Here is a 112,969-nt window from a genome sequence, read left to right on the forward strand (position 1 = left end):
TCCTTTATATAGTCCTATTGTATCATATTAGTACTATATAGTAAATGCTTTTATGACATTTTTTGCAAAGAACTTTTAGAAAAGCCAAGAGAATTGCAGCTAAAAAACAGCTAAAAGCAAGTGTTCTTTGGCGATTTGTGGCCTCATTTCACGAATGGGTAGGCCTTTATAACCAGAAACTCAATACTTTTGGACTGTTCTTCTATAGTCCAAAATCTTGGGATAGTTTTACTCAATTAGGTTCTGTAATGTTGCATTGTTGTTGGAAAGATTCAATCATCAGGATAAAACAGAACATAATCCGTTCATTGCTGTTAGCGCCGGGCGGAATTCGCCATTGGGGGGATGCGGACAAAATCTTGGAACAAATAAGGTTCAAAAGGAGCCTGTATGTACATTTAAACAACGGATTACGGCCGGCGCTATGCCGGATATAACCAGGTGGACGGCGTGATCCGCTGCGGATGCTGGAGCCATATGCGGCGATATTGGCGTAAGGCGATGCCGAAGGGGGCAACGAAAGAGACCTCCAAGGCAGCCTGGGGCTATGACTATTGCAATAAGCTCTTTACTCTGGAGAAGAAATTTTTCCAAATGAGTGATCTAATACGCAAAACAGCGCGTCGGGCAGCAAATTGGCTGATGCCGTGACATATGCTAAGAACCAGAAGAAATTCCTGAATGCGTTTTTGGAACATGGCGAGGTAGATATCTCAAATAACCTGGCTGAAAACGCAATCCGCCCGTTTGTCCAAGGCCGTAAAGCATGGCTGTTCTGCGATACACCGAAGGGCGCAGATTCCAGTGCGACTGCTGCGGTCCGCAAGAACTGTATCCTTCCTACAAAAAAGATTTCACCCGAGGACCTCTGACGCGAGGCCATCGGGCGTTTTCTTTTTTCCGGGTGATTATTGAGCACTTACAATAAGGAGGCGGGTAAGTGTTCCCAGAAGTGATATATGATTATCGAAAAATCTCTTAAAACAAAATTCCTCTTAGACAGACCCTGGATATTTCCGCGGTCTGCAAGAGGGATTCTGACATTTATGCATTGGGCTCTCTGGGGACGGATCCTACATGACTGATCACAGCCGTATGAACTGCGGGGTTCTTGCCGGAGTCTTGAAATCAGATGTCCCTTGTCTACCCGATCGATTGACTGCTTATCATACCTTTGACCGGTTTGGACTTATTGCCGATTCCTTCAGCAGAGCGGATATTCTAAGAGATAAGACAGCGTTCTTTACAGTGGAAAGATCATTGAATAAGACTGTTCGCAGGGGGGCATCTATAAAATCCTGCGCATGTTCATCAAGTGTTTTCTGCAAAAACAGAGGTTTGCTTTTGGCGCGTTCCTGAGCGGCCGAACCGCTGCTGAAAAACCGCTGTATGAATCTCGTATGTAATGGATAATCGCTCATAAAAAATTTGGGGATCAGGAGACCGGCACCTATCTTCAGAAAGAGATCCAACTTATCGTTGCGGATGAGGCAGAGCGTCTCCGAGTGCAGATTCCACAGCAGCAAATCCGCAACTCTTATCATGCTGAACCGTTTTCTGCCGGAGGGCTCGGAAGAAGGCTTCAGGTAGCCGGCACCGGTCCGACGGAAGATTTTTATGCGTCTGTATGCTCTCTGGCATCTTCAGAATCTCTTAAAACAAAATATAGTGGTTGTTAAATATATAATATAAGAGATAATATGATAATTTATAATACAGACACTGAAGAAAGCAATCCGGGATCACAGATTTCTCTGAAATAAAAAATGCGGAAAAGCAAAAAAGAAAGTACCGATTTTTAACCATTTTGGTTAAAAATCGGTACTTTCTGGTCCGAGTGGCGAGACTTGAACTCACGACCCCTTGACCCCCAGTCAAGTGCGCTACCAACTGCGCTACACCCGGATATTTTCTTTTCCTGCTCGTCTTGAGTCAGCTTGTTTATATTAGCATGGCTTTCCGGAAAAAGCAACCCCTATTTTTGATTTTTTTAAAATTTTTGATCGAGTGCCACATTGAAAAGCAGAAGCTGTCCAGTTTTTGGGACATGCCGGATGTTAAACTGATGAAAAACACAGGGAGCTCAAGCCCCTATATGCGCAAGAGCGCCTTCTCCCCATCAGGCTGGGCGCAATAACCAGCCAACAATCTATGTTGTCTTTGATAAATCTTGTATCAACTACGATCACCATAAAAAAGCGAATAAGGAATTGTCAAAAACTGTAAAAATATGTTATAATTTAACAAAAAGTGATAATCTGCACAGCAGGAGTGAGGTGGTACGATGGAGTTTCCGGCACATATACGCATTCAGGAGGACGGTACGCGGAACATTCAAAGTGTTGCGGAACATTGCCGCGGGGCAGCGCGCTGCGCAGCCGAGTCTCTGGGCGGTATCGGCTTATCCAAAGCGGCCTATCTGACCGGACTGCTGCATGACTTGGGCAAGGCCACGCCGGAATTTCAGGCTTACATCGAGAGTGCGGTCAACGGGGAAGCAGTCCGGCGCGGAGCGGTGGTCCATACCTTTGCAGGGGTGCGGCTGCTGCTGGAGCAGTACCACGGGCCAACGCCGGCTTCTTACGATGACATCACATGCGAGCTTCTGGCGTTCGCCATCGGCTCCCATCACGGATCATTCGACTGTGTCGGTGAAACACGCTCCTCCGGTTTTCAGCACAGGCTGCTGTCCCATGACAGCGAGTACCGCGAAGCCGTGCAAAACTTTTTGAGCAGCTGCGCCGGTCAGGATGAAATCGATTCATTGTTTCGGGCTTCCTGCCAGGAGCTGACAGGTGTTTTCGAAAAAATCCAGGACCAGTTGTGTACAGATGCCGCCCTTGCCCGTCGGGAGCTTCCCTTCTATGTCGGACTTACGGCACGGCTTCTGCTGTCAGCGGTGATTCAGGGCGACCGCCGGGATACCGCGGAATTTATGACCGGAACGGCCCGGCCCGTGTTTCCGGAAGACAGGCGTCCGCTCTGGGAAGCCCGGCTCCGGTATATGGAGCAAAAGCTCGCTCGCTTTCCGTCTGAGACGGACATTCAAAAAGCCCGGCGGCAAATTTCAGACCAGTGCCGTCTTTTTGCGGAACGGCCGGGCGGGGTCTTCCGGCTGAACGTGCCCACCGGGGCGGGAAAGACTCTGAGTTCCCTGCGCTATGCCCTGACCAATGCCGCGCGATGGAACAAATCCCGCATTATTTTCACCGCGCCGCTGCTGACGATTTTGGAGCAGAACGCCCAGGTCATCCGGGACTACGTAGGCAATGACAGCATCATTCTGGAGCATCACTCCAACCTCGTCCGCACACAGGAGACCCCTGAACAGCTGGACCTTCAGGAGCTGCTGGCCGAGGATTGGAGCGCACCTGTCATCATTACCACGCTGGTCCAGCTGCTGAACACCCTGTTCAGCGGAAAGACCACCTGCATCCGCCGGTTTCAGGCCCTCTCCAACAGCATCATCATTCTGGACGAAGTGCAGACCGTGCCCGCAAAAATGCTGACGCTTTTCAATCTGGCCGTGAACTTCCTGTCGGAGGTCTGCGGCACCACCGTGGTGCTTTGCTCCGCCACGCAGCCCTGCCTGGAAAAGACCGCGTATCCGCTGGTATCCGTTCCAAAGGACATCGTCCCCTATGACCGGGAATTGTGGAAGGCATTTCGCAGAACGCAAATTCAAAACGCCGGGAATATGCGGCTGGAGGATATTCCGGCCTTCGCGCTGGAAATTCTGGAGAGCGCGGACAGCCTGCTGATCGTATGCAACAAGAAAGACGAGGCGGCGTATCTCTACCGGGAGCTGTCCCATGGTGATCTCTATTGCTGCCACCTGTCCGCCGCCATGTGCACAGCCCACCGCCGGACGGCGCTGGCCGGTCTCCAGACTGCATTGGCCTCGGGTGAAAAGACCGTCTGCGTGTCCACGCAGGTCATTGAGGCGGGTGTGGACATCTCCTTTGAGCGGGTGATCCGGCTCTCCGCCGGGATGGACAGCGTGGTGCAAGCCGCCGGGCGCTGCAACCGCAACAGCGAGCAGGCCGGTCCCGCTCCGGTCTACCTGGTGCAGTGCCAAAACGAGAATCTGGCAAGGCTGCCGGATATTCAGCGTGGAAAAGACGCCACGGGAGAACTGCTGGCGCAGTACTGCCGGCGGCCGGAGCGGTTCCAGAACGATCTGGCCTCCGACGAGGCGATCGGTTATTACTATCACCGCCTTTATCAGGAGATGCCGGATGGATTTCAGGATTACAGAGTCGAGGGAAAGCACTATACGGTCTTCTCGCTCCTGTCCGACAACAGCTTTTTCTCCGATGACCGGGCGGAGGCCCACGGCACCTACTTTTTGAACCAGGCTTTTCAGCTGGCCGGCAGGCTGTTCCAGGTGTATGACGAGGACAGCCTGGATGTCATCGTTCCATATAGGGAAGGCCGGACGGTAATATCCGCTCTGCGCTCCGACCGGGCCAGGCGGGATCTGGCATACCGCCGGAGCTGTCTGGAGCAGGCCAAGCCATACACGGTCTCCCTGTATCAATACCAGCGGCAGAAGCTGGAGCAGGCGCACGGCCTGCTGCCCATCCGGGACGATGACGCCAGCGTCTGGGTACTGGCAGAGGGGTTCTATGACGAGGAGACCGGCTTCTCACAAAACGGAACCACAGCACAATTTTGGGAGGTGTAAGCGTGAAGAATACGAAATATCCGAATATCGTGGAATTTCAGGTGACCGGAAACTATGCCTTGTTTTCCGATCCCATCCTGCGTCTCGGCGGAGAAAAATGCACCTATCAGGTGCCGACCTACGAGGCGCTGAAGGGCATTTTATCTTCAACGTATTGGAAGCCTACGTTTATTTGGTACATCGATGCCGTCCGGGTAATGAACCCCATCCAAACGGAGGTCAAGGGTATCCGGCCCGTCAAGTACCACGGCGGCAACGACCTGGCGTATTATACATACCTCAAGAACTGCCGCTACCAGGTGCGGGCCCATTTTGAGTGGAACGAAAACCGCCCGGAGCTGGCCGGAGACCGCAGCGAGAACAAGCACCATGAGATCGCCAAAAAGATGATCCGCAAAGGAGGCCGCCGGGATATTTTCCTGGGCGCCCGGGAGTGTCAGGGCTACGTGGAGCCCTGTGTGTTCGGCGAGGGGGCGGGCCATTACGATTCCCTCCCGGAGCTGGGCTTCGGCCTGATGTACCACGGCATCACCTACGCGGACGAGGCGTACTCCGAGGAAACGGCGGGCAAAATGACGGCGAATTTCTGGAGCCCGGTCATGCGGCAGGGCGTGATCACCTTCCCAAAGCCGGAGGAATGTCCCCTGCACAAGATGCTGCGGACTATGGAGGTCAAGCCCTTCGGCGAGGGCAGCTTCACCGGCCTGCGGGAATTCGGGGAGGTGAACTGAATGGGACTGCTGCAAAAGGCCTGTGAGACCTATGACTGCCACGCCCACTATGCGGGCCTGCCGCGGGAGGGCCATGAGACCCTGGCGCCTGTCTCCCACATCCTCACCTCCGCGCAGATCGAAATTACCCTGGATCAGGACGGAAACTTCGTGAGTGCCCGGGCGGTGGACAAAGCAGAGCCGAAAATCGTGATCCCGGTCACGGAGGAGTCCGGCGGGCGCACCTCCGCTCCCTGCGCCCACCCGCTCTGTGAGCAGTTGGGATACCTGGCGGACTATGATGAAAAGAAGCATGCCCTGTATGTGGACCAGCTGGCCGACTGGGCGGACTCGCCTTACGGACATCCCAAGCTCCGGCCCATTCTGGCCTATGTCAGGGGCGGAACGATTTTGACCGACCTGGCCGGGAGCGATGTGATCCATCTGGATGAAACGGGCCGTCCAAAGGACGAGAAGGCGCTGGTGCGGTGGCGTGTCATCGGCCTGGATGCCGAGGAAAACGCCGCCTGCTGGACGGATCAAAGCCTGTTCCGCGCGTTCATCGGCTATTACAGGGCAAAAACGGAGCAGCAGGCGCAGGCGCTGTGCATGATCGGCGGAAATCTGGCCAGGCCCGCCAGCCAGCATCCCAAGGGGATCATCCCCCTGTGCGGCGGCAACGCCAAGCTGATCTCCTCTAATGACAGCAGCGGCTTTACCTACCGGGGCCGTTTTTCGGAGGACTGGCAGGGGGCCACGGTCAGCTATGAGGCGTCTCAGAAGGCCCACAACGCCTTGCGCTGGCTGGCGGCGGAGCAGGGCGCGCAGGCGGTATACGGCGGCAGAGCCTTTTTATGCTGGAATCCCCAGGGGAAAAAGGTGTGCGGTGTGACCGGACCGTTCCGGATCAACACGGAGCCCGTCACGGAGCCCACGGAATATCAGGAGGATCTAAAAAAGGTCCTGCTGGGCTACAAGGCGGCGCTGCCGGAGAGCGCAGGCGTGGTGATCGCCGCCTTTGACGCCGCCACCACGGGGCGCCTGTCCCTGACCTATTACAACGAGCTGCTGGGCTCCGATTTTCTGGAAAGGCTGTACGACTGGGACGCGTCCTGCTGCTGGCCGAACCGAAGGGGCGAGATCTGGTCGCCCTCCCTTCTTCAGATTGTCAACTGTGCCTTTGGAACCCAGCAGGGACAGCTGCTGAAAACCGACGACCGCGTGCTGAAGCAGCAGATGCAGCGGCTGGTATCGTGCCGGGTGGACCGGGCCAGGCTGCCCGCCGACATCAAGCAAGCACTGGTACAGAGGGCCTCCAGGCCGCTAGCCTACGAGAAGGCGGTGCGGGAAAAAATTCTGTTTACCGCATGTGCCGTTTTGAAAAAATATGATTTTGACCGAAACAGGGAGGAATGGAACATGGAACTGGACCCCAGCAAGCATGACCGCAGCTATCAATTTGGACGACTGCTGGCCGTTCTGGAAAAGGTGGAGCGGGATACCTACGGCAGTGACGAGGGGCGGGAGCCCAATGCCATCCGGCAGCAGTCGGTGTTCTGCCAACGGCCCATGTACGCGGCAGCCAACATTGAAAAACAGCTGGAACGGGCCTACTTCCCCCGTCTGCGGCCCGGTACGCGGGCGTTTTACAAAAACCTGATCAGTCAGATCATGGAAGAGATCCACAAGTTCCCGGACAGCCAGTGGAACCAGCCTCTGGCAGATACGTATTTGATGGGCTACTATCTCCAGCGCGGCGCGCTGTACGCACCCAAGGAAAAACATATTGAGGAGGACAACGAAAATGAGCACATTGCAGAATAAGATCGATTTTGTGGCGCTGATCTCGGTCAGCATGGCCAACGCCAACGGAGATCCCCTCAACGGGAACCGGCCCCGGACGGATTACAATGGCTTCGGTGAGATCTCCGACGTGTGTATCAAGCGGAAAATCCGCAACCGGATGCAGGACCAGGGATACAAGGTCTTTGTCCAGTCTGACGACCGGAGCGACGACGGCTGCGGCAGCCTGAGCGAGCGGGCCTCCGCCGTTCTGAAGGGCATGAAGGACCGGGAGGAGGCTGTCAAAAAAGCCTGTGAGACCTGGCTGGATGTACGTACCTTCGGACAAGTATTTGCGTTTAAATCCAAAGATGCCGGTCCCTCCATAGGTGTGCGGGGCCCGGTCTCCATCCATCAGGCGGTCAGCGTCTCCCCCATTGAGGTGCAGTCTCTCCAGATCACCAAAAGCGTCAACGGCGAGCCGGGCGAGAAGCGCTCCTCCGACACCATGGGCATGAAGCATTTCGTCCAGTTTGGACTGTATCAGCTCAAGGGCTCCATCAATGTGCAGCTGGCGGAAAAGACGGGCTTTTCAGAGGAGGACGCGGAGGTCGTCAAGGAATGCCTGCGGACCCTGTTTGTCAACGACGCCTCCGCCGCCCGCCCGGACGGCTCCATGGAGGTCGTCAAGCTCTACTGGTGGCGCCACAACTGCAAAGAGGGACAATACTCTTCGGCCCGGGTGCACCGTTCGGTAAAGGCCACGCTGAAGGACCCGGAGCTGCTCCCCTCTTCCGTCGACGACTATGTCATCACGCTGGAAGAGCTGCCCGGTCTGGAGCCGGAAGTGATCGATGGAGTATAAAGAGGAGGACTATCTCCAGATCTCCGGCCTCCAGCACTTCAAATTCTGCCGCCGGCAGTGGGCGCTGATCCACATCGAAAACCAGTGGGCGGAGAGCTGGAGGACCACGGACGGGAAGATCATGCATGAAAAGGCCCATGACGCATCGTCGAAAGAGCGGCGCGGCGATCTGCTGGTCACCCGGGACATGCCTGTCTTTTCCCGCGTGCTGGGTATTTCCGGCGCCTGCGATGTGGTGGAGTTCCGCAGGTCCGAGGCAGGGGTGCCCCTCCACGGGCAGGAGGGCCTATATCAGCCCTTCCCCGTGGAGTATAAGCGCGGCTCGCCCCGCGGGGACACCTCCAACGCCCTGCAGCTCTGTGCCCAGGCTATGTGCCTGGAGGAGATGCTGTGCTGCGGGATCCCGGAGGGCGCCCTGTATTACGGGGAACCCCGCCGCCGGGAAACGGTAAAACTGACGCAGGAACTCCGGCAGGAGGTCCGGGACTGTCTTGCGGAAATGCACGCGCTGTACGAAAGGGGTTACACCCCCAGGGTGAAACCCACAAAAGCCTGCAGCGCCTGTTCCCTGAAAGAGCTCTGCCTGCCCAGGCTCCTGCGCGGCGGTTCCGCCCGGGACTATGTGAAGGCGAGATTGGAGGAACTATGAGGCATTTGCTGAACACCCTTTTTGTGACATCAGAAGATGCCTATTTGACTCTGGACGGCGAAAATGTAGTGGTCAACCGGGACAAGCAGGAGATGGGGCGGTTTCCTCTGCACAACCTCTCCGGCATCATCTCCTTCTCTTACGCCGGCGCGTCCCCAGCCCTGATGGGGGCCTGTGCCGCGCGGGACATCGGTCTGGCGTTCTGCACGCCGAGAGGCCGCTTCCTGGCCCGCACCACCGGGTTCAGCAATGGAAATGTGCTGCTGCGCCGGATGCAGTACCGCGCGGCGGATGACCGGCTTGTCCAGATGCTTGCCGCTCATTTCTGTGGCTGCGCCGGATGCAGTACCGCGCGGCGGATGACCCCGTCCAGAGCTGCCGGATCTCGAAATACATGATATTCGGAAAATTGTATAACGCCCGCTGGAGTATCGAGCGCACCCGCAGAGACCACGCCCCCCGGATTGACGGAGAAAAGTTCCGGGCCGCGTCAGAGACCATCAGGGGGCTGCTCTCCCAGGTCGCGGAGGCGTCCTCCCCGGAGTCTCTGCGGGGTCTGGAGGGTGTCGGCGCGGCGGCGTATTTCAAGGTATTCGACGACATGATCCTCCGGGAGAAGGCGTCCTTTTATTTCCACGGCAGAAACCGCCGGCCGCCGCTGGACAACGTCAACGCCATGCTGTCCTTTGCCTATGGCCTTTTGGCCAACGACTGTGCCTCGGCACTGGAGAGCGTGGGCCTGGACGCCTACGTAGGATTTCTCCACAGGGACCGTCCCGGAAGGGTCTCTCTGGCCCTGGATCTGATGGAAGAGCTGCGTCCCTGCATGGCGGACCGGTTCGTTCTGACAATGATCAACAACCGGGTTATGACGCCCGATGATTTTGATGAATCGGAAAACGGTGCGGTCCGCATGTCAGACGACGCCAGGAGAAAATTTCTGAAAAGCTGGCAGGAGCGCAAGCAAGAGGTCATTACCCACCCTTACCTGGGGGAAAAACTGCCATGGGGACTGGTGCCATATATGCAGGCATTGCTGCTGGCGCGGTATCTCCGGGAAGATCTGGACGCATATCCGCCCTTTTTATGGAAGTGAGGCACGCCAAATGCTGGTACTGATCACCTATGACGTCAACACGGAAGACGCTGCGGGACGCAAGCGGCTGCGGCAGATCGCGAAACAATGTGTGAACTATGGTCAACGCGTTCAGAATTCTGTATTTGAATGCGTTGTCGATGCAGCACAGGCTAAAATGCTGCAGCACAAGCTCTGCGCGATCATGGATGACAAACGGGACAGTCTGCGGTTCTATTATTTGGGAAATCATTATCAAACCAAGGTCGAACACTTTGGAGCAAAAGCGACTTATGAAGCGGAAGGTGTGCTGATCATTTAAAGGTGCGAAGCGGAAGTGAACAGAGATTCCCGTGTCTGTTCGCACTGTGTTTCTGCCTCGCATATCTGTGTTTTGGAAAAACGCATCCGTTTTCTGCGATTTCCGAATGTCGTTTGCCGTTTCTTTTGTCGTTACCGTATAATGCAGTGCAATAAAAGGGAATTATTTTGTATACTTTTACGTCCCACCCCGCACGGGGTGGGTGGATTGAAATGATTTGCTCCAGGAAGTTGTACCATACTCTCCCAGTCCCACCCCGCACGGGGTGGGTGGATTGAAATTGCCGTATGACCTCACATTTGCACTCCCGACTGAGTCCCACCCCGCACGGGGTGGGTGGATTGAAATTTCAGCTGATACATAAAGCCCTCCCGTTACTCTCAGTCCCACCCCGCACGGGGTGGGTGGATTGAAATGTTGCTTGCCGCTGACTGCGTCGGATGCCATGCCGGTCCCACCCCGCACGGGGTGGGTGGATTGAAATTGCGGGGTAAATCACATCGCCAACCGCGGAAGTCGTCCCACCCCGCACGGGGTGGGTGGATTGAAATTTTATAGCCCGTCCGGGCCTGTACCGCCTGTATGGTCCCACCCCGCACGGGGTGGGTGGATTGAAATTCCACAGTTCCGGCAGTAGAACGCCTTGAACCAGTCCCACCCCGCACGGGGTGGGTGGATTGAAATACCGGCCGCCGGGTCCAGGGCGACGCCGCCCAGGGTCCCACCCCGCACGGGGTGGGTGGATTGAAATTTCACGCCGTGCTCCACCAGGTCCGCCACCACGCCGTCCCACCCCGCACGGGGTGGGTGGATTGAAATTTCTGACTGACCCTCCATATGGCGTTGCTCTTGGGTCCCACCCCGCACGGGGTGGGTGGATTGAAATATCGCCCTGCGTAAGGGTATCTCTTTCCTGATTTGTCCCACCCCCACGGGCAGGTGGATTGAAATGAATTCGGCACAGAGCAAATCGTCGCCCACCATGAGTCCCATTCAACGGAATGGGTGAATGAGCTCTGCCTGCGTAATCTGATCACCCGAACAGAAGTCTTTTTATGAGTCAGGCCTGTCTATTCATAACCTTTTGCCGCAATCTTTAAAACAGAGCAGGTATACACAGATCCATGAAAATCTGTTTTAACATTTTGTTTCCCGGCAGGAACTGCTCCCACCCGTCCAGTATACTTTGCCCTGCTTACCCGGAGCAGCGGCAGGGTCGTTCCATCATTCTTCTGAGCAGCAAAAATTTCCCCGGAGCATCTGTTCGGTCTTGACTACCGGATCATTTTCACCATAATGATATTAAGCATATGACCAATTCCACAGGCGCCCCCCGCTGCAATCAACTGAATTCTTATGGTGAAGGTGAACACAATGAAAATTGGCTTTAACGAAGGCTGCAACCGCTTCTGCGCGGGCCACTCCGTTCTGGAGGACCTGACCCTGTGTGAAAAATACGGCTTCGACTGCATTGACATCCAGTCCGAATGCCTGGACCGCGATCTGGCTGCCGGAACGTGCACTCTTGAGGAACTGGGCGATTTCTTCCGCACCCACAAGCTGAAGATGCTGTCCTACAATGCCCTCGTCGGCTTTAATATGAAGCAGACACAGGCGGAAAAGGACGCTGTCATGGACCATCTGGATGAGATCATTCGCCGCTGCCAGATTCTGGACTGCAAGATGATCGTGGTGGTGCCCTCCATGGACCTGACTGTCCACGCCACACTGGACGACATCAAGGCCGACGCCGTGGCCGTCCTGCGGGAGATGGTGAAGAAGGTGGAGCCCTACGGCATCAAGCTGTCCCTGGAGTTCTGCGGCTGCCCCACCATGTCCATCAACCGCTTTGAGGATGCCTATGCCATCGTGGAGGAAGTTGATCACCCCCTGGTCGGCCTGACGCTGGACCAATACCACTTCCACGCCATGGCTTCCGGCTGGGACGCCCTTGAAAAGGCAGACGGCAGAAAAATTTTCATCTGGCACCTGAACGGCATGGAGAATATGCCCTGCGGCGCAGCCTATAACACCGACGAAAAACGCCTGTGGCCCGGTGAGCCTGGCGACTGCCTGGACCACAAGCGGTACGCGGATACCCTGAAGAAAATCGGCTTCGACGGCGGCGTCTGCACCATCGAAGTGTTCCGCCCCGACTACTACAAGCTCTCCAATGAGGAGAACATCAAGAAGGCCGCTGAGGTCACCCGCGCCCATGTGGAGACCTACTGTTGAACGGAACGAACCGCCCCGCCCGGCCACTTCCCCATTTGGCACTTGATCCGCTCCGCCGAACACCGATGATGTCCCCCTGCTGTTCCGCGGTCGAGGAAACAGCTTTCTTCCATGCCTCTTCCGAAGGCATCGCCGACAGCGGCAGGCTGTGTCGTGCCGCGCTCTGGACGCCGAATGGCCCCGCCGTCATTTGGGACACGGACAGGTGCAAGTCGCTTCGCCGTATAAGCAAGCCCGCGCCCCGGAATGTGGGGCGCGGGCTTTTATGACCGGTTCAGCTGTACGGCCTGGGGCTGCCGCTTACTTCTTGTAGCCGCACTTGGGGCAAACGCCCTTTTCATTCAGCGCAATGCCGCACAGGGGGCAGCGGTCGATGGTCTTACCGGGGGTATACTCCTGGGAGGCCGCGTTGACGCCGCTGGTAAAGGTCAGCTTGGCTATGTTCAGCTTATCCTTCAGCAGCTCGTAGACGATCTTGATCATACCCTCCACGATCATAGTCTCCTTGGTGACGACCAGGCGGCAGTCGGGATAGGCAGTGGCCAGCTCCGTCTGGAAAGCAGGGCCCTTCATCTTGTTGGTGGGGGCGCCGTCCTTGATGCCCTGCTCTTCGTAAACCTTCAGGATGGCGGGCAGGAGGGGATCATCCTCCCGCAGGATCAGCGCATGGTCAAAATTCTTCAGGACCTCCCAGGCGGTCTTCTGGATCTCATTGCAGGGGAACACCATGTTGACGCCGGGTTCCACAGAATCCTCGACCTCGATGGTCAGGACGCCGGTATGCCTGTGCAGATACTGAGCTTCTCCCTTGAAGCCATAAAATCTATGGGCGTACTGCAGGTCCAGTGTGGTAATACTTCTCATAACAACTACCCCTCATATCCAAAATTTGCAGACGGTTTATAGTGGGTCTGCTTGGTTCACTTATTGAGATCACAGGCCGCCGGCTCGTGAGACAATCAGACATCAACCGTTCACATCCGCTTTGTTCTTGTACGCCGGACAGACACCGGAGAAGATGATGTCATGGCCGGTGAAATCGAAGCCATGGGTATCCCGGATGCGTGCCTCCAAATCCTCCATATACGGCATATCCACATCAAAAATGCGGCCGCACTTTTCACAGCGGACGTGATAGTGCTTATGGCTCCAATGCTCAAACCTGTCGGCGCCGTCGGGCACCTCGATTTTGCGGATCTTTCCCATTTCCGCCAGCCGGTTCAGATTCCGGTACACGGTTGCCCTGCTGATGTTCGGACGCTCCGCCGCGATGACATCGTAGACCTCATCCGCGGAAACATGCCCCGTCATACGGTTGACCGTCTCCAAAACCAGGGAACATTGAATGGCACAAATCTGACAAGATATGTCATTCCGTCCGGAATCGTGCTATAATAAAAAAGTGCTCCGCGCACAGCACACTTCTGGTTTTTTGATACGGGGGAATGTTCAATATGACAAGCAAGGAGATCATCGTCACACGGGACGGCGGACTCAAGGAACAAGACGCCGCCCTTTTCATCCGAAACGCCAATGAATACCAGAGCCAGATCCGCATCCGGCTCGGTGAAAAGAGCGTCAATGCCAAGAGCCTTCTGGGCGTCCTTTCCATGGGCGTCCGGCACGGCGCCGTACTGACGGTCACGGCGGAAGGGCCGGATGAGGAAGACGCGGTCAATGCCCTGCGGCGGTATTTTGAAGCGTAACGAAACGCGGACGATGGAACCTCCATCGTCCGCGTTTCTGTATGCCCGCGCAGGTATTTGGCCGCTGCTCCTGTCCTTCCTTACTTCACGACCTCGCCGCCGGGGGCGGAGTGGGCAGTGGCCCAGGCATGCTCGAAAGCAGCCCAGTCACGCTGCGGCAGCTTTTTGGTCCACTCCTCCAGATACTTCTTGTCGCTCCCGCTGGTCAGCCATTTGTAATCATGGCTGTTGGTAGCCTCCTGCATGTCGGCGTAGAACCAGTCGCCGGGCTCGCAGTCCGGCCAGGTAACCATCTTGCTCTGGGGCAGCAGGTGGTCCTTCTGGGGCTTGCGGTCCAGGGCACGGTTCACAATGACACAAGCCTGGGCACGGGTGATGTTGGTGTCGGGCTGGAACGTATCGTTGTCAAAGCCCTGGACCAGGCCGACCCGGGCGGCGGCCTCCACATAGCTTGTATACCAGGCGTCTTCGGGGACATCGGTGAAATAGCCCTTGTACTCCTCTTTGGTGGTCTCGAAGAAGCCCACCGCGATCTTGGCAAACTGGGCGCGGGTGATCTTTCCATAGGGCCGGAACAGGCCGTCCTGATAGCCGTCGATGATGCCCATGTTCGTCAGGGTGGAGATGGCGTTGTTGCACCACAGGTCGGAATCGCAGTCGGCGTAGCTGTTGGTCTGGCACCAGTATTTCTCCCGGGTCTCGTCCGTCAGCATGCGGAAGAAAATGGTGGCCACCTCCCCCCGGGTGATGGTGCCGTAGGGGCGCAGCATGCCGTCCTTGTAGCCGATGATATAGGAATAGTGGTCATCGGTATTCAGTACGGTGTCGGGCTTGCTTCCGCCGCCGCTGGAACCGCCGCCGCCGCTGGAACCGCCGCCGGTGTAGGTGTTGGTGTAATGGGCTACAGCCGCGCTGCCGCCCACGACGGTGCCGGAAGCGGTGCTGCCGGAAACCGTGCCCGCCATCAGCGCGTCATTGCCGGAAATGGCGGTCTTATAGTTGGCCGCGGCCTTCTCCGTGATCTGATACCCGGCGCCCGCGGGCAGGTTGTTGATGGCGATGCTCTCGCCGTTTTTCAGCGTAACCGTCTCGCCGCTCTTGATGGTGCCGGTCTTGGAGCCGGTGTAGGCGTAAGCGCCGTCAGCGCCGGTCAGGTTCACGGTGAAGGTGAATTCCTGCGCGGTGCTGCCGCCGTTCACGGTCTTGCTGATGACCAGCGCGCCCTCGCCCTCGGGCACATTGACCACCACGGCGGTATCGCCGCTCCCGGAGCCGGTGATGGTGCCGGTGCTGTTGAAATAGTTGGCGGTATAGCCGTGGGAGTCCGTCTCCAGCACCGTATATGCGGCACCCACCGGGAGGCCGGAGATGGCTTTGGTCTCTCCCGCCCGCAGCTCAAACGCCTGCTCCGCGTCGCCGGCCGTGACCAGGAAGGAGAATGTCTGGTTCTGGTCCGCCTGGCTGTCCAGCACGTATTTGGTCACATACAGCGTGCCGGTGGGCTCATTTTTGACCTCGTAGGACACAGCGGGCCTGGAGAAGTCCTCGGGCTGGACCTCCCTGCCGTTACTGTCCACAGGATACAGCGTAGCGCTCTTGTTGGTGAACAGAAATTCGCTGCCCGCCAGCTGCTCGCCGTTTTCATCCAGGCCGTCCTCGTCATATGTGCCGTATACGCCGACCTCCAGCTGGGGATTGGTCAGCCGGACCTTGTAGGTCAGCTGGACCTGCTCGAAGTTGGTGATGGGCACATTGATCTCCCACACGAAGCACTCGTCGGACTGGCCGTCCCGGCCATTCTCATAGTAGTGCAGGACGAATTCATATTCGTCCTCACCCAGCTTCTCTCCGAATCCGTAGGTCGTATCGTCGATTGGGACCTTCAGCAGCTCCACCGGATTGCCGGTTTCATCCTTGCCCCGGGTCAGGGTCAGGCTGTCAAAATCGTTGACGAAATCGAAGTCATAGGCGAAACGGTCCGTCGTGCCGTAGGTGCCCTTGCCAATGACATCCACAACTTCCGAGCCGCTGCTCACCAGATAGTAGATGTCGTTCTGGATCGCCTCGAAGCTGACTTCCTCGCCGCCGGCCAGGTAGTCCATAAAGCTGCTCGCCCAGGGGTAGCTGGCATCGGACTCGGCTGTCATGGCGTAGCAGTGATAGCCCTCCGCTCTTGCATCCTGATACACCTGATTGGTCAGATACAGGGCTTTGTCGATGGAGTTGGCGTAGGCTGTCTGCCAGTCCTCCTGCGGTGTGGCCTCCCCGACAGTTCCTTTATAGGGGTACTCATACTTGGTTCCCTGCGCTGCGACTTTCTCACCGATGTCATCAAACCAGGCATCCCAGTCCGCGGGGGCGTCATTGGTGTCGTACTTGGATTTCCAGTTGTCCGGTCCGGCCCAGTCTTTCCACGCATCCGCCCAGAATGTCCAGGCGGTGACAGTCGGCTCCGCGCCGTACATGTAGGTGATCGCGTCGCTGACGAAGATCAGATACTTGCGGCTGGCATCCACCTGAGTGTCGCTGTCCAGCATGGCCTTGCCGGCCAGCAGGCCCGCGTGGGTGTTCGTGCCGCTTTTGATCTCCTGCCGGATTGCTTCCTCGATTGCCTCATACTCTTTGGACAGGTCAAAGAACTTGCCTCCGTTGGCAACATGGGCCTCCTTGTTGAAGATGACCACGCCGACCTGAATTTTTGCGCTGGTAGCGTCCAGCCGTTCTTTCAGGCTGCTGAGCATCGCCAATGCCTGATCCTCCACATCGGCGCTGGTGGACTTATCCAGCACCAGCACCACATCACTGACCAGCTGTTCCTGGGCAGAAGGCAGGGACAGCGTCACATCGGAGGTATAATTGCCCTCGCCGTCTTTCACCAGATTCGTAGCCGTCTTGGATTTGGAGACATCCCACTCAGGAACGACCGGAGTAGGCTCCGGCTCAGGCAGAAGTCCATGGGCGGCTTTCAGGGCTTTCTGGTTCCGGATGGCCGCCAGGCCGTCTTTGCCAAAGCCGGTAAACTCATCAACATAGAGGCTGTCTTCATCATGCGCTTCCCAGCGGCTTCCCGCCGGATCGTCATACCAGCCGTCGATGGGATCGTCGCAATGGGCGGGCACGCCGTCCAGGCTCCAGTCTTCACCGACACGCCCGAACGTGATCGCCGCGCCAGCCTCGTTGTAAATGTCGTCGCCGGCGTCCGCCGCGTGGTTGTCATAGACGACCGCGTCGGAAGGGATGGTCAGTGCGCCCTTGTTCCAGATGCCGCCACCAGTGGTGTTGTACTGTACGCCATCCGTTTCCAGCGCCTTTCCGTTCCGAACAATGGTCAGGTCGGAGCCCTCAGCAAAGACGTAACTGGCATCGGCGGAATTGCAGCGCAGGCCCACGCCGTAGTTGTCAGCGATATTGACCGTTACATCTTCGCCGATGTTTGCGTTGCCGGTCAGCCGAAGCGCGGCAAAGCTGTCGGCTTTGAAGGCATTCCACGTATTCCCGGTCAGCGTCAGCTCTGTGGCGTATTTTCCGGTTCCGGTGGTGCTTGCGTCGAACGTTCCTTGGACGTGCAGGCCGGTATAACCATTGTTGAGCCCGTTAAAAACAGAATCTTGGAAAACCACATTGCCGGCGGAAAGGCCATGGCCCCGGTTGTTCAAATATTCGACCTTTGCGTTGATAGCCGTAAATTCTCCGCCATTGGAGCCATTGGCCGTGCAGTTCTGAACGGTAAATGTGGAGTTCTCAACATAGGTCGTGGGGCTGTTCACATATCCGCGGTTCGCACCGTCGATCAGGAATTCACTCTCTCCCGTAACAAAAATTCCCGTGTTCGCTGTGGAATCGAGCTGAATTCCCTGGCCGGGGACTCCTCCCGTGTTTTTTCCGTAAATACGGAATGCAGAGTGGTCTTCGACATTGAGCGAAACGCCGCCCTTCCCCGCATAGATCGCGCAGTTCGTTCCGCCGGCGGAGTCAAACGTAAAGGTCACAGCCGCTCCGTTCCTGGCGCTGATAGACCCGCCAAGGACCATTGTGACCCATCGTGCCGCTGCGCCATTATCGGCAGCGGGCGAATCTGCGTCAGTATGAATGTTCAGGTTCGCACCATCAAAGACCAGGTCACCGTCATACCTCCAGCCGTATACATTCAAATCCATGGTATGTCCACCGGTGAAGGTAAGTGATTTATAAAAAGTCTTTGTGACCTGTGCGTCCGTCAGCAGCTCGATGGTATCTCCGTCTTTGGCCTCCTTAATGGCCTCGTCCAGAGTTTCATACGCAGTTTCTCCGTTTTTTGCCTCATAGCCGTCCGCCAGAGCCGTGGCGGGCAGCAGGCCGAAAAGTATGACGCATGTCAGCAGGCCCGCTAACACTCTCCTCTTCATATTGCTGTTATCCTCCTTTATTTGATTCATTTATGTAAAGCACCGCTGTGGCCCTGCCCGGGAGTAAATGACAGCTTTCCAGAGATGTCCCGCCGGGCACTGCCGCCAGGTCCTCCGAGAGCCGCTCGCCGCCGGTTCCCGCCGCCCGGTCACGGCTGCCGCTCCGTGCTCCGCGCACTCGCGCGGCCGGATTTTTTTCAATCACACAACCCCCTCTCGTCCGCGGAACATCCAGAGCTTGTTTCAAGCCGGGGCCTCGGCTTGATTTTGCATAAAATTTCATTTTTTCTCCGAATAATTCCGCAGTGTCCGCTGCCGTTCCATTCCATTCCATCTTCCGGCAATTCCGGCTTCCTCCTTGTGGATTTCCATTTTCTGCATTTCTATTGTCTCACTTTAAATGTGCATTTTTTGTCATTTTTTGTATTTAAAGCGGTTAGTTTAACAATAAAAAGTGCAATAATACTATCATCCAAAAATCATAATCCGTCGAAACCGAGTGGAATTTGCAGCAAATTGAGGAAGGGCGTCCGCTTTTCTTTCATAATGTATAAAATTGTATATAATATGAATATTTTGCAGAAAAAATCAGAAAGACCGGCGGACGGCTCGAAAAGAGCCGTCCGCCGGTCTGCATATTATCCAAAACCAGTTTCCGCCGAGTGGGCGGAAACGAAAGGGCGTCTGTGCATATATACCGCAGATTTTTGAAGAAGCTGTAAACAATCATTTTGCATATTGTGAACTTTAGCACTCTCGCCTTGACAGTGCTAAAATCAGAGCTATAATAAAGCCGAACCTGAAGAACATATGTATGCGGTCCGGCAGTCCTTCACGGCGCCGGCCTTTTGAATCGAGGGAAAAACGATGAGCACGGAAAAATACACGCAAAAAACGCTGGAGGCCATCCGGGACGCCCAGGCCCTGGCGCAGGAAAAGCACAACCAATATCTGACGCCGGAGCACCTGCTGTACGCCCTGCTGTCCCAGGACGGCGGTCTTATCAGCTCCATTTTCAGTCGGATGGGCGTGGACTGCGGCGGATTGCTGACGGAGCTGGGCGCCAAAATCGACGAGCTCCCCAAGGTGTCCGGCGGCAGCGGGGAGGTCTACGCCTCGCCCGAAACCGGAAAAGTCCTCACTGTGGCGGAAAAGACGGCGGAAAAACTCCACGACGAATACATCTCCGTGGAGCATCTGATGCTGGGCATCTTCGCCGAGGGCTCCAGCGCCCTCAAGCAGCTTTTGCAGGATCATGGCATCACCCGCAGCCGGTTCAGCGAGGAGCTGTCCAAGGTAAAGTCCAATCCCGTCACCTCCGACAACCCGGAGGACACCTATGACGCCCTGAAAAAGTACGGCACCGACCTGGTGGAGCGGGCACGGAAGAAGGAGCTGGACCCGGTCATCGGCCGTGACAGCGAAATTCGGAACGTCATCCGCATCCTGTCCCGCAAAACGAAGAACAACCCGGTGCTGATCGGCGAGCCCGGCGTGGGCAAGACCGCCATCGCCGAGGGACTGGCCCAGCGCATCGTCCGGGGCGACGTGCCGGACAGTCTGAGGGACCGCACCATCTTCTCCCTGGACATGGGCGCCCTTATCGCCGGCGCCAAGTACCGGGGCGAGTTTGAGGAGCGCCTCAAGGCCGTCCTGGAGCAGGTGCGCAAATCCGAGGGCAAGATCATCCTGTTCATTGACGAGCTGCACACCATCGTGGGCGCAGGCAAAACGGAGGGCAGCATGGACGCCGGCAACCTGTTGAAACCCATGCTGGCCCGGGGCGAGCTCCACTGCATCGGCGCCACCACCCTGGACGAGTACCGCCAGTATATTGAAAAAGACGCCGCCCTGGAGCGCCGGTTCCAGCCGGTGCAGGTGGATGAGCCCACGGTGGAGGACACCATCTCCATCCTCCGTGGCCTGAAAGATCGCTATGAAATTTTCCACGGCGTCCGCATCCACGACAACGCCCTGGTGGCCGCCGCCACCCTCTCCAACCGCTATATCACTGACCGGTTCCTGCCGGACAAGGCCATCGACCTGGTGGACGAGGCCTGCGCCATGATCCGGACGGAGATCGACTCCATGCCCGCCTCTCTGGACGACCTGCGTCGGAAGATCATGCAGCAGGAAATTGAGGAGATGGCTCTGAAAAAAGAGGACGACCAGCTCTCCCGGGACCGTCTGGAAGAACTCAAGAAGGAGTTAGCTGACGAAAAAGAGCAGTTCAATGCCCTGAAATCCCGCTGGGAGGCGGAAAAGCACGGCGTGGACAAGGTCAAGGAACTGAAAGGCAAGCTGGAACAGCTCCAGGGGCAGATCGAGCAGGCCCAGTCCCGCCTGGAATACGAGAAGGCCGCCAAGCTGAAATACTCCGACCTGCCCGCCCTGGAAAAGGAACTGAAAGAGGCCGAGGCGCTGGCCGAGCAGCACGCCGGAGACAACACCATGGTCCACGACACGGTGACGGAGAACGAGATCGCCGACATCGTGGCCAAGTGGACGGGCATCCCCGTCAGCCGCCTGATGGAGGGCGAGCGGGAGAAGCTGCTGCACCTGGATGACGTCATCCACAAGCGGGTAGTGGGCCAGGACGAGGCCGTCCGGCTGGTGACAGAGGCCATCCAGCGCTCCCGGGCCGGCATCGCGGACCCCAACCGGCCCATCGGCAGTTTCCTGTTCCTGGGCCCCACCGGTGTAGGCAAGACGGAGCTTGCCAAATCCCTGGCGGAGTGTTTGTTTGACGACGAGCACAACCTGGTGCGCATCGACATGACGGAGTATATGGAGAAATTCTCCGTGTCCCGGCTCATCGGCGCGCCTCCGGGATACGTGGGCTACGACGAGGGCGGCCAGCTGACGGAGGCCGTCCGCCGCAAGCCGTACAGCGTCGTGCTGTTCGACGAGGTGGAGAAGGCCCACCCGGACGTGTTCAACATCCTGCTGCAGATTCTGGATGACGGCCGCATCACCGACTCCCAGGGCCGGACGGTGGACTTCAAGAACACCATCATCATCCTGACCTCCAACCTGGGCTCCCAGGAGCTGCTGGGCGGCATCCAGCCCGACGGCAGCATCTCCGACGACGCCCGGAACGGTGTCATGGCGGAGCTGCGGGCCTCCTTCCGGCCCGAATTCCTGAACCGGCTGGACGAGATCATCCTGTTCAAGCCCCTGACCAAGGAGAACCTGAAGGGCATCATCGACATCCTGATGCGGGGCCTGAAGCGGCGCCTGGCGGACAAGACGCTGAAGCTGGAGGTCACCGACGGTGCCAAGACGCTGCTCATCGACCGGGGCTTCGACCCGGTGTACGGCGCCCGGCCTCTGAAGCGGTATCTCCAGAGCAGCGCCGAGACGCTGATTGCAAAAGAAATTCTGCGGGGCGAGCTGCCCTCCGGCAGCACCCTGGTGCTGGACGCGGAAAACGGGGAACTGGTCTGCAAAAAGCAGTAACCTTTCAGCGCATATAAAAAAGGCCACCATGTCGACATGGTGGCCTTTTCTATTGCTCACAGGACCTCATTCAAATCGTTGACAGGAGGCAGGCAGCTCTGATTCCGGCACACATAGAACGTGGTCTTTCCATCCTTGAGCGGAAACTCCTTTGTGGGCCCGGACAGCAAACGTGCCACCGCGTCCGGCGGAACGGTGAATTTCTTCTCCTGCCCTGCCAACACGACCGTCACCTTGGGCGGTGGGCTCTCCCAGTCCAGCAGGGCCAGCAGGAACATGGCGTATCCGGCGGGATACTGCTCCGCGTCCGCCGCCAGGAAGTTAAGCTGGCGCTCCGCCTCCCGCTCATAACCACGGTCAGAGGTCAGCTGCGCCAAACGCACCAGGTTCCAGGCCATCATGGAGTTCCCGCTGGGGATCGCCCCGTCGCAGGTCTCCTTCGGGCGCAGGAGCAGCGTCTCACTGTCCGAGCCGTACAGGTAGAAGCCGCCGTTTTCCCCGTCCCGGAAAGAAGCAAGCACATCCCCGCACAGCCGCTCCGCCCGGTCCAGATGCTCCTGCTCCAGCGTCGCCTCATACAGCGCAAGCTGGGCATAGAGATAAGCGGCATAGTCATCCAAAAATCCCTTCGCGCCCCGCCGTCCGGCCCGGAAGCTGACAAACAGCCTCCCATTTTCCCACAGGTACTTCTGTATGAAGTCCTCCGCCCGTTTCGCGGCGGTCAGATACATGGCCTTCCCGCTAACGCGGTAAAGCCGGCACAGGGCGGCGGTCATCAGGGCGTTCCAGGAGGTCAGCACCTTATCATCCAGATGGAGCGCGCACCGCTTTTTGCGGTACTGGTAAACCTTTTCCAGAAGGCCGTCAAACGTGTTGTCCTGTGGTTCGCTGTTCAAAAGATTCGGGATGTTCTTCCCCTCAAAATTGCCCGTCCCGCTGATACCGAAGCGGCGGTTAAACGCCTCCCCGTCTGTCTGCCCCAGCAGTCCGGTGATCTCCTCCGGCGTAAAGAGGTAGTATTTGCCCTCTTCTCCGTCGCTGTCGGCGTCCTGGGCGCTGTAAAAGCCGCCCTCGGGCGACGTCATCTCCCGCAGGACATAGGCGGCGGTCTTTTCCGCGATCTCCAGATACAGCGTCTTTTTCGTCACGGCATACGCCTTGCAGTAAGCCAAAATCAGCAATGCGTTGTCGTACAGCATTTTCTCGAAGTGGGGGACCAGAAACCGCCCGTCCGTGGAATAGCGGCAGAAGCCGAAGCCGATGTGGTCGAACAGCCCGCCCCGGTACATCTGCACCAGCGTCCGCTCCGCCATCTCCAGACAGGCCGCGTCCCGGCGGCGCTCATAGTACGTCAGCAAAAACAGGAGATTGTGGGGCGTCGGAAACTTTGGCGCATCCCCGAAGCCGCCGTTTTTCCGGTCGTAGCTCTGCTTGTAAAGCAGTACGGCAGAATCCAGCAGTCCAGCGTCTGCCGTCCCGGGTTCTCCGCCGCCCTGCTCCAGCGCCGAAACAACAGCATCCGCCTGACGCAGCAGGGCCGTTCGGTCTGTCTCCCACTTTTCGTGGATGACGAGCAGCAGCTCCCGCAGGCCGGGTCTGCCGCCCCAGCCGCTTTTCGGGAAGTACGTCCCCGCGAAAAAGGGCTTCTGCTCCGCCGTCATAAAAATGCTGGTGGGCCAGCCGCCGCTGCCGGTAAAGGCCTGGCAGACGGCCATATAGATGCTGTCAATATCCGGCCGTTCCTCCCGGTCCACCTTGACGGACACAAAATAACGGTTCAGGATCTCCGCGATCTCCGCATCCTCAAAGCTCTCATGGGCCATCACATGGCACCAGTGGCAGGTACTGTATCCGATGCTCAGGAAAACCGGCTTGTCCTCTTCCCTTGCCCGCCGGAACGCCGCCTCGCCCCAGGGATACCAGTCCACCGGATTTTCGGCGTGCTGGAGCAGATAGGGACTGGTCTCATGCTGTAAATGGTTGGGCATACGGTCACCTCTTTGCCGTTTTGAATGGATTTGCTTCAAATGTGTGCATTCACTGTAACTAAGATGGCCCCGGGCAGAAAAAGTATGCGTCAAAACGGATGTCTGCACAAAAACCCCAAAAAAGATGGCAAACGGCTGAGATCGGGCCATCCTTTTCGGGGTTCCTCGCAGTGGGTCGTATTCGCTTTACTTCCCTTTTTTCTCCAGCTTCTTCTTGTTGCCCTTCTCATCCACAAAATAGGTGTTGTCCAAGTGCCCCTGCAAGCTCCCCAGCACGGAGTCGATATAGGCCCGGCGCAGAACGGCCCGCTCCTCCTTCTCCCACTCCGTCAGCCCCTCCGGGGTCTTGGCCTTCCGGGCCAGCTCGTTGATGCGGTCAATGCCTTTTTGATCCATGGTGTTCTCCTCTCAGACGTATCGTTTCAGTACGATGGCGGTGCGGCCCTTTTTTGTCACGCCGCCCACCTCTGTCAGTTCAAATTTTCCAAAGCCCCGGGCGGAGACCGTGTCTCCCGCCGCAAGCAGCTTGTCCGGCTTCGTACACTCCCGCCAGTTCACCTGCACCCGCCCGGAGGCGATGAGGTCGGCCGCCTTGCCCCGGGCCATGCGGAAGCCCGTGGAGGCCACCGCGTCCAGCCGCAGGGAGGAAACGGTGTCCCGCACCTCCTGGCACTGCACCTGGGGGATGTGGATATAGGCGGGGTCGATCTCCGTGACAGTCAGCTTTGCCCGTCCGGCGGAAGCCCAGCTTTGCAGCAGAAAGTCCGCCACGGTGTCCAGCACCAACAGATCGGCGCTGCCGGGGCCTACCAAAATATCCCCGACTTTCTCCCGGACGATGCCCATGCCCATGAGACTGCCCAAAAAATCCCGGTGGGTCAGCTTTTCCTCCTCCCGGAACGCGGCCCGCAGACAGCGAATAGGGCTCTGGCTCTCCGTGTCCCCGGGCTCCAGCCAGTCCGGTAGAAAGAGGAACAGGTTCCGCTCCGCGCCCTCATAGCCGCCAAGCCGCGCATACCCCGTCTCCGGGACGCCCGCCAGCCGCAGCAGGTCCAGCGTCATCATCTGCTGCTGGGGGCTTAAAAAATCCGTGGCGGCGGGGATGTTGCGGCTTTGGGCCTGCTCCGCCCGGTCCAGGACCTTTGCCAGCAGCAGGCGGTCATCGCCCACGGCGCCCACCCGGTCCAGCAGTTTCGATTTATCCATGGCGCAGCTCCTGGGTCCGTACCAAGGCGGCGTAGGCGCCGTTCTTTGCCATCAGCTCCTCATGGCTGCCCAGCTCCGCGATGCGGCCGTCCTCCACCACGGCGATGCGGTCGGCGTTTCGGACGGTGGACAGGCGGTGGGCAATGATGATGGTGGTCCGGCCCTGGGACAGCTTTTCAAAGGTCTCCTGCAGCTTGGCCTCCGTCACGCTGTCCAGCGCGGAGGTCGCCTCGTCCAGGATCAGCACAGGAGGATTTTTCAGGAAGATGCGGGCGATGGAAATGCGCTGCTTCTGGCCGCCGGAGAGCAGGGTGCCCCGCTCGCCCACATAGGTGTTGAAGCCGTCGGGCATCGCCACGATGTCGTCGTAAATTTCCGCCAACTTCGCCGCCTGAGCCACCTCCTCCTCGGTGGCGCCGGGGCGGCCGTAGCGGATGTTTTCCAGAATGCTTGCGGCAAACAGGAACACGTCCTGCTGCACCACGCCCACGTTCTGCCGCAGAGACTCCTGGGTCACCTGCCGCACGTCCTGGCCGTCGATGCGGATGGCGCCGCTGGTCACGTCGTAGAACCGGGGGATGAGCTGGCAGAGGGTGGATTTTCCGCCGCCGGAGGGCCCCACCACCGCCACTGTCTCGCCGGGGCGGATGTGCAGCTCCACATCGTGGAGCACCGCCAGGTCGTCCTGATAGGCAAAGCTGACGTGGTCCACGTCGATGCGGCCCTCCACCCGCTGGAGCACCTTAGCGTCCGGCGCGTCCTGCATGGCGGGCTCCGTCCGCATCAGCTCGATGAAGCGGCCCAGGCCCGCGGTGCCGTTGGCAAACAGCTCGGCGAAGGTGGACAGCTTCCGGACGGGGTTGACAAAGGTGGTGATATACAGGCTGAAGGTGATGAGGTCCACGGTGTCCATCTCGCCCCGCATAATGAACACGCCGCCGGCGGCGATGACCGCCACGGACAGGATGCACAGGAAGAACTCCATGGTGGCGTTGAACCGGCCCATGGCCTTGTGGAACTGGCGTTTGGAGGTCTTGAAGCTGTCGTTGGAATCCTCGAACTTCCGCAGCTCCGCCTGCTCATTGGCAAAGGCCTTGGCGGTGCGGATACCGGAGAGGCCGGACTCGATGTCGGCGTTGATGACGGCGGTCTTCTGCTTCACCCGGCGGGAGGCCTCCTGCATGGAGGCCCGGCACTTCCAGACCACCAGGAAGAAGATGGGCAGAATGACGGCAATGACCAGCGCCAGCCGCCACTGAATGGAGAACATAATGGCCAAAGCGCCCACAATGGTGACGCCGGATATAAAAATATCCTCCGGGCCGTGGTGGGCCAGCTCCGTGATGTCGAACAGGTCGGCGGTCAGGCGGCTCATAAGCTGGCCGGTGCGGTTGCGGTCAAAGTAGTCGAAACTCAGCTCCTGCATGTGGCGGAACAGGTCCCGCCGGATGTCCGCCTCCACCAGGATGCCGAAGGTATGGCCCCAGTAGCAGATGACGTAGGTCAGCAGCGCCCGCAGCAGAAAGGCCGCGAACACCACCGCCATCACCGCGAAGAAGGTCCGGTAGGCGCTCTTCGGCAGCAGCTCATACATGCACCAGCGGGAGATATACGGAAAAGCCAGGTCGATCACGGAGATCATCAGCGCACAGCCGAGGTCCATGATGAACAGCTTTTTGTGGGGTTTGAAATAAGACAGGAAAATCTGTAACGAAGATTTCTGCTGAAATTCCTTGGTCGTCATTGCGAATGCTCCTTGCTTTGTCAATTACAGTTGAATATCATACCATGTTTTTCAAATAAACGCAATGAAATATCCCCGGATACCAAGGTATCCGGGGATATTTTGTGTCAGTTGTTCGCCAGGTACTCGCCCTTCATGTAGCCGGTCGTCGTCGCGCCGCCCACAGCGGAGAAGGTGATCTTGTACCAGCCGTCGCCCGCGCTCTCCACGATCTTCACGGAGCCGCCGTTGGGGATCGTGGCCAGAATATCATAAGTCGTACCGGGGCCGGAGCGCACCCGGACGCCGTTGCCGCCGTTGATGACCTTGGCGGAGCCCGCTTTCAGGCCGCTGCCGGAGACGGGCGTTGTCCCGGTATCGCCGGTGGAAGGCGTCGTCGCCGCGGCGCTGCCGCTGACATTGCACCGGACGACGCACACGCCCTTCTTGCTGCCGTCGGACACCACGACGTTGATCGTACCCCGGGAGATGGCGGTGACCTTGCCATTGCCGTCCACAGCGGCAACGCCGTCGTCCTCACTGGCCCAGGTGTAGCTGCCGCTGCCGCCGGAGACCCTGATGGTAGCCGTCTCGCCCACATTCTTCAAGGTGAAGTCCGTGGTGCTCAGGGTCAGGCCGCTGGGCAGGGCCATGATCTTATCATAGTCCGTCTGGGCCGCCGGCATGTCCGGCGTCGTGGCGGCATTGGGGTCCTCCTCCGGCATGGTGCCGGGCTCCTCCCCGCTGTTTTCAGGCTCCGTGACGTCCGGTTTCTCCTCAGTCGGCGCCGGCTTCACCGGGGTCACTTCCTCTGTGGAGGGCTTGTCCGGTTCGCTGTCCTTGCCGAACTTCTCCTTGAGCTGGTCGCCGTACAGCAGATAGACCAGCAAGCCCGCCATGATCAGGATCAGCACGATCAGCGTGGGCGTGATGAGGCTGAACTGCCGGGTTCTGGACGCCCGGTGTCCGCCCCGGCTCCGGCGGAGCTTCTCACCCTCCCGCAGCGCCTCTTCTTCCTCACAGAAAGGACAATCTCTATATGTATCGGAGTATTTTTCCCCGCAGACGGGGCAGCGTTTCATTGCCATGGTAGACCTCCCGCTTGTTTCTGTCTATGCTTTACATAATATCGGCTTTTCTCTGCTCCGTCAAGTCCGGCGCGTCGAATTTTCCGGAAATCCGCACTTTATCGTCTCCCTTCCCTTGCTTTTGCCCTTCGGCGCTCTTATAATAATGCAAAAAGAGTTCCGTTTTGTGACATTTCTGCAAAATCTGGAGGAGACTGCCTATGAACACCATCCTCATCGGCATCGCCGGCGGCACCGGCTCCGGCAAGACTACCCTGACCCGGCATTTGAAGGAGCATTTCGGCGACCATGTCACCGTCATCGGCCACGACAGCTATTATAAGCGTCAGGAGGGCAGGACCTATGAGGAGCGGGCCAAGGTGAACTATGACCACCCCAGCGCCTTTGACACGGACCTGCTCATCCAGCACCTGAAAGAGCTGAAGGCGGGACACGCCATCCAGTGCCCGGTATACTCCTACGTGGAGCACAACCGCACCGATGAGACAGTGACAGTGCGGCCCAACAAGGTCATCATCGTGGAGGGCATTCTGATTTTCCAGAACCCCACCCTGCGGGACATGTTCGACATCAAAATTTTCGTGGAGACCGACGCCGACGTCCGCATCCTCCGCCGCGCCCTGCGGGACGTGGAGGAGCGGGGGCGGACGCTGCAGTCAGTGGTAGACCAGTACCTCACCACAGTGAAGCCCATGCATGAGCAGTACGTGGAGCCCTCCCGGAAGTACGCGGACATCGTGGTGCTGGAGGGCGGCCACAACCTGGTGGCCCTGGAGATGATCATGCAGCGCATCCAAAACCATATCGACGAAGCATGAAAAACGCCGGAGGCTGTGCCTCCGGCATTTTTTGTGCGGAAATCGTTATACGCCGGCAAAGCCGAACACCACGCCCACCACGGCGGACAGGCCAATGAACACGATGGGATGGAGGTTTTTCGTGGGCTTCACCCAGTTGGTCAGCACCAGCAGCACCGCCGCCAGGATCAGCCCCCGCAGGTTCAGCAGGCTCCCGCCTGTCATCTCGAAGCTGTTCAGCAGGGAGCCGTCGGCGGAGGCCACCCGGATGCAGGTCAGCACCTCCAGGATCACAGACACGCAGGCGGCGCCGATCAGTCCGGTGGACGCGGGCCGCAGGCCGTAAAAGGCGTTGTTGACATACTTGCTGTCCCGGAACTTTTTCAGCATGACCGCAATGATCAGGATGATGATGATAGAGGGCGCCACCTCGCTGAGCGTGGCCAGAATAGCGCCGGGGACGCCGCCCACGGTAAAGCCCACATAGGTCGCCATATTGATACCGATGGGGCCGGGGGTGGATTCGGACACCGCCAGCATGTTCATCAGCTCCGTCTGGGTGTACCAGCCGGTGGTCTCGCCGATGTTGGTCAGGAAGGGCAAGGTCGCCATGCCGCCGCCGATGGCGAACAGGCCGGTCTTGAAAAACTCCCAGCAGAGCCGCAGATACGTCGCCATCATACTGCCTTCACCTCCAGATTCTTCAGAACGATGCCCGCCACCGCCGCGGCGATCACATACCACACCGGGGAGAGGTCCAGGAAAATGCCTCCCGCCAGCACCAGCAGGAAGATCACGCAGGTCCGCTTATCCACAACGGACTTCTTCCACAGCTTCCGCACAGCGTTGAAGATCAGCACGCATACACAGACCTGGATACCGGCGAAGGCGTTCTGCACCCAGGTCAGATGGGCGAAGTTGGTGATGAGCCCGGCGAGGATGGAGATAATGACCAGGGACGGGAACACCACGCCCAGCGTGGCAGCGATGCCGCCGGCCACCCCCATGTACTTCTGCCCGATAAAGGTGGCGGTATTCACCGCGATGATGCCCGGCGTACACTGGCCGATGGCAAAGTAATCCGTCAGTTCCTCCTCGGTGGCCCAGTGCTTGTTCTCCACCACCTCCCGCTGCAGAATGGGCAGCATGGCGTAGCCGCCGCCGAAGGTCATGGCGCCCATTTTCGCAAAGGTCCAGAACAATTCCAAAAGTTTCTTCAAAACATTCACTCCTATCGCTTCGTTCCAAGCGCCTCATTCCACGTAGCCGTACATGCCCCGGACGGAGACCTCGCCGGAGCGGACGGTCTTTTCCGCGCCGTCCGCCCGCCGCACCACCAGACCAAACTCCGGGTCGACGCCCACGGCGGTGACAGTCTCCCGCCCGGCCGGGGAGATGAGCTGCACAGTCCTGCCCAAATTCACGCAGTCCCTGCGGTACTCCGCCAGATACTCCGTCAGATTCCCGGCTTTCAGCCCGTCATACAGGCTGTCCAGCTCCCCGATCAGCGCCGCCGCCAGAGCGGGCCGGGACACAGGGCGTCCCAGCTCCATGGCGAGGGAAGTCGCCATGGCCGCCACATCCGGGGAAAAGTCCTCCGCCGTGTGCAGCACATTGATGCCGATGCCCAGCACCAGGTATTGGAGCCTTCCCGTCTCCGCCTCCACGGACAGCTCGGTCAGGATGCCGCAGAGCTTTTTATGGCCCAGCACCGGGTCGTTGGGCCACTTCAATCCGGGCCGGACGCCGCAGACCTGCTCCACCGCCCGGCACACCGCCACGCCCGCCAGCGCCGTCACCGGCATCAACCGCTCCGTGGGCAGGTCGGGCCGCAGGAGGGCCGTCAGATAAATGCCCTTATCCCGGGGAGACTGGAAGGCGCGGTCCATCCGCCCCCGGCCCGCCGTCTGGCAGTTGGCCACTACCACCGTGCCGTCCGCCGCGCCCTCCAGGGCGATCTGCTTGGCGTAGGTGTTGGTGGAGTCGACCTCGTCAAAGCACCGAAGCTCCCGGCCCACTGATGCCGTCGGCCGCAGAAGGGGCCGGATCTCCGCCTCCGTCAGGGCGTCGGGCGTTCCGTTCAGCCGGTAGCCCATGCCGGTGCGGGCCTCAATGTCATAGCCGTCCTTCCGCAGGGCATCCACCGCCTTCCAAACGGCGGTGCGGCTCAGTCCCAGCCGGCGGCTCAACTCCTCGCCGGAGAGGAACGCGCCCCCGCTGGCCCGCAGAAGCGCCAAAACCGTATCACGGCTCATATCCGTCTCCCCTTTCCTCTGAAATCGGAAACCAGTGTACCACGTTCTCCCATAAATGTAAACCGCCCGGTTCCGAAGAACCGGGCGATTATGGAAAACAGGATCTATCAGGCTTTCGCCGTGACCTTCTTGATGCCGAACAACACAGCGACGGTCAGCACCGCGCCGATCAGCAGGCAGATGACCGCGTTCTGCACAAAACCGGCAATGATGTAGTTGACAAAGCTGATGGCAGCCACGGTGACGGCATAGGGCAGCTGGGTCTTCACATGGTCAATGTGGTCGCACTGAGCGCCTGCAGAAGCCATGATGGTAGTATCGGAGATGGGAGAGCAGTGGTCGCCGCAGACAGCGCCGGCCAGACAGGCGGACATGCCGATGACCAGCAGTTCGCTGCCAGTGGGGAAGATCGCCGCCACGATGGGAATGAGAATGCTGAACGTACCCCAGGAAGTGCCGGAGGAGAAGGCCAGAATGCAGGCTGCCACGAAAATAACGGCGGGCAGCATGCTGTACAGAGAGGAAGCTGCGCCGGTCATAACGGTCTCAAAGAAGGCATCCGCTCCCAAACTGCCGATCATATTCTTCAGAGCAACGGCCAGCGTCAGGATGGTGATGGGGGGAACCATGGCGACGAAGCCCTTGGGGATGCATTCCATCGCGTCCTGGAAGGTGATGACCCGGCGGCACAGGAAGTAGATCATCGTGAAAGCCAGAGCGATAATACCGCCCCAGGGCAGGCCCACAAAGCAATCGGTGTTGCTGAAAGCCGCGAACAGGTCGCCGGCGCACTCGGTGCCGCCCCAAATGTCAACGCCGAAGAAACCGCCGACATAGATCATACCCACAAAGCAGGCAACGATCAGAACCACCACGGGCAGCAGCAGGTCGATCACCTTGCTGCGGGGATTGGACACATTCTCTTCCGAGCCGGAGAGTGCGCCCAGATCACCCGTGAGCTGGGCATTCATCTCGCGCAGCTGCATGGGGCCGTAATCAAACTTCATGAAAGCCAGCGCCACCACGAATACCAGGGTCAGCAGAGAGTAGAAGTTATAGGGGATCGCGCGGATAAACAGCTCGATGCCGGTATAACCCACATCCAGATCAGCAGTAGCCACAGCCATAGCAGCAGCCCAGGAGGAGATGGGGGCGATCATGCAGATGGGAGCGGCGGTGGCGTCGATCAGATAGGCCAGCTTAGCGCGGGAGATCTTGTGGCCGTCTGTGACGGGCTTCATCACGGAGCCCACCGTCAGGCAATTGAAATAGTCGTCAATGAAGATCAGAACACCCAGAGCGAACGTGGCCAGCATAGCGCCGGTCTTGCTCTTGATGTTTTTCTCGGCCCAGCGGCCAAAAGCGGCGCTGGCGCCGCTGGCATTGACCATGGCCACGATGATGCCCAGCAGCACCAGGAACAGGAAGATGCCGGCATTGCCGGAAATGGAATCGATCAGTCCGGCGTTCAGGACCGTGTCCAGGGTTGTGATGGGGGCAAAATCACAGACGAACAGGCCGCCCACGATCACGCCCAGGAACAATGACAGGTAAGCCTGCTTGGTGATCAGCGCCAGGATGATCGCCACGAAGGGCGGGATCAGCGCCCAGAATGTGCCATACATACTGGGAGCCGCGGCCTCATCGCCGGCGGCGAAGGCGGTGACGGTCATGGCGCTGCATACCAGCAGTACCACCGCCAGAAGGGGCAGCAGCCGTCTTCTCAGGTTTCTCATGTTTTCTCTCTCCTAACAAAAAATGAAGTCATGACTTCTGCCATGACTTCATACGGCGATCAGCGTATGGACCCACGACAGCGCTCCGCCTCCCTGAGGAGACGACAGTCCGGAGGATCTTCTCCCTCGGCCCGGCCCCGTGCTCTCCAGGCAGAAAGCTCCGAAACCTCGGCGAAAGCCCCTTTTGTCCATCCCGGTGCCTGTCCCTGTGGGATGGACGACTCTTGACTTTCGCGCCTCTATCATGCTTAGCGGTTCTATTATATAGGAGTTTTGGGAAAAGTCAATGAACTTTTCCAAATTTCCCTGTCTTTCTCTGAAAAACAAAAGGAGCGCCGCAAAAGCGGCGCCCCTTCCGGTAAAGCTCAATACTGGCCCAGGTTGGCAGAGGCGTCGGAGTTGGCGCTCTTGCCGAAGTGGAAGTCGTTGCCGGGCAGGATGGCGTTGAGGATGATGCCGGCGATGGCGGCGATGGCCAGAGAGGTCAGGGTAATGGAGGCGCCGCCCACCTGGAAGGTCAGGCCGCCGGTAAAGCCCAGGCCGCAGACCAGAATAACAGCGGCGATGATGAGGTTGCGGCTGTTGGTGAAGTCCACCTGGTTCTCCACCACGTTCCGCACGCCGATGGCGGAGATCATGCCGTAGAGGATGAAGCTGACGCCGCCGATGATGGCCGCGGGGATGGAGTTGATGAAAGCGGCGAACCAGGGGCTGAAGGACAGCACCAGAGCATAGACAGCAGCCAGCCGGATGACCCGGGGATCATGGACCTTGGACAGCACCAGCACGCCGGTGTTCTCGCCATAGGTGGTGTTGGCGGGGCCGCCGAACAGGGCGGACAGGGAGGTTGCGATGCCGTCGCCGATGAGGGTCCGGTGCAGGCCGGGGTCCTCGATGAAGTTCTCGCCCACGGTGGCGGAGATGGCGGACATATCGCCGATGTGCTCCATCATGGAGGCGATGGCGATGGGCGCCATCACCAGGATGGCGGAGATGTCGAACTTGGCGATGCTGCCGCCGAAGTCAGTGAAGAAGGGCTGCAGGCCCACGATAGCCACGCCCTCCATGGTGGAGAAGTCCACCTTGCCGGCGATGAGGGCCACGATATACGAACCCACCACACCCAGCAGGATGGGGATGATCTTGATCATGCCCTTGCCCCAGATGTTGGCCACGATGATGATGGCCATAGCCACCAGGGCCAGCCACCAGCAGGTGGAGGCGTTGGACACGGCGGAGGGGGCCAGATTCAGGCCGATGAGGATGATGATGGGGCCGGTGACCACAGGGGGCAGGTAGTGCATGACGCGATGGACGCCCACCGCCTTGATGATGGCAGCCAGCACCACATACAGCAGGCCCGCCGCCACAATGCCGCCGCAGGCATACTGCAGCTTTTCGGAGGCGTCCATGGCGGCGTAAATGCCCTGGTCCATAGCGCCCATGGCGGCGAAGCCGCCCAGGAAGGCGAAGGAGGAGCCCAGGAAGGCGGGGACCTTCATCTTCGTGCAGACATGGAAGAACAGGGTGCCGATACCGGCGAAGAACAGGGTGGTCTGGATGCTGAGGGGCAGGCCGTAGCTCTGGACCAGGATGGGCACCAGAACGGTGGCGCCGAACATGGCGAACATGTGCTGCAGGCCCAGGATCAGCATCTTGGGGATACCCAGCGTCCGAGCGTCCCGGATGGGCTGCTGACCGATGTTGGATTTTTTCTCGTTCATTTCTGATCTCCTCTCTTTTGATACGCACACAGGCAAAAAAAATACCGGCACCAATAGCCGGTCAAACATAGGGAAAATAAGAAAAAGAGGAAACTGCCGCCAGATGCTTTCCAAACGCCGGATACAGCATATGCAGTCCCTCCCTTCGTTATTTTCGCTTATTATACAGAAAGGTACGACGTATTGCAAGGTTTCTTTTCCATGAGTTGGCGATAAAAAATCCGTCGGAAATTGTCAAAAATGACGGTGGAATCTTTTTCCACCGTCATTTCAGCAATTTTTCGATCTGGGATTCCCCATACACCGGGATACCGTGGGCCGCCAGCAGCTCCGCCGTCACGCCGTCTCCCGCCGTCAGGGTGCCGGAAAAGGTGCCGTCGTAGACCTGGCCCCGGCCGCAGGAGGGACTGCGCTCTTTCAGCACCGCCGCCTCACAGCCAAGGAGTTTACATAACTTCAACGTCTCCTCCGCGCCCCTGAGGTACTGCTCTGTCACATCGCCGCTCCGGGTCACCACCCGGCCTCCCCGCCGCTCCGCTGGCGGGCGGGGCGTGGGCAGACCGCCCAGCTGCTCCGGGCAGACGGGCACCAGAGTGTGGCGCTCCGCCAGCAATGCCGCCAGCGGGTGGGCCTTGGACGCGCCGTCATACCGGCAGCAAGCCCCCAGCAGGCAGGCGGAGATCAGAATTTTCATCCTTTTCCGCCTTTCTGGAACGCCCGGCGCTCCTTTTGCAGCTCCGCGTACAGCATCACGCCGTTCCAGCCCCGGTTGTGAGGCGTCAGCACAGCTTTCAGGCAGTCCGGCCCGGCCCCTGCCTGGGACAGGGCGGGCAGCAGCGTATCCAGCTGCTTCTCCAGGCCGCACAGCACGATCATCCGGCCCCCCAGGGTGCCCCCGGCGTAGTCGGCCATGGGGCCGGGAGCGGTATCCTGCCCCGCCATCACCGCCAGGGGCTTGTTATAGTCCTTCCGGGCCACAGGCACCAGCTCCACGCCAAGCGGCCCGACCGCCGTCTCCAGGGCCAGCACGCTCAGCAAAGAGTCAAAGCCGAACAGCAGAAGTTTTCCACTCATAAAACGTCCTCCTTCCCGTCCAGCACCGCCAGCACCAGCTTTTCTCCCTCGTATTTCAGTTTCAGGGAGAAAAAGGGCCGTGCCGTGTCCAGCAGCCGCAGGAATATCTTGTCTCCTTCCCACAGGGGCAGGGACAGCAGCTCCGCCTTTTTGATCCACGCCAGCTCCCCCTCGTCGCAGGGATGGGACTCCCCCGTCCAGCCGGTGGCGGTAAACAGGTGCATGTACTCCGTGGGATACTGGTCGGACACAAAAGTCACCAGCCCCCGGTAACGGTAGTCCGTCAGGGTCAGGCCCGTCTCCTCGAAGGTCTCCCGCAGGACGCAGTCCTCCGGGCTCTCCCCCTCCTCGAACTTGCCGCCCACGCCGATCCACTTGTCGTGGTTCATATCGTTTTTCTTTTTCACCCGGTGGAGCATCAGGTACTGGTCTCCCCGCTCCAGGTAACACAGGGTAGAGTTGATCACAGAGCCTCTCCCTCCTCTTTTTGTATCATTATACCCGTATCCCGCCCAAAAGAAAAGCCCCGGTTTCGGAGCTTTTCTTTTGGGCTCAGCCGCGGGACCGCAGCGCCTTTAAAAGCTGGATCATCAGCATGGAGCCCGCGGACAACCCCACGACGGCGCCCAGCAGTCCGGCGGACAGCCGGGCAACTTTAAAAAGCGGCTCCAGCGCGGGAACCAGCAGCACCGCCGTCAGCAGGGCCGCGCCCGAGGCAAAAGCCCCCAGCAGCCAGCGGTTGTTCCAAAACCGCTTCGTCAGCAGCACGGGCCGCTGGGATTTGCAGTTGAAGCCATGGAACAGGCGGGAAAGGCACAGCGTTGCAAAGGCCATGGTACTGCCCGCCGCCTCGCTGTGCCCCAGTCCGATGCGGAACGCAATTACAGTGGCGGCGGCGATGACCAGCCCCTCCACGCCCACATTCGTAAGAAAATCCCGGGTCAGGATCCCCTCGTTCCGGGGCCGGGGCCGCTCTTTCATCACTTCGTCGGTATGGGGCTCCAGCCCCAGGGCGATGGCGGGCAGGGAATCCGTCAATAGGTTGATAAACAGCAGGTGCACCGCCTCAAAGGGCACCGGCAGGCCCATGAGGGAGGCATACAGCACCGCCAGAATGCCCGCCGTGTTGCCGGACAGCAGAAACTGGATGGCCTTTTTGATGTTGGCGTAGACGTTCCGGCCGTTTTTCACCGCTTGGACGATGGTGGCGAAGTTGTCGTCTGTCAGCACCATCCCGGCGGCGTCCTTTGCCACCTCCGTGCCGGTGACGCCCATGGCAACACCGATGTCCGCCTGCTTCAGGGCCGGGGCGTCGTTGACGCCGTCTCCCGTCATCGCCACCAGGTCCCCCCGCTCCTGCCATGCCCGGACGATGCGAATTTTATGCTCCGGCGTCACCCGGGCGTACACGCTGACATGCGGAACGAACTCCCGCAGCTCCTCATCACGCATTCCGTCCAGAACAGCGCCCTCCACCGCCTGCGTACCCTCTCGCAGAATCCCGATCTCCTTCGCGATGGCGGAGGCGGTGACCTTGTGGTCTCCGGTGATCATAACGGGCCGGATACCGGCGGCAACGCACGATGCCACCGCCTGCTTCGACTCCTCCCGGGGCGGGTCCATCATGGCGATGAGCCCCAGGAAGTCCAGGCCGTTTTCGTCCTCCGGGCTGACGGATTCCCGGTCAATGCGGCGGCAGGCAAAGGCCAGCACCCGCAGCCCCGCCTCGGAAAACTGCTCATTGACTTGTTCCACCGCCGTCCGCTCCTCCGCGGAGATGACGCACCTGTCCAGCAGTACATCCACGGCACCCTTAGTGAACATCAGCCGCCCGCCGGCCATCTGGTGGACGGTGCTCATGAGCTTCCGTTCGGAGTCAAAGGGGAGCTCCGTCAGCCGGGGCCAGCGGGAGCGGGTGGTCTCCTCGTCAAAGCCGTGTTCCTCTCCCAGCCGCACCAGGGCGGTCTCCGTGGGGTCGCCCACCTCGCCGCTGTCGTCCACCGTGGCGTCACTGCACAGCAGCGCCGCCCGGAGCAGAGGCTCCTGGATGGGGTCGGAAAAATCCGCGTCCGCCGCGCTGATGACCCGCCCGGCGGCATACAGCTTCCGCACCGTCATTTTGTTCTGGGTCAGGGTGCCGGTCTTGTCGGAGCAGATGACGGACACGCTGCCCAGCCCCTCCACCGCCTGGAGCTTTCGGATAATGGCATTCTCTTTCGCCATCTTCTGGGTGCCGAAGGACAGCACGATGGTCACAATGGAGCTCAAGGCCTCCGGGATGGCCGCCACCGCCAGAGCCACGGTGAACAGGAACGCATGCATGGGGTCCTCCCGCCGTATCAGCACGCTGACAGCGAATAAAACGGCACAAATTATCAATATAATGGCAGAAAGGTGGTGCCCGAACCGGTCCAGGCTGACTTGCAGCGGTGTCTTTTTCTCCTCTGTGCTCTTGAGCAGTGCGGCGATCCTGCCTATTTCCGTGTCCATGCCGGTATCGGTCACCAGGAATTTTGCCCGGCCGTAGGTGACAAAGCTGCCGGAGAACACCATGTTTTTCCTGTCGCCCAGGGGCACCTCTCCTGTCAGCTCCCCCGTCTCTTTCTCCACCGGGAGGCTCTCGCCGGTAAGGGTGCTTTCATCGCATTTTACTCTGGCGCACTCCAACAGGCGGCCGTCGGCACAGACGGAATCCCCCGCCTCCAGCACCACCACATCGCCGGGCACCACTTCCCGACCCGGGATCTGGACCACATGGCCATCCCGCTCCACCTTGGCGGTGGAGGCGGACATACGCTTCAAGCTGTCCAGGGACGCGGCGGCCTTCACCGTCTGGACGGTGCCGAGGACCGCGTTCATGGTGATGACCGCCAAAATCACGATGGCGCTCTCCCCGTCTCCCAAAAAGGCGGACACTGCCGCCGCCAGAATCAGGATGACCACTAAAAAATCCCGGAACTGCTCCAGAAACACCCGAAAAACACGTTTCTTCCCCCCGGCCTGGAGCTCGTTGGGGCCGCAGGTTTCCAGCCGCTGACCCGCCTCCGCTGCCGTCAGTCCTCCCTCCCGGCAGCCCAGCTCACGGAACAGCTCCATCCGGCTTTTCTCCCAGGTACGCTTCTTCATCTCGTCCTTCCTTTCCGGCAAGGCGCAAAAAGGCGAGGCCTTTGCATCCATGCCTAACAGCATTGTTGCAAAAGTCTCGCCATTTCAATCCGAAGCGGGGAAATTTTCCCGGCCTGACGCCGCGGATGCACGGAAACCGTGCCAGCTACTCCCTTTTCTTGTGGGTATCTTATGCCCTTCCGAACCGGAAATCAAGGGTTTTGCCCGTTCAGGTTTTGTAAAGCTTACTCCCCCATCACCTGGAACACGATGTCCCGCACCCGGTTTTTAGTATCGCACTCCACCAGGGTCAGATTCTGCCAAGGGCCGATGGTGATTTTGCCGGACACAAAGGGAATGGTGATAAAGGGGGACAGCAGCGCCGCCTTGATGTGGGAGGAACCGTTGTCGTCGTGCCAGGTCTCATGGTGCCAGTAGGGTACCACCCGGCCCTTCTCGTCCAGGTAGGGGGAGAACACGTCCAGCGCCGCCTTCAGGTCGTGGTTCACCATGCCCGGCTCGAACTCCAGGGTGGTCAGGCCCGCCACGCCGCCGGTGGTGAACCCGGTGACGGTGCCGGCGGAAATGCCGTATTGTTTGCAGGCCTCCGATACCGCGTGCTGGAAGTCCTCCGTCACGTCGATCATGCCCATGTGGGCCTTGGTGTGGTAGGTTTTCGTCTCCGTATAAACTGCCATGAAACTGGCCTCCTTTGCCGTTTTTCGCATTGTAACACATTTCCGCCCGTGGTACAATGGCTTTGAAACGAGGTGAGCGCATGAACGAGGCCATTGTCACCGTGGATCTCCACGGCAAAACCACCTATCAGGCCCAGGTGACCATCGACGCCCTGCTGCGCCGGACGAGGGCGGGGACCTACCGCATCCGGCTCATCCACGGCAGTCACGGCGGCACGGCCCTGCGGGACTTCATCCGCTCCGCATACAGCCGCCATCCGAAAGTCAAGCGGCTCATCCTCTCCCCCGACGGCGGCGCCACGGAGCTGGTGCTGCGGGAATATGTTTAGGAGGCTTTTCCATGCGTATCGCACTCATTCAGATGACGGTAACGGCGGATAAGGCGGGCAATCTCCAAACCGCCTGCGAAAAGCTGCGGGAAGCCGCCGCCCACGGCGCGGACATCGCCGTCCTGCCGGAGATGTTCTGCTGTCCCTATCAAAACGACTGCTTCTGCTCCTACGGTGAGGCGGAAAACGGCCCCGCCCAGGCAGCCCTATCCGCCCTGGCGGCGGAGCTCGGCATTTACATCGTGGGCGGCTCCCTCCCGGAGCTGGCGGAGGGAAACGTCTATAATACCAGTTACGTTTACGGTCGGCGAGGCGAGCTGCTGGCAAAACACCGCAAGGCCCACCTGTTCGACATCGACGTGGCGGGCGGCCAGCGGTTCCGGGAATCAGACACCCTTTCCCCGGGAAACGCCGTCACCACCTTTGAGACGGAATTCGGCACCATGGGCCTTTGCATCTGCTTCGACCTGCGGTTCGAGGAGCTGGCCCGGTGCATGTGCCTCCGGGGTGCCAAGGTCATTTTCGTCCCCGCCGCTTTCAACATGACCACCGGCCCCGCCCACTGGGAGCTGCTGTTCCGCCAGCGGGCTGTGGATAACCAGTGCTTCACCGTGGGCGTCTCCCCCGCCCGTGATGAATCCGCGGGCTATGTGGCCTACGGCAATTCCATCGCCGTAGACCCCTGGGGCACGGTTCTGTGCCGGGCCGGGGCGGAGGAAACTACCCTGTACGCCGACTTAGCGCTCTCCCGGCTGGATGACGTCCGCCGGCAGCTCCCCATCCTCTCCGCCCGCCGGACAGACCTGTATGAGGTGCGGGAGAAATGAGCGGGCCGCTATTCGCGGTGTTCATTGACATCGTCCGGCAAATCCCTGCAGGAAAGGTCGCCACCTACGGCCAGGTGGCTCGGCTGGCCGGAATGCCCCGGTGCGCCCGGACAGTGGGCTACGCCATGGCAGCCTGCCGGGACGCTTCCGTCCCCTGCCACCGGGTGGTGGACCGCTTCGGCGGCACCAAAAGCTGCTTCGACACCCATGCCCCAGGCACCCAGCGGGCGCTGCTGGAAGCGGAGGGCGTGGTCTTCACGCCGGAGGGCAGGGCGGACCTGAAGCGCTGCCAGTGGCAGCCATAACGCTAAAAAATCAGGAGACGGCTTTTGCCGTCTCCTGATTTTCGTTCGTATGTATATTCTTTTCCGCATTTTCCAGCGCGGTCAGGTACTCCTCCAGACAAAGGCCGCTGTCTTGTATGGCCTTGGAGGTTTCCCTGCCCACGTAGCGGTAGTGCCACGGCTCGTAGCCGATGCCGGTGACGGCACTTTTATCCGACGGATAGCGGAGGATAAAACCATATTCCCAGCAGTGCTCCATCAGCCATTTCTGCTCCGCCGTCTGTTCCTGCTTCCGGTCCAGCACCTGGTAACTGGACGCCACCAGGTCCACCGCCAGGCCGGTCTGGTGCTCGCTGGTACCGGGTACCGCCACCCAGCGGCCCGCCTCCCGGATGGCGGCCTCCTTGCTGTAACCGGCGGCCCGGAGCCGGGCGATCTTGTTGTTGTACAGCCGGGTCTGGGTCTCGGAAGAACGGTAAGCGGAGCAGACCAGGGGCCGCAGCCCCGCCTTCCGGCAGTCTGACAGCATGGCCGTCAAATCGTCATAGATCCGGGCGTCCACCTGCAAGCCGTTGGGCAGCTTTTTCAGTTCCACCGTATAGTCCTCCGGCAGCTTGTTCCAGGGATTCACCAGCAGAAGCTGCCAGTCCTGCTCCGCCTGAACAGGCGTTGTTTGTACGGTACCCGCCTGTGTCGCCGGGGCCCCATCCGCCGCATATGTAGCAGGGCTCATAAGCATCAGCGCCGTCAGCAAAGCGGCGGCGCACCGCGCAACATTCATCGTGATTCCTTTCCGGCCCGCCGGGCCTTTGATAGCTTGTCTCCATCATACACCCGCGGCATCAAAAAAGGAGTAACAATTTGTAAACAAAATCAGCCGGCCCAAAATGGGCCGGCTGAAGATTTTCGGGCAATCAGATCTTCACGATCTTGCCGGTCTTCCACGCCTCGGTGGTAGCATAGCCGATGATGGTGGACTTGGTGCCGTCATACACGGTGGTGCCGGGCTGCTTGCCATCCAGCGCGCAATTGACGAACTCCTCCATCTCGGTGAGGTAGGACTCGGCGAACCGCTCGGGGAAGGAGCCCACGCACTCGGTGCAGGCGCCGTTGACATTGTAGACCATGGCCTGGTTCTTCTCAGGCACGGCGGAGATGCGGATGGTGCCCTCGGTGCCCACGATCTCGGTCTCCACATGGTAGCCATAGGGAGCGGTGCGGCCCACATGGACCATGCCCATGGCGCCGTTCTCAAACTTGTACACGGCCACGCCGGTCTCGTCGTCACCGGCCTCCTTGAACTCGGGGTGCTTGAAGGTGGCGCCCATGGCGTAGACCTCGGTGGCCTCGCAGCCCAGGAACCAGCGCATCAGGTCGATGTCGTGAATGGCCATGTCCAGGAAGATGCCGCCGGAGGTCTTGGCAAAGCGGATGGCGCCGTCCACGAACGCCTCGGGGTCGATGCCGGTGGCCTTCACCAGGTAGGGCGTGCCGATGGCGCCCGCCTCGATCTTCTGCTTGGCATAGGCGTAGGACTTGTCATAGCGGCGCATGAAGCCCAGCATGAAGGTCAGGTCGGGGTGGCGCTCCACGGCGGCCTCAGCCTGCTTGCACTGGGCCACGTCCACGCCCAGGGGCTTCTCGGAGAACACGTGCTTGCCGGCGTCCAGAGCGGCCTCGATCTGCCAGCAGTGCTCGGAAGAAGTGGTGACGATGACCACGGCGTCGATGTCAGCCTTGGCCAGCATCTCCCGGTAGTCGCTGTAAACGTCCGTGATGCCCAGCTCCTGCTTGGCGTACTCCAGCTCCGCGGGCACGATGGAGCAGGCGGCAGCCAGCTCCGCGTTGGGGATCTTGTAGGCGATGTTCTGTGCGTGGACCTTGCCCAGGCGACCCAGGCCCACAATGCCGATGCGCAGTTTCTTCATGATCTTTCCTCCATGTTCAGCGCGGCGCTCCGCGCAAATTTCCGGTAGTTTACCAGTCGCAGCAGTAAAACTGGCGTCCGATAAAATGTGTTAAACGATTTTATCGACCTCATATTGCCATAATTGTGCCCGGCCTGTCAACAGGCCGGGCACAGAAAAATGCGAAATTATTTCGCGGCGGCCAGACGGCGGCGCTTGGCCTCCATCTGAGCACGGATGACGTCCATCAGAACGGCCAGGATGATGACCAGGCCCAGGACGATATTCTGGACAGCGGAGTCGATGGACAGCAGGGTGAAACCATTCCGCAGAACGGAAATGATCAGGCAGCCCAGCATGGTGCCGAACATGGTGCCCTTGCCGCCGGTGAAGGAGGCGCCGCCGATGATGCAGGCCGCGATAGCGTCCGTATCATAGGGCTGGGTGGCGTTGGCGCCGTTGCAGATACCGGAACGGCCCACGGAGACGATACCGGCCAAGGCAGCCATGATACCGGACATGGTGTAGCAGAAGGTCAGCACGTTGGCGGTATTGATACCGGACAGACGGGTGGCCTCCATGTTGCCGCCGGCGCAGTAAATGGAGCGGCCCAGAGCGGTCTTGCTCAGGAAGATGTGCATGACCACATACAGAACGATGACCACGATGAAGCTGACGGGGAAGCCGCCGATGGTGGTCAGGCCCAGCCACTGGACAGAGGCGGGGAAGACATTGATCATCTGGCTGCCCGTGACCAGCAGTGCAAGGCCCCACAGCACGTTCTTCATGCCCAGGGTGGACACGAATGGATGAGGCAGATGCAGGCGGGTCAGCAGCGTGCCGTTGATGAAGCCGACCACACCGCCGGCCACGATGCCAATGATCATCAGGACGATGCCGCTGCTCATACCGGCCTTGGCCAGAGCACCCATCAGGCAGGCGCAGAACACCGCGTTGGCGCCCACGGACAGGTCAATGCCGGCGGTGATCAGGCACAGAAGCATACCGACCGCCAGGAAGGCGTTGAACGCGGTCTGCTTCAGAATGCTCATCAGGTTCGAATAGCTGTAAAAGTTCTTATTGGAGATCGCCAGGAACAGGCACATGATCACCAGTGCCAGGATGGTGCCCAGCTGAAAGCCGGAGCCCTTCTTTTTCTTAGTCATCTAAACTTCCTCCCCATGCCGCTTTCATGATGTCTTCCTGATTGAAATGCTTGCTGTCACGGTCGATCGTGGCCATGACCTTGCCGCCCCGCATGACGACCACGCGGTCGCTCATGCCCAGGACCTCCGGCATTTCAGAGGAGATCATGATGACGCATTTTCCAGCCTTGACCAGGCTGTTCATAACATTGTAGACCTCGACCTTGGCGCCCACGTCGATACCGCGGGTGGGCTCGTCGAAGATGTAGATATCGGCGTCGGTGTTGATCCATTTGCCGATAACGACCTTCTGCTGGTTACCGCCGGACAGCTGTCCGACGATCTCGTCAATGGAAGGCGTCTTGATCCGCAGGGACTCGATGTGGCCCTGGCCGGTCTCTTCGATGCGCTTCTCGTTGAGGAAGACTCCGTCACTGTGCTTTTTGAAGCTGGACATGATGAGGTTGGTGCGGATGCTCTCGCCCAGCACCAGGCCGGAGCCCTTGCGGTCCTCGGTCAGCAGGGCGATGCCCGCCGCGATAGCCTGCTTGGGGCTCTTGATCTTGGTCTCCTTGCCCTTGATGTAGATCTTGCCGCCGTCAATGGGGTCAGCGCCGAAGATCGCGCGGACCGTCTCGGTGCGGCCGGCGCCCACCAGACCGCTCATGCCCAGGATCTGGCCGCCGTAGGCCTCGAAGCTGACGCCGTTGAGAACGCCGCCGATAGACAGGTCCTCGACCTTCAGCATGCACTCACCCTTGACGCCGAACTCCTTGGGGAACTGGTTCTCCAGAGTACGGCCCACCATGGCAGTGATAAGGGAGTCGTTGGTCCAGTCCTTGATGTCGCGGGTCTCGATGTACTCGCCGTCGCGGATGACCGTCACGCGGTCGCACAGCTCAAACAGCTCCTCCAGCTTATGGGAGACGAACAGGATGCCGATACCCCGGGCCTTCAGCTCCCGGCAGGTCTTCATCAGCTGCTCGACCTCTTTTTCGCCCAGAGAGGAAGTCGGCTCGTCCATGATGATCATTTTCGCGTCGATCAGAACGGCCTTCGCGATCTCGATCATCTGCTGAACGCCCATGCCCAGGGTGCCCGCCGCCTTGCGGGGGTCCACATCCTGGCCCAGGGACTTCATGACCTCCTCGGCCTTCTTATGCATGGTGTCATAGTCCAGCAGAGCGCCCTTTTTCAGCCACTTGTTGATAAAAATGTTGTCCGTCACGCTCAGCAGCTTTTCAATGTTCAGCTCCTGATACACGCAGGCAATGCCCGCGGCAGCGGACTCGTTGGGGTTTTTAAAGACCTTCTTTTCGCCGTTGACGTAGATCTCACCCTCATCGGCCATATGAACGCCGGTGAGGACCTTGATCAGTGTGGATTTACCTGCGCCGTTCTCACCGATCAGGCCGTGAATCTCGCCCGGCTTAACAGCAAGCTGCATATTTTTCAACGCAACTACGCCTGGAAATCGCTTCGTAATATTTTTTAGCTCAACTACGTATTCGCCCACCTGAATATCACCTCAATTTCTCCCGGTTCGGGGACGCGCGCCGTCAAAGCAGCGCGCGGTGAAAGCCCGCCGCAGCCGCGGGCTGATGCTCAAAAACGGGCTGCCGCCCGTCATATTCGGTCTGCAGCCGAAAAATGGAAATTCAGCGAGGGAAAAAGGCCCCGCCCCAGTTCCACCGGGACGGGGCCCCACCCTTGCTTCAAGTCAACTGTTTCTAAGTGCTGGAATTAGGCCAGATAGCCCTGCAGCAGCTCCAGACGGGCCTGGGCGCTGTCGGGATCAACGATGGAAGCCTTCGCCTCGATGAAGCTGTCCAGCTTCTCGCCCTGCAGTGCGCGGACCACGGCGTCGACAGACTGGTAGCCCATGTCATAACCGGCCTGGCAGACAGACATGGTCTCTTCACCGGCCAGGATGGACTTGCAGGCGGACTGGATGCCGTCGAAGCCCAGGAACACGGTGTTCTTATAAGCCTCGTTGCCAGCGGCGGCACGGGCGGCGGCCATGGCCATATCGTCGTTGTTGGCGCAGATCACGGCGATGCCCTCGGGATGGTTCTGCATGATAGCCTCCATGCAGGTAACAGCCTGGTCAGCCACGGCGTTTGCGTACTGGATCTCATCGTACAGGAAGGTGCCGCCAGCGGCCTCGATGCCGGCAGCGTAGCCCTTCATACGGGCCTCGTTGGTGGAGTCGCCCTGAACGCCGGCGATCTCAATGCACTTGATCTCTTCCCAGCCGCGCTCCTTGGCCAGCTTGGCAGCAGCCTCGCCGCCCAGCTTGCCGGCGTCCTCGTTGCTGGTGCCGACGAAGGACAGGACCTCGGGAGCGGTGATGTTGGTGTCGACGGCCACGATGGGCTTGGTCTGACCCTTGATCATGTTGGCGACCATGTCGGCCTGCAGGGGAGCGATGACATAACCGTCGATGTCAGCGTTGTTCATGTCGGTCTCGATCATGTTCTGCTGCTCATCGTAAGCGGTCTCGGAGGTAGCGCCCTTGATCTCGACCTTGACATTGGGATGATCAGCCATGTAAGCCTCAGCACCGGCAACAACATAGCCCCAATACTCGGAGGAGGTGGTCTTCAGGATAACGGAGATGTTATACTCCTGCTCGCCGGAGGCGGCGGGCTCCTCGGTCTTCGCGGGTTCCTCAGTCTTGGCGGGGGCCTCGGTCTTGCTGCCGCCGCAAGCGGCCAGAGACAGGGCCATAGCCAGAGCAAGGATCATGGCAAGGTACTTTTTCATTTCTTCTTTTCTCCTTTTCGACTAATTTCCGGATGCCGTGGGACCCTCCTCTTCCGCGCTGGGAAGAAAACGATTACTGCCACCCGGTGAATTCATTTTATCCTAACATAAATTCTATAACTTCGTCAATAGAATGCACAAATTCTGTGCGTTTTTCAAGAATTATTTATTTACTTTTTGGTTAAAATAGAAAATTTGTGTCTTGAAATTTCTCCTTTGTTCCCCTTTTCTCTTTCAAAATTTTACTTAAATTTTACTTTTTTCCCGCGGCTCCCAGTTTCACGCCCTCTCTTTGAAAAAACGCGTTCTTTCCCATGGTTTGTATCTTTCCGTCATATCCATAAAAAAACGGGAAAGGGCTTTGGCTAAATCGGAAAAAATCAAAATCAGAGCAGAAAAACCGTTGATTTTTACCGAAAACGATGATACTTTTTATAAGAGCGAAAACGATTGCGCCCGCAGTGTGGTTTTTCCATTTCTGTGAACGCACACAGAACTGTGCGGCTCTGCCGCGGAGCTCTGTTCCGCTTTCTGGACACTATTATTTTTAAGGAGGACTTTTTTATGTTTGATCCCAAAAACGTCTCCCTGGGCATTGCTCCCATCGGCTGGTGCAACGACGATATGCCGGAGCTGGGCGGTGAGAACACCTTCCAGCAGATCGTCAGCGAGATGGCGCTGGCCGGCTTCACCGGCTGCGAGATTGGCAACAAGTACCCCAAGGATCCCGCCGAGCTGAAGAAGGCCCTGGACCTGCGCGGCATGCGCATCGCCAGCCGCTGGTATTCTTCCTTCATCCTGACCCGTCCCATCGAGGAGGAGATCGCCGACTTCACCGCCAACCTGGACTTCCTGGCCGCCGTGGGTGCCAACTGCATCAACGTCAGCGAGCAGAGCTATTCCATCCAGGGCCAGATGGACACCCCCGTCCTCACCGGCGGCCACAAGCACGTGATGAACGACGAGGAGTGGGACCGCTTCTGCGCCGGTCTGAACACCCTGGGCAAGATCGCCGTGGAGCGGGGCTTCAAGCTGTGCTTCCATCACCACATGGGCACTGTGGTCCAGACCTCCGAGGAGACCGACCGCATGATGGCCAACACCGATCCCCGCTATGTCTTCCTGTGCTATGACACCGGCCACTTCACCTTCGCCGGCGAGGATCCCCTGGCCATGCTGAAGAAGTATGTGGACCGCGTGGGCCATGTCCATCTGAAGGACATGCGTCTGCCCGTGGTCGAGGAGGCCCGCAAGAACAACTGGAGCTTCCTGCAGGCTGTCCGCAACGGCGCCTTCACCGTCCCCGGCGACGGCGACGTGGACTTCGACCCCGTGTTCAAGGTGCTGTCTGACGCCGGCTACCAGGGCTGGCTGTTGGTGGAGGCCGAGCAGGATCCCGCCAAGGCCAATCCTCTCGAGTACGCCATGAAGGGCCGCAAGTACATCCGCGAGCACACCGGCCTGTAAGCTTTCAAAGGGGAGCAGGCTCCCCCCTTGAGAATCCCCTGCACCGTCGCGGCATGACGATTCCCGGATACTTCGTATCCGCCAATCGTGCCGCTTCCTCGAAACAGCCTCGCTTCATCCGCCGCTGGCGGCGCTTCGGCTGTTTCCACCAGTGACGTCGGTCACTGGTGAACGCCGCCCCTGGCGGCTGGGTCAAGGTATTTTCGCCACGCGCATGTCGCGGCGAAAATGATTTCATTTACTTTTTTAACGCAATTCTAAAATAGGAGATGTTTCCGATGACCTATTTTAATAAGAACGCCGAGCTGAAAAACGGCTACAACACTTATATCGACGCCGATACCGACGATATGGGCACCCAGATGGACGTGGGCCTGCTGCTGATGGAGGACGGCGACGTCTTCACCTTTGACGAGGCTGACAAGGAGATCGCGGTCCTGCTGTTCTCCGGCAAGGTCACCTATGAGTGGGACGGCAAGAAAGTCGAAGCCGACCGGCCCGACTGCTTCCACCACGAGGCCTACTGCCTGCTGGCCGGCAAGGGCACGAAGATCACCTTGACTGCCCACGCCCACAGCGAGCTGTACATTCAGAAGACCCTGAACGACAAGCCCTATGAGGCCGTCATGTACACCCCTGAGACCGTGCAGACTGAGTATAAAGGCTCCAATGGCGAGCTGATGGGCTGCATGGAGCGGGAGATCAAGACCTTCTTCGACCTGGACAACGCTCCTTTCTCCAACATGGTCCTGGGCGAGGTCCTGAACCATCCCGGCAAGTGGTCCTCCTATCCCCCTCACCATCATCCTCAGCCTGAGGTCTATTTCTACCGCTTCGACTATCCCGACGGCTTCGGCGCGGGCTTTGCCAACGGTGAGATCTTCAAGACCGGTCACAACGGCCTGGCTGTCATCAACAACGGCTTCCACTCCCAGACCGCCGCGCCCGGCTATGCCATGTGCTACGCCTGGGGCATCCGCCATCTGGAGGGCGATCCCTGGGACAAGACCCGCATCGACGACCCCGAGCACGCCTGGCTGTGGAAGGCCAACGCCAATGACCACATCTATCCCAATCATTGACAGGAGGTAAGATCCCCATGAAAACCGTACGTTTGACCATGGCCCAGGCCCTGGTCCGGTTCCTGGAGAACCAGTACATCGAAGTGGACGGCGTACAGAACCGCTTCGTCCGCGGTGTGTTCATCATCCCCGGCCACGGCAACGTGGTGGGCCTCGGCCAGGCGCTGACCCAGGAGGCTAAGCACCTGGAAGTCTGGCACGGCCAGAACGAGCAGGGCATGGCCCAGGCTGCCGTGGCCTTCGCCAAGCAGATGAAGCGCAAGCAGATCTGCGTCGCCACCTCTTCCGTGGGCCCCGGCGCCGCCAACATGGTCACCGCCTGCGGCACCGCCACCGCCAACAACATCCCCCTGCTGGTGCTGCCCGGCGACGTGTATGCCTGCCGCCAGCCCGACCCCGTTCTGCAGCAGGTGGAGCAGACCCACAACCTGTCCATCTCCACCAACGACGCTTTCAAGGCCGTCTGCCGCTACTGGGACCGCGTCGTCCGTCCCGAGCAGCTGATGAGCGCCATGCTCTCCGCCTTCCGGGTGCTGACCGACCCCGCCAACACCGGCGCCGTCTGCGTTGCCATGCCCCAGGACGTAGAGGGCGAGGCCTATGACTATCCCGAGACCTTCTTCAAGAAGCGCGTGTGGCGTCTGGAGCGCCGCCCCGCCACCGAAGCCGCTCTGAACGACGCTGCCGAGGCCATCAAGAAGGCCAAGCGCCCCATGCTGATCTGCGGCGGCGGCGTCCGCTACTCCGAGGCGCACGAGGAGTTCCGCGCCTTCGCCGAGGCCACCGGCATTCCCTTCGCCGAGACCCAGGCGGGCAAGAGCGCCATCGAGTGGACCCATCCCCTGAACCTGGGCGGCGTGGGCGTCACCGGCTGCTCCGCTGCCAACGACATCGCCAAGAAGGCGGACCTGGTCATCGGCGTCGGCACCCGCTACACCGACTTTACCACCGCCTCCAAGTGGCTGTTCAAAGACAGCTGCAAGTTCGTCAACATCAACGTCTCCGAGTTCCAGGCCCTGAAGATGGAAGCTATCCCCGTGGTGGCTGACGCCAAGGACACCCTGCCCCGCCTGCTTGCCAAGCTGGACGGCTATAAGGCCCCCTACACCACCGAGGTGACCGCCGCCCGCGAGAAGTGGCAGAAGGAGCTGGACCGTCTGGACAGCATCGTCTTCGAGGACAAGAAGTCCTGGAAGCCCATCATCAACGACGCCAACGCCGACTCCGCCAAGCGGTTCGCCAAGGATCTGAACGCCGGCCTGTGCCAGACAACCGTTCTGGGCGCCATCAACCACATGATGAGCGAGGGCGACGTGGCCATCGGCGCCGCCGGCTCTCTGCCCGGCGACATGCAGCGCATGTGGCGTCCCACCGGCATCGACTGCTACAACATGGAGTACGGCTACTCCACCATGGGCTATGAGGTCGCCGGCGCTCTGGGCGTGAAGCTGGCCATCGGCGACAAGCGCGAGGTCTACGCCATGTGCGGCGACGGCAGCTTCAACATGCTGCACGGCGAGCTGGTGACCGCCGTCATGGAGCACAAGAAGATCAACATCTGCCTGTTCGACAACGCCTCCTTCGGCTGCATCAACAATCTGCAGGTGGGCCACGGCAACAAGACCCTGTGCACCGAGCTGCGCTTCCGCAATAAGGACGGCCTGTGCGGTGACTTCCTGAACATCGATTACGCAAAGGTGGCCGAGGGCTACGGGTGCAAGACCTACTCCATCCGCACCATGGAGGAGTTGGTCGCCGCTTTCGAGGACGCCAAGAAGGTCAAGAACGTCCCCGTTCTGTTCGACATCAAGGTCCTGCCCAAGACCATGACCGACGGCTACGGTTCCTGGTGGCGCGTGGGTGACACCGAGGTGTCCGAGCGCCAGGAGAATCTGGACGCCTACGCTAACCATCTGGAGCATGTGAAGGACGCCCGCAAGTATTGATTCTCGAGGGGGAGCAGGCTCCCCCTCGACCTCCCCCACCACCAGTCTGCGGACTGGTGAACGCCGCCCCCGGCGGCTGGGTCAAGGTATTTTCGCCACGTACACGCCGCGGCGAAAATGATTTCATTTTCTTCTTTTGCCTCCAGCAAAAGAACTGGGGAAACCCATGGTTTCCCCTAGCCCCCTTCCATAGGGCGGTATCCTAAATGTACAAATCCTACCACTTTATAAAAGAAAAGGAAGGTAAATAAACATGGATAAGGTTCTGAAAATCGGTATCATCGGCTGCGGCGCTATCGGCCGCGATCACTGCCGCCGCATCATCGAGACCGTCCCCGGCGCTACCGTCGTGGCTGTCTCCGACTATGTGGCCGCCGCCGCTGACGACACCGCTGCCAAGTATGGCATCCGCTCCTTCGGCAACGACTGCGACGGCATGATCAAGGACCCCGAGGTCGAGGCCGTTGTCATCACCTCCATCGACCCCACCCATCACGACTACGTCATGAAGACCCTGGCCGAGGAGAAGTGGTGCTTCTGCGAGAAGCCCCTGAGCCAGAACGCCAAGGACTGCGAGGACATCATCAACCGCGAGCTGGAGATCGGCAAGCGCCTGGTGCAGGTGGGCTTCATGCGTCACTATGACCGCGGCTACGCCGAGATGAAGCGCATCATCGACTCCGGTGAGCTGGGCGCTCCCCTGCTGATCAAGGCCTGCCACCGCAACGTCTCCCAGGGCCCGGGCTTCAAGACCGAGAACGGCGTCACCAACGTGGCCATCCACGAGCTGGACATCTGCCGCTGGCTGCTGGACGACGAGTACGAGGACGTGCAGTGCGTCAAGGTCCGTCAGTCTGCCAACTCCGACAAGGGCTATGACAACCCCCAGGTCATGCTGATGCGCACCAAGAAGGGCTGCTTCATCGACGTGGAGGTCCAGGTCGCCGATGGCTATGGCTATGACATCCAGTGCGAGGTCGTCTGCGAGAACGGCACCGTCAAGCTGCCCGATCCCTACGCTGTTGTCCGCCGCTCCCGTCCCGCCGGCTGGGATTCCGTGCAGCCCGCCGAGTCCATGCCCATCATGACCGACTGGAAAGAGCGCTTCATCGAGGCCTACGACATCGAGTTCTGCAAGTGGGTCGAGTCCGTCAACGCCGGCAAGCTGACCGGTCCCTCCGCCTGGGACGGCTATGTTGCCTGCGTCGCCGGTGACGCTCTGAACGCTTCCCGTGGCACCTCTCAGTTCCTGAAGGTGGAGACCATGGAGAAGCCGGAGATGTACAAGTAATCTCTCCAATTAAAAATGGAGGACCACACTGTGGTCCTCCATTTTTTATCTTTCTTGTTGTCACTCGATTTCAATATGCACCGACTCATGGAACTCCGGCTCTACCAGGCCGGGGATGTCCACCGCGTCGGTGAACCGGACGTCATCCGTATACTCCCGCAGCAGGGAGATGATGGCGGGGTGCGGCCGCTCATCGGGCCGCCGGGCCGCCACGCTGACAACCGCCGTCTTGGGGCGCATCATATCCACCATCTTCCGGGTGGTGGAGGACAGGCAGGCATGGTGGGGCACCTTCAGAATATCGCAGGGGGCAAGGGTGTCGTTGTCCCACACCACGGCGTAGGCGTCGCCGCCCAGAACGATGTCCTTCCCATGGTAATGCAGCCGCTGGCGCAGGCTGGAGACATTCATGCACTTGCCCCAGTGCATCAGGGCGTAACGGTCCCGCACGCCCCGGAAGGCGGCGTCGTAGACCTCCTTCTGCCGGGGGTACAGGGCCGGCTCGCCGCAGACGATCTCCAGGGTCAGGTCATCCGTCGGCCGGAGGACTTCCAGCTTGTCGCCGGGCAGCTCCACCAGCTCCCGCACCCGGCCGGGATGCTCCCGCAGGGCGGTGGCATAGATGTTCACGCACCGCAGCAGGTTCCGGGCCGCCTTGGGGAATTCCATGTCCTTATCCGGCTCCAGGTCCCGGCTGTCCGCCGGAGGAATGTAGGTGGCAATGAGCTTGTCCACCGTCACCGCCTCCAGCACCCGGCCAAGGCCGCCGATATGGTCCCGGTGAAAGTGGGTCAGGATGACCATGTCCAGATGGGTGATCCCCTGCTTTTTCAGGAAATCCCCGGCGTAGATCCGCTGGGACCGGGGGTCCAGTTCCGCCGAATGGTCATCCCGAATCAGGCTGTCGTGTCCGCAGTCCACCAGCGCGGCAAACCGCTGGACGCCGTTTTCCATATCTCGAATCAGGGTAGAGTCTCCGTTGCCAACGTTGATAAAATCCAGTACCAGCATACTTGTTCCCCCTGCGTTTGTTTTTTACAGGATACCACAATTGGTTGCACCTCCGCAACGAAAACAGTCCCGTGTGCTTTACAAATTTTTACTTCAAATTTTGACAAACTGACGAAGAAGCCGGGAGCGTTTCCGCTCCCGGCCCATTTGCTTTTTACAGTTTCCGCAGGGCATCCACCAGCGCGGTCTTGCCCTCGGTTTTGGCGTCCTTCATCTTGATGACACGGGCGGGGCTTCCCGCTACCACGGCGTTCTCCGGCACATCCTCAATGACCACCGCTCCGGCGGCCACCACGGAATTCTTGCCGATGTGGACGCCCTCGATGACCACGGCGTTGGCGCCCACCAGCACGCCGTCCTCCACGATGACGGGGGTGGCGGAGGCGGGCTCCACCACGCCGGCCAGCACAGCGCCGGCACCGATGTGGCAGTGGTCGCCCACGGTGGCCCGACCGCCCAGCACGACGCCCATGTCGATCATGGTGCCCTTGCCGATGACGGCGCCGATGTTGATGACGGCGCCCATCATAATGACGGCGCCCTCGCCGATCGTGACCTTCTCCCGGATGATGGCGCCGGGCTCGATACGGGCCTTGATGTTCTTCATGTCCAGCAGGGGCACGCCGGAGTTGCGGCGGTCGTTCTCCACCACGCAGTCAGTGATCTTGTCCGCGTTGGCCTCCAGAATAGGCTGGAGCTCGTTCCAGTCGGCGAACACGATGAAGCTGTTGTTTCCGCCAAAGACCTTGGCGGAGCCGAAATCCACGGGGGCGGTGGTGTTGACATAGACCTTTACCGGGGTCTTTTTCTCAGAATTGGCGATATAATCAATGATCTCCTGGGCGTTCATAATATTCCTACTCTTTCACATAAAATCAAGGTTTCTGCTGTTCAGAAAGTCTTTTGCGGGGAAAGCAGTTATTCATTAAAGTTCTTTTTGATTCTTTTTCTTTCAAGAAAAAGAGTCTCCAAATAAGATTTTTTGCAGGTCATAGACCCCGTTGGTTTTTCCCGGCAGCAGCCGGGCCATGTGCAGGGCGCCGTTCACAAAGATCTGGCGGCTGGCGGCTCGGTGGGTGAATTCCAGCTCCTCGTCGGGGCCGAAGAAGTGGACGGTGTGGGTGCCCGCCACGGTGCCGCCCCGCAGGGCATGAACGCCGATCTCGTCCTTCCCCCGCTTGCCGCAGTTCCCCTCCCGGCCATACACCGGGGTCAGGGCGTGGGCGGGGTCGATGGCCTCCAGCAGCAGCTTTGCGGTGCCGCTGGGTGCGTCGGCCTTCTGGTTGTGGTGGGTCTCGGTGAGTTCGATGTCAAAATCCGGCTTCAGCACGCCGGAGACCACCTCCAGCGCCCGGTACAGCACCGCGATGCCCAGAGAAAAATTGGCGCTCCACAGCACGGGGGCATAGGCGCCCAGGCTCTCCAGCTCCCCCTTTTGGGCGGGGGAGTAGCCGGTGGTGCCGGACAGCAGGGGCGTGCCGGTACGTTTCACATAAGCGCAGACGGCAGGCAGTGCCTCGGGCCGGGAGAAGTCGATGACCACGTCGGCCACTTTCCCGAAACCGGCCAGCTTTCCCAGGTCATCGTGACCGAAAGCGGCCACAATCTCGTCGCCGCCCGCCTGGGCAGTGGCTTCTATCAGCCTGCCCATTTTTCCCCGGCCGATCAGCAGAAATCTCACAGCAGGCCCGCCTCCTTCAAGCTGGCCCGGAGGATGGCCTGGTGCTCCTCGCTCATCTCACACAGGGGCAGCCGCATGGGGCCGACGTTCAGGCCCATCATGTTCATGGCGCTCTTGACGGGGATGGGGTTGACCTCGATAAACAGGTCGTTCATCAGCTTTAAGTACTTCAGGTGATTTTTCAGCGCCTGTGCCCGGTTGCCGCCCAGGTAATCCGCCACGATTTGGTGGCACATGGCGGGCATCACGTTGGCGTAGACGGAGATGACGCCGCTGCCGCCGATGCTCATGAGGGGCAGGGTGATGTCGTCATTGCCGGAGTACAGGGCGAAGTCCGGCCCGATGCAGTGGGCGATCTTCATGGCATAGGACATATCGCCGCTGGCCTCCTTGATGCCGGTGATATTGGGGTGCCGGCTCAGCTTCTCCACCACGGAAACCGGAATGGAACAGCCGGTGCGTCCGGGGACGTTATACAGCAGGCAGGGGATATGCACCGCGTCGGCGGTCTCCGCGAAGTGGCGGTACATGCCCTCGGGGTTGGCCTTGTTGTAGTAGGGGGAGATCAGCAGCAGGGCGTCGGCGCCCATGTCTTGATACAGAACGCTCTTTTCCAGCTGGGTAGACGTGCAGTTGGAGCCGCTGCCCACGATGACGGGCACCCGGCCGTTCACGACCTTGATGGTGTGCTCCACCACGGAGGCATCCTCCTCATGGCTCATGGTGGGATATTCGCCGGTGGTGCCCAGAGTCAGGATACCGTCGGTGCCCTCCGCGATCTGCCGCTCCAGCAGCTCGGTCAGGACCTCAAAATTGACGCTGCCGTCCTCGTGGAACGGGGTGATCATGGCAACGATGGAACCCTTGATGTTTTCAAACTTCATGTTGTGTGCCCTCCATACTTTCTTTCTTGGATAGGGTCTCTATCCCCCAAAGGTCTGACCGCTTTTTCGGACAGGCCAAAAATAAAAAGTCGGTAGAGGCACGCTCCTACCGACAGTACATGCACGCCCGATGGCGTCAGGCTCTGTAAGCGGATAGCGCACCTGCGGCCCGTGCCGCAGACAGTCCCGCGGGTATTCCCCCCGGCCCCACTCGCCGCCTGCGCCCAGGCGGAAAGTTCGGCGGATTTGCCCTCCCCACGTTCTCAGCCTGCCGGCTCCCGTGGGTCCATCGCATCCGCGCCTCTATCTCATTTTTGGCTATCATATCACCAACTGCTCCCGGTTGCAATAGAAATTTCCCAAAAAATCTACTTCTTTCCGCCCCGTTGTGTTATAGTAAATGCCAGAAACTTACCTCAGGAGGTCCCTCTATGTCTCAAACCGTCGTGAACCACCGCCGGGCCCTGCACCGCATCCCGGAACTGGACAGCCAACTGCCCGAAACCGCGGCCTATGTCCGGTCCGTGCTGGAGCCCCTGGGCTGCGCCCTGTCCAGCCCCATCCCCGGCAGCGTCTGCGCGTATTTTGACGCCGGGAAACCGGAAACCGTGGCCTTTCGTGCGGACATGGACGCCCTGCCGGTAACGGAGATCACGGGCCTGCCCTACGCCTCCGCCCATCCCGGAAAAATGCACGCCTGCGGTCACGACGGCCACACCGCCATGGCGCTGGCTCTGGCGGAATATGTGTCCGCCCACCGCTCCGAACTGCCCCGGAACGTGCTGTTCCTGTTCCAGCCCGCCGAGGAGACCACCGGCGGCGCCAAGGGGCTGTGCGAAAGCGGCATTCTGGAAGCCCATCACGTCACCCGTGTCTTCGGCCTGCACCTGTGGCCGAACCTGCCCGCCGGGCAGGTGTTCACCCGCCCCGGCCCCCTCATGGCCCGATCCAATGAGGTCACAGTGACCGTCACCGGAAAAAGCGTTCACCTCTCCCGGGCCAGTCAGGGCCGGGACGCCCTGACGGCGGGCGCCGAGTACCTCCGCCGGGCCTACGCCATGGTAGACACCCTGCCCCCGGAGGAACCCCGGGCGTTTCTGTTCGGCAAAATGACCTCCGGCACCGTCCGCAACGCCGTCAGCGGGAAAACGGTGCTGGAGGGGAGCCTCAGGACCTACCGGGAGGAGACGTACCGTTTTTGCAAGGAGCAGCTGGAGGCCATCGGCCAGGACCTTGCCGCCGGGACCGGCTGCGGCGTGGAGGTCTATCTCAACGAGGGCTACCCGGCGGTCTGGAACCATGAGGGGCTGTATGAAACGGTCTGTGATGCCCTCGGCCCCGACGCTCCCTCCCTGCTGGACGCTCCCGCCCTGGCGGCGGAGGACTTCTCCTTCTACCAGCGGGCCGTGCCCGGGGTGTTCTTCTTCCTGGGCGTCGGGCAGACGCCGGAGCTCCACGCGCCGGACTTCTGCTTCGACGACGAAACGGTCCTGCCGAAGGGCGTGGAATTTTTGAAAGAGCTGCTTTTCATGGCGTAAAAAAGGGCTGCCGTCCTGCGGGACGGCAGCCCTTTGGCGCTTACAGCGTCTTGATGAACTTTTCGACCCGGTCCAGGCCCTCTTTCAAATCCTCGTCGGAGTAGCAGTAGCTCAGGCGCATATAGCCCTCGCAGTCGAAGTAGCAGCCGGGGATCAGCCCCACCAGGCCCTCCTTCAGCATCTTCTCGCAGAAGGTCAGGGAGTCCATCCCAAACTTCTTGATGTTGATGAACATGTAGAAGGCGCCCTCCGGCTCCTGGACCTCCAGGCCCATGTCGGTGAGCCGCTTATACACATAGTCCCGGCGCTTGCGGAAGATCTCCACCATGCCGCTGGTGTCGCTCTCCAGCGCCGCCACGCAGGCGGGCTGGACAAAGGAGGGCGCGGAGACCACCATGTACTGGTGGAAGATCTGCATCCGGTCCCGGATGGGGGCGTCCGCCAGGCAGTAGCCCAGGCGCCAGCCGGTCATGGCATAGGGCTTGGAGAAGCTGTTGATGACGATGATGCGGTCCCGCATATCCTGATACTCGGAGAAGCTGTGGTAATCCTCCGTATAGACCAGAGTGCGGTACACATCGTCGCACAGGACGAAGATGGGCTTATCCACCAGGATGTCGTGGATGGCGTCCAGGGTCTCCTTGGTGTAGATACAGCCGGTGGGGTTGTTGGGAGAGGTCAGGATAATGGCCTTGGTCTTTTCATTGATGGCGGCCTTCAGCGCCTCCGGGTCCACCTGGAAGTGGTTGTCCTCGGTGGGCAGGTTCACCGGCACGCCCCGGCACAGCCGGGTGATGGAAGCGTACAGGCTGAAAGAGGGCGTGGGGATGATGACCTCATCGCCGGGATTCAGCACGGTGGCAAGCGCGATATGCAGGCTCTCCGTGGCGCCGATGGTCAGGATGATCTCCTCGGGGTCATAGTGCAGGCCGTGGGCCTTTTCCTCAAATTTGGAGATAGCCTCCAGCATATAAGGATAGCCGTTGCCGGGAGGATAGTGGGTATCGTTGGCGTCCAGCGCGGCCTTGGCGGCCTCCTTCACCACGTCCGGGGTATTCTGGTCCGGCTCGCCGATGGTCAGGGCACAGGCGCCGGGGGTATCCCGCACCAGGAAGGTAAACCGGCGGATACCGGACAGTTCCTCACCGAGCACGGCGTTATTCAGCTTCAATTCCATGCGTTTCACGCTCCTAAGTTTGAATAAAATCAGTATAGGCGTGAAAAAAGAGGATGTCAATGCGGATTTTGCCAAAAAAGGCGGCCCTTCCTTTCGGAAAGGCCGTCTTTTGAGGATGGGATTCAGGCGTTGGCCGCAATGTCCGCCAGTTCTTCCGGCGGGGTCTCCCCGTTGAACCAGAAGCCGGTGGCGGTGACGATGCCATTCACCGGGAAGGACGCCGTCTCCAGCACGTAGGTGTACCAGATGTGGTCGCCCTTGTCCATCAGCACCGCCCGGGGCGTATCCGCCGCGTTGAAGTCCAGATACCCGAGGCCGTGCTCCATGCGGACGTAATAGTGGGTGTTGCCGTCGATGACGGCGGTGCGGATCTCGGCGATGGTGCCGTTATCCACCTGCTGCTCCCCGATCAGGGAGCTCTCCCCCGCCGCGATCAGCCCGGCGTGGGCCAGAGCCTGGCGGTAGGCCGCCTCGCACTCCGCCACGGTGCCGCCGGTCTCCACCAGCTGATACTGCTGGACGTTGACCATGGCGTACATCTTCACCAGGCCGTCGGCGCCCTTCAGGGCCATGAAGTAGGTGGGCTGGTCGGCGATATTCAGCAGCAGCGGGAAGGTGGCCTCATAGCGCATCTGCTGCACCTGGCTCTGGGCGGAGTCCATGGCAGAGGTCTCCGTGGCGCCGGCGCAGGGGTAGAAGTGGGTCTCCTTGGTCCGCTGGTTGGTGAGGATGAAGCCGATGTTGGACTGGTCGGAGGTGACGGAGGTGACGCCGGTGTACATGTACACGTCGTCGTTGATGGCGATATAGTTGTAGCCGTCCGTGGTCAGCGTCACATCCCGCTGGCCGAACAGGGAGTTGATGAAGCCGTTGTGGTACATCCCATAGTAGTCGTACTGGTCCATGATGATCCTGGAGGAGTACACCCGGTCCACCCAGGAGGGCACCTGCTCGTAATACTCGCTCTCGCCGGTGACGGCGTTGACCAGCACGGCGCCCTTGATGTCCGTGCCGCCGAAGAGTCCGATGGTCTTGACGATGCGGGAGCAGACCCAGTAGGGCGTGCCCTCCTCGTCGATCTCAAACACCGGCTCGTCGAACATCATGGTGGGATAGTGGAACCGCAGATAGCGGTACAGGTTCCGGCCGAAATGCTCCGCCGTGGTGTACTTCATCCCCTGGTTCAGCCGGACCACCTCCGCCTCCTGGGTCACCATGTCGATGACGATATAGGCGGGCAGGCCGTTGGTGCGGTTGGTGAACCACTTGATGATGTCGCCGTAGGCCAGGGAGGTGACCCGCACGGGGCGGCCCTGGTAGTTGATCTGGGTGTAGGAGGGCAAAATCTCGAACTGGGACACCATGTCGGACAATTCGCCCAGCTTCCGGCTGCCCAGGCGGGCGGCGGAGTCGGCGTCCAGCATGGGGATCTGGTCGTAGCTGATCTCCTCCACCTCGGCGGTGAAGTCGCCGCTCTCGATGGGCAGCAGCTGGCTGTACGCCCCCGCCCGCAGCACCACCCAAGAGCTGATGGCGCCGATGGCGATGGCGGCGATCAGGGCGATGAACGCCAGGAAGGGGATGGTGCACTGCTTCTTGACAAAGTGGACATACCCCTTGACACCCTCCCCCTGGAAGCCAGAGGTCACCACGGCGCAGACGCAGTACACCGCGCACAGCAGGAAGGCAAAGACGTAAAACTCCTCGGCGTGGAGGTTGATGGCCGGCAGCTCCACATAGAAATACGCCAGGCCGAACACCAGCGTCACCGCCAGGTTGATGAGGGTCCGGGTAAAGGCGTTGCCGATGGCCTTCCGGGGCTTGCGGGGCCGCTTGGGCGGCGGTGTGTAGTTCTGGCCGGTCTCACCGGCGGCCGGATTGAAGCCGCCGAACGCGCCGCCGTCAAAGCCGCCGAAATTGAATGAAAACGGCATGAAATATGCTCCCTTCTTCAGATGGTCTTTCTATTTGTTAAAATTCAAATTAACGATGATATTTATGATACACGAAAAGTATGAACAAATCAAGTTTCCCCCTGCGTTGAAAAATTTATCCCCACTCACCTCGCCGCTTTCTTTTTCCTTCTCTCCATGATACAATATAGAAAACGCTCCCGCCACGTACAGAAAGGAGATGCCATGAAGCTCACACCGCTGGAACGCCGAAAGGTTCGGCTGCTTCTGATACTTCTGGGCCTACTCCTGTTTTTGGCGACAGTACTTTCCCTCCGCGAGCATCATACGGAGGAGCCGCAGTGGGATACCTTGCCCTATGTAGAAGTAAACGGTGTCAAGTACCTACCCTCCTCCCACGGCGTAGTTTTTGATGAATGCCCGACGGGTTTTGTCTATGGCGGAGATACGAAACTGGACGGTCAGAATACTCCCTACTATGTCAATCCGGCAGTGCCTGAATGGGTCTACCTCTATCAGACGTGCTACAATCAATGGACACGAGAGTATTATCCGGCCTACGTCCGCTATGTGGAGGAGACCCTGCGTGGACTGGAGTTGCTGCGGTGCAACGGGCAGCTGTATGCCCGCCTACTGGATATAGATTACCTGCTCCTTGATTCAGCCTATCAGCGGGACGCAGCGCTGGTGAAACGGTTTGACGACGCGGATACCCGCTATGGCTGGCGGTTCGAGGGTGCGGCTCCGGCAGGCTTCTCTCCGCTGGACGTCACGGTATTTGACGGCTATGACACCATCCCATCCTCGGAGCTGGGCGTCAATTCCCTTGGGAAAAGGCAGGTCTGGCGTTCCTCCGCCGAGCCGGACGTGCTGCTGGTGGGGGACTCTTGGTACACCCACACGTCTCAGGAAAGCGGTCAAACACGGCACGACGGCTTTCAGGTATATATCCGCTTTGATTTTCAAAATTGACACAAACAGTCCCCTGCCGCAGCGCGGCAGGGGACTGTTTCTTATTTCGTGACGCAGAGCTTGTCATCCTCCACGGTGAGGCGGGCGGTGTCGCCCTCCTTGAGGGTGCCGTCCAGCATCTTTTCCGCCACGGCGTCCTCCACCTTGCTCTGGATGGCCCGGCGCAGGGGACGGGCGCCGTATTTGGGGTCGAAGCCCTCCTTGGCAAGCTCGGCCACGGCCTCATCGCTGGCGTCCAGGTGGATGCCCATGGTCTCCATCCGGGCGGAGACGGTCCGCAGCATCCGGCGGGCCACCTCGCGGATATCATCCTCGCTCAGGGCGCGGAACACGATGATGTCGTCGATGCGGTTCAGGAACTCGGGGCGGAAGGTCTGGCGCAGCTCGCCCATGACGGTCTCCTTCGCCCGCTCGAAGGCCTTTTCCGCGTCGGGATCATGGTGCTCCTCGGCGGAGAAGCCCAGCTTCGCCCCGGCGGCGGTCAGCGCCTTGGCGCCGATGTTGCTGGTCATGACGATGACCGTGTTCTTAAAGTCCACGGTGCGGCCCTGGGAATCGGTAATGCGGCCGTCGTCCAGAATCTGCAGCAGGATGTTCCACACATCCTCGTGGGCCTTTTCGATCTCGTCGAACAGCACCACGGAGTAGGGCTTGCGGCGGACCTTCTCAGTGAGCTGGCCACCCTCCTCATGGCCCACATAGCCGGGAGGAGAACCGATGAGGCGGGACACCGTGTGCCGCTCCATGTACTCGGACATGTCGATGCGGATCATGGCGTTCTCGTCGCCGAACATGGCCTCGGCCAGGGACTTGCACAGCTCGGTCTTGCCTACGCCGGTGGGTCCCAGGAAGAGGAAGGAGCCGATGGGCCGCTTGGGGTCTTTCAATCCCACACGGCCACGGCGGATGGCACGGGCCACAGCCTTGACAGCCTCGTCCTGGCCCACGACCCGCTCATGGAGGGTATCCTCCATGTGCAGCAGGCGCTGGCCCTCGTCCTCGGTAAGCCGGGTGACGGGGATGCCGGTCCAGCCGGACACCACGGCGGCGATGTCCTCCGCGGTGACGGGCCGGTGCTGGGTATTGTTTTTGCGGCGCTTGTCCCGCTCCATCTCCACCTGGTCCTGATAGTTCTTCTCAATGTCACGGAGCTGGGCTGCGGTCTCGTAATCCTGCCGCTGGATGGCGGCTTCCTTATCCTTGGCCAGCGCCGCGATCTTCTCCTCCAGGCTCTTCAGCTCGGGAGAAATTTCCTCCGTCTCCATGCGGACACGGGACGCGGCCTCGTCCATCAGGTCGATGGCCTTGTCGGGCAGGAAGCGGTCGTTGATATACCGGGCGGACAGGGACACGGCGGCCTCCAGGGCCTCGTCGGTAATGGTCAGCTTGTGGTGCTGCTCATATTTCTCCCGCAGGCCCTTCAAAATCTCCAGAGAGGCCTCCTGTGTCGGCTCGCCCACCGTCACCGGCTGGAACCGGCGCTCCAGGGCGGCGTCCTTTTCGATATACTTGCGGTACTCGTTCAGAGTGGTGGCGCCGATGACCCGAATTTCGCCCCGGCCCAGGGCGGGCTTGATGATGTTGGCGGCGTCCACGGCGCCCTCGGCGGAGCCGGCACCCACGATGGTGTGCAGCTCGTCGATGAACAGAATGACGTCGCCGGACTTCTTGACCTCCTCCAGGGCCTTCTTGATGCGCTCCTCGAACTCGCCCCGGTACTTGGTGCCCGCCACCATGCCGGAGAGGTCCAGGGACAAAATCTTCTTGTCCAGCAGGTCGTCGGGCACGTCGCCCATGACGATCTTCCGGGCCAGGCCCTCGGCGATGGCGGTCTTGCCCACGCCGGGCTCACCGATGAGGCAGGGGTTGTTCTTGCTCCGGCGGGACAAAATCTGGATGACCCGCTGAATTTCAGCGTCCCGCCCAATCACAGGGTCCAGCTTGCCCGCCCGGGCGTCGGCGGTGAGGTCCCGGGTGAACTCCTTCAGGGTCTTGTTCTTCCCGCTGTCCTCCTTGGCGGCGGCAGCGGCGGCCTTGGCTTGACTGGCCTGGCCCCGGGGCGTCTCGTTCAGCTTCTGCATAAGGGCGGTGTACAGGTGCTTGGCGTCCACACCGGCGGTGCGCAGGATGCGGACGGCCATGTTGTTGCCCTCCCGCAGGATGCCCGCCAGCAGATGCTCAGTGCCGATATAGTTGTAGCCGCCCCGGACGGAATCCTCCATGGCGATCTCCACCACCCGCTTTGCACGGGGGGTGAGGCCCTGGGCGGGGTTGCTGCCGGGCAGCCCCGCTCCCACGCTCTTCTTGATGATCTCCACGATCATGTCGTCGGTCAGGCCAGCCTCGGTGAGGACCTCATGGGCCGTGCCCTCTTCCTCCCGGATCAGGCCCAGCAGCAGGTGCTCGGTGCCAACGTATCCGTGGCCCAGCTCCCCCGCCGCCTCCTGGGAAAGCCGCAGGGCTTCCTCTGCCCTGGGCGTGAATTTATTTTCATTCATAGTTGTTTACCTTCCTTTCGTTGAGGAAAGTCCTGTTTACTTGCTTTCCTTTTTGTGGTCGGCCTCCAGCTGGTGGATCTGGTCCCGCAGCTCGGCGGCCCGCTCAAAGTTCTCCTGGTGAACAGCCTTCTTCATCTCCATTTTCAGGGCGTTCATCTGGCGCATGTAGGCGAAGCGGCTCTGCTCCTCCTGGTTCACCAGGTCGTCGGCCTTCTGCTGCTCCTGCTCCACGGGAGACGCGCACAGGGCGGGCATCTCGCTGAAGAAGTCGTCAAAGGGGTCCTCCAGCATCCAGTTCCGCCGGCCCATCAGGGTAGGCACGGGAGAGAAGAAATCGTCAAAGAAACTGTTTCCGAAGAGGCTGTTCCCGAAGAAGTTCTGCATCATCCGCTGACTGTGGGCGGCGATCTTCTGGGTGTAGCCCAGCTTCTCGGCGCACTCGGAGCAAAGGTGCTTCTCGGTGACCTGGCCGTTGATGTTGCTTTGATAAACAAAGGTAACTTCATTCTTACCGCAATTCTCGCATTTCATAAATAACACCCTCCAATATATAGAAAAAATTTTTGTGAACTGGTTTTGTGCGGTCCCGGTCTTACACCTGCAAGATCAGAACCTGCTTCATAATATCCGCCCGCACGCTGTCCCGGTTCTCCCGGGGCACGGCCCCCAGGGCCTTGTCGCCCACGGCGGCCAGCAGCGCCCGGCCGACGTCCTCGCTCAGCGCCCCGGAGTGCACCAGGTTGCTGAGGATGGCCCGTGCCGACGGCAGGTCCACCCGGTCGCCCAGGGAATTGATGACATGCATCAAAAGCGTCTGCCGGTCCACCTGGACCCGTGTGATGCGGATATATCCATTTCCGCCCCGGCGGCTCTCCACGATGTAGCCCCGCTCCGGGGAAAAGCGGGTACTCATCACGTAGTTGATCTGGCTGGGTACGCAGTTGAAGCGCTGGGCCAGGTCGTTGCGCTGGACCTCCAGCACACCGTTCTCCGCCTCATCCAGGCTCTCCTGAAGGAAGCTGGCGATCAAATCCGAAATACCCACTTGGTGACCATCCCTTTCTGACGAACGTCATTGTCTATTTGACTTTGACTTTCTTTAACCTTTTGTTCTGACGCTAGTATAACACTCCGCCGCAAAATGTCAATAGGTATTTTTGACTTTCTTTGACCATTTTTGAAAACAAATTGTGAACGGCGTTTTTCTCATCTCCGCTAATTTTTTAACGGGATATGCTTGCTTTTTCAAAATTGTATGGTAAAATGAGAATCACAAATCTTATGGAGGTGCTTCCCATGGCTTACAAAATCACTTCTGCCTGCGTGAGCTGTGGCTCCTGCGCGGACGTTTGCCCCGCCGGTGCTATCAGCCAGGGTGATGACCAGTACGTCATCGACGCTGCCGCTTGCCTGGACTGCGGTTCCTGCAGCGACACCTGCCCCAACGGCGCCATCGTCCCCGAGGAATAATCTAAAAGGGATACATAAAAGTCCCGCAGGCCTGCGCCTGCGGGATTTTTTGTGTTCAGGCCCGGGGCGCCGCATCCCTCCATCTTGCGCTCCCGGCGCCTTTCCGGTATAATCATATCATCTTTTTTCCGGGAGGCGGCTTATGGAACACTGGGAAGCGCTCTGCCATGGCGGTTACCGCTTCGTCTATGACGACGCCCTCTTCCGCCCCGGCACGGACACGTTCCTGCTCTCCTCCCTGCCCCGGCTGAAGCCCGGCCTCCGGGCCGTTGACCTGGGCTGCGGCACGGGCCTGCTGGGTCTGCTTTTGCTGCAGAGGCAGCCGGACATTGCCGTCACCAGCATTGACATTCAGCCCGCCGCCATCCGCCTGGCGGAAAGGGCGGCGGCGGAAAACGGGCTGGCGGACCGCCTTATTTTCCAAACCGCCGACCTGCGGGACGCAAAAAGCCTGTTTCCCACCGGCGGGTTTGACCTTGCGGTCTGCAACCCGCCCTATTACCCGCCCGCCAGCGGCGCCCTGTCCGGCGACGGTGCCCGGCGCACCGCCCGCAGTGAAGTGGCCTGCACCCTGGAGGACGTTTGCCGCGCCGCGTCGTATCTGCTCCGCTGGGGCGGCAGCTTCTGTCTGGTCCACAAACCGGAACGGCTGACAGATCTACTCTGCGCCCTGCGGGAAAGCGGCCTGGAACCGAAGCGGCTGCGGTTCGTCTGCAAGACCGCGGGCAGCGCCCCCTCCCTGGTGCTGGCGGAGGCCCGTCGGGGTGGCAGGCCGGGCCTTACCATCGAACCGTCTCTGATTTTACAGACAGCGGACGGCGCTCCCACCGCCGAGGTGGACGCCATCTATTTCAGACAACAGGAGGACACGCCATGAGCGGCACGCTCTATCTGGTCGCCACCCCCATCGGCAACCTGGGGGACTTCTCCCCCCGGGCCGTGGAGACGCTGGAGGCCGTGGACTTTATTGCGGCGGAGGACACCCGTGTGTCCGTGAAGCTGCTGAACCACTTTAATATCAAAAAGCCCCTGGTCAGCTACCATGAGCACAACCACGTCACCGCCGGGCAGTCGATCCTTGCCCGCCTGCTGGCAGGGGAGTCCTGCGCCCTGGTGACGGACGCCGGGACCCCCGCCATCTCCGACCCCGGCGAGGACCTGGTGCGGCTGTGCGCCGAAAACGGCGTGGAGGTATTGTCCATCCCCGGCTGCTGCGCGGCGGTAAACGCCCTGGCGGTCAGCGGGCTGCCCACCGGGCGGTTCACCTTCGAGGGCTTCCTGACGGTCAACAAGAAAAGCCGCCGGGAACGGCTGGACAGCCTGAAAGTCGAGGAGCGCACCATGATCTTCCATGAGGCCCCCCACAAGCTGCGGACGACGCTGGAGGACCTGTGCGCCGCCTTCGGCCCGGAGCGGCGGGTGGCGCTGTGCCGGGAGCTGACAAAGCTCCATGAGGAGACCGTCCGCACCACCCTGGGCGAAGCTGTGACGTATTACGCCGGGAACACCCCCAAGGGGGAATACGTGCTGGTAGTGGCCGGTGCGGAGCCGGCGGAGGCCCCGGCTGTCACCCTGGAGGACGCCGTGGCCCAGGTGCTGGCCTTAAAGGAACAGGGCATGCGCCTGAAGGACGCCGCCAAAGAGGTAGCAGAGCACACCGGGCTCTCCAAAAACGATCTCTACGCCGCCGCGCTGGAGCAATGACATCAAAAAAACACGCCTCTGTGGTACCTGACCACAGAGGCGTTACGTTTTATTCTGCCTTATCTATTTGAGCGTGGCAGCACTCACAGGCTTTTGAGCTCCTTCAGACACTTGGGACATACGTTCTTCCCCTTGAACACCGTAATGTCCTTGGTGGCATCGCAGAAAATGCAGCTGGGCTTGTATTTTTTCAGAATGACGGACGAGCCCTCAACATAGATTTCCAGTGCATCCTTTTCCGCAATATCCAGCGTGCGGCGCATCTCAATGGGAAGCACGATACGCCCAAGCTCATCGACTTTCCTCACAATACCGGTAGATTTCACAGCGATTCCCCTTTCCTGTATTTCCCTCTGGCTTTTCTAAACATACCACATTCCGTCAGAATATGTCAATTCAAATCCTAAAATTTAAGATTTCGTTCATAAATGTCGAAAAAGGAGGTTTTTCTATGGCTATGGCCTGGGTTTGGACAGGAATGGTGGTGCTTTCCCTGGTGTTCGGCCTGCTCACCGGGAGCCTGGACGCCGTGGCAAACGCCGCCCTGGAAGGGGCCCGCTCCGCCATTGACCTGAGCATCTCCATGGCGGGCGTCCTGTGCCTCTGGAGCGGCGTGATGGAGGTCATGAGCGCCTGCGGCCTGTCCGCCTCCCTGTCCCGGACCTTCCGCCCTCTGCTGCGGCGGCTGCTGCCGAACGCCTGCCGGGACGAGGAGACCCTGGCGGCCATTTCCGCCAACGTCTCCGCCAATCTGCTGGGCCTCGGCAACGCGGCCACGCCCCTGGGCATCCGGGCCGCCCAGCGGATGTCCCGGGGCTGCGGCGGCACCGCCAGCGACGAGCTGTGCCTGCTGGTGGTGCTGAACACCGCCTCCATCCAGCTCATCCCCGCCACCATTGCCTCCGTCCGTGCCGCCGCCGGGTGCCGGACGCCCTTCGACATCCTGCCCGCCGTGTGGCTGGCATCGGTGCTGTCGGTGGCGGCGGGGCTGACCGCCGCCCGGCTGCTGTCCCGGGCGGGGAGGAGCCGGCCATGAGCCTCAGCTCCCTGGTCATTCCCGTCCTGCTGGCGGGTGTGGCATCATTCGGCCTGGGCAAGCGGGTGGATGTATACGGCGCCCTGACCCACGGCGCGGAAGCGGGTCTGACGGTGCTGCTGCGGGTCATTCCCGCTCTGGTGGGGCTGCTGACAGCGGTGAGCATGTTCCGGGCCTCCGGAGCCATGGAGTGGCTCTCCGGCCTGTTCGCCCCGCTGCTGGAGCGCATCGGCATCCCGCCGGAGACCGCGCCGCTGATGCTGGTGCGCCCGGTATCCGGCAACGGCGCCCTGGCGGTGGCCAGCGACCTGATGTACACCTACGGCCCGGACAGCTATGTGGGCCGGGTGGCGGCGGTGATGCTGGGCAGCACGGAGACCACCTTTTACACCATTGCCGTCTATTTCGGCTCCGCCGGCATCCACAAGACCCGCCACACCATCCCCGCAGCCCTGGCCGCGGACCTGACGGGCTTTATTGCCTCCGCCCTGGCGGTGCGCATTTTTTTCGGAACATAAAAATCGGGTGGGGATGCTCCCCACCCGATTTTGTCTCTCAGCCCGCAAACACATACGGCTCACTGATGTCCACCGAACCGTACCACCGGCCGAATTCGCCGTCCACCAGGAACCGGACCTCGTCCACCGTGTCCAAAGAACACAGGGACCGCGCCAGGGAATCCGCCGCCGTCTGGAGGTCCGCCTCCGGCGCCAGCGTCTCCAGCTGGGACGAGGACAGGTTCACATAGCACACGTCCTCCTCCAGCCACACGGACCGCACCCGGAAGCCCTCCGGCAGCACGGCGGACAGCTTCTTGCTCTCCGGCCCGTTCTCCAGCGCCCGGGCCACGGCAAACACCTGGGTATCGCCCTCGTACAGCTCCAGCGTCCGCTCCTCGGGGGCCAGTACGCCGTTTTCATCCAGGAAGTACAGCACGGCCTGCACCGTGCCCACCACATCCTCCTCCGGCAGCAGCAGCACATCCCGGGAGACAAAGGTCTGTTTGTTCCGGTAGGCTAGCTCCTGCCCCCGGACGGTGATCTTCACGGAGCTGATCTCCGGCACCTGGGTCAGCGTCATCGTCACGGCGTAATCCGCCAGGGTCAGCGCCACACCGGACAGGCTGCCGTAGGACGCGGACACATCCACCAGCGCCCGGCCGCCCGATACCTCTAAAGAGAGCAGGCTGGTGCCCATCGGAACGGCGCTCTTCAGCGCCCCGTCCAGCGGCCCCTGCAAAAGGGCCTCCATCAGGCCCTTCGCCGTCTCCTCCGGATCGGCATTCTCCAGCTCCGGCAGGTATGCCTTTTCCGCCTGCAGGGCGCCGCCGCCCATTTCCGGTTCCGCCCGCAGGAAGTACAGGTCATAGCCCTCCGCTTCCTCCTCGGTCTTCTGGGCGCAGCCCAACGCCAAAAGCAGCAAAGCGGCGCTCAAAAGGAGACACATCCACCGTTTCATACCGCGTCTCCTCCTTTCGCAACAGGCCAGTGGACAGTGAACACCGCGCCGCCCTCAGGCCGGTTGGCGGCCTCTACCGTGCCGCCCCGCCGCTTCACCGTGTCGCTGACGATGGACAGGCCCAGGCCCGTGCCGCCAGCGGCCCGGGAGCGGGCCTTGTCCACCCGGTAAAACCGTTCGAAAATGCGGGGCAGGTCGGCCTCCGGGATGCCGCTCCCGTTGTCCGCCACGGACAATACCACCTGTCCCTGCTCCAGCTCCAGGGAGACCTGGACCGCGCCGCCCGCGGGGGTATACTTTACCGCGTTGTCCACCAGGTTGTAGATGACCTGGTGAAGCTCATCCCGGGAGGACAGCACCGTGCAGCCCTCCGCCGCGTCGTAGGTCAGGTCCACGCCCTTTTCCTGGGCCACCAGGCCCATCATCCGCAGCACCTGCTCCAGCACCGGCAGCACATCCACCACGGAGGCCGCGTCCAGCACGCTGTTGTCCAGCCGGGTCAGGCGCAGCAGGTCCTCCGTGATGCGGCTGAGCCGCTCCGCCTCCCGTCCGATGTCGGACACGAATTCCCGGGTGGTGTCCGGGTCGATGTTGTCGGTCTGCAAAATGGAATCCGTCAGCAGCCGGATGGCCGCCAGCGGCGTTTTCAGCTCATGGGAGGCGTCGGACACGAACCGGCGCCGGGCATTTTCGATGGTCTGGAGCCGGTCGGTCAGGCTGTTGAACTCCTCGCCGATCTGGGCGATCTCGTCCCGGCCCCTGATCTCCGCCCGGTGGCTGTACGCGCCCTCCCGCACCTGGCGGATGGCCGTGAGCAGCTGGCCGATCTTCTTCGTCAGCGCCCGGGACAGCACCAGGCTCAGCAGCAATACCACCACGCCGATGACGGCACTGAGCCGCAGCAGGTTCCCCTGGAGGCCCTCCAGCAGCGCCGCCTGTTCCGTGTCGTACTCGTAGGCGTACACCGCGCCGATGATCTGGTTCTGGTACAGCACCGGCGAGGACGCCCGGCTGCGGAAGGCGCCGTTTTTGTAGATGCAGGAAAAGGTGTCGTTTCCCGTCAGCGCCTGGACGATCTCCGTGTACAGGGCGTACCGTCCCACGGCGCTGCCGGTCTCACGGGTGTCATACAGCACCTTTCCCGCGCTGTCCGTCACCAGGATACGGGAAAGGCCCGTCTCCTCCACCACCGCCATGGCCGCCGCCACGTTCTCCTCGTTCAGCTTGTCCAGGCCGGACAGGGAGTAGACCATGACGGACACGCTGCCCTGCATGGTGGCCTCCTTGGAGCGGAACACCATGTTCTCGGACACCAGCAGCGGGTAGGTGTTCAGCAGGATCAGCACCGCCGCGATGATGAGGATGTAGCTCAGGCCGAATTTGGCCTGAAGGCTGCCCCACAGCCTTGGCTTATCCTTTGAAATAGTACCCCACTCCCCACTTGGTCATAATGTGGTCCGGCTCCGCCGGGTTCTTCTCCAGTTTTTCCCGCAGGCGGCGGATGTGGACGTCCACCGTCCGGTAGTCTCCGGCGTAGGAATAGCCCCACACCACGTTCATCAGGTTCTCCCGGCTGTACACCCGCCGGGGATTGCGCATCAGAAGCTCGATGAGGTCGTACTCCTTGGCGGTGAGCTCCACGGTCTCCCCGTCCCGGATGGCCACCCGCTCCTCGGTGTTCAACGACAGGTCCCCCACCGTCAGCACGGCGCCCCGGCTCCGCTGGACGCCGGCGGCCCGGCGCAGCAGCGCCCGGACCCGGGCCTTCAGCTCCAGGATGTTGAAGGGCTTGGTCAGGTAGTCGTCCGCGCCGCACTCAAAGCCCATCAGCTTGTCCGCGTCCTCGCTCTTGGCCGTCAGCATGATGATGGGCACATTGGAAAACTCCCGGATGCGCATGCACGCTTCCAGGCCGTCCACCTCCGGCATCATCACATCCAGAATGAGCAGGTCGAACTTGTCGTTCCGGGCCAGCTCCACGGCGGCGGCGCCGTCGTAGGCGCACTCCACCTGATAGCCCTCGTTCTCCAGATTGAATTTGATGCCCTTCACCAATGTCCGCTCGTCGTCTACCACCAAAATTTTCATTTCGTATCCTCCACTGTGATGCGGCCCTCCAGGGCGGCGAATTTGCCCTCCCCGATACCGGACACCTCCATGATCTCCTCCACGCTGTCAAAGCCGCCGTGGGCCTCCCGGTAGGCCACGATGCGGCCCGCCAGCTCCGCGCCGATGCCCGGCAGCGTTGCCAGCTCCTCCGCGGTGGCCGTGTTCAGGTCCAGGGGCGACAGGTCCGGCAAAATCTCCTCCTGGGGCACCTGCACCTCCGTCTCCACCGGCGGGGCCGTCTGCCGGTCATGGACAAACAGTCCCAGCAGGATGCACAGAAACAGGCCGGTCAACCCCAGAAGCAGCCATTCTGTTTTCGTGATTTTTCCAGCTTCCATCCCTGTTGAACTCCCGCGGATTATTTGTTATACTATATGTATCTGTCGAAACCCGGCATGATTTGGCCGGTATCCATAGCCCATTTGGGCGTACTCTGAAGTGATTATATCATACTTTACGGGAGATGCACATGAAAACAAAACGCTTTTTCTCTGTTTTTTTGCTGGTGGCCCTGGTGATGAGCCTGTGGGCCGTGCCCTTTGCCTCCGCCGACGGCACGGACGGCCCCGTCCTGCCGGAGGACCCGGACATCCTGGCGAAAGCCGCCCTGCTGGTGGACGCCAACACCGGCGAGGTGGTCTACGCCAAAAACGAGCATCAGGAGCTGTACCCCGCCAGCCTGACGAAGATCATGACCGCGCTTTTGACCCTGGAGGCCGTTGACGCGGGCAAACTGACCATGGACCAACCCCTGACCGCCACCGCCACGGCGCTGAGCGGCCTGTCCTCCGACGGCAGCTCCGCCGGCATCAAGGTGGGCGAGACCATGCCGGTCCGGGACCTGCTGTACTGCATGCTGGTGGTCTCCGCAAACGAGGCCTGCGATGTTCTGGCGGAGGCTGTCTCCGGCTCTGTCAACGCCTTTGTGTCCGCCATGAACGACAAGGCGGCGGAGCTTGGCTGTGAAAACACCCATTTCGCGAATCCCAACGGCCTCCACGACCCCCAGCACTACACCTCCGCCTGGGATATGTACCTTATCACGAAGGCCGCCATGGAATACCCCGACTTTATGACCATCTGCGACACGGCCGCCACCACCATCCCCGCCACGAACATGAGCGGCGAGCGGAACCTGTATACCACCAACCACCTGCTGTCCAACTGGCGGGTCATCGGCTACCGGAACACCGAGGCCCACGGCATCAAGACTGGCTCCACCGACGCGGCGGGCCACTGTCTGGTGTCCTCCGCCACCCGGGGCAGCCTCAGCTTCATCAGCGTCATCCTGGGCGCCGACCGGGTGGAGGAAAACGGCGTGGGCAACATCCGCAGCTTCTCCGAGACCACCCGGATGTTCAACTACGGCTTTGACAACTTTACTTACAAGACCATCATCGACCCCGACGAGCCCATCCAGGAGGTACCCGTCACCCTCTCCAAGCTGGACCACGTCACCGTCCATCCCGCCAGGGAAATAGAAGTTCTGATGCCCAACGGCCTGAACGCGGAGGACCTGGAGCGGAAGGTCACCCTCTACGACGACCCGGTGGAAGCCCCCGTCTCTACCGGCGATGTCCTGGGCACCCTGGAGCTGAGCTATGACGGCAAGGTCTACGCCACAGTGAACCTGCTGGCCATGCACGATGTGGAGGCCGACCGCCTGATGACCCTCTGGCGGGATGTGAAGGATTTCTTCTCCAAAACCTCCGTCCGGGTTGCTATCATCGTGCTGGTGGTGCTGCTGGTGGTCTTCCTGGTGTGGAAGCTGCTGCTGAGCCGCCGGCGCTACCGCTACGGCCGCAGCGTGGGGTACAGCCGCCGCCGCAATTACCGGGGCCGCCGGAGATAAACGAAAAAAGCTGAGACTGCTTTGCAGTCTCAGCTTTTTTATCACAGGTACTTCACCAGCTCCTCCAGGGGCTTGCGGTCGCTGTGGAGCCGGGCGGGATGGGCGCCCTCCGCCGGGTAGCCCAGGGTCAGCAGGGCGGTGATGCCCAGGCCGGCCATCTCCGGGAATGCCTCTTTCAGCTTCTCCGGGTCGAACATGCCGACATAGGTGGTGCCAAGGCCCAGGTCCGCCGCCTGGAGCATCATCTGGGTGGCTACGATGGCGGCGTCGATCTCGCCGTGATCCTTGCCGTCGTGCTCCCGGTGCCAGGACACCGCCGGGTCATAGGCCACCGCCAGGATGACCGGGGGGTGGAAGTGGGAGCCCATGCACGCGTCCGCCTTCTCCAGGGCCTCGGGGCTCTGGAGAACGAAGATGCGCTGGGGCTGGTTGTTGTGGGCGGTGGGGGCGTTGCGGCCGCTCTCCAGAATGAGGGCCAGCTTCTCCGCCTCCACGGGGCGGTCACTGTATTTGCGCAGGGAATAGCGCTCTGCCGACAGCTTTGCAAAATCCATGGAAAAATCTCCTTTTTCTCTTTTGATACCCGGATTTTAGCACACTTCCCTCCATTCCGCAATCCCCTTTTCAGCGCCGGGTCATGCCTCCCATGCCGCCGTTCACACCGCCGCCCATACCGCCGGCGACGCCGCCCCCCATGCTGTCGCTCAGACCATTGCTCTGCCAGCCGTCCTCCCGGAGCAGCTCGGCGCAGCGGCGGCGGCGCTGGATGTCGTAGAATTCGATGAACTTCAGGGAGTAGTAATCGCTGACGATATAGCGGTCCCTGGCCTCCTGGTAGATGGTGAGGTAGTCGTTCCCCACGTCGAACAAGATGCCCTCCCAGGACACCGTGTTCTGGGTCCCCACCAGGAAGGTCGCCACCACGTAGCTGCCCTCATAGCGGGACAGCAGGGCCTTCCAGGAGCCCAGGTATGCCTCGCCCACGGAGGTAGGGGCCTGGATGACCTCCATGGGCAGGTCGTTCTGCATATCCGACAGCTCCGGCGGCGTGACTACCGCCGGGCTGGTCATCCCGGTGGTGTTCCGGCCCGGTTCCGTCCCCACCATGACGGGGGCCCGCCGCTGGCCGGAGGGCGTGATCTCCGTGCTCCAATCCTTTGTCCGGGGATTCCCCGGCGTATACATATCCTGATAATGTACCATATCGACACCTCTCAAGTCTTGTAATAAGCATTCGTCGGATTATAGAAGCAATGATCGCCGATGCGCGTCTGCCAGTATCCCACATCCGACGGGAAGAAGGATCTGCAAGTGGGGCCGAAAGGATTGTAAAACCACAGGGATTCGGCCACATCCGGCAGCCGGTTCCCCGCGATGGCCCAGTCAGCAATGTCAAAATGTATCTGTTCGGGACGCATATTGTAAATATTCTGGGGGTTGTAGGCCCCGCCCTCCGTCTCGCTGGCGCAGACGAACTGATACGGCTGGAAGATGATGTTGCGGATGCTGCCCTGGCCCACCCGGGCGTACTCGCCGCCCTTGGCGTGGACCCGGTTCATCACCACGCCCGCCACCGCCTTCATGCCGTTCTCTCCCTCTCCGCCGGCTTCGCACTGGATCAGGCGCGCCAACAGCTCCCGGTCAGAAAAAGCCATTGTGATCGCCTCACTTCCTTTGCTGTGCCAGTATATGAAAAACGGCGGACGCCTGTGAAAGGCGTTCGCCGTCCTGTGTTTTACGGTTTGGTCTGATTCAGTTCCTTCTGTTCCTCGATGACCTGGCGGAACATCTCCTCCGTCAGTTCAATGGACCGCTCCAGAGTGTACTGCTTGGCGTGCTCGGCGTATTTCAGTTCCATCTCCTGCCGCTCCCGGGGGTGTTCGATCCACCAGTCGATGCGCTCCGCCAGGGCGCCGCTGTCCCCGCCGGGAAACAGGCTCCGCTCGTCCAGGGCAAACTGGGAGGTGGCGGACCGGGGCGCCACGGCGATGACGGGCACCAGGCCGCAGGCAAAGGCCTCCGTACAGCTCATGCCCTCGATCTCCGCGTCGGAGGTGTGGACGTACAGGTCCGCCATATGGAGGATGTCCAGCAACCGCTCCGGCTCATAAAAGCCCATGACCACAGGGTTAGGCAGCTTCTCCGCCATCTGGCGGTACTTCTTCTCCAGCGGCCCCTTGCCCGCCAGGATGACCTGGATTTCTTTTGCGTGGCGGCACCTGGCGGCGGCCTCGATCAGCACGTCCTGCCGCTTCTCTCCGGCGTACCGGCCCACCATCAGCACGTTGAAATAGCCCTGCATCCAGTCCTCCTTGGGCAGCTTTCCGTAGGTGTACTGGGGGCTGATGCCGTTGGAGATGACATGAAGCTGGGAAGTATATCCATGCTGGCGGAGCTGGTCCGCGATCATCTTGCTGGGGCAGTGGATATGTCCGAACCGGTTAAAAAAGGTATCCCGGAACTTTTCATATACAAAATCGTTGGCCCGCTTGCTGTTGCCCATGTGGAAAGTGAACGTGATGTTTTCCGGCTGGCAGTGGAAAGCCGCCGTATGGGGGATGCCCAGCCGCTCCACATGCTTCAATCCCATCACCGCCAGGGGCGAGGGCATCATAAAGTGTACCACGTCGGCCCAGGCCGCCGCCTTCTCAAAGACATGCTTGTTAGGGATGGCCAGCCGCATGCCCTGGCTGGTGACCAGATGTTCCACCACCGGGGGAAATTTCATCTGCCGCACCGCGTACTTGTAATCGGCGGGCTTGCCGGTGGCGATCACCCGCACCTCGTTGCCGTGTTCCTTCAGCGCCGCGGCGAAACGCCGGCCGCTGATGGTCGTGCCGTTGTTGGCATCGTCAAACTGGTCGATGACCAACACGATCTTCATGCCTTCGCCTCCGCCATGGCCTTTTCCAGATTCCGGGCGAACTGGTCCGGGCAGGAGGTGGGCTTAAAGCCGCAGTGGATGCCCTTGAGCCGCTTGATGGCCTCCTCAGCGGGCATTCCCTTCACCAGGGAGGCGATGCCCTGGAGGTTGCCGCTGCACCCGCCCAGGACCTGCAGCTCCCGGATGATGCCCTGGTCGTCCACCTCTACCCGCATTTCCTGGGAGCAGACGCCCCGGGGCCGGAAAGTATATGTCATCGTTGATCTCCTCTTTCGTATTTAATAGCAGTTTTCAGCATACCATACCCCCTCCAAAAAGGCAACCCCGCCGGGAAAAACCGCTTCCCCTCTTGACAATAACGATATTCGATAATATACTGTTTCCAGAAATAACGATATTCGATATAAGGGAGGGCACTTCATGGCCCGGGAGAAATTTCAGACTTTGACGGAGCAGATGTTCTACATCCTGCTGTGCCTGCGGCGGGAGCAGTGCGGCGCGGACATCATGGCACGGGTGGCGGAGCTGACCTGTGGCCGGGTATCCGTGGGCCCCGGCACGCTGTATAACCTGCTGGAGAGCTTTGTCCAGGTGGGCTACATCATCGAGACAAAGGTGGAGGGCCGGAAGCGGAGCTACCGCATCACAGAGGCGGGTCAAAAGGCCCTGGAGGACGAATACCGCCGCCTGCGAACGCTGGCAGCGGACTACGAAGCGCAGACAGGAGGTACGGACGCATGAAAAACACGAAACGGGAATGGATGCCCCTGTACAGCTATTTGGACCGGACCGCCATCACCGCCCATCTCTCAGACATGGCCGCCCAGGGCTGGATGCTGGAAAATATCGGCGGGTGGAGCTGGCGCTACCGCCGGGCGGAGCCGAAGAAGCTGCGGTTCGCCCTCGTCTTTTTCCCCGCCTCCCAGTTTGACCCACAGCCCACGGAGGGGCTGGAGACCTACCGGGACTACTGCGCCGCCGCTGGCTGGCACCTGGCGGCAGAGTCCGCCCAGGTACAGATTTTTTACACCGAGGAGGAAGCCGCCGTCCCCATTGAGACGGACCCGGCGGTGGAGCTCGCCAATATCCGGCGGTGCGTGAAGCGGGGCTTTGTCGGCAGCTATTGGGTGCTGCTGGCCCTGTCCCTGTTCCAAATCCTTTTTCAGTGCTATCAAATCTGGACGGACCCCGTGGACACCCTGTCCAGCACCGCCAGCCTCTCCGCCGTTTTGAACTGGCTGCCTCTGGACGTGCTCATCGTCGCGGAGCTGACCCGATACTACCGCTGGCTGCGGAAAGCCCGGACAGCGGCGGAGGCAGGCTCCCCCCTGCCGGACCTGCGGAGCATGCGGTGGCTGAATATCCTGGTGATGGTGTGGTCCTGCGTCATCGTCCTGTGGCTGCTGGCCTCCTATTGGAGTTCCCGGGGCATGTTCCTGCTGATGGCGGGGATGCTCCTCTACATGGGTCTCATTCTCCTGCTGTCCTTCGCCGCCAAGGATGCCATGAAGCGCCTGAAAGCCCCCCGCTGGGCAAACATTGCCGTCACCTACGGCATCATCATCGCCCTGACCGTGGGCGGCATGGCGGGCGTGATGGCCCTGGTTTTCCGCAATTCCGGCTCCGGCTGGCTGGAGGACCACCCGCCGGCGGAGACCTACGAATACCATGGCTGGACCTGGTCGGTCTACCATGACGACATCCCCCTGCGCATTGAGGACCTGACGGAGACGGACTATGACCGCTGGTCCACCGAGGCCCGCGTGAACAGTTCCTTCCTGCTGACCCAAGGGATCTACTCCCAGCGCCCCCGGATGGATGAGTCCAGGGACCTGCCCGACCTGGAATACGAGACCGTCACCGTAAAGGCCGGGTTCCTCTATGATTTGTGCAAAAAGGACTTCCTCTCCTGGGTGGAGCGGCACAACAAGGAGCTCCCCCGGGAGAATTGGGACGAATACCGCCTCATCGACGCCCCCGCCTGGGACACGGACGAGGTCTACCGGCTCTACTATGCCGGAGAGCCCTCCAACCAATTCCTGGTCTGCTGGCCGGACCGCATGGCGGAGGTGCAGTTCGACTGGGACTGGACCGTCACGGAGGACATGATGTCCACCGCCGCCGAAGCCCTGAGAGGAGGCGACTGAGCCATGCTGCGCAAGAAACGGGAGTACATTCTTTACTCCTTCTACGACCGCACCGGCATGGAAAGCCATCTGGAGCAGATGGCCGCCAGGGGCTGGATGGTGGAGAAAATGGGCCGCTTTTTCTGGACCTACCACCGGGCAAAGCCGAAGGCGGTGCACTTCTCTGTCATCTACTTCGCCCCCGCCTCAGAGTTCGACTGCGGCCCCGGTGAGGAACAGCAGACCTTCCAGGACTACTGCGCCGAAGCGGGCTGGACGCTGGCTGCCAGCTGGTCCCAGATGCTGATTTTCTCCAGCGAAGCGGAAGCCCCCACCCCCATCGAGACCGACGCCGCGGTGCAGGTGGAGGCCGTCCACCGGGCCATGAAGAAAAACTTTCTCATCAGCTACGGCATCCTGCTGGCGCTGTCCCTGTTCCAGCTGATTCGGGAGCTGCCGGACTTCTGGCGCCATCCAACGGACAGCCTGGCCAATCCCGGCTTCCTGAGTACGCTGGCCCTCTGGCCCCTGGTGAGCCTGCTCTGTGCGGTGGAAATTGCCTCCTACTTCCTCTGGCGCCGTAAAGCCCGGCGAATCGCGGACGAGGAAGGCCGCTTCACTCCCACCCAGGACCACCGGCGTCTGCGGCTGACCTTTGAGCTGCTGTCGGACGCCTGTCTGCTCTCCCTGTTCTTTTCTGTCAGCCCCCGGATAGCCCTTCTTCTGGTCATCGTCCTTGTGGTTGTCGTTGCTTTGCAAGGGCTGCTGGCGGGGCTGCGGTATCTCCTACGGCGCACCGGCTGGACCACGGAGGTCAACCGTCTCGTGACGCAAATTCTCAGCTTCCTGGTGGCTCTGGCGATCATTCTGGGTGTAAACCGGGGCGCCGTTCGTCTGGTACAGGACGAGCCGTGGCGGGAGACCTACACCTGGCAGGGCGGCGAGTACGACGTCCATCCCATTGACCTGCCCCTGACGCTGGAAGACCTGACGGGCGAAAGCTACGAACACGTCTCACGGGACCTGATAGAGACCCGGACATATTTTCTCTCCCGTCTGAACTGCCGGGAGGTCGTCGGCCAGCCGCAGGTCACGCTGAGCTACACCGTCACGGACATCCGCCGCCCCTGGCTGCGGGACACGGTCATCCAGGACTACCTGGAAAATACCGACCTGGTGGGCTACATCAGCACCCACAAGCTCACGATCCACCGGAGCTGGGAGCCGGAGGACCCCACCGCCTGGGGCGCCGACGCCGCCTACCGCCGGTACTTTGGCAGCGAGCATGCTCCCTCCGGTGATTTCCTTCTCCTCTACGGCGACCGTATCGTGGAGTTCGAGCCAAATCGGGAGCTCACCGACGCCCAGCGGGCCGTTGTGGGAAAAAAGCTGGCGCCCCATACATGAAAAAGGAGAGGCTTCCGCCTCTCCTTTTTTGATATGCACTTAGATGGTCAATCCCCGGCCGTTCTTCTGCTCCAGCACCAGCCGGTCGGCGATCATGGCGATGAACTCCGAGTTGGTGGGCTTGCCCTTGGTGTTGCTGACCGTGTAGCCAAAATACTTCTGCAGCGTCTCCAGGTCGCCCCGGTCCCAGGCCACCTCGATTGCGTGGCGGATAGCCCGCTCCACCCGGGAGGGCGTGGTGCCGAACCGCTTGGCCACCGCCGGATACAGCACCTTCGTCACGGCGTTGATGACCTCCATATCGTCCACGGCGATCATAATGGCCTCCCGCAGATACTGGTAGCCCTTGATATGGGCGGGCACGCCGATTTCATGGATGACGGAGGTGACCAGGTTTTTTAATGCCGCGGTCCGCTCCTCCGGCGTGGTGGGCTGGTCAAACACATTTCTCATCTGGTCCAGCAGTGTTCCGATCTCACAGGGCTTGGGCATGAAATAGCTGACACCCAGCGCCATGGCGTCGCTCACCACCCGGTCGGTGCAGAAAGCGGAGGTGATGACCACCTTCGGCAGAGGCCCCTGCTCCTGCGCCTGCCGCAGCAGCGTCAGGCCGTCCATTCCGGGAAGCATCAAGTCCAGCACCAGCAGATCAGGTCTGCGCTGTGTTAAAACCGACAGCGCTTCCGCGCCGTCCCCCACAGAACCCACCACTGTAAATTCTTCTGATCTCTCTATCTCTTCCCGCAGCATGGTGCGGAATTCTTCGTTAGCATCAGCCAGTAAAACAGTTTTCCTTTTGTCCATGTTACCCTGCCTTTCCGTATTTTCCGCATTGTGACGGATTCGTGACCCTTCACATCCGCTTTCCTATAAATTAGCATAAATTTACAGTTTTTTCAATATGGGACTGTAAATAAATCCCAAGAATCCTTCGACACTTTTCAAACGAATCGTCTGTTTTTTATCATTTTTGGAACTTTTTCGGTCAATTACTGCAGATTCATCGGCGGGAATGCCGACAGCTTGGCGTTGAGCTTCCGGTAGATGCGCTCCCGCATCCAGGGCTCCGAGGACACCGCCGGCGCGTCCGCCAGGGCGAACCAGCCCACCCGGCTGTTCTCCTCCGGCCGGCACCGTACCGGCGACGCCGGATCGCCCTCCAGAAGATAGGTCACGTTCAGGTGCAGATGGCTGGGCACATAGACGCCCCGCTTTTCGTGGCCGTCCACCGTCAGGATCTCCACAGAGTAGACCCGCTCCGATACAGGCCGCACAGCCTCCAGTCCGCTCTCTTCCCGCGTCTCCCGCAGCGCCACGGCCAGCAGGTCCCGCTCTCCGTCGGCGTGGCCGCCCAGCCACGCCCAGGAGTCGTAGAGGTTGTGATAGGCCAGCAGCACCCGCTGCCGGTCGGGGCTGACCACCCAGGCAGACGATGTCAGGTGGGCCGACAGATTTTCCCGGCCATACAGCTCCTCGCCGCTTTTCAGCCGCCGCAGGATCTCCGCCCGGTCCCGCTCCTCTTGCTCGTTCCAGGGCTGATACCGCTCCAGCTCCTCCATCAGCTCCATCACAGCTGCCTCCTTTCGGCACGGGTCATTTATTTCTTAATTTGATTATATATAGTATCCGCACATTTGTCCACAAAAAGGAGCGGGCGGAGGTTTCTCCGCCCGTTCCTTTTTGCGATTTATGATGCTTTCAGCATAGTTTCGATGGAAATTCCATATCCTTTAGTCGGATCGTTCAATAAAACGTGAGTCACGGCGCCCACCAGCTTCCCGTTCTGCAAAATGGGGCTGCCGCTCATTCCCTGCACGATGCCGCCCGTGGCTTCAATCAGTTCCGGGTCGGTGACGGAGAGTACCATATCCCGTCCGTCCCTGGAATTCGGCACGGTTTTCAAAATTTCAACGGTGTACTCCCGCACCTCGTCCCCCCGGATGTTGGAGCGGATGACGGCCGCGCCGGTCTCCGGCTCGCCTGTGGGCACCGCCTGGGCCTGGGCCGGGGCGTAGTCCCCATCCAGCGTGCCGAACACGCCGCTGGCGGTGTTGGCGTACAGGTCTCCCAAATCGCCTGTCAGATCAAAGTCGCCCCGCAGCTCCCCGGCGGAGCCCGCCTCGCCCTTTTTCACCGCTTTGACCGTAGAGGGCAGGATGGAGCCATTGGAAAACGGCATGAGCTGGGCGGTGTCCACATCGGTGATGCCGTGGCCCAGAGCGCCGAAGGTGGCGGTGGCCGGGTCATAATAGGTCATGGTGCCGATGCCCGCCATGCTGTCCCGGATCCAGGCGCCGATGCAGTAGACGCCCTGGTCATTCCGCTCCGGCTCCACGGACAGCGTCACGCTGTTCCCGTTCCGCCGCACCTCCAGCTCCGCGGTGCCGCCGCAGGTCTGCAGAAGGGACTGAAACTGCTCCGAGGAGGTGACGGTGCTGCCGCCGCACTGGATGATGACGTCTCCGGTCCGCAGCCCGCAGGTCCTGGCCGGGGTGCCGCCGTCGGAGAGCTTGACCACCACTACGCCCTTGGAAAACAGCTTGATGCCCACGGTGTGCCCCACCGGGACCAGCATCCTGGGCGTCACTTCAGCGGCCATGGCCACACTTGCGGAGCACGCCAGAAGCGCGGCGAGGCAGGCTGTTCCAAACCGCAGGAGCCGTTTCGCCATTTGCGATGTTCCATACAATCCGAAAAACACTCCTTTCTGAAAAAAAATGACAAACTGCCGGATGTTCCGGCATGATTATCTTCTGCGAAACGGCGGCGGACACACCCAGCAAAATGCGGCAGCGCCGCCATGGTTCCCATTGCCTTTGCCGTGATACGGGAAAAAATAAAAGACCCGCAGGCAAAAGCCTGCGGGTCTTTCCAGTTTTTACAATCAGTCGCGCTTGTTGAAAATTTTGAAAATATCATCGAAGGGGTCGCTCTCCTCCTCGGGCTTGGGCACGTCCTCTTCCTTCAAGGGCTGGGGCGCGGGTGCGGAAGCAGCCGTCTCCGCCGCCTGGGCCGCGGCCCTGGGCGCGGGCGTTTCGCCGGGAGCCTTGTCAAAGCCGGTGGCGATGACCGTCACGCGGATCTCGTCGTCCAGCGTCTCGTCGAAGGTGGCGCCAAAGATGGTGAGGGCGTCGGGATGGACAGCCTGCTGCACCAGGCTGGCGGCCTGCTCGACCTCCTCCAGGCCGATGTCCATGGAACCGGTGACGTTGATGAGCACGCCCTTGGCGCCCTCGATGGAGGTCTCCAGCAGGGGGCTGGAAATGGCCATCTTGGCGGCCTCCTCGGCCTTGCCCTTGCCGGCGGCCCGGCCAACGCCCATGTGGGCCATGCCCGCGTTCTTCATAATGGCGGTGACGTCGGCAAAGTCCAGGTTGATGAAGCCGGTGTCCCGGATCAGGTCGGAGATGGACTGCACCGCCTGGCGCAGCACATCGTCGGCAATTTCAAACGCGTTGGCAAAGGTGATCTTCTGGTCGGTGGCGTGCTTGAGGCGCTCGTTGGGGATGATGACGAGAGAGTCCACCTTTCCCTCCAGCTCGGCGATGCCCGCCTCGGCCTGCTGCATCCTGCGGCGGCCCTCAAAGCCGAAGGGCTTGGTCACGACAGCAACCGTCAGGATGTCCATTTCCTTAGCGATCTCCGCCACGATGGGTGCGCCGCCGGTGCCGGTGCCGCCGCCCATGCCGGCGGTGATGAACACCATGTCAGTGTTCTCCAGCGCCTTCGCGATCTGGTTGCGGCTCTCCTCGGCGGACTTGCGGCCCACCTCAGGGTCGGAGCCGGCGCCCTGGCCGTGGGTCAGCTTCTCGCCGATCTGAATTTTATATGTAGCGCTGGACACGTTCAGGGCCTGTTTGTCGGTATTCACCGCCACGAAGTCCACACCCTTCGTGCCGGAGCGGACCATGCGGTTGACCACGTTGTTGCCGCCGCCGCCAACGCCGATGACTTTGATATTAACAACGGTATCGGGACCGGTTTCCAATCCAAATGCCATAGTGGTGCCTCCTGCTATCATTTGTATGATACCGCGCGCTTTGCCGCAATATCCTGTATTCTATAAGGATTTAGTTTATACTAATTTTCAATAAAACAATAAAATTGTTTTATTGGGCCGCATTTGCGGCCCAGCGGCAAAGCCGCTGAAAATGCCGTTCAATACTATTCTTTGCCGCTAAAGGCGGCATGGCGTATTATTATATAATACGCCATGATAAAAATATTTTTCAATATTTTTATCAAAGATTAGTATTATTGTATGACACTTTTTTCTCCCGGTCAAGTGCCCCGTTGTGATTTCGTCTGAATTTTCGAAAAAAACAGGGATGCACCTGTTTTTCCCGCCGTGTCAGCGGGTATCCTGGATAAAGTAAGTACGCCCGTCCTCCCGGCGCATATCAAAGGTGCCTTTCATATTGTCCTGGATCCTGCCGCTGTCCAGGGCGGCGTTCAGCATTTTCAGCTTGTAGGCGTAATCATCCCCATACAGCATTTCCACCGCAAAGCGTCCGGCGTAGTCCATGGCAATGCAGGCGGGGTCGTCCAGGCGGATGCCGTCCACCTCATCCAGCATTCCCGCGTCCTCCAGCGCCGCCAGCAGAGACAGCAGGCTCTCCTGCTGGTCCGCGAGCTCCGTGGCCAGGGCGATCCTGGTGCCCACGGAGGGCGCCAGCAGCATACAGCCGGAAATGATGCCGCAGTCCGTGGCTTCTCCGGCCGCCCGCTGCTCCACGATCTTCCCGCCGGGGCTGATGTACCAGGCATAGCCGTCCTGGATGACCGCCAGGGCGGTGCCGCACTCCTCCACCTCGATCAAAAGGGTGTCCGGCAGCTTGCGGTTGATGCGGATATGCTCGATATACGGCAGGGCCTCCACGATGTTGCTTGCCACGGTATTCTTGTTCAAAAGGTAGAGGTTGTCGCCGGCCGCCACTCCCGCGGCCTCCCGGACCTGCTGCTCCGTATAGCGCTGCTGCCCGGTGACGGCCACGGTGTCCACCCGGAAAAACAGCGTCAGCGCGGCGATGATGGCGCCGCAGATCACCAAAACAGACAGCAGCTTATAGAGGACACCAAAGTGCCCTCTCCGCCGCCGGTTGGATTTTCTGCGTCTTGCCATGGTGTGTTCTCCTACTCTTCTGTCTCTATCCGGGCGATGTCCGCCCCCAGGTCCCGCAGGTCGCCCACGATGTCCTGATAGCCCCGGTCGATGTGTCCGATCTCGGAAACATGGGTCTGGCCCTCCGCCGCCAGCGCCGCCACGCACAGCGCCGCCCCGCCCCGGAGGTCGGTACACCGGAGGTTCGTGCCGTGGAGGGTCTCCGTCCCGGTGACCACCGCCACCCGTCCGGCCACCCGGATGTCCGCCCCCATGCGGGTCAGCTCATCCACATGGCGGTAGCGGTTCTCAAAAATATTCTCCTCAAAGACCGTGGTCCCCCGGCTCCGCAGCAGCGCCGCCATCAAAACGGCCTGGGCGTCGGTGGGGAAACCCGGGTAGGGCGCCGTCCGGACAGGCCGGACCGCTTTCGGCCGTCCCCGGCAGGCGCAGGCGATGCCCTCCGCCGATCTCCGGACGTCGCAGCCCGCCTCCCGCAGCACGGCGGTGACGGTGGACAAGTGCTGTTCCCTGGCCCCCCGGAGGAAGCCCTCTCCCCCGGCGGAGGCCACCGCGCACAGGTATGTCGCGGCGGCGATGCGGTCCGGCATCACGGTGTAGGCGCAGCCGTGGAGCTGCCGCCCGCCCTCAATTGTAATGGCGGAGGTCCCCGCGCCGGACACTTTGCCGCCGCAGGCATTCAAAAAGTCCTGGAGGTCGCCGATCTCCGGCTCCCGGGCGGCGTTGCAGATGGTGGTGACGCCCTCGGCGCCGCAGGCCGCCAGCATCAGGTTCTCCGTGGCCCCCACGGAGGGCAGGCTCAGCACCAGCTCACGGCCCTGCAGCCGGGCCGCCCTGCAGTGGAGCAGGCCGCCGGAGTCGTCGATCTCCGCGCCCAGCTCCCGCAGGCCATTGAGATGCAGGTCGATGGGCCGGGGCCCCAGCTCACAGCCGCCGGGGTAGCTCAGCTCCGCCTGCCCGCACCGGGCCAGAATAGCCCCCAGGAAAATGGCGGAGGAGCGCATTTCCCGCATGAGCGTATCAGAGATGGCGCAGCCGTTCAGTCCGGCGGTGTCCACCAGCAGACTGGCGCCCTCCCACCGGGCCTGACACCCCAGAGACTGCAGGATGCGGACCGAGGCGTCCACGTCCCGGAGCCGGGGGCAGTTCCGCACTTCCACCTGTCCGGCGGTCAGCAGGGTGGCCGCCAGGATGGGCAGCACGCTGTTCTTTGCCCCCTGGATGGCGACCTCGCCCCGCAGCGGCCTGCCGCCGCGAATCAAAAGCTGGCTCATATCCTTCCCCTCCATACCCAAAATGGTCTCACCGTCCCATCCTATGGGCAAAGGGGAAAAGTGGTTACTTTGTGATATTCAGGATCACCTGGTAGATGCGTTCCGTGGCGTCCCGGATGCCCAGGGAAGCCATGGCCTTTTCCATTCCCGCTCTCCTGGCGCCGTCGTGGAGGATGCCGCAGACCGCCTGAAACAGCGCCTGGCCGGAGCTATCCTTTTCCAGCAGCACCGCCGCGCCGCCGGCCTCCTCCAGCGCCCGGGCGTTTTTCTCCTGATGGTTGTTGGTCACGTAGGGGGACGGCACGATGAGGGCGGGCACGCCCAGGGCTGTCAGCTCGCTGATGGTGGAGGCACCGGCCCGGCAGATGACCAGATCCGCCGCCCGCATGACGGGGGCCATATCGTAGATGTACTCCCGCACCTGCAAAGACGGGTGCCGCTCCAGCTCCACGCCTTTTTCCTTCAGCAATGCCATGATCTGCGGGTATCCGCTCTTTCCGGCGCCGTGGATGTGGTGGAAGGGCTCCTTTGCCGCCTCCAGGGCCAGGAAGTCCGCCATCTGGCGGTTCATGCCGGAGGCCCCCAGGGACCCCCAGAAGGACACGATGAGGGGCCGGCCGTCGTCCACGCCCAGCTTTCGTTTGGCCTCCTCCTTCGTCAGTGCGAAGAAATCCCCCCGGACCGGCGTGCCGGTGACCAGCACCTTGTCCGGGTGCTTGTAATGCCGGCGGCAGGACTCGAAGCCCACCATGATGCGGTCCGCGAAGGGCTCCAGCATCTCGGTGGTCAGGCCCGGCACCATGTTGGACTCATGGACCGCCGTGGGGATGCCCATTTTCGCCGCGGCCTTCACCACGGGAAAGCTGGCGTAGCCCCCGGTGCCCACCACCACGTCAGGCCGAAACTCCTTCAAAATGGCCCGTGCCTCCCGGGGGGAGCGGACCAGATTGCACAGGGACACCAGGTTGTGTTTGATCTCTTTTGGCTTCAAAGAGCGGTGGAAACTGGAAATGTGGACGGTGCGAAAGGCATAGCCCGCCTTGGGCACCAAATCCTTTTCCAACCCCCGCTCCGCGCCTACGAATAAAAATTCCGTCTCCGGGTCCTTTTCGTGCATGAGCTGTGCCAGCGCGATGGCGGGATTCACATGCCCCGCCGTGCCGCCGCAGGTAAAGATGACCCGGTTTAATTTCTTTTCCATCCTATCAACTCCATTTCTTTTGCCAGAGGCAAAAGAAATCATTCAAATCATTTTTGTCAGGACACCCTCCAGAGGGGCCTCTCTTGCCCCTGCGGGGCAATTCACCTTCTGCGCCTGACAAAAATTCCCCGACCCAGCCGCCCAGGACGGCGTTCACCAGTCCGCAGACTGGTGGGGGGAATCTACTGCGCAGCCGTTAGCAGCTCTGCTGCTTTACGGATGGGGCGTCCCTCTTGCGGGCAAAGGGGGCCTGCTCCCCCTTGAAAGCCTACCCCGCCTTTGTCGGCTTCATTTGCCGTGATACTGACAAAACGATCCCCATTTCCGCCAGCTGGATCAGCAGCGCCGTGCCGCCGTAGCTGAAAAACGGCAGGGAGATGCCCGTGGTGGGCAGCAAGCCCGTCACCACGCCGATGTTCAGAAACACCTGCATGGCGATCAGGGTGGTGACGCCCACCACCAGCAGACAGCCGAAGCGGTCCCGGGTGTGGAGGGCGATCCAGTAGCCCCGCAGGATCAGCGCCGCGAACAGCAGCATGATGATGGATGCGCCGATAAGCCCCAATTCCTCGCAGATGATGGCGAAGATAAAGTCGTTGTGCTCCTCCGGCAGATAGAGGAACTTCTGGCGGCTCTTGCCCAGGCCCACGCCCAGCAAACCGCCGGAGCCGATGGAGATCAGGCTCTGGGAGAGCTGGTAGCCGTCGCCCCGGGCGTCGATAAAGGGATCCTGCCACATGGCGATCCGGGACTGGCCGTATTTGATGACGCCGCTGAGCATCAGGGCCGCCACGCCGCCCACAAAGCCCACCGCCGCGCCCACCCAGGCCCAGCGGATGCCGCCCACCAGCATCAGCGCGGCGCCGGTGCCCAAAATCAGCACTGTGCCGGACAGGTGGGGCTCCAGCATCATCAGCACCGCCAGCACGCCCAGGATCAGCAAATAGGGGAGGATACCGTAACGGGTGGTGCGCATCTTGTCTTTTTTCTTGGAGATGGTGTCGGAAAAATACAGTACCACCGCCATTTTTGCGATCTCAGAGGGCTGAAATTGAAGCGATGTTCCGGGGAAGCCCAGCCAGCGCCGCGCATTGTTGCGCACAATGCCGATGCCGGGGATCGCCACCAGGATCAAAAGAATGACGGAGACATACAACAGCGGCTTTGCGAACTTTCGAAACCACTGGTAATTGATCTTGCTGATCAAGAACATGGCCGCCACACCCATCACCGCGAAAATCCCCTGCTTGCGGAAGTAGAAGGTAGGGTCGTTGTTCTTCGTCTCATAATAGGCGGAGGGAAAACTGGCGGACAGCAGCATGACAAGCCCGATGGCTGTCAACAGCAGCACCAGAAGGCAGAAAGTCAGGTCGATGGGCCCCTTGGCCAGTTCCCGGCTCTCCTGCTCCTTTTCCTTTCTCAGCCGCTGCCGCTCCTGCCGCTCCAGCGCTTCCTCCCGGCTCATGGGCCGGCGGCGCTGCTTCTGCTGCGTCAAATCCTCCACCTCCTTTCCCACAAAAGCTCCGCTTTTGCGGGAGCCCTGGAATTTCACTCAAATCGCCCGAACTGAATTCGGTCGATTTCAAGATTTTGCCCTTCGGACAAAATACTTGACGCGCTAATGCGCGGTTCGCGCTTTGCGCTCACTTAATATCTTCCCAGCACGCCCAAATACGCCAGCACGCAGAACGCCGCGGTCATGCCGGAAAACACGCCCACCAGCTTGTTTTCACTCCAGCCGGACAGCTCCAGGTGGTGGTGCAGAGGCGCCATCTTGAAAAAGCGCTTGCCGTGGGTGGCCTTGAAATAGGCCACCTGGATGATGTCGCTCATGGTCTCCGCAATATAGATGATGCCCACAGGGATCAAAATCAGGGGCATATCCATGGCAAAGCCCAGGGCCGCCACAGCGCCGCCGAGAAAGAGGCTTCCGGTATCGCCCATGAACACCTTGGCGGGATGGTGGTTGTAGACGAAGAACGCCGCCAGGCCGCCGGCCAGAGCCGCCGGAAACAGCGCCAGGGTGGTCATATGCCACAGCAGGGCCGTCACGGTAAAGAACACCATGACCACGAAGGTCACGCTGGCAGCCAGGCCGTCGATGCCGTCGGTCAGGTTCACCGCGTTGACGGCGCCCACGATGACGAAGGCCGCGAAAATCAGGTACACCACCCAGTTCACCGTGAAGGACACCTGGAGGAACGGCACATACAGGTCGTTGGTCAGCAGTCCCTCATACCGCATCAGGCACAGAAACACCACGGCGGCCAGCAGCTGCAGCAGGAATTTCTGCTTGGCGGTCAGGCCCTCGTTCTGGTGCTGGCGCACCTTGCGGTAGTCATCCACAAAGCCGATCAGTCCGAAGCACAGGGAGAACAGGTAGACATAGAGATGGGCAAACTCCCCCTGCAGCATCTGTCCCCAGCCCAGCAAAAATACCACCACGCCGGCACCCAGGATGAACATGATACCGCCCATGGTGGGGGTGCCGGCTTTCCCGGCGTGCCACTTGGGGCCGTCCTCCCGGATCTCCTGTCCGGCTTTCAGCTTCCGCAGCTCCGCCAGCACGAACCGGCCGATAAACAGCGTCAATAAAAAGCTGACCGGCGCGGCAGCCCATGTCAAAATCGCCATCAGATCCATTTCTTCTCTCTCCTTCCGCCGATCCTCCCGGCGTTTTCCCTTCTTTTGTGCAGTGGATTCCGGCGGGTCATTTCCCGGCGTTCAGATAGTCCGCCACGATCTCCCGTTCATCCATGTGGTGCTTCACATGATTGACTTCCTGGTACGTCTCATGGCCCTTGCCGCAGAGGACGATGACATCCCCCGGTTGGGCGTGATCCAAGCAGAAGTGAATGGCCTCGATCCGGTCCTCCACCACGACGTAAGGGGTGTCGCTGCCCGCAAAGCCCGGCAGAATATCGGCAATGATGTCGGCAGGCACCTCCGTCCGGGGGTTGTCGGTGGTGACCACGGCAAAGTCCGCGATCTCCGCCGCCACTCTGCCCATCTTGGGCCGCTTCGTCTTATCCCGGTCGCCGCCGCAGCCGAACAGGGCGATGGTGCGCCCCTTGGCAAATCCCTTTACCGATGTCAGCACATTTTCCAGACCGTCGGGGCTGTGGGCGTAGTCGATGAGGATGGTGTAGTCCTTTCCCGGCGTCGGCACGACCTCTACCCGGCCCTTCACATGGGGCACAGCGGCCAGAACTTCGGCGCTCTTTTCCAGGGAAATTCCCAGAGCCAGAGCCGCGCCCAGCACATCCAGGGTATTATATACCATAAATCCGCCGGGGATATTCACCCGGATGGGTACTTTTTCGTTCTCTGTCACCGCGGTAAAGGCGATATGGTCGGCTCCCAGACTGACATTCTCGGCCCGCAGGCCGCTCTCCGCCTTTTCGCTGTACGTCATCACCTTGCAGGTCGCATGTTCCATCAGCCGTCCGGTCCAGGGGTCATCGGCGTTCACCACGCCGGTGTCACAGTTTTGGAACAGGATGGCCTTGGCGTCACAGTAGGCCTCCATGGTCTTGTGGAAGTCCAGGTGGTCCTGGGTCAGGTTCGTAAAGATGCCCACGGCGTAATGGATGCCGTACACCCGGTCCAGATACAGGGCGTGGGAGGACGCCTCCATCACCACATGGGTGCAGCCGCCAGCGCGCATCTGGGCCAGCAGGCCTTGCAGCTCAAAGGATTCCGGAGTGGTGCGCTCCGTGGGGAGGACCTCCTGGCCGATCATGTTCTGGTTGGTTCCGATGAGTCCCACCTTGGCCCCCAGGGCCTGCTCCAGGATTGCCTTGAGCAGGTAGGTGGTGGTGGTCTTGCCGTTGGTGCCGGTGACCGCCACCATGGTCATATCGTCGGCGGGATGGCCGTAGAAGTTGGCGCCCACCACCGCCAGGGCACGGCGGGAATCTGCCACCCGGACATAGGGCACCCCCTCCCGGGGCGTCTTTTCGCACAGCACCGCCGCCGCGCCGGCCTCCATGGCCTTTCCGATAAAATCGTGGCCGTCCACGGCGAAGCCGGGCATTGCGACAAACAAATCGCCGGGCCGGGTCTGGCGGGAGTCATAGCTCACATGGGAAATCTCCAGTTCCAGGTCCGCTGTGGCTTCCAGAACGGTCAGTCCCTGTAAAAGTTCCTTTAACTTCATAGAAAACAGCCTCTTTTCCGCAAAATCAGCGGCTACTACCGCCTGCCGGTATTATATACAGGCAGTTTTGCGGTTTATATGGAAAAATGTGTTCAATACCTTGCAATTCCTGCTCAGTCGGCGCTGGTGGACTGGCTGCCGAACTGGACGGTCACCACGCTGCCCGCTTTCAGCTCCGTGCCGGCCTCCTTATCCTGGGAGATGGCGAACACATTGCCGGAGGTGGCCGACGTGGCGCCCGCCACCTTCATGATGAGGCCCGCGTCGGTCAGGGCCTGGTTAGCCTGGGCCGCGGTCTTGCCCAGCACGTTAGGCACGGTGCTGGGCGCGTCGGATTTCTCCGCGCCCAGATAGAGGATGATGATCGCGTTGTTGGGCACGATGGCGCCGCCCGCGGGGGTCTGGTCAGTGACGGTCTCACCGCTGCCTACGGTCTTGCAGGCAAAACCCGCGCCCTCCAGCACAGCCTTGGCGTCTGCCGCGGTCTTGCCCACCACATTAGGCACGGCGGCGTCGGCCCCCGCCATCTCCTCGGCGGTGTAGTCCGGCTCGATGCCCAGGTACGGCAGGATCTCCGCCATGATCTGGCTGGCGGTGGGCGCCACCATGTTGCCGCCGGAGACATAGGTGCCGGTGGTGCGGCTGGGGGTATCCATGGTCAGCAGCATGATGTACTGCGGGTCGTCCGCCGGGGCAAAGCACATGAAGGAGACCACCACGTCGCTGGTCCCGGTCTTATCGGCGGTGCCGGTCTTGCCGCCGATGCGGTAGCCCGCCACCTGGCCGTTCTTGCCGGTGCCGGAGGCCACCACGTATTCCAGGCACTGGCGCACCTTGGCGGAGGTTTCCTCGCTGATGACCTGCCGCACCGGGGTGCTGTCGTGCTGGCTGATGATGCTGCCGTCGTCGTCCAGCACCTGGTCCACGATGTAGGGCGTGTACAGGTAGCCGCCGTTGATGCAGGCCGCCTGAGCCCGGATCAGCTCCAGGGGCGTGACGTTGAAGGTCTGGCCGAAGGAGTAGGACGCCAGGGAGACCACGTTGGAATTAAAAGTCTTTTCATCGGAGAAAATGCCGGAGACCTCACCGATCATATCCACGCCGGTCTTTTCCATCAGGCCGAAGGATCTCAGATATTTGTAATACGTCTCCGTGCCGATCCGCAGGCCCATGGTGATGAACGCCGGGTTGCAGGAGTTTCCGGTGGCGGTCTTCAGATCCTGCAGGCCATGGCCGGCCTTCTTGGAACAGTTGATGGGCTTTGACCAGCCCTGGACCTTGATGGAACCGGTGCAATTGAAGGTGGTGTTCATGTTGACCACGCCCTCCTCCAGCGCCACCGCCAGGGTGATGGGCTTGAAGGTGGAACCGGGCTCATAGGTGGAGTCGATGCACTTGTTCCGCCACTGGGTCTGCACGGCGTTGTTCGTGGCCCCGCTGACCGCCGCCTGGTAATCCTCATCCGAGGCAAAGCTCATCCGCTGGGATTCCAGGTCCGCCAGGGTAGCCGTCAGCTTGGCTTTCAACGCATCGTCATACAGCGTGCCGTAGCTGTTCAGGTCGTAGTTGGGATAGGACGCCATGCCCACGATGGCGCCGGAGTTCACATCCATGACGATGCCGGTGGCGCCGTTCTTGGCGTCGAACTTCTTCACCATGGATTCGATGCCCTTTTCCAGAGCCGCCTGGACGCTGACGTCCAATGTCAGCACCAGGTCGCTGCCGTTTTCGGCGTCGTAATACTGCTCATACTGGTACAGGAGGTCCGTACCGGCGGCGTTCTTGGCGGTGACCGTCAGTCCGGCGGTACCCTCCAGTTCGGGATCGTACTTGGCCTCCAGGCCCACGCCGCCCCTGTTGTCGCCGTCCACAAAGCCAATGACGTTGGCAGCCAGGCTGCTGTACGGGTAAATGCGCTTGGAATCCGGGTTCATCCACACGCCGGTGAGCTTCTTCCGCTGGCCCTCGGGCACCTCATTGCCCTCCTCGTCGATCTCGCCGTTGATGAAGCGGCGGACCTCATCCGCCAGGGCCTGCTCCGTCTTTTTCTTGATGTTCACATACATCAGGTTGGTCTTGGTCATGCTCTCCTCGATCTTGGCCTGGTCCACATCCAGAATGCGGCTGAGGCCCCGGGCGATGTAGGCCTGGTCCCGGACCTCCGGCGCGGTATAGCTCTCGCCCTTCTGGGCTGCCTTTTCCCGGGCGGCCTCGATGTCGGATTCCTGCTTTTCCACAAACGCGGCGATCTCCTTGGGGGAGATGTTGACCTCCTCCGCCGTGGAGGAGACCGCCAGCATATAGCCGTTGCGGTCATAGATGGTGCCCCGGGAGGCGGGAACGGTGGCGCTGCGGGTCTGCTGGTCCACGGCCTTCTCCCACATCTTGTCGTGCTGGTTGATCTGGAGGTCATACAGTTTCCAGAACAGGGCCGCGAAGGTGCATACGCCCAGGACCACCATCAGGATCATGGTCCTGGTCCGCACCACGCGGTTGGCCCAGCGGGCGGCGTCACTTTTTCTGCGGGGATTCGATGCCATGTTTGTTCCTCCTCAGGCGGGGCCTGATGTCCATAGAAGATTCAAGGGAGTGAGAACTCCGCTCTCACTCCCCTGGGGTGCTGCTGTCAGGCGCCGTATCCGGCCTGCGCGGGCCGGCAGGCGGTCGCTGGCCTTGGATACAGCATTATAGTGCGGCGGTCAGTCGAAATATTCCACCACCGCGTAGACTCCGTGGTGCAGCGAGGTCAGTACCCGCGTCAGAACGCTGGGGTCCTCCTGCTGGTAAACCACGGCGCTGTCGCCCTCGGAGAGGTCGATGTAGCAGATCTGGCTGCTGACCGGCTTCACCATACCGGCGGCCTCCGCCGCCTCCTTGACCGTGGCCAGGTCGAACATCTTCTCATACTCCGTGGTCAGGCGGAGGTTTTCCGTTTCCAGTGTGGCAAGCTCGTTTTTCAGCGCCACGGTATCGGCGGAGAGGACCGTAAGCTGGATATAACCCATCAGCACCAGCACCGCCATCCCGACGACCGCCATGGTGCCCAGCACGGTGAAGGGCGACACGTGCTGCCGCTCCCGGACCTGTACCTTCGGCCGCTCATGGACTTTGACCTGCTCCTTCTCCTGCCGCCGGGGCAGCTCGCCGGCATGGGTCAGCTCCCGTTCCCGGACGGCCCAGTCCAGGTCATATGCAAGACTGCCGTCTACCGACTGTCCGTTGTGATACCATGGATTCCTTGCTGCCGACGCCACAGGTCCTTCGCTCCCTTCCAACACACGCTTACCGAATGGGCTTGTCCCATTCCGGTCAATCAAATATCAAAATCGCTTAAATATCAAAGTTATCGCACTTTTCGGCCACCCGAAGCTTGGCGCTGCGGGCTCTCGGATTCTCCGCCAGCTCCGCCTCGCCGGAGACGATGGGCTTCCGGGTCAGCACCTTGATCCTGGGTTTCTTGCCGCACACGCACACTGGAAATTCCGGCGGGCAGGTGCAGCCCCGGGCCATGTCCTGCATCGCCCGCTTGACGATGCGGTCCTCCAGCGAGTGGAAGGTGATGACCGCCAGCCGTCCGCCGGGGTTCAGCCCGTCCACCGCGCTTTTCAGCATGGGCGGCAGGGCGTCCAGCTCGCCGTTGACGGCGATGCGGATGGCCTGGAAGCTCCGCTTGGCGGGGTGCTGCTTCTCCCGCAGGGCCGCCGGCGGCATGGCGGACTTGATGATGTCCACCAGCTCCAGCGTCGTCTCCACGGGCTTGTCCTCACGGGCCCGGACGATGGCTTTCGCAATGGCGGGGGCGTAGCGCTCCTCGCCGTAATCGTATAAAATGCGGCGGAGCTCCTCGTAGCTCCACTCGTTGACGACCTCCCGTGCGGTCAGGGGCACCGAGGTGTCCATCCGCATGTCCAGCGGCGCGTCCTGCATGTAGGAAAAGCCTCTGGCGGCGTCGTCCAGCTGGGGGGAGGACACGCCCAGGTCGAACAGCATCCCGTCGGCGCCGGCGACGCCCGCATCCCGCAGGACGCCGCCCAGCTCCGAAAAATTACTGTGGACCAGCGTCACCCGGTCCAGCCATGGGGCCAGACGCTCCTTCGCCGCGTCGATGGCCGCCATGTCGCGGTCGATACAGATGAGCCGGCCGGTGGTCAGCCTTTGGGCGATCTCTCTTGAGTGGCCCGCGCGACCCAGTGTACCGTCCACATATACCCCGTCGGGGCGGATGTTCAATGCCTGGATGCACTCCTCCAGCAATACAGGTTTGTGTGTAAATTCCATGGCCCCTCACCCACGGTTCCGGCGGGCACGGACCAGGTTGTCCATCGCGGCGGCCATGTCGTCGTCCTCCAGCATCTGCCGCTCCCGCTCCGCCCAGGTCTTGGTGTCCCAGATCTCGGCGAAGGAGTTCAGGCCGACGATGGTGGCTTCCTTTTTCAGTCCCGCGTGGGCACGAAGCCCGGCGGGGATCAGCACGCGGCCCTGGCCGTCCGGCTCGCACTGGACGGCGTTGGCGTACAGCAGGCTCAGGGCACGGGCCTCGGTGTAGGGCAGGTCGTCCATATCCTCGGACATCTGCTCCCACTTGGCCTCAGGGTAGATGGTCAGGCAGTGCTGGGCGCCGATGGTGATGTAAAAGGTGTCCCCCAGCGCCTCCCGCATGTTGGAAGGGATCACAAGGCGGCCCTTGGAGTCGATGCTGTTATTGGATTTTCCCATCAGCCTCGCCATGCAGATGCCGCCCCCTTTCCCCCTTTTGTGGGATAGAATGGGGAAAGTCTGGCACTGGTTTACCCAATACCCCCACTTTTCCCCACCATGTAATTTGAGTATAAGCAAATCCGGGTTGGATTGCAAGGATTTTTTTTCGGCAAGAACAGGGGAAAACATCCATTTTTTCCGCATTTTGCATCAAATACGGGGAAAATAAAACGAGCGTTCGATGGTTTTGCGGCGGTTAACGCAAAATTGAAAAAGCCACCCGGCACAACATGTTGTGCCGGGTGGCTTTTATTTTTTCATGCGTCCACAAAATACAGATTCGGCCGTAAAAGTTTCCGCGTATTTTTCGTCGTTTTTTACAAAATTTTGGGGATTTTTGTAGATTACGGTCTACCGGAGCGGATCAGCCGTTTTCCTTGTCCTCAGCATCAGGGTCGTTCTTGCCGTCCAGCTTATCCCGCTGCTCCTGCATCTTGGCGGCGGAGGCCGTGCGGAACTGGACGCGGGACTGCTTCACCTCGTCCAGAGCGGCCTGGACAGCCTCCTCGGTGCGGGCCAGGGCGTCCTCGGCGTACTCGTTGGCCACCTGGTAGAGCTGGCGGGAGCGCTCCTCCGCCCGGGCCACGATCTGGCGGGCCTTCTCCTTGGCGGCGTACAGCACCTCGCTGTCGGAGACCTTGGTCTTGGCCTCCAGCTCGGCCTGGCGCATCATGCGGTCCACGTCCCGCTTGGCCTCGTCCACGAATTTCTCACGGGCGGCCAGCAGCTCCTGGGCCCGCTTGATCTCCACGGGCAGGGCCGCCCGCAGCTCGTCCAGCAGGTCCAGCATCTCGTCCCGGTCCACCATGCTCATATTGGGCTTGAGCGCGGGAGCCTTGGCGTCCTCGATCCGCTCGTACAGCATATCGATCAGGCGGTTGATGTCGTTTGCCATAATCCTTATCCTTCCTTTTCCTCTGTCATGTCCCGCACCAGGGGGATGATGGACATGGGCAGATAGTTTTCAAGCGGCTGATGATAACGGATCATCTCCCGGGCCATGGAGGAGCTGAAATGCTGGTATGCCGGACTGGCAGGCAGCAAAAACGTCTCCAGCTCAGGGTGCAGCCCGCGGTTGATGAGGGCCATCTGGTACTCCACGTCCATATCCGTCACATTGCGGATGCCCCGGACGATGACGTTTGCGCCGTGGCTCACGGCAAAATCCGCCAGCAGGCCCGGAAACAGCTCCGCCTCCACGTTGGGCAGCTCCGCCACGGCGGTACGCACCAGCAGGAGCTTCTGTTCCGGTGTGAACATCTGGTTTTTCTTTTCCGCATTGGGGCTGACACACACGCAGACCCGGTCAAAAATCGCGGCGGCCCGGCGGATCACATCCAGATGGCCCAGAGTGATGGGGTCAAAGCTGCCGGAGCAGATGGCTGTTTTCATGGGACTGATTCCTCGTTCTCTTCGTTTCCGCTCCGGCGGTACACCGTCAGGGCGATCTTGCCGTAGCGGTAGGTGCGGTGGAGCCGGTAGGGCGGCGCCAGGGCCGGCAGCGTCTTGTCCGCCGGGTGTTCCGCTATGATTATACCATGGGGCGACAAAATGTCAAACCTTGCTATATGGGCGATGACGGGCTCCAGCAATCCCGCGGCGTAGGGCGGGTCCAGCAGGATGAGGTCGAATTTCTCCCGGATGCTCTTCAGATACTCGATGGAGTCTCCGGACACCACCCGGGCCCGGTCCGTCAGGTCCGTGACCTTCAGGTTTTCCCGGATGAGCTTCACCGCGTCGGCCCGCCGGTCCACGAATACGGCGGAGGCGGCGCCCCGGCTGAGGCACTCGATGCCCAACTGACCCGTGCCCGCGAACAGGTCCAGCACCTTCCGCCCCTCAATGTCAAACTGGATGATGTTGAACAGGCCCTCCTTCACCCGGTCGGTGGTGGGACGGGTCTCCATTCCCTCCAGCTCTCCCAGGCGGCGGCCCCGGGCGGAGCCGGTGATGACACGCATGGCGTTACCCCCCCTTCCTGCTTTTGTCAACTCATTATTTTACGGCAAATTCGCCGTCATTTCAATACACTTTTTTCCGTTTGCGGCGCACTTTGCGCAAAATCAGCCGCACCAGCAGGACCGCAAGCAGGATGACCGCCAGAGCCGCCAGCACCACCGTCCAGGTGATCCAGTTCCACTCCCGGAGGAGCTGAGCCGGAGACCAGCTGTGGCTGACGTTCTTGATGACAGGTTCCCGATAAGAGGGGTGGACCCCCTCCCCGCCAAAGGTCTGAAGATAGGCCGCCAGCGCGTACCACTCCTTGATCTCATTGCCGTCCTTGTCGTAGAGGATACAGTCGTTGAAATCCGTCACGGGGGAGCCGTCGGCCATTTTGGGCTCCAGGGATAAAAGGCCCATGGACTTCTCTTTCACCGTGCCCAGCATCTGGGCGGAGTACATGCCCGTGACCACCCGGTAGAGCTGGTCGTCCGCGATCTCCTGCTCTGTGCCGTCGCCGGCAAGCAGGCAGGCGTTGTACACCCGGTTGAAAAACATCCGGTTGGTGTTGAAGGAGTAGCGCGCTCCGGATACATAGAGCTGAGCCACCGGCATGATGGGCGTCACGGAGGCGTCCACCTCCGCCACGGACTTCAGCTCTTTTCCGGTGAGGTACACCGCCACCAGAGGGAAGCCGGAGGTGCCGTCGGCCCCTACGCCCATGGACAGCACGTCAAACGCCTGGGAGGTCGTGATCTCTCCGGTCCGCAGGGGCGCCCGGAGAACGCCGTCCGCCGTCACAGCGACCGTATGTCCCTCATACGGCTCCGCCGTCAGGGTCCGGGCCGCCCACCGGAAGGCATCCGCCACCAGAGAGCCCAGTCCGTTGTTTTCCTGTACGCCGGAGACGGGGGTATCCAGGTCGAAGGATGTGGTGGTCAGCACTTCGTCGTAGGTCAGGCCGTAGCGGGAGAGATAGGTGTCCCCCACCTTGTTCTTCCATGTCTCCACCATGGCGGCAATGTCCGGGTCGTCGGGAAGGGTCTCGTCGATGGGCGTCAGGTGGTAGTCCAGCAGCTCCTTGGAGCCATCTTCGTATTTCCGCAGTGTAATGGAGCCCAGATTCCGACAGTAGGGGCCGCAGGAGACGATATAGGTGCCGTTCACCACAATGGGCTCGGTCAGGGTTGTATGGGTATGGCCGGAGATGATGACGTCGATACCGTCCACGGCTTTCGCCAGCTTTTCGTCCTCGGACAGCTTCGCCTCCCCGTTGGTGCCGGAGTGGGACAGGCAGATGATAAGCTCCGCCCCCTGTTCTTTCAGGGAGGCAACGCACCGCTCCGCCGACTGTGCGGCGTCCTCCAGCGCAAAGCCGGAGGTGGGGGCGCAGTCGTCGGAGTCCACACCCATGAGCCCGAAAATGCCGTAGGTGATACCGCCGCGTTCTAAAAGCATGGTCTCCTGTACGCCGTAGTGATCCATGGCCTGCTGAATGAAGTCTTTGTCCGGGTTATCGGCAGAGGGCCGGTAGTTGGCCTCCAGCAGGGCTGGGAGCGGGTCGCCGCTGTCCGCCGCCGCGTTCAGCATCCGGGCGAAGCCCACCCCGGTGTGGTCAAATTCATGGTTGCCGAGGGTCGCCGCGTCATAGCCCAGGGCGCCCATGGTCCGCAGCTCGGCGGCCTCGGTGGTGTAGAGGGTCTGGACCAGGGAGCCGATGGAGAAGTCGCCGCCGTCCAGCAGCAGGGCGTCGGGGTTCTTTTCCCTCTCCCGGTCAATGGCGGTTTTCAGGCGGGCATAGCCGCCGGATTCGCCGCCGTCCTCCGCCGGCTGGGGCAGGAAGTGGGAATGGAGGTCGTGGGTAAAGAGGATCGTGGCTGTATCTGCGGGCGGCGCGGCATCCGCCGGGATCACGCAGAGGGAACATATCAGCAAAAGCGCCAGAAGCAGCGCGGAAAACCGACGTTTCATCTTCTCATCCTTTTTCAGCGAATTGGATCAGGCGGTATCCCGCCGCTTCCTATTCTACCACACCCGACAGTCTGTCACAATGCCTTTTTCATAAAGCTGCCGCCCGGACAGCAGGCCCATTTTTATACTTGTACTTTACAAAAGAATCGTATATAATAAGCTTCTAAAAGTGTGTTCCCATGGGCGGCGGTCCCCGGCGCCCTCGTCAATCCAGGAAAGAAAGGACGTTCTCATGATTCAATTCAAGTCTGATCAGGGTGAGATCTCCGTCAGCAGCGCCGTGTTTTCCAACATCACGGGCATGGCTGCCACCAACTGTTTCGGCGTCAAGGGCATGGCCTACCGCTCCATGACCGACGGCCTGGTCCATCTGCTGCGCCGCGAGGCTATGAGCAAGGGCGTCAGCATCACATATCACGACGACAACTCCATCTCCATCGAGCTCCACATCATCGTGGAAAACGGCGTCAACATCCCCGCGGTGTGCCGTTCCATTATGAGCGAGGTCCGCTACGTGGTCACCAAGAACACCGGCGTGCCCGTCCAGGCCGTGGATGTTTGCGTCGATTCCATGACCCTGTGAGGAGGAGCTAAAACAGATGAACGAACTGATCACCGGCGCGCTGTTCAAGCGGATGGTGCTTCACGGCGCCGCCGCCATCACCGCGCAGAAACAGGCCATCAATGACCTGAACGTGTTCCCCGTCCCTGACGGCGACACCGGCACCAATATGTCCATGACCATCGGCACCGCTGTCACCGAGCTGCGCAAGTCCGAGCCCGCCACCGTAGACAAGGCCGCCTCCGTCACCGCCTCCGCCCTGCTGCGGGGCGCCCGGGGCAACTCCGGCGTCATTTTGTCCCTGCTGTTCCGCGGCATCTCCAAGGGGCTGAAGGGCATGGAAACCGCCGACGCAGCCGCGTTCTCCGCAGCCATGCAGGAGGGCGTCTCTGCCGCCTACAAAGCCGTTATGAAGCCCGCCGAGGGCACCGTTCTGACGGTCTCCCGCCTTGCCGCCAAGCGGGCCGTGGACACCGTGGCCGGGGGCGAGACCGACATCGAAAAGGTGCTGGAGGAGGCCCTGAAGGAAGGCTGGGACACCCTGGCCCAGACCACCGACATGAACCCCGTGCTGAAAAAGGCGGGCGTGGTGGACGCCGGCGGCAAGGGCTACCTGCTCATTCTGGAGGGCATGCTGGCCGAGTTGCGGGGCGAACCTATGCCCGACGTCTCCGACGACGGCGAATCCAAGGAGAAGGCGGATTTCGCCGCCCTCTCCAGCGAGGACATCACCTTTACCTTCGACACCGTGTTCATCGTCCGCAAGACCGTTGACAAGCCGCTGGAGCCCTTCCGGGCCTATCTGAACAGCATCGGCGACAGCCTGGTCATCGGCGAGGACGACGAGGCGTTCAAGGTCCACGTCCATACCGACATCCCCGGCGCCGCCCTGACCGAGGCCCAGAAGTACGGCACGCTGGAGCTGGCGAAAATCGAAAATATGCGGACCCAGGCGGAGGACCTGGCTGCCGGACGGCAGGCCCAGAGCACCGACGACCTGGAGGCCGTGGAAGCCGAGCTGGAAGCGCCCGCCGCTCCCGCCGCGCCGGAGAAGCCCTACGGCTTCCTGGCGGTGTGCGCCGGCGACGGCCTTGCCGCTGTATTCCGGGATCTGGGTGCCGACGGCGTGGTGTCCGGCGGACAGACCATGAACCCCTCCACCGAGAGCATTCTGGCCGGCGTGGAGAAAATCCCCGCCGAGACCGTGTTCGTCCTGCCCAACAACGGCAACATCATCATGGCCGCCCAGCAGTGCGACGCCCTGACGGAAAAGCGGGTCATCGTCATCCCCACCAAGACCGTGCCCCAGGGCATCACCGCCATGATGAACGTGGACTTCGAGGCCCCCGACGCCGACAGCATCGCCGAGGCCATGAACGACAGCCTCTCCACCGTCACCACCGCCCAGATCACCTACGCCGCCCGGAACTCCGACTTTGACGGGTTTGAAATCAAGGAGGGCGACTATCTGGCCCTGGAGGAGGGCAAGCTCTTCGGCACCGACGGCTCCCTGGACGTGCTGCTGGAAAAACTGGCGGCGGACGCCCTGGAGCGGCAGGCCGAATTCATCTCCCTCTACTTTGGCGAAGATGTTTCCGAGGAGGACGCCCAGAAAGCCGCCCAGGTCTTTGAGGAGTGCTGCCCCGGCGCGGAGGTGGCCGTCCTCTCCGGCGGTCAGCCTGTCTACTACTATATTATTTCCATGGAATAAAGCGGTCACGCTTTGAAAACAGCCCGGACTTTCGTCCGGGCTGTGCCATGTCAGGAGGTGTCCCCTATGTTCCCCTGGGCGCAATTTTTTCTCTACGTGCTGGTCACCGCCGGAACGCCGGGGCCCAACACCCTGTCTTCCATGTCTAATGGCAGCCGCCTGGGTTTCCGGCGGACGCTGCCCTACATCTTCGGCATCTGGGCGGGGTTTTCCATCGTCTCCGTGGCCTGCACGCTGCTGTGCAGCACGCTGGACGCCCTGATCCCCGCCATCCGAAAGCCCATGCTGGTGCTGGGGGCCTGCTACATTCTGTACCTGGCCTGGAAAACCTGGCGGGCGGGCGCCGTGTCCGATACCGCCGCCGTCCGTGCCAGCTTCCGGGACGGCTTTTTCCTCCAGTTCGTCAATCCCAAAATCTACATCTACTGTATCGTGTCCATGCAGAGCTACGTGCTGCCCCTGTACCAGGGCCGGCCGGTGACGCTGTTCCTGTTCGCCCTGCTGCTGGCTTTCTTAGGCTTCTGCCTGAACCTGTGCTGGGCGGGCTTCGGCTCGCTGCTGCGGGTGCTGTTCTCCCGGTATGCCGCTGTGGTCAACAAGGTCATGGCGCTGCTGATGGTCTGGTGCGCGGTGCGGCTGTTTCTGTAACCAAAACGCAAGGGCGGTCCGCCCTTGCGTTTTTTGCATCCCGCCCCGCTGAAAACGCACTCCGGCGGTACAGCGCTTGTCTTTCCTCTCCCCACGCGCTATGCTCAGCCTGTCAGCTGGCAAAGGAGGTCATTATGAAAATCACCGTAGAACACTGCGACACCCCGGAAAACGAGGTCATTCTCCGCTGCCGGGAGCTGGACGAGGAGATGCTCCACATCCTGGCCCTGTTGCGGTCGGGGATGCAGTCTCTCTGTGCTTTTACGGAGGAGCGGGAGACGGTCCTTCTGTCCCCTCAGGAGGTGCTGTACGCCGAATCCGTGGAGGAGCGCACCTGGCTCTACTGCGAAAAGGCCGTCTGGCGTACCGCCCTGTCCCTCTCGGAGCTGGAGGCACGGTACGAGGCCCTGGGCTTCTGCCGGGTGAGCCGGTCCATGGTGGTGAACCTCCACGGCATCCGGCAGCTGAAAAGCTGCGCCGGGAGCCGCATCGAGGCCACCATGCGCAACGGGGAGAAGGTCATGATCTCCCGTCACTACGGGCCCCTGCTGCGGGAGCGGCTGGGGATGTAATCGCGTAAAAGGAGGTTCTTTATGAAACAATTTCTGCGTTTTTACGCCTGGGGCATGGAGGTCAAACTCTACATGAGCATCTACACCGCCGCCGTGGTCTTTTTCCAGGGCATCACGGAGGTGCTTCAGGGGCGGTATGCCATCAGCGTGTGGGTCCTGCTGGAGATGCTGCTGGTCAGTTTCGTCTTTGCCGCCATCCAGTACGTGATACTGCCCGCCGGGGAGTGGTCGTCCAGGGGAAGGCTGGCGGCATGGGCGGTCTGCGCCAATGTGCTGTATATCGGCAGCGCACTGGTATTCGGCTGGTTCCCGGGTGTTCCTCTCTGGGAGAACATCGTACTGGTCGCCATGTTGGAAGTCAGCCTGTGGGCCATCTGGTTCGGCAAGCAGGTAGCCCGCTGGCGGGACACCCGGGCGCTGAACCGGAGTTTACGGAAATTCCAGCAAGAGGGATAAAAAGAGTGTCCGGGAATTCCCGGACACTCTTTTTATGTTTACAGTGCCTCCATAGCGGCGTTGACTTCCGCCTCGCAGGAACGCATCGCCAGGATGGTCTTTTCCATCAGGTCCTCCAGGGTCCAGCCCAATCGCTCGGCGCCCTCCTTGATGACATCCCGGGAGCAGCCGGCGGCGAACTTCTTGTCCTTGAACTTCTTTTTCAGGGAGCTGACCTCCATGTCCTGGCAGCTCTTGCTGGGGCGCATCCGGGCGGCGGCGCCGATGAGACCCGTCAGCTCGTCTGCCGCGAAGAGGACCTTCTCCATCTCATGGGTGGGTTCTACATCGCAGCACAGGCCATAGCCGTGGGAGCAGACGGCGTGGATGAGCTCGTCGGAGCAGCCGATCTCCGCCAACAGCTCCGGGGCCTTTTTGCAGTGCTCCTCCGGCCACTTCTCGAAGTCCACATCGTGGAGCAGGCCCACGGTGGCCCAGAAATCCGCGTCCTCGCCGTAGCCCAGCTCGTTCGCATACCAGCGCATGGTGCCCTCCACTGTCAGGGCATGCTGGATGTGGAAAGGCTCGGCATTGTACTTTTTCAGCAGCGCCAGGGCTGTTTCTCTATCAGGGCAGGCTTTCATATGTTGTTCTCCTTTTCATGCGTCCCTGGGGTCGGGGTCTCCGTCCAGGGCGGCAAAATAATCATAATAGGGCAGCAGAAATTCGTATCCCTTTTTTACCCGGTCCACCACGTCCCGGCTGAACAACTCCTCCGTCAGCTTGTCCTCATGGCAGAGGGAAAAGGATTTGGCCTGATACCAGGGCGCCAGCAGCTCCGAGGGGGCCTGGCTCCGGGGCTTTTTATAATCCTCGGTCTCCAACACGAACTCCGTCTGCCTGTTCAGTCCCCGGGTCAGCTTTTCCATGGTCCCGGGGTCCCGGTCGATGCGGGCGCGGAGCTTGGCCATGGTGACGGGCTTGGGCATCCAATAGCCCAGGCCGTAGCTCCACCCGTCCGGCGTGACCTCAAACCAGAAGGTGGGGCGGGCGGTCCACTCGTCCGCCGGCTGCCGGATGCCGATCCACAGGTGGTCCTTATAGGGCCCCCGGCCATGGAGCCGGCGGGCGTCCCGGTAGATGCGGCTCACCTTGCATATCAGCCCGCTGTCCGGGCGCTTGTCCCGGATGAAATCATACAGCTCGCTTCCCAGCTCCCGCATGGGCTGGTAGAGCTGGGTCAGGTAAATCTCCTTGTGGGCTTCAAACCAGGTCCGCTCGTTGTTGAAGCGGATGCCCCACATGAAGTCCACCGTCTCATCAGTAAATCCGGTAAACATGGGTCTCCTCCGTTGTTTTCATGGAACCGGCCCGGGCTACGCCCGGGCCGGTGGATGCTCACTTGCGGTTCTGCGCGGCCTCCACGATCAGCTGCACGCACAGGTCATAGCCCAGGATGCCGCTGTCCAGGGTCAGGTGGTAATTGTGGCAGTCGCCCCACTTTTTGCCTGTGTAGCGGGTGTAGTACGTATGGCGGCTGTTGTCCTTCTTCGCCATCATCTTCTGGATCTCCGTGGCGTTGTTGGTCCCCAGCAGCTCGCTGACCCGGACGGCCCGGTGGATGTCATCGGCGTGGATAAAGACGTTCAGGCTGTCGATGCCCGCCTCCCGCAAAATCTCATCGGCGCAGCGGCCCAGAATGACGCAGGGCCCCTTTTGGGCCAGCTGGACGATGATGGCCTGCTGAACGTCGTGGATGACCTCCTGGGTGTCGTGGAACTGCAGGCTGGACGCGGAGCAGATGGTCTTGAGAATGGAGTCCGCGCGGGAGACGTCCTCCCCCTCGTCTTCGATCAGCTCAGGGTCGAAGCCGCTGGCCTTGGCGGTCTCCCGGACGATGTCCCGGTCAAAGAACTCGATGCCCAGCTCCTGGGCCACCCGCTTGCCGATGGTATGTCCGCCGGCGCCGAATTCCCGGCTGATGGTAATGATCTGATTCATGGCGTTTGCCCCCTGTGACCGCGTTTCGCGGCATTTTCTGGGGAATATTGTACCACGTTTTCCGCCCCGGCACAATCCTATTTTTCGCACTGGAGCCCCCGCTCCAGCATGCTCATCAATTCATTGGCCCAGCGGTACGCGTCGGCGCTCATGGCGTTCAGGATGCCGGCCAGGCAGGGGTCGGTGGTGCCCTCCGCCGCCCGGACGTAATTCAGACCGTTGCAGGCTTCGGCGTGGTACCGCTCCCGCAGGGCGGGACACCAGCGGCCCACGTAAATGCGCTCGCAGTTCACCGCAGGATGGTAGCACTCCCCGGTGACGAGGTAGTAGATCGCCAGCAGATGCCGGGCGTGCTCCAGCTTGCCCGCCGCGATCTCCTTCAGCCGCTGCCGGGCCCAGGCCGGCCCCTGCCGGCTGAGAGCCAGGTAGTGCCGCCGGTCTGCCAGGGCCTCCTCCAGAAAGCCCGTCAGCACCTCCAGCATCTCCGACGCCGCGCTGCCCATGCAGCAGGGGTTGGGCGTGGCTCCGGGCAGCTGGCTCTCCTGGCGGACCTGGGCCGGGGTCAGCTGGGACGTCGGGGCCTGTTGGACCGCCTGGGGCTGGGCGGATTCTGTATCGGACGGCGGATAGGGCTCCAGCGTGGGGGCCACGCGCTGCCAGATGCGGTCATACTGACGGTAATCGTAGGGTTCCGGGGTACGCAGGTTTTGTTCCATCACGGTCGCCTCCTTTTCTCCCCAGTCTATGCAGGACCGGCCCGTGCCGTACCTGTTGCGTCCGCAACAGGCATTTTCCCCGCAGTTGGGGTAAAATAACCCTAAAAGCCGTAGGGAATATTGCATTTCCGGACGGCTTCTGCTAAAATAGGTGAGCTATCAGCATTTTTCCATCAAAGGAGGTCCCATTTTATGCTGGAACTGCAGCATATCAGCTACGCCGTCCGGGAGGGCGACGGGGAGCTGGGCATTCTGAACGATATTTCCCTCACCATCGACGACCACAAGCTGGTGGTCTTCACCGGCCCCAATGGCGGCGGCAAAACCACCCTGGCGAAGGTCATCATGGGTTTGGTACAGCCCACGGCGGGCCGCATCCTCTGGAACGGCCAGGACATCACCGATTTGGGCATCACGGAGCGGGCACGCCTCGGCATCAGCTACGGCTTCCAGCAGCCGCCCCGGTTCAAGGGCCTGACCGTCCGCAATCTGCTGACCCTGGCCAGCGGCGACGAGAAGCTGTCCAAGGACAAGTGCTGCCAGTACCTGACCAAGGTCGGCCTGTGCGCCAACGACTACCTGGACCGGGAGGTGGACGTCTCCCTCTCCGGCGGCGAGGTCAAGCGCATCGAGATCGCCACCATCCTGGCCCGGAACAGCCAGCTTATGATCTTTGACGAGCCGGAGGCCGGCATCGACCTGTGGTCCTTCGCCCGGCTGACGGAGACATTTGAGCAGATCCACGCCGGCGGCAGCGCCACCATGATCATCATCTCCCACCAGGAGCGCATCATCTCCCTGGCGGACGAGGTCATCGTGGTGGGCGACGGTGCCATCCGCCACCGGGGCGCCGCGGCGGACATTCTGCCGCAGATTTTGGCGGACACACTGGGCGGCTGCCCGGTACTGACGAAAGGGGGTGCCGCGCAATGATGGATACGGAAGTGGATCGCGAGCTTCTGGAAAAGATCGCGGACATGCTGGGTAAGCCCGTGGGGGCCTTCAACATCCGCAAGGACTGCGGCTGCGACGGCCGCCAGAGCACCGAGCACATTGAGATCACCGGCAAGACCGACGGCAAGTCGGGCATCGACATCCGGGTGAAGGACGGCACCGTGGGCGAGACCTGCCACATCCCCGTCATCATCACAAAGCCCGGCATTGAGGAAATGGTCTACAACGACTTCTATATCGGAGAAAACTGCAATGTGGACATCGTGGCCGGCTGCGGCATCCACAACTGCGGCGACCAGGACAGCCGTCACGACGGCGTCCACACCTTCTATGTGGGGAAAAACTCCCATGTCCACTACACGGAAAAACACTACGGCGAGGGTGACGGCAAGGGCGGCAGGATCATGAACCCCCAGACCATCGTGTACCTGGAGGAGGGCGCCTCTATCCAGATGGACACCACCCAGATCCGGGGTATCGACTCCACCAAGCGGTACACGAAGATCGTGTGCGGCAAGGGGGCCGAGGCCGTCATCACCGAGCGTCTGCTGACCCACGGGGAGCAGGTGGCCGAGAGCGACATGGAGATCGTACTGGACGGCGAGGATTCCAAGGGCCGGGTCATCTCCCGGTCCGTGGCCCAGGACGCGTCCAGCCAGGTGTTCTACCCCCGGATGGTGGGCAACGCCCAGTGCTTCGGCCATGTGCAGTGCGACTCTATTATCATGGGCGAGGCGAAAATCAAGTCCATCCCCGCCATCACCGCCAACTGCACCGAGGCCCAGCTGGTCCATGAGGCCGCCATCGGCAAGATCGCCGGCGACCAGCTTTTGAAGCTGGAGACCCTGGGTCTGACGGAAGAAGAGGCCGAGGACTGCATCCTGAAGGGCTTCCTGGCGTAAAACCGCGCAAAACGGGGTTTGCTTGTGAAAGTTCTTTTTGCTTCTTTTCCTTTCAAGAAAAAGATGAGAAAAAATCCTCCGTGGTGATCCCACGGAGGATTTTTCATGTGCTCTTTTACTTTGCGTATTCGACCACTTTGGTCTCCCGCAGGACATGGACCTTGATCTGGCCGGGATATTCCATCTCTTCCTCGATCTTCTTGGCCAGGTCCCGGGCCAGAATGACCATCTGGTCCTCGCTGACCTGTTCGGGCTTCACCATGACCCGGACCTCACGGCCCGCCTGGATTGCGTAGGCCTTGTCAACGCCGGGATAGGAACCGGTGATGGTCTCCAGCTGCTCCAGGCGCTTGATGTAGTTCTCCAGGTTTTCACGGCGGGCGCCGGGACGGGCGGCGGAAATGGCATCCGCGGCCTGGACCAGGCAGGCGACGATGGTGCGGGGCTCCACATCGTTGTGGTGGGCCTCGATAGCGTGGATGATGTCCTCCCGCTCCTTGTACTTCCGGGCGAATTCCACACCCAGGGCCACATGGGTGCCCTCCAGCTCATGGTCAACGGACTTGCCCAAATCGTGGAGCAGGCCGGCGCGCTTGGCAGCCTGAACATCGGCGCCCAGCTCGGAGGCCATCATGCCGGCGATGTGGGACACCTCGATGGAATGCTGCAGCACGTTCTGGCCGTAGCTGGTGCGGTAATGCAGGCGGCCCAGCATCTTCACCAGCTCGGGGTGCAGGTTGCGGACGCCGCACTCGAATACCGCGCGCTCGCCCTCGGCCTTGATGGTGGTCTCCACCTCCCGGCGGGCCTTCTCCACCATCTCCTCGATGTGGGTGGGGTGGATACGGCCGTCGGCGATCAGCTTCTCCAGGGCCAGCCGGGCGATCTCCCGGCGGACGGGCTCGAAGCAGGAGACGGTGATGGCCTCCGGCGTGTCGTCGATAATGAGGTCAACGCCGGTCAGCGTCTCGATGGTGCGGATATTGCGGCCCTCGCGGCCGATGATGCGGCCCTTCATCTCGTCATTGGGCAGGGGAACCACGCTGACGGTCATTTCGGCCACGGAATCCGCGGCGCAGCGCTGGATGGCCTGGGCCACCACTTCGCGGGCGCGGGCTTCGCACTCTTCCTTCATGCGGGACTCGACCTCTTTGATCTTGAGGGCGGTCTCGTGGGTCACCTCTGCCTCCACCTGGTCGATGAGGTACTGCTTTGCCTCCTCGGCGGTGAAACCGGAAATGCGCTCCAGCATCTCGGTCTGGCTGCGCTTGATGACCTTGATCTCTTCGTTTTCCTTGTCGATGGCCGCGTGCTTCTGGGCCAGGGATTCCTCTTTCTTCTCCATGGCCTCGGTCTTGCGGTCCAGATTTTCTTCCTTCTGCTGCAGACGGTTTTCCTGCCGCTGCAGGTCGGCTCTGCGTTCCTTTACTTCCTTCTCATACTCGCTGCGGTTCTTTAAAATCTCTTCTTTTGCTTCCAGCAGGGCCTCGCGCTTCTTGGATTCCGCGCTCTTGATGGCCTCGTTGATAATGCGCTTTCCCTCTTCTTCAGCGCTGGAGATCTCCTTCTCGGAAACAGCTTTCCGGTAGCGAATACCGAGAGGGAAGCAGATCGCGCCGCCGACCACCAGGCCCACCAGGGCCATAATAATGGTGATAGGTTCCACGGCTTCCTCCTGTTCTTCGGTATCGTATCTAAAATTACAGTAACTTCCGTCAGAAAACGACCGGCAAACGCCCCTACGTCCGCCGATAATTATCCTTTTTTAGTTTAATCGTTTACAAGGCCACTGTCAAGCTTTTCATTTTCTAAAAGTTGAAAATCCAAACACCGCTGTAACTAGATATTGAGTTTCATGTGTCGATGTACGCTGCCGCGGCGTAGCCGACGTATATTCCGTAATGCACCACGTACCATCCCTGCCACTCGCCGTAGACCGTGACGGCGGCGCCGTCGGGCATATTGGCGATGATGGTGCCGGTGGGCGTGGGGCGGCTGCGGAGGTTCAGCGTGCCGTAGCTGACATTCACAGTGCCGCCCACCGGCTCCATGGGATAGATAAAGGGCAGGCCGAAGAGCCGGGTCAGGGCCCGGGCCAGCTGCTGGGCGATGTCGTCCATGTGGCCCTCCACCCAAACGGCGTCGGCGTAGTTGTCGTGATACCCGATCTCCACCAGCACCGCCGGGGCCCGGGACAGCCGCACTTCCCCCAGGGTCGTGGTCGCCCGAGTCGTCACCTTGTTGGGCAGGGGATAAATTTTCCGCAGCTCCTCCGCGATCAGCTCCGCGCCCCGCTGACCCTCAACGCTGTCGGGGTAGTAAAAGGCGATGATGCCCCGCTCCTCGCCGTAGCGTCCCTCCGGCGCGGCATTGGAGTGAAGGGCCAGGTAGAAGTCGTAATAGCCCTGATTGGCCTGCCGGACGGAGCTGGCGGCGGTCATATCCGGGGTGTTGCGGGTGTACTGGATGCCGTTGGACAGCAGGTAGGGCACCAGGGCGTCGGCCAGCAGGTTCATGTTGTACTCCTCGGAGCCGCTGCCGGTGACGTACATATTCCACTCCTGGGTGGATGGGCTCAAATAAATAATCGGCATGGAAACTCCCTCCTTCTCCCCCTATTTATATGGCATTCCGGCGGCAAATGTGATAAACTGTGAAAAAGCTATCTCGATAAGGAGCAAACCGTATGAAAACTGACCGTCCCTTTCCCCGTTTTACCGTCACCCCCAAGGCGGAGGCCGCCATCCTCCGGGGCCATCCCTGGGTCTACGACGCGGAGGTGCTCTCTGTGGAAGGCGCCCCGGAAAACGGAAAATTGGTGGATATCGTAAGCAAAAAAGGCCGGTATCTTGGCACAGGCTTCCTGTCGGAGCAGTCCAAAATTCGCGTCCGGCTCATCTCCCGCAACGCCAATGACCGCTTTGACGAAGCCTTCTGGCAGCGGAAGCTCCGCTGGGCCTGGGACTACCGCAAAAGCGTCATGGAAGAGGCCGACCTGGACTGCTGCCGCGTCATCTTCGGCGAGGCGGACGCCTTCCCCGGGCTGACCGTGGACAAGTTCCACGACCTGCTCAGCGTCCAGGTGCTGTCCGTGGGCATGGAGGGCATCAAGGACATGCTGCTGCCCGCCCTGGTGGACATTCTGCGGGAGGACGGCCATGCCATCCGGGGCGTATTCGAGCGGAACGACGTGGCCCTGCGGGACAAGGAGGGCCTTCCCCAGTACAAGGGCTGGTTCCCCCTGCCCGGTGAGGAGACGCCGGACTCCCCTGTCGTGGAAATTACCGAAAACGGCATCAAATATTTGGTGGATGTGGAGAACGGGCAGAAGACCGGGTTCTTCCTGGACCAGAAGTACAACCGCCGGGCGGTGGGCCGGCTGGCAAAGGGCAAGACCGTGCTGGACTGCTTCACCCACACCGGCTCCTTCGCCCTGAACGCCGCCATGGGCGGGGCGAAGCACGTCACCGCCGTGGATGTGTCCGAGTCCGCCGTGGAGATGGCCCGGGCCAACGCGGAGTGCAACGGGCTGTCCGATGTGGTGGACTGCGTGGCCGCCAACGTGTTCGACCTGCTGCCCCAGCTGGAAAAGGAGCCACCGAAGTACGACTTCATCATCCTGGACCCCCCGGCCTTTACCAAGAGCCGCAAGACCGTGGCCAACGCCATCACCGGTTACAAGGAGATCAACTACCGGGCCATGAAGCTGCTGCCCCGGGGCGGGTATCTGGCCACCTGCTCCTGCTCCCATTTCGCCACGGAGGAGAAATTCGTGGCGATGCTCCACGACGCGGCCAGGGACGCCGGGGTGCAGCTCCGGCAGATCGAGGCCCGGCAGCAGAGCTGCGACCACCCCATCCTCTGGGGCGTGGAGGAGACCAATTACCTGAAATTCTACCTGTTCCAGGTGGTCTGACATGAAAAAGCTGTATGTGGACGCAGTTTCCCTGAACGGCGGCGGCGCGTTTGTCCTGGAGACAGGCAAGCAGGCAGAGCTTGTTTACGCCGG

Annotated in this window: 104 protein-coding genes, 1 tRNA gene, 3 pseudogenes, 1 CRISPR repeat array and 2 riboswitches (1 of these 111 cut by a window edge); of the genes and pseudogenes, 40 read left to right on the forward strand and 68 right to left on the reverse strand. The window is 60.7% G+C overall.

The features are described 5' to 3' along the window. Window positions 1-435: 435 nt before the first annotated feature. Together JQM68_RS13930 and JQM68_RS13935 are read left to right on the forward strand one after the other, a co-directional pair. Window positions 436-651, forward strand: a pseudogene (locus tag JQM68_RS13930) (IS66 family transposase); the annotation flags it as partial. Further along, window positions 627-872: pseudogene (locus JQM68_RS13935) on the forward strand (IS66 family transposase); the annotation flags it as partial. The pseudogenes JQM68_RS13930 and JQM68_RS13935, both read left to right, overlap by 25 nt. Window positions 873-1,166: 294 nt before the next feature. Here the strand turns inward: JQM68_RS13935 and JQM68_RS04655 are convergent. Further along, window positions 1,167-1,526 (reverse strand): hypothetical protein, encoded by a 360-nt coding sequence (locus JQM68_RS04655; RefSeq protein WP_235221783.1) that lies wholly within the window; start codon window positions 1,524-1,526, stop codon window positions 1,167-1,169. Window positions 1,527-1,829: 303 nt separating this feature from the next. Continuing rightward, a tRNA-Pro gene (locus JQM68_RS04660) sits at window positions 1,830-1,905 on the reverse strand. A gap of 379 nt (window positions 1,906-2,284) precedes the next feature. Here JQM68_RS04660 and cas3 point away from each other — a divergent pair. The 8 genes and pseudogenes from cas3 to JQM68_RS04700 all read left to right on the forward strand — a co-directional run bounded on the left by cas3 (window position 2,285) and on the right by JQM68_RS04700 (window position 12,325). After that, complete coding sequence (cas3, locus tag JQM68_RS04665) at window positions 2,285-4,687, forward strand: CRISPR-associated helicase Cas3' (protein ID WP_235221784.1); 2,403 nt, start codon at window positions 2,285-2,287, stop codon at window positions 4,685-4,687. Between the two features lie 2 nt (window positions 4,688-4,689). Beyond that, entirely contained in the window at window positions 4,690-5,418 is a 729-nt protein-coding gene (cas5c, locus tag JQM68_RS04670; protein ID WP_235221785.1) for a type I-C CRISPR-associated protein Cas5c, read from the forward strand. After that, on the forward strand, window positions 5,419-7,221 hold the full coding sequence (gene cas8c / locus JQM68_RS04675; RefSeq protein ID WP_235221786.1) for a type I-C CRISPR-associated protein Cas8c/Csd1: 1,803 nt from the start codon (window positions 5,419-5,421) through the stop codon (window positions 7,219-7,221). It begins immediately after the preceding gene. After that, entirely contained in the window at window positions 7,202-8,044 is an 843-nt protein-coding gene (gene cas7c, locus JQM68_RS04680; protein ID WP_235221788.1) for a type I-C CRISPR-associated protein Cas7/Csd2, read from the forward strand. Before cas8c ends, cas7c begins: the two co-directional genes overlap by 20 nt. Further along, a complete protein-coding gene (gene cas4 / locus JQM68_RS04685; RefSeq protein WP_235221789.1) occupies window positions 8,034-8,693 on the forward strand; it encodes a CRISPR-associated protein Cas4 in 660 nt (219 codons plus the stop codon). The genes cas7c and cas4 overlap by 11 nt, the downstream gene beginning before the upstream one ends. Then, window positions 8,690-9,789 (forward strand): annotated as a pseudogene (gene cas1 / locus JQM68_RS04690) (CRISPR-associated endonuclease Cas1). The gene cas4 and the pseudogene cas1 overlap by 4 nt, the downstream one beginning before the upstream one ends. 10 nt (window positions 9,790-9,799) lie before the next feature. Further along, a complete protein-coding gene (gene cas2, locus JQM68_RS04695) occupies window positions 9,800-10,090 on the forward strand; it encodes a CRISPR-associated endonuclease Cas2 (protein WP_235221791.1) in 291 nt (96 codons plus the stop codon). Between the two features lie 181 nt (window positions 10,091-10,271). Next, window positions 10,272-10,976: direct repeats of the CRISPR family, unit length 33 nt; unit sequence GTCCCACCCCGCACGGGGTGGGTGGATTGAAAT. A gap of 488 nt (window positions 10,977-11,464) precedes the next feature. Next, complete coding sequence (locus JQM68_RS04700) at window positions 11,465-12,325, forward strand: sugar phosphate isomerase/epimerase family protein (protein ID WP_235221792.1); 861 nt, start codon at window positions 11,465-11,467, stop codon at window positions 12,323-12,325. A 300-nt stretch (window positions 12,326-12,625) separates the two neighbouring features. Here JQM68_RS04700 and JQM68_RS04705 read toward each other — a convergent pair whose 3' ends face one another. Together JQM68_RS04705 and JQM68_RS04710 are read right to left on the reverse strand one after the other, a co-directional pair. After that, window positions 12,626-13,189: a 6-carboxytetrahydropterin synthase gene (locus tag JQM68_RS04705; protein WP_235221793.1), complete on the reverse strand. Its 564-nt coding sequence runs from the start codon at window positions 13,187-13,189 to the stop codon at window positions 12,626-12,628. 102 nt (window positions 13,190-13,291) lie between these two features. Beyond that, on the reverse strand, window positions 13,292-13,654 hold the full coding sequence (locus JQM68_RS04710) for a Fur family transcriptional regulator (protein WP_268821417.1): 363 nt from the start codon (window positions 13,652-13,654) through the stop codon (window positions 13,292-13,294). A gap of 125 nt (window positions 13,655-13,779) precedes the next feature. Here JQM68_RS04710 and JQM68_RS04715 point away from each other — a divergent pair, with 125 nt between their 5' ends. Further along, complete coding sequence (locus JQM68_RS04715) at window positions 13,780-14,031, forward strand: HPr family phosphocarrier protein (protein WP_235221796.1); 252 nt, start codon at window positions 13,780-13,782, stop codon at window positions 14,029-14,031. An 80-nt stretch (window positions 14,032-14,111) separates the two neighbouring features. Here the strand turns inward: JQM68_RS04715 and JQM68_RS04720 are convergent, their stop codons facing one another. Then, window positions 14,112-18,416, reverse strand: coding sequence for a DUF7601 domain-containing protein (locus JQM68_RS04720; RefSeq protein WP_235221798.1), 4,305 nt, complete (start codon window positions 18,414-18,416; stop codon window positions 14,112-14,114). Window positions 18,417-19,283: 867 nt separating this feature from the next. Between JQM68_RS04720 and clpB the strand changes: the two genes are divergently transcribed. After that, window positions 19,284-21,875, forward strand: a complete 2,592-nt coding sequence (gene clpB / locus JQM68_RS04725) for an ATP-dependent chaperone ClpB (RefSeq protein ID WP_235221800.1) — start codon at window positions 19,284-19,286, stop codon at window positions 21,873-21,875. A gap of 56 nt (window positions 21,876-21,931) precedes the next feature. Here clpB and JQM68_RS04730 read toward each other — a convergent pair whose 3' ends face one another. The 5 genes from JQM68_RS04730 to JQM68_RS04750 form a co-directional block, all read right to left on the reverse strand. Beyond that, on the reverse strand, window positions 21,932-23,863 hold the full coding sequence (locus JQM68_RS04730) for a thioredoxin domain-containing protein (protein WP_235221801.1): 1,932 nt from the start codon (window positions 23,861-23,863) through the stop codon (window positions 21,932-21,934). A gap of 186 nt (window positions 23,864-24,049) precedes the next feature. Continuing rightward, window positions 24,050-24,259 carry a DUF896 domain-containing protein gene (locus JQM68_RS04735; protein ID WP_235221804.1) on the reverse strand — a complete coding sequence of 70 codons (210 nt, stop codon included), beginning with the start codon at window positions 24,257-24,259 and terminating at the stop codon, window positions 24,050-24,052. 12 nt (window positions 24,260-24,271) lie between these two features. Continuing rightward, the gene (locus JQM68_RS04740) at window positions 24,272-25,069 is read right to left on the reverse strand and encodes a YlmH family RNA-binding protein (RefSeq protein ID WP_235221805.1); all 798 of its coding nucleotides are present in this window, start codon (window positions 25,067-25,069) and stop codon (window positions 24,272-24,274) included. Beyond that, entirely contained in the window at window positions 25,062-26,813 is a 1,752-nt protein-coding gene (locus JQM68_RS04745; RefSeq protein ID WP_235221807.1) for an ABC transporter ATP-binding protein, read from the reverse strand. The genes JQM68_RS04740 and JQM68_RS04745 overlap by 8 nt, the downstream gene beginning before the upstream one ends. Window positions 26,814-26,920: 107 nt before the next feature. After that, window positions 26,921-27,880, reverse strand: coding sequence for an SH3 domain-containing protein (locus JQM68_RS04750; protein ID WP_235221808.1), 960 nt, complete (start codon window positions 27,878-27,880; stop codon window positions 26,921-26,923). Between the two features lie 200 nt (window positions 27,881-28,080). On the opposite strand from JQM68_RS04750, the gene udk reads away from it, so the two are divergent. Further along, on the forward strand, window positions 28,081-28,698 hold the full coding sequence (gene udk, locus JQM68_RS04755) for a uridine kinase (protein ID WP_235221810.1): 618 nt from the start codon (window positions 28,081-28,083) through the stop codon (window positions 28,696-28,698). 45 nt (window positions 28,699-28,743) lie between these two features. On the opposite strand, the gene JQM68_RS04760 is transcribed toward udk, so the two are convergent. The 10 genes from JQM68_RS04760 to JQM68_RS04805 all read right to left on the reverse strand — a co-directional run bounded on the left by JQM68_RS04760 (window position 28,744) and on the right by JQM68_RS04805 (window position 39,269). Beyond that, window positions 28,744-29,358 (reverse strand): chromate transporter, encoded by a 615-nt coding sequence (locus tag JQM68_RS04760; RefSeq protein WP_235221811.1) that lies wholly within the window; start codon window positions 29,356-29,358, stop codon window positions 28,744-28,746. Continuing rightward, window positions 29,355-29,897 (reverse strand): chromate transporter, encoded by a 543-nt coding sequence (locus tag JQM68_RS04765; RefSeq protein ID WP_235221813.1) that lies wholly within the window; start codon window positions 29,895-29,897, stop codon window positions 29,355-29,357. Before JQM68_RS04765 ends, JQM68_RS04760 begins: the two co-directional genes overlap by 4 nt. A 33-nt stretch (window positions 29,898-29,930) precedes the next feature. After that, window positions 29,931-30,932 carry a biotin--[acetyl-CoA-carboxylase] ligase gene (locus JQM68_RS04770; RefSeq protein WP_235221815.1) on the reverse strand — a complete coding sequence of 334 codons (1,002 nt, stop codon included), beginning with the start codon at window positions 30,930-30,932 and terminating at the stop codon, window positions 29,931-29,933. Window positions 30,933-31,039: 107 nt separating this feature from the next. Next, window positions 31,040-32,668 carry a Na+/H+ antiporter NhaC family protein gene (locus JQM68_RS04775; protein WP_235221816.1) on the reverse strand — a complete coding sequence of 543 codons (1,629 nt, stop codon included), beginning with the start codon at window positions 32,666-32,668 and terminating at the stop codon, window positions 31,040-31,042. Between the two features lie 70 nt (window positions 32,669-32,738). Then, a riboswitch (Lysine riboswitch) is annotated at window positions 32,739-32,918 on the reverse strand. 115 nt (window positions 32,919-33,033) lie between these two features. Continuing rightward, complete coding sequence (locus JQM68_RS04780) at window positions 33,034-34,392, reverse strand: uracil-xanthine permease family protein (RefSeq protein WP_235221817.1); 1,359 nt, start codon at window positions 34,390-34,392, stop codon at window positions 33,034-33,036. A 265-nt stretch (window positions 34,393-34,657) separates the two neighbouring features. Beyond that, window positions 34,658-35,086, reverse strand: coding sequence for a 2-thiouracil desulfurase family protein (locus JQM68_RS04785; RefSeq protein WP_235221819.1), 429 nt, complete (start codon window positions 35,084-35,086; stop codon window positions 34,658-34,660). Next, a complete protein-coding gene (locus JQM68_RS04790) occupies window positions 35,083-35,466 on the reverse strand; it encodes a DUF3783 domain-containing protein (RefSeq protein ID WP_235221822.1) in 384 nt (127 codons plus the stop codon). The genes JQM68_RS04785 and JQM68_RS04790 overlap by 4 nt, the downstream gene beginning before the upstream one ends. Then, on the reverse strand, window positions 35,463-35,933 hold the full coding sequence (locus tag JQM68_RS04795; RefSeq protein WP_235221824.1) for an NUDIX hydrolase: 471 nt from the start codon (window positions 35,931-35,933) through the stop codon (window positions 35,463-35,465). The genes JQM68_RS04790 and JQM68_RS04795 overlap by 4 nt, the downstream gene beginning before the upstream one ends. 85 nt (window positions 35,934-36,018) lie before the next feature. Further along, the gene (locus tag JQM68_RS04800) at window positions 36,019-38,592 is read right to left on the reverse strand and encodes a cation-translocating P-type ATPase (protein ID WP_235221826.1); all 2,574 of its coding nucleotides are present in this window, start codon (window positions 38,590-38,592) and stop codon (window positions 36,019-36,021) included. A 224-nt stretch (window positions 38,593-38,816) separates the two neighbouring features. Continuing rightward, window positions 38,817-39,269, reverse strand: a complete 453-nt coding sequence (locus JQM68_RS04805; protein ID WP_235221828.1) for a YjbQ family protein — start codon at window positions 39,267-39,269, stop codon at window positions 38,817-38,819. A gap of 80 nt (window positions 39,270-39,349) precedes the next feature. Here JQM68_RS04805 and JQM68_RS04810 point away from each other — a divergent pair, with 80 nt between their 5' ends. From JQM68_RS04810 to JQM68_RS04820, 3 genes are read left to right on the forward strand one after another with little or no spacing between them, the layout of a single operon-like run. After that, on the forward strand, window positions 39,350-39,598 hold the full coding sequence (locus JQM68_RS04810) for a Smr/MutS family protein (protein ID WP_235221830.1): 249 nt from the start codon (window positions 39,350-39,352) through the stop codon (window positions 39,596-39,598). An 11-nt stretch (window positions 39,599-39,609) separates the two neighbouring features. Then, window positions 39,610-40,425, forward strand: coding sequence for a carbon-nitrogen hydrolase family protein (locus JQM68_RS04815; RefSeq protein ID WP_235221831.1), 816 nt, complete (start codon window positions 39,610-39,612; stop codon window positions 40,423-40,425). Further along, window positions 40,422-40,730, forward strand: a complete 309-nt coding sequence (locus tag JQM68_RS04820; protein ID WP_235221832.1) for an MGMT family protein — start codon at window positions 40,422-40,424, stop codon at window positions 40,728-40,730. The genes JQM68_RS04815 and JQM68_RS04820 overlap by 4 nt, the downstream gene beginning before the upstream one ends. Window positions 40,731-40,740: 10 nt before the next feature. Here the strand turns inward: JQM68_RS04820 and JQM68_RS04825 are convergent, their stop codons facing one another. The 5 genes from JQM68_RS04825 to JQM68_RS04845 form a co-directional block, all read right to left on the reverse strand. Continuing rightward, window positions 40,741-41,490, reverse strand: coding sequence for a M15 family metallopeptidase (locus tag JQM68_RS04825; protein ID WP_235221834.1), 750 nt, complete (start codon window positions 41,488-41,490; stop codon window positions 40,741-40,743). 133 nt (window positions 41,491-41,623) lie between these two features. Beyond that, window positions 41,624-42,637 (reverse strand): inositol 2-dehydrogenase, encoded by a 1,014-nt coding sequence (gene iolG / locus JQM68_RS04830; RefSeq protein WP_235221835.1) that lies wholly within the window; start codon window positions 42,635-42,637, stop codon window positions 41,624-41,626. A 167-nt stretch (window positions 42,638-42,804) separates the two neighbouring features. Continuing rightward, the gene (locus JQM68_RS04835) at window positions 42,805-43,782 is read right to left on the reverse strand and encodes an ABC transporter permease (protein WP_235221836.1); all 978 of its coding nucleotides are present in this window, start codon (window positions 43,780-43,782) and stop codon (window positions 42,805-42,807) included. Next, complete coding sequence (locus JQM68_RS04840) at window positions 43,775-45,208, reverse strand: sugar ABC transporter ATP-binding protein (RefSeq protein ID WP_268821419.1); 1,434 nt, start codon at window positions 45,206-45,208, stop codon at window positions 43,775-43,777. Before JQM68_RS04840 ends, JQM68_RS04835 begins: the two co-directional genes overlap by 8 nt. A gap of 296 nt (window positions 45,209-45,504) precedes the next feature. Continuing rightward, window positions 45,505-46,527, reverse strand: coding sequence for a sugar ABC transporter substrate-binding protein (locus tag JQM68_RS04845; protein ID WP_235221841.1), 1,023 nt, complete (start codon window positions 46,525-46,527; stop codon window positions 45,505-45,507). A 564-nt stretch (window positions 46,528-47,091) separates the two neighbouring features. On the opposite strand from JQM68_RS04845, the gene iolE reads away from it, so the two are divergent. The 4 genes from iolE (at window position 47,092) to JQM68_RS04865 (ending at window position 52,313) form a co-directional block, all read left to right on the forward strand. Continuing rightward, the gene (gene iolE, locus JQM68_RS04850; RefSeq protein WP_235221842.1) at window positions 47,092-47,994 is read left to right on the forward strand and encodes a myo-inosose-2 dehydratase; all 903 of its coding nucleotides are present in this window, start codon (window positions 47,092-47,094) and stop codon (window positions 47,992-47,994) included. Between the two features lie 278 nt (window positions 47,995-48,272). Continuing rightward, the gene (locus JQM68_RS04855; RefSeq protein ID WP_235221843.1) at window positions 48,273-49,076 is read left to right on the forward strand and encodes a 5-deoxy-glucuronate isomerase; all 804 of its coding nucleotides are present in this window, start codon (window positions 48,273-48,275) and stop codon (window positions 49,074-49,076) included. A gap of 17 nt (window positions 49,077-49,093) precedes the next feature. Next, entirely contained in the window at window positions 49,094-51,022 is a 1,929-nt protein-coding gene (gene iolD, locus JQM68_RS04860) for a 3D-(3,5/4)-trihydroxycyclohexane-1,2-dione acylhydrolase (decyclizing) (RefSeq protein WP_235221844.1), read from the forward strand. A gap of 253 nt (window positions 51,023-51,275) precedes the next feature. Then, a complete protein-coding gene (locus JQM68_RS04865; protein WP_235221845.1) occupies window positions 51,276-52,313 on the forward strand; it encodes a Gfo/Idh/MocA family protein in 1,038 nt (345 codons plus the stop codon). A 60-nt stretch (window positions 52,314-52,373) separates the two neighbouring features. Here the strand turns inward: JQM68_RS04865 and JQM68_RS04870 are convergent, their stop codons facing one another. The 4 genes from JQM68_RS04870 to dapA all read right to left on the reverse strand — a co-directional run bounded on the left by JQM68_RS04870 (window position 52,374) and on the right by dapA (window position 55,889). Then, on the reverse strand, window positions 52,374-53,324 hold the full coding sequence (locus JQM68_RS04870) for a ComEC/Rec2 family competence protein (RefSeq protein ID WP_235221846.1): 951 nt from the start codon (window positions 53,322-53,324) through the stop codon (window positions 52,374-52,376). 154 nt (window positions 53,325-53,478) lie between these two features. After that, complete coding sequence (dapD, locus tag JQM68_RS04875; protein ID WP_235221847.1) at window positions 53,479-54,174, reverse strand: 2,3,4,5-tetrahydropyridine-2,6-dicarboxylate N-acetyltransferase; 696 nt, start codon at window positions 54,172-54,174, stop codon at window positions 53,479-53,481. Between the two features lie 102 nt (window positions 54,175-54,276). After that, window positions 54,277-55,005 (reverse strand): 4-hydroxy-tetrahydrodipicolinate reductase, encoded by a 729-nt coding sequence (gene dapB, locus JQM68_RS04880; protein ID WP_235221848.1) that lies wholly within the window; start codon window positions 55,003-55,005, stop codon window positions 54,277-54,279. Then, window positions 55,002-55,889 (reverse strand): 4-hydroxy-tetrahydrodipicolinate synthase, encoded by an 888-nt coding sequence (gene dapA / locus JQM68_RS04885; RefSeq protein ID WP_235221851.1) that lies wholly within the window; start codon window positions 55,887-55,889, stop codon window positions 55,002-55,004. The genes dapB and dapA overlap by 4 nt, the downstream gene beginning before the upstream one ends. 146 nt (window positions 55,890-56,035) lie before the next feature. Beyond that, window positions 56,036-56,203, reverse strand: a riboswitch (Lysine riboswitch). Between the two features lie 117 nt (window positions 56,204-56,320). Between dapA and JQM68_RS04890 the strand changes: the two genes are divergently transcribed. Further along, the gene (locus JQM68_RS04890; protein ID WP_235221852.1) at window positions 56,321-57,427 is read left to right on the forward strand and encodes a M20 metallopeptidase family protein; all 1,107 of its coding nucleotides are present in this window, start codon (window positions 56,321-56,323) and stop codon (window positions 57,425-57,427) included. Window positions 57,428-57,467: 40 nt separating this feature from the next. Here the strand turns inward: JQM68_RS04890 and JQM68_RS04895 are convergent, their stop codons facing one another. Both JQM68_RS04895 and JQM68_RS04900 read right to left on the reverse strand, forming a co-directional pair. Further along, window positions 57,468-58,604 (reverse strand): pyridoxal phosphate-dependent aminotransferase, encoded by a 1,137-nt coding sequence (locus tag JQM68_RS04895; protein WP_235221853.1) that lies wholly within the window; start codon window positions 58,602-58,604, stop codon window positions 57,468-57,470. A gap of 122 nt (window positions 58,605-58,726) precedes the next feature. Then, window positions 58,727-60,538 (reverse strand): CvpA family protein, encoded by a 1,812-nt coding sequence (locus JQM68_RS04900; protein ID WP_235221854.1) that lies wholly within the window; start codon window positions 60,536-60,538, stop codon window positions 58,727-58,729. Window positions 60,539-60,742: 204 nt separating this feature from the next. Here JQM68_RS04900 and JQM68_RS04905 point away from each other — a divergent pair, with 204 nt between their 5' ends. After that, the gene (locus JQM68_RS04905; RefSeq protein WP_235221855.1) at window positions 60,743-61,489 is read left to right on the forward strand and encodes a hypothetical protein; all 747 of its coding nucleotides are present in this window, start codon (window positions 60,743-60,745) and stop codon (window positions 61,487-61,489) included. Window positions 61,490-61,530: 41 nt separating this feature from the next. Here the strand turns inward: JQM68_RS04905 and JQM68_RS04910 are convergent, their stop codons facing one another. The 3 genes from JQM68_RS04910 to JQM68_RS04920 form a co-directional block, all read right to left on the reverse strand. After that, window positions 61,531-63,987, reverse strand: a complete 2,457-nt coding sequence (locus JQM68_RS04910; protein ID WP_235221856.1) for an ATP-dependent Clp protease ATP-binding subunit — start codon at window positions 63,985-63,987, stop codon at window positions 61,531-61,533. A 36-nt stretch (window positions 63,988-64,023) separates the two neighbouring features. Continuing rightward, window positions 64,024-64,518 (reverse strand): UvrB/UvrC motif-containing protein, encoded by a 495-nt coding sequence (locus tag JQM68_RS04915; RefSeq protein ID WP_235221857.1) that lies wholly within the window; start codon window positions 64,516-64,518, stop codon window positions 64,024-64,026. A 61-nt stretch (window positions 64,519-64,579) separates the two neighbouring features. Next, complete coding sequence (locus JQM68_RS04920; protein WP_235221859.1) at window positions 64,580-65,032, reverse strand: CtsR family transcriptional regulator; 453 nt, start codon at window positions 65,030-65,032, stop codon at window positions 64,580-64,582. 251 nt (window positions 65,033-65,283) lie between these two features. On the opposite strand from JQM68_RS04920, the gene JQM68_RS04925 reads away from it, so the two are divergent. The 3 genes from JQM68_RS04925 (at window position 65,284) to rsmI (ending at window position 67,161) form a co-directional block, all read left to right on the forward strand. Next, on the forward strand, window positions 65,284-65,457 hold the full coding sequence (locus tag JQM68_RS04925) for a DUF362 domain-containing protein (protein ID WP_022290311.1): 174 nt from the start codon (window positions 65,284-65,286) through the stop codon (window positions 65,455-65,457). A gap of 142 nt (window positions 65,458-65,599) precedes the next feature. Then, a complete protein-coding gene (locus JQM68_RS04930; protein WP_235221861.1) occupies window positions 65,600-66,334 on the forward strand; it encodes a tRNA1(Val) (adenine(37)-N6)-methyltransferase in 735 nt (244 codons plus the stop codon). Then, window positions 66,331-67,161, forward strand: coding sequence for a 16S rRNA (cytidine(1402)-2'-O)-methyltransferase (gene rsmI / locus JQM68_RS04935; RefSeq protein ID WP_235221863.1), 831 nt, complete (start codon window positions 66,331-66,333; stop codon window positions 67,159-67,161). Before JQM68_RS04930 ends, rsmI begins: the two co-directional genes overlap by 4 nt. Before the next feature lie 83 nt (window positions 67,162-67,244). Here rsmI and JQM68_RS04940 read toward each other — a convergent pair whose 3' ends face one another. Further along, window positions 67,245-67,487: an AbrB/MazE/SpoVT family DNA-binding domain-containing protein gene (locus tag JQM68_RS04940; protein ID WP_235221864.1), complete on the reverse strand. Its 243-nt coding sequence runs from the start codon at window positions 67,485-67,487 to the stop codon at window positions 67,245-67,247. A 125-nt stretch (window positions 67,488-67,612) separates the two neighbouring features. Between JQM68_RS04940 and JQM68_RS04945 the strand changes: the two genes are divergently transcribed. Both JQM68_RS04945 and JQM68_RS04950 read left to right on the forward strand, forming a co-directional pair. Continuing rightward, window positions 67,613-68,197 carry a spore maturation protein A gene (locus tag JQM68_RS04945; RefSeq protein ID WP_235221865.1) on the forward strand — a complete coding sequence of 195 codons (585 nt, stop codon included), beginning with the start codon at window positions 67,613-67,615 and terminating at the stop codon, window positions 68,195-68,197. Beyond that, window positions 68,194-68,715, forward strand: a complete 522-nt coding sequence (locus JQM68_RS04950) for a spore maturation protein (protein ID WP_235221866.1) — start codon at window positions 68,194-68,196, stop codon at window positions 68,713-68,715. Before JQM68_RS04945 ends, JQM68_RS04950 begins: the two co-directional genes overlap by 4 nt. A gap of 37 nt (window positions 68,716-68,752) precedes the next feature. On the opposite strand, the gene JQM68_RS04955 is transcribed toward JQM68_RS04950, so the two are convergent. From JQM68_RS04955 to JQM68_RS04970, 4 genes are all read right to left on the reverse strand, one after another. Continuing rightward, complete coding sequence (locus tag JQM68_RS04955) at window positions 68,753-69,655, reverse strand: GerMN domain-containing protein (RefSeq protein WP_235221867.1); 903 nt, start codon at window positions 69,653-69,655, stop codon at window positions 68,753-68,755. Further along, window positions 69,652-71,001 (reverse strand): sensor histidine kinase, encoded by a 1,350-nt coding sequence (locus JQM68_RS04960; protein ID WP_235221869.1) that lies wholly within the window; start codon window positions 70,999-71,001, stop codon window positions 69,652-69,654. Before JQM68_RS04960 ends, JQM68_RS04955 begins: the two co-directional genes overlap by 4 nt. A 64-nt stretch (window positions 71,002-71,065) precedes the next feature. Continuing rightward, a complete protein-coding gene (locus JQM68_RS04965) occupies window positions 71,066-71,743 on the reverse strand; it encodes a response regulator transcription factor (RefSeq protein ID WP_235221870.1) in 678 nt (225 codons plus the stop codon). After that, on the reverse strand, window positions 71,740-72,102 hold the full coding sequence (locus JQM68_RS04970) for a ComEA family DNA-binding protein (protein WP_235221871.1): 363 nt from the start codon (window positions 72,100-72,102) through the stop codon (window positions 71,740-71,742). The genes JQM68_RS04965 and JQM68_RS04970 overlap by 4 nt, the downstream gene beginning before the upstream one ends. Before the next feature lie 131 nt (window positions 72,103-72,233). Between JQM68_RS04970 and JQM68_RS04975 the strand changes: the two genes are divergently transcribed. Next, a complete protein-coding gene (locus JQM68_RS04975) occupies window positions 72,234-73,616 on the forward strand; it encodes a D-alanyl-D-alanine carboxypeptidase family protein (protein ID WP_235221872.1) in 1,383 nt (460 codons plus the stop codon). A 41-nt stretch (window positions 73,617-73,657) separates the two neighbouring features. Here JQM68_RS04975 and JQM68_RS04980 read toward each other — a convergent pair whose 3' ends face one another. The 5 genes from JQM68_RS04980 to JQM68_RS05000 form a co-directional block, all read right to left on the reverse strand. Continuing rightward, a complete protein-coding gene (locus tag JQM68_RS04980) occupies window positions 73,658-74,170 on the reverse strand; it encodes a nitroreductase family protein (RefSeq protein ID WP_235221874.1) in 513 nt (170 codons plus the stop codon). Between the two features lie 70 nt (window positions 74,171-74,240). Further along, complete coding sequence (locus JQM68_RS04985) at window positions 74,241-74,819, reverse strand: hypothetical protein (protein WP_235221876.1); 579 nt, start codon at window positions 74,817-74,819, stop codon at window positions 74,241-74,243. A gap of 11 nt (window positions 74,820-74,830) precedes the next feature. Further along, window positions 74,831-75,271, reverse strand: a complete 441-nt coding sequence (locus tag JQM68_RS04990; RefSeq protein WP_235221877.1) for a cell wall hydrolase — start codon at window positions 75,269-75,271, stop codon at window positions 74,831-74,833. A gap of 80 nt (window positions 75,272-75,351) precedes the next feature. Then, complete coding sequence (locus JQM68_RS04995) at window positions 75,352-76,500, reverse strand: glycosyltransferase (RefSeq protein WP_235221878.1); 1,149 nt, start codon at window positions 76,498-76,500, stop codon at window positions 75,352-75,354. Continuing rightward, window positions 76,497-76,757, reverse strand: coding sequence for a TIGR03905 family TSCPD domain-containing protein (locus JQM68_RS05000; RefSeq protein WP_235221879.1), 261 nt, complete (start codon window positions 76,755-76,757; stop codon window positions 76,497-76,499). Before JQM68_RS05000 ends, JQM68_RS04995 begins: the two co-directional genes overlap by 4 nt. A gap of 163 nt (window positions 76,758-76,920) precedes the next feature. On the opposite strand from JQM68_RS05000, the gene JQM68_RS05005 reads away from it, so the two are divergent. Genes JQM68_RS05005 through JQM68_RS05015 form a run of 3 tightly spaced genes read left to right on the forward strand, consistent with a single transcriptional unit; the run spans window position 76,921 to window position 80,033 of the window. Continuing rightward, window positions 76,921-77,241 carry a PadR family transcriptional regulator gene (locus JQM68_RS05005; protein ID WP_235221880.1) on the forward strand — a complete coding sequence of 107 codons (321 nt, stop codon included), beginning with the start codon at window positions 76,921-76,923 and terminating at the stop codon, window positions 77,239-77,241. After that, a complete protein-coding gene (locus JQM68_RS05010; RefSeq protein ID WP_235221881.1) occupies window positions 77,238-78,647 on the forward strand; it encodes a DUF2812 domain-containing protein in 1,410 nt (469 codons plus the stop codon). The genes JQM68_RS05005 and JQM68_RS05010 overlap by 4 nt, the downstream gene beginning before the upstream one ends. 3 nt (window positions 78,648-78,650) lie before the next feature. Continuing rightward, window positions 78,651-80,033, forward strand: coding sequence for a DUF2812 domain-containing protein (locus JQM68_RS05015; protein WP_235221883.1), 1,383 nt, complete (start codon window positions 78,651-78,653; stop codon window positions 80,031-80,033). A 39-nt stretch (window positions 80,034-80,072) separates the two neighbouring features. Here JQM68_RS05015 and spo0A read toward each other — a convergent pair whose 3' ends face one another. From spo0A to JQM68_RS05105, 18 genes are all read right to left on the reverse strand, one after another. After that, entirely contained in the window at window positions 80,073-80,837 is a 765-nt protein-coding gene (gene spo0A, locus JQM68_RS05020; RefSeq protein WP_235221884.1) for a sporulation transcription factor Spo0A, read from the reverse strand. Window positions 80,838-81,022: 185 nt separating this feature from the next. Beyond that, on the reverse strand, window positions 81,023-81,601 hold the full coding sequence (locus tag JQM68_RS05025; RefSeq protein ID WP_235221885.1) for an NUDIX hydrolase: 579 nt from the start codon (window positions 81,599-81,601) through the stop codon (window positions 81,023-81,025). Between the two features lie 119 nt (window positions 81,602-81,720). Then, window positions 81,721-82,704, reverse strand: coding sequence for a SpoIVB peptidase (spoIVB, locus tag JQM68_RS05030; protein WP_235221886.1), 984 nt, complete (start codon window positions 82,702-82,704; stop codon window positions 81,721-81,723). A gap of 213 nt (window positions 82,705-82,917) precedes the next feature. Next, window positions 82,918-84,033 carry a cell division protein FtsZ gene (ftsZ, locus tag JQM68_RS05035; protein ID WP_235221887.1) on the reverse strand — a complete coding sequence of 372 codons (1,116 nt, stop codon included), beginning with the start codon at window positions 84,031-84,033 and terminating at the stop codon, window positions 82,918-82,920. 351 nt (window positions 84,034-84,384) lie between these two features. Further along, window positions 84,385-85,155, reverse strand: a complete 771-nt coding sequence (locus tag JQM68_RS05040; RefSeq protein WP_235221888.1) for a cell division protein FtsQ/DivIB — start codon at window positions 85,153-85,155, stop codon at window positions 84,385-84,387. An 11-nt stretch (window positions 85,156-85,166) separates the two neighbouring features. Beyond that, window positions 85,167-86,429, reverse strand: coding sequence for a UDP-N-acetylglucosamine 1-carboxyvinyltransferase (gene murA / locus JQM68_RS05045; protein ID WP_235221889.1), 1,263 nt, complete (start codon window positions 86,427-86,429; stop codon window positions 85,167-85,169). A gap of 64 nt (window positions 86,430-86,493) precedes the next feature. Next, window positions 86,494-87,630: an undecaprenyldiphospho-muramoylpentapeptide beta-N-acetylglucosaminyltransferase gene (gene murG / locus JQM68_RS05050; protein ID WP_235221891.1), complete on the reverse strand. Its 1,137-nt coding sequence runs from the start codon at window positions 87,628-87,630 to the stop codon at window positions 86,494-86,496. 268 nt (window positions 87,631-87,898) lie between these two features. Then, window positions 87,899-89,095 carry a putative lipid II flippase FtsW gene (gene ftsW / locus JQM68_RS05055; RefSeq protein WP_412758454.1) on the reverse strand — a complete coding sequence of 399 codons (1,197 nt, stop codon included), beginning with the start codon at window positions 89,093-89,095 and terminating at the stop codon, window positions 87,899-87,901. Window positions 89,096-89,277: 182 nt separating this feature from the next. Next, window positions 89,278-90,264 (reverse strand): phospho-N-acetylmuramoyl-pentapeptide-transferase, encoded by a 987-nt coding sequence (gene mraY / locus JQM68_RS05060; RefSeq protein WP_235221937.1) that lies wholly within the window; start codon window positions 90,262-90,264, stop codon window positions 89,278-89,280. A gap of 76 nt (window positions 90,265-90,340) precedes the next feature. Beyond that, window positions 90,341-91,789 carry a UDP-N-acetylmuramoyl-L-alanyl-D-glutamate--2,6-diaminopimelate ligase gene (locus JQM68_RS05065; protein WP_235221893.1) on the reverse strand — a complete coding sequence of 483 codons (1,449 nt, stop codon included), beginning with the start codon at window positions 91,787-91,789 and terminating at the stop codon, window positions 90,341-90,343. A gap of 113 nt (window positions 91,790-91,902) precedes the next feature. Further along, window positions 91,903-94,329 (reverse strand): penicillin-binding transpeptidase domain-containing protein, encoded by a 2,427-nt coding sequence (locus JQM68_RS05070; RefSeq protein WP_235221894.1) that lies wholly within the window; start codon window positions 94,327-94,329, stop codon window positions 91,903-91,905. 159 nt (window positions 94,330-94,488) lie between these two features. After that, entirely contained in the window at window positions 94,489-95,043 is a 555-nt protein-coding gene (locus JQM68_RS05075) for a hypothetical protein (protein WP_235221896.1), read from the reverse strand. 76 nt (window positions 95,044-95,119) lie between these two features. Further along, window positions 95,120-96,067 (reverse strand): 16S rRNA (cytosine(1402)-N(4))-methyltransferase RsmH, encoded by a 948-nt coding sequence (gene rsmH, locus JQM68_RS05080; RefSeq protein ID WP_235221897.1) that lies wholly within the window; start codon window positions 96,065-96,067, stop codon window positions 95,120-95,122. 6 nt (window positions 96,068-96,073) lie between these two features. Continuing rightward, on the reverse strand, window positions 96,074-96,517 hold the full coding sequence (gene mraZ, locus JQM68_RS05085; RefSeq protein ID WP_235221898.1) for a division/cell wall cluster transcriptional repressor MraZ: 444 nt from the start codon (window positions 96,515-96,517) through the stop codon (window positions 96,074-96,076). Between the two features lie 394 nt (window positions 96,518-96,911). Beyond that, window positions 96,912-97,442 (reverse strand): hypothetical protein, encoded by a 531-nt coding sequence (locus JQM68_RS05090; RefSeq protein ID WP_235221899.1) that lies wholly within the window; start codon window positions 97,440-97,442, stop codon window positions 96,912-96,914. Window positions 97,443-97,447: 5 nt separating this feature from the next. After that, a complete protein-coding gene (gene coaD / locus JQM68_RS05095; RefSeq protein ID WP_235221901.1) occupies window positions 97,448-97,939 on the reverse strand; it encodes a pantetheine-phosphate adenylyltransferase in 492 nt (163 codons plus the stop codon). Next, the gene (gene rsmD, locus JQM68_RS05100) at window positions 97,936-98,508 is read right to left on the reverse strand and encodes a 16S rRNA (guanine(966)-N(2))-methyltransferase RsmD (RefSeq protein WP_235221903.1); all 573 of its coding nucleotides are present in this window, start codon (window positions 98,506-98,508) and stop codon (window positions 97,936-97,938) included. Before rsmD ends, coaD begins: the two co-directional genes overlap by 4 nt. A 61-nt stretch (window positions 98,509-98,569) precedes the next feature. After that, the gene (locus tag JQM68_RS05105; protein WP_235221904.1) at window positions 98,570-100,459 is read right to left on the reverse strand and encodes a bifunctional metallophosphatase/5'-nucleotidase; all 1,890 of its coding nucleotides are present in this window, start codon (window positions 100,457-100,459) and stop codon (window positions 98,570-98,572) included. Between the two features lie 232 nt (window positions 100,460-100,691). Here JQM68_RS05105 and JQM68_RS05110 point away from each other — a divergent pair, with 232 nt between their 5' ends. The 5 genes from JQM68_RS05110 (at window position 100,692) to JQM68_RS05130 (ending at window position 104,408) form a co-directional block, all read left to right on the forward strand. Next, window positions 100,692-101,042 (forward strand): Asp23/Gls24 family envelope stress response protein, encoded by a 351-nt coding sequence (locus JQM68_RS05110; protein ID WP_235221905.1) that lies wholly within the window; start codon window positions 100,692-100,694, stop codon window positions 101,040-101,042. A 16-nt stretch (window positions 101,043-101,058) separates the two neighbouring features. After that, window positions 101,059-102,732, forward strand: a complete 1,674-nt coding sequence (locus tag JQM68_RS05115; protein ID WP_235221907.1) for a DAK2 domain-containing protein — start codon at window positions 101,059-101,061, stop codon at window positions 102,730-102,732. Window positions 102,733-102,798: 66 nt separating this feature from the next. Beyond that, window positions 102,799-103,380, forward strand: a complete 582-nt coding sequence (locus tag JQM68_RS05120) for a LysE family transporter (RefSeq protein WP_235221908.1) — start codon at window positions 102,799-102,801, stop codon at window positions 103,378-103,380. Window positions 103,381-103,514: 134 nt separating this feature from the next. Continuing rightward, on the forward strand, window positions 103,515-103,952 hold the full coding sequence (locus JQM68_RS05125) for a LytTR family DNA-binding domain-containing protein (RefSeq protein ID WP_235221909.1): 438 nt from the start codon (window positions 103,515-103,517) through the stop codon (window positions 103,950-103,952). A 21-nt stretch (window positions 103,953-103,973) separates the two neighbouring features. Next, window positions 103,974-104,408, forward strand: coding sequence for a DUF3021 family protein (locus JQM68_RS05130; RefSeq protein ID WP_235221910.1), 435 nt, complete (start codon window positions 103,974-103,976; stop codon window positions 104,406-104,408). Between the two features lie 38 nt (window positions 104,409-104,446). Here the strand turns inward: JQM68_RS05130 and JQM68_RS05135 are convergent, their stop codons facing one another. The 4 genes from JQM68_RS05135 to JQM68_RS05150 form a co-directional block, all read right to left on the reverse strand. Next, window positions 104,447-105,031 (reverse strand): hydrolase, encoded by a 585-nt coding sequence (locus tag JQM68_RS05135; RefSeq protein WP_235221911.1) that lies wholly within the window; start codon window positions 105,029-105,031, stop codon window positions 104,447-104,449. A 15-nt stretch (window positions 105,032-105,046) separates the two neighbouring features. Continuing rightward, the gene (locus tag JQM68_RS05140; protein ID WP_235221912.1) at window positions 105,047-105,727 is read right to left on the reverse strand and encodes a DUF2461 domain-containing protein; all 681 of its coding nucleotides are present in this window, start codon (window positions 105,725-105,727) and stop codon (window positions 105,047-105,049) included. A 58-nt stretch (window positions 105,728-105,785) separates the two neighbouring features. After that, window positions 105,786-106,388 (reverse strand): cytidylate kinase-like family protein, encoded by a 603-nt coding sequence (locus tag JQM68_RS05145; protein WP_235221913.1) that lies wholly within the window; start codon window positions 106,386-106,388, stop codon window positions 105,786-105,788. 77 nt (window positions 106,389-106,465) lie between these two features. Then, window positions 106,466-107,104, reverse strand: a complete 639-nt coding sequence (locus tag JQM68_RS05150; RefSeq protein WP_235221915.1) for a ferritin-like domain-containing protein — start codon at window positions 107,102-107,104, stop codon at window positions 106,466-106,468. A 192-nt stretch (window positions 107,105-107,296) separates the two neighbouring features. Here JQM68_RS05150 and JQM68_RS05155 point away from each other — a divergent pair, with 192 nt between their 5' ends. Both JQM68_RS05155 and JQM68_RS05160 read left to right on the forward strand, forming a co-directional pair. After that, the gene (locus tag JQM68_RS05155; protein ID WP_235221916.1) at window positions 107,297-108,037 is read left to right on the forward strand and encodes an ABC transporter ATP-binding protein; all 741 of its coding nucleotides are present in this window, start codon (window positions 107,297-107,299) and stop codon (window positions 108,035-108,037) included. Then, on the forward strand, window positions 108,034-108,960 hold the full coding sequence (locus JQM68_RS05160; RefSeq protein WP_235221917.1) for a SufB/SufD family protein: 927 nt from the start codon (window positions 108,034-108,036) through the stop codon (window positions 108,958-108,960). The genes JQM68_RS05155 and JQM68_RS05160 overlap by 4 nt, the downstream gene beginning before the upstream one ends. 115 nt (window positions 108,961-109,075) lie before the next feature. Here the strand turns inward: JQM68_RS05160 and rny are convergent, their stop codons facing one another. Next, entirely contained in the window at window positions 109,076-110,605 is a 1,530-nt protein-coding gene (gene rny, locus JQM68_RS05165) for a ribonuclease Y (protein ID WP_235221938.1), read from the reverse strand. 208 nt (window positions 110,606-110,813) lie between these two features. Beyond that, the gene (locus tag JQM68_RS05170; RefSeq protein WP_235221918.1) at window positions 110,814-111,554 is read right to left on the reverse strand and encodes an N-acetylmuramoyl-L-alanine amidase; all 741 of its coding nucleotides are present in this window, start codon (window positions 111,552-111,554) and stop codon (window positions 110,814-110,816) included. 92 nt (window positions 111,555-111,646) lie between these two features. Here JQM68_RS05170 and JQM68_RS05175 point away from each other — a divergent pair, with 92 nt between their 5' ends. Next, complete coding sequence (locus JQM68_RS05175; RefSeq protein ID WP_235221919.1) at window positions 111,647-112,876, forward strand: class I SAM-dependent rRNA methyltransferase; 1,230 nt, start codon at window positions 111,647-111,649, stop codon at window positions 112,874-112,876. 1 nt (window position 112,877) lies between these two features. Continuing rightward, window positions 112,878-112,969 carry the 5' portion of a hypothetical protein gene (locus JQM68_RS05180; RefSeq protein WP_235221921.1) on the forward strand. Its footprint extends 460 nt past the window's final position, so the window shows 92 of its 552 coding nt (coding positions 1-92); the start codon lies at window positions 112,878-112,880; the stop codon falls past the right edge of the window.

It is taken from the genome of Oscillibacter valericigenes (assembly GCF_021531435.1).
Lineage (GTDB): Bacteria > Bacillota > Clostridia > Oscillospirales > Oscillospiraceae > Oscillibacter > Oscillibacter valericigenes_B.

Excerpts from the sequence above, each read along its gene's own strand:
- JQM68_RS04840 (WP_268821419.1), bottom strand. The coding sequence starts at position 45,208 with ATGCAGCTTGCTGTTAAGCCGGGCGAGATTCACGGCCTGATCGGTGAG.
- JQM68_RS04760 (WP_235221811.1), bottom strand. The coding sequence starts at position 29,358 with ATGATGGCGACGTATCTGCGGCTCTGCTGGGAGTTTTTCAAGACCGGC.
- JQM68_RS04870 (WP_235221846.1), bottom strand. The coding sequence starts at position 53,324 with ATGCTGGTACTGGATTTTATCAACGTTGGCAACGGAGACTCTACCCTG.
- murG (WP_235221891.1), bottom strand. The coding sequence starts at position 87,630 with ATGGAAAAGAAATTAAACCGGGTCATCTTTACCTGCGGCGGCACGGCG.
- JQM68_RS05130 (WP_235221910.1), top strand. The coding sequence starts at position 103,974 with ATGAAACAATTTCTGCGTTTTTACGCCTGGGGCATGGAGGTCAAACTC.
- JQM68_RS05125 (WP_235221909.1), top strand. The coding sequence starts at position 103,515 with ATGAAAATCACCGTAGAACACTGCGACACCCCGGAAAACGAGGTCATT.
- cas2 (WP_235221791.1), top strand. The coding sequence starts at position 9,800 with ATGCTGGTACTGATCACCTATGACGTCAACACGGAAGACGCTGCGGGA.
- spoIVB (WP_235221886.1), bottom strand. The coding sequence starts at position 82,704 with ATGGCGAAACGGCTCCTGCGGTTTGGAACAGCCTGCCTCGCCGCGCTT.
- rsmI (WP_235221863.1), top strand. The coding sequence starts at position 66,331 with ATGAGCGGCACGCTCTATCTGGTCGCCACCCCCATCGGCAACCTGGGG.
- ftsW (WP_412758454.1), bottom strand. The coding sequence starts at position 89,095 with ATGAGCCGGGAGGAAGCGCTGGAGCGGCAGGAGCGGCAGCGGCTGAGA.
- JQM68_RS04985 (WP_235221876.1), bottom strand. The coding sequence starts at position 74,819 with ATGGTACATTATCAGGATATGTATACGCCGGGGAATCCCCGGACAAAG.
- JQM68_RS05105 (WP_235221904.1), bottom strand. The coding sequence starts at position 100,459 with ATGAAACGTCGGTTTTCCGCGCTGCTTCTGGCGCTTTTGCTGATATGT.
- cas8c (WP_235221786.1), top strand. The coding sequence starts at position 5,419 with ATGGGACTGCTGCAAAAGGCCTGTGAGACCTATGACTGCCACGCCCAC.
- JQM68_RS05135 (WP_235221911.1), bottom strand. The coding sequence starts at position 105,031 with ATGAAAGCCTGCCCTGATAGAGAAACAGCCCTGGCGCTGCTGAAAAAG.
- JQM68_RS05155 (WP_235221916.1), top strand. The coding sequence starts at position 107,297 with ATGCTGGAACTGCAGCATATCAGCTACGCCGTCCGGGAGGGCGACGGG.
- dapA (WP_235221851.1), bottom strand. The coding sequence starts at position 55,889 with ATGAAGTTTGAAAACATCAAGGGTTCCATCGTTGCCATGATCACCCCG.
- JQM68_RS04845 (WP_235221841.1), bottom strand. The coding sequence starts at position 46,527 with ATGAAAAAGTACCTTGCCATGATCCTTGCTCTGGCTATGGCCCTGTCT.
- JQM68_RS04790 (WP_235221822.1), bottom strand. The coding sequence starts at position 35,466 with ATGAGTGGAAAACTTCTGCTGTTCGGCTTTGACTCTTTGCTGAGCGTG.
- JQM68_RS04785 (WP_235221819.1), bottom strand. The coding sequence starts at position 35,086 with ATGAAAATTCTGATCTCCGCCTGCCTGCTGGGGGCTTGCTGCCGGTAT.
- JQM68_RS04895 (WP_235221853.1), bottom strand. The coding sequence starts at position 58,604 with ATGGAATTGAAGCTGAATAACGCCGTGCTCGGTGAGGAACTGTCCGGT.
- JQM68_RS04950 (WP_235221866.1), top strand. The coding sequence starts at position 68,194 with ATGAGCCTCAGCTCCCTGGTCATTCCCGTCCTGCTGGCGGGTGTGGCA.
- JQM68_RS05070 (WP_235221894.1), bottom strand. The coding sequence starts at position 94,329 with ATGGCATCGAATCCCCGCAGAAAAAGTGACGCCGCCCGCTGGGCCAAC.
- JQM68_RS05120 (WP_235221908.1), top strand. The coding sequence starts at position 102,799 with ATGTTCCCCTGGGCGCAATTTTTTCTCTACGTGCTGGTCACCGCCGGA.
- JQM68_RS04810 (WP_235221830.1), top strand. The coding sequence starts at position 39,350 with ATGAACGAGGCCATTGTCACCGTGGATCTCCACGGCAAAACCACCTAT.
- JQM68_RS04930 (WP_235221861.1), top strand. The coding sequence starts at position 65,600 with ATGGAACACTGGGAAGCGCTCTGCCATGGCGGTTACCGCTTCGTCTAT.
- rsmH (WP_235221897.1), bottom strand. The coding sequence starts at position 96,067 with ATGGAATTTACACACAAACCTGTATTGCTGGAGGAGTGCATCCAGGCA.
- iolE (WP_235221842.1), top strand. The coding sequence starts at position 47,092 with ATGTTTGATCCCAAAAACGTCTCCCTGGGCATTGCTCCCATCGGCTGG.
- JQM68_RS04990 (WP_235221877.1), bottom strand. The coding sequence starts at position 75,271 with ATGGCTTTTTCTGACCGGGAGCTGTTGGCGCGCCTGATCCAGTGCGAA.
- JQM68_RS04805 (WP_235221828.1), bottom strand. The coding sequence starts at position 39,269 with ATGGCAGTTTATACGGAGACGAAAACCTACCACACCAAGGCCCACATG.
- JQM68_RS05090 (WP_235221899.1), bottom strand. The coding sequence starts at position 97,442 with ATGGCAAACGACATCAACCGCCTGATCGATATGCTGTACGAGCGGATC.
- JQM68_RS05005 (WP_235221880.1), top strand. The coding sequence starts at position 76,921 with ATGGCCCGGGAGAAATTTCAGACTTTGACGGAGCAGATGTTCTACATC.
- JQM68_RS04715 (WP_235221796.1), top strand. The coding sequence starts at position 13,780 with ATGACAAGCAAGGAGATCATCGTCACACGGGACGGCGGACTCAAGGAA.
- JQM68_RS04910 (WP_235221856.1), bottom strand. The coding sequence starts at position 63,987 with ATGAATGAAAATAAATTCACGCCCAGGGCAGAGGAAGCCCTGCGGCTT.
- JQM68_RS05140 (WP_235221912.1), bottom strand. The coding sequence starts at position 105,727 with ATGTTTACCGGATTTACTGATGAGACGGTGGACTTCATGTGGGGCATC.
- rny (WP_235221938.1), bottom strand. The coding sequence starts at position 110,605 with ATGGCCCTGGTGGGCCTGGTGGTCGGCGGCGCGATCTGCTTCCCTCTC.
- JQM68_RS04970 (WP_235221871.1), bottom strand. The coding sequence starts at position 72,102 with ATGGAAGCTGGAAAAATCACGAAAACAGAATGGCTGCTTCTGGGGTTG.
- JQM68_RS05110 (WP_235221905.1), top strand. The coding sequence starts at position 100,692 with ATGATTCAATTCAAGTCTGATCAGGGTGAGATCTCCGTCAGCAGCGCC.
- JQM68_RS04740 (WP_235221805.1), bottom strand. The coding sequence starts at position 25,069 with ATGGATAAATCGAAACTGCTGGACCGGGTGGGCGCCGTGGGCGATGAC.
- JQM68_RS04770 (WP_235221815.1), bottom strand. The coding sequence starts at position 30,932 with ATGAGCCGTGATACGGTTTTGGCGCTTCTGCGGGCCAGCGGGGGCGCG.
- JQM68_RS04900 (WP_235221854.1), bottom strand. The coding sequence starts at position 60,538 with ATGCCGTTTTCATTCAATTTCGGCGGCTTTGACGGCGGCGCGTTCGGC.
- JQM68_RS04975 (WP_235221872.1), top strand. The coding sequence starts at position 72,234 with ATGAAAACAAAACGCTTTTTCTCTGTTTTTTTGCTGGTGGCCCTGGTG.
- JQM68_RS04720 (WP_235221798.1), bottom strand. The coding sequence starts at position 18,416 with ATGAAGAGGAGAGTGTTAGCGGGCCTGCTGACATGCGTCATACTTTTC.
- JQM68_RS05160 (WP_235221917.1), top strand. The coding sequence starts at position 108,034 with ATGATGGATACGGAAGTGGATCGCGAGCTTCTGGAAAAGATCGCGGAC.
- JQM68_RS05015 (WP_235221883.1), top strand. The coding sequence starts at position 78,651 with ATGCTGCGCAAGAAACGGGAGTACATTCTTTACTCCTTCTACGACCGC.
- cas3 (WP_235221784.1), top strand. The coding sequence starts at position 2,285 with ATGGAGTTTCCGGCACATATACGCATTCAGGAGGACGGTACGCGGAAC.
- JQM68_RS04745 (WP_235221807.1), bottom strand. The coding sequence starts at position 26,813 with ATGACGACCAAGGAATTTCAGCAGAAATCTTCGTTACAGATTTTCCTG.
- ftsZ (WP_235221887.1), bottom strand. The coding sequence starts at position 84,033 with ATGGCATTTGGATTGGAAACCGGTCCCGATACCGTTGTTAATATCAAA.
- JQM68_RS04835 (WP_235221836.1), bottom strand. The coding sequence starts at position 43,782 with ATGACTAAGAAAAAGAAGGGCTCCGGCTTTCAGCTGGGCACCATCCTG.
- murA (WP_235221889.1), bottom strand. The coding sequence starts at position 86,429 with ATGAGCCAGCTTTTGATTCGCGGCGGCAGGCCGCTGCGGGGCGAGGTC.
- JQM68_RS05040 (WP_235221888.1), bottom strand. The coding sequence starts at position 85,155 with ATGGCAAGACGCAGAAAATCCAACCGGCGGCGGAGAGGGCACTTTGGT.
- cas7c (WP_235221788.1), top strand. The coding sequence starts at position 7,202 with ATGAGCACATTGCAGAATAAGATCGATTTTGTGGCGCTGATCTCGGTC.
- udk (WP_235221810.1), top strand. The coding sequence starts at position 28,081 with ATGAACACCATCCTCATCGGCATCGCCGGCGGCACCGGCTCCGGCAAG.
- iolD (WP_235221844.1), top strand. The coding sequence starts at position 49,094 with ATGAAAACCGTACGTTTGACCATGGCCCAGGCCCTGGTCCGGTTCCTG.
- JQM68_RS04855 (WP_235221843.1), top strand. The coding sequence starts at position 48,273 with ATGACCTATTTTAATAAGAACGCCGAGCTGAAAAACGGCTACAACACT.
- JQM68_RS05150 (WP_235221915.1), bottom strand. The coding sequence starts at position 107,104 with ATGGAACAAAACCTGCGTACCCCGGAACCCTACGATTACCGTCAGTAT.
- JQM68_RS04800 (WP_235221826.1), bottom strand. The coding sequence starts at position 38,592 with ATGAAGAAGCGTACCTGGGAGAAAAGCCGGATGGAGCTGTTCCGTGAG.
- rsmD (WP_235221903.1), bottom strand. The coding sequence starts at position 98,508 with ATGCGTGTCATCACCGGCTCCGCCCGGGGCCGCCGCCTGGGAGAGCTG.
- JQM68_RS04825 (WP_235221834.1), bottom strand. The coding sequence starts at position 41,490 with ATGAATGTTGCGCGGTGCGCCGCCGCTTTGCTGACGGCGCTGATGCTT.
- JQM68_RS04735 (WP_235221804.1), bottom strand. The coding sequence starts at position 24,259 with ATGGATCAAAAAGGCATTGACCGCATCAACGAGCTGGCCCGGAAGGCC.
- JQM68_RS04905 (WP_235221855.1), top strand. The coding sequence starts at position 60,743 with ATGAAGCTCACACCGCTGGAACGCCGAAAGGTTCGGCTGCTTCTGATA.
- JQM68_RS04955 (WP_235221867.1), bottom strand. The coding sequence starts at position 69,655 with ATGAAACGGTGGATGTGTCTCCTTTTGAGCGCCGCTTTGCTGCTTTTG.
- JQM68_RS04815 (WP_235221831.1), top strand. The coding sequence starts at position 39,610 with ATGCGTATCGCACTCATTCAGATGACGGTAACGGCGGATAAGGCGGGC.
- mraY (WP_235221937.1), bottom strand. The coding sequence starts at position 90,264 with ATGGCGATTTTGACATGGGCTGCCGCGCCGGTCAGCTTTTTATTGACG.
- JQM68_RS04750 (WP_235221808.1), bottom strand. The coding sequence starts at position 27,880 with ATGGCAATGAAACGCTGCCCCGTCTGCGGGGAAAAATACTCCGATACA.
- JQM68_RS05025 (WP_235221885.1), bottom strand. The coding sequence starts at position 81,601 with ATGGAGCTGATGGAGGAGCTGGAGCGGTATCAGCCCTGGAACGAGCAA.
- JQM68_RS05145 (WP_235221913.1), bottom strand. The coding sequence starts at position 106,388 with ATGAATCAGATCATTACCATCAGCCGGGAATTCGGCGCCGGCGGACAT.
- JQM68_RS05115 (WP_235221907.1), top strand. The coding sequence starts at position 101,059 with ATGAACGAACTGATCACCGGCGCGCTGTTCAAGCGGATGGTGCTTCAC.
- JQM68_RS04730 (WP_235221801.1), bottom strand. The coding sequence starts at position 23,863 with ATGCCCAACCATTTACAGCATGAGACCAGTCCCTATCTGCTCCAGCAC.
- JQM68_RS04820 (WP_235221832.1), top strand. The coding sequence starts at position 40,422 with ATGAGCGGGCCGCTATTCGCGGTGTTCATTGACATCGTCCGGCAAATC.
- spo0A (WP_235221884.1), bottom strand. The coding sequence starts at position 80,837 with ATGGACAAAAGGAAAACTGTTTTACTGGCTGATGCTAACGAAGAATTC.
- JQM68_RS05175 (WP_235221919.1), top strand. The coding sequence starts at position 111,647 with ATGAAAACTGACCGTCCCTTTCCCCGTTTTACCGTCACCCCCAAGGCG.
- JQM68_RS04780 (WP_235221817.1), bottom strand. The coding sequence starts at position 34,392 with ATGAACGAGAAAAAATCCAACATCGGTCAGCAGCCCATCCGGGACGCT.
- JQM68_RS05065 (WP_235221893.1), bottom strand. The coding sequence starts at position 91,789 with ATGAAGTTAAAGGAACTTTTACAGGGACTGACCGTTCTGGAAGCCACA.
- iolG (WP_235221835.1), bottom strand. The coding sequence starts at position 42,637 with ATGAAGAAACTGCGCATCGGCATTGTGGGCCTGGGTCGCCTGGGCAAG.
- cas4 (WP_235221789.1), top strand. The coding sequence starts at position 8,034 with ATGGAGTATAAAGAGGAGGACTATCTCCAGATCTCCGGCCTCCAGCAC.
- JQM68_RS05010 (WP_235221881.1), top strand. The coding sequence starts at position 77,238 with ATGAAAAACACGAAACGGGAATGGATGCCCCTGTACAGCTATTTGGAC.
- JQM68_RS04925 (WP_022290311.1), top strand. The coding sequence starts at position 65,284 with ATGGCTTACAAAATCACTTCTGCCTGCGTGAGCTGTGGCTCCTGCGCG.
- JQM68_RS04775 (WP_235221816.1), bottom strand. The coding sequence starts at position 32,668 with ATGAGAAACCTGAGAAGACGGCTGCTGCCCCTTCTGGCGGTGGTACTG.
- JQM68_RS05170 (WP_235221918.1), bottom strand. The coding sequence starts at position 111,554 with ATGCCGATTATTTATTTGAGCCCATCCACCCAGGAGTGGAATATGTAC.
- JQM68_RS04915 (WP_235221857.1), bottom strand. The coding sequence starts at position 64,518 with ATGAAATGCGAGAATTGCGGTAAGAATGAAGTTACCTTTGTTTATCAA.
- JQM68_RS04980 (WP_235221874.1), bottom strand. The coding sequence starts at position 74,170 with ATGGATTTTGCAAAGCTGTCGGCAGAGCGCTATTCCCTGCGCAAATAC.
- JQM68_RS04705 (WP_235221793.1), bottom strand. The coding sequence starts at position 13,189 with ATGAGAAGTATTACCACACTGGACCTGCAGTACGCCCATAGATTTTAT.
- clpB (WP_235221800.1), top strand. The coding sequence starts at position 19,284 with ATGAGCACGGAAAAATACACGCAAAAAACGCTGGAGGCCATCCGGGAC.
- JQM68_RS04700 (WP_235221792.1), top strand. The coding sequence starts at position 11,465 with ATGAAAATTGGCTTTAACGAAGGCTGCAACCGCTTCTGCGCGGGCCAC.
- JQM68_RS04965 (WP_235221870.1), bottom strand. The coding sequence starts at position 71,743 with ATGAAAATTTTGGTGGTAGACGACGAGCGGACATTGGTGAAGGGCATC.
- mraZ (WP_235221898.1), bottom strand. The coding sequence starts at position 96,517 with ATGGCGAGGCTGATGGGAAAATCCAATAACAGCATCGACTCCAAGGGC.
- JQM68_RS04995 (WP_235221878.1), bottom strand. The coding sequence starts at position 76,500 with ATGAAGATCGTGTTGGTCATCGACCAGTTTGACGATGCCAACAACGGC.
- JQM68_RS04945 (WP_235221865.1), top strand. The coding sequence starts at position 67,613 with ATGGCTATGGCCTGGGTTTGGACAGGAATGGTGGTGCTTTCCCTGGTG.
- JQM68_RS05000 (WP_235221879.1), bottom strand. The coding sequence starts at position 76,757 with ATGACATATACTTTCCGGCCCCGGGGCGTCTGCTCCCAGGAAATGCGG.
- coaD (WP_235221901.1), bottom strand. The coding sequence starts at position 97,939 with ATGAAAACAGCCATCTGCTCCGGCAGCTTTGACCCCATCACTCTGGGC.
- dapD (WP_235221847.1), bottom strand. The coding sequence starts at position 54,174 with ATGAACGCCCAGGAGATCATTGATTATATCGCCAATTCTGAGAAAAAG.
- JQM68_RS04865 (WP_235221845.1), top strand. The coding sequence starts at position 51,276 with ATGGATAAGGTTCTGAAAATCGGTATCATCGGCTGCGGCGCTATCGGC.
- JQM68_RS04890 (WP_235221852.1), top strand. The coding sequence starts at position 56,321 with ATGTCTCAAACCGTCGTGAACCACCGCCGGGCCCTGCACCGCATCCCG.